Origin of the sequence: Escherichia sp. E1130, from assembly GCF_005781065.1 — a bacterium.
Taxonomy (GTDB): domain Bacteria; phylum Pseudomonadota; class Gammaproteobacteria; order Enterobacterales; family Enterobacteriaceae; genus Escherichia.
The window spans coordinates 115,343-230,685 of record NZ_VATL01000012.1 but is presented as its reverse complement, the minus strand read 5'-3'; the positions used below and the strand labels follow the sequence as shown (position 1 = coordinate 230,685).

Here is a 115,343-nt window from a genome sequence, read left to right as displayed (position 1 = left end):
GGCACTTTAGGAACTCTTACTCTGCAGATGAACTGGTCGATGACTTAGTCATTCGCTGTGGTCTGGAAAGTGCCGTTGAAATTGCCCTTCTCGCTCTTCAACTAAAATATAAATCAGTAAAAGGCGTCGTCACGACCATTATTCCTCCAGCTCACGAAGCAGAATCACTACCGAATTGGCACCAACGACTTTGTCATCATCTTTCACTCGCCTCAGAAGATGAGTGGCAACGCTGTGTAGATAAAGTACTCACCGCCATTCCAACGCTATCCCCGGCACGGCAACCTTTTGCGGCGTTACTGCTCCCTGAACGCCCAGATATTGCCAATGCTATGGCTCTACGCTATGCAGACCAAAACGTTCCGGCGATGACCTGGTTAAGACTGGTGGTAACCGATGATGCCGCTCTGACTACAGCGGAAAAATACGACTTCCCGCCATTACATCGTGATTTTCGCGCTTATCTGGCAATGTTGCTGGCAAATAATGGAATTCGCGGTGCAGGCCGTATACTTACTGAGTTTATGGAAGAGCATTCTGACAATCCCACTTATCTCTTCGAGCGCATCAGCGAGACTGAAAATCTTGTCAAATGGCTATGGAAAACGAACCACCCGGATGCGATTCAAATTCTGATCCTCGGTGTGATTGGCAAGAAAAAGCACCTGGAATACTTAAGCAAAGCTTGTCACAAACATCCCGCTGCGGCTATTGCCGCTTATGCAACTTTGCTGGCAATACATGAAGATAAAGACTGGCGTAAAGCGCTTATCAAACTGATTACCGCCACGCCAGAGTTAGTCACTGACGTCATTCCCTGGGTTAATGCTAAGGCGGCAGGCATCTTATCTGAATGTCGTCCTCAGTCAGTAGCTGAAGAATGTGATTACGCCACTGCGGATATGTTGCCGGAGTTATTTGTCGCTCCACCGTGGGTAATAAATAAAAAGAAAAATGTAATACCCGTATTTGATTTAACTGTGCTTCCTGTTCCTGCCGTCACGGATATCACACCAGGAATTACAGAGTTAATCAGTCATACTGACATATCCAGATTCAGTGAAATCGCGCAATATCAGGCATCACAGCAAACCTTATTTACCGATCTGCCACTAATTGAAAAAGAAAGTTGGGAGACATCTTTCATTCCTTTTACACCAGAACAACAAATCCTTTGGCGACTGGGGTTTAAGGAGTGGCACAGAACCGGAGAAGAACAATACGAAAAAAAAATAATGCCACAAAGCGCAGTTGACGCCCTGTTACGTTTCGATTTCCCTGCGCTGAAAGCTGAGTTTGCGAAATACCATAACAAAGGAAGCAGACACTGGCAGTTGTACGCGCTCTGCTTCCTACCCACTCAGCATGCTATTTCTTTTCTCAATCAAATAATTAATGAAGAGCAATTCTCCGGCGAGAGAGAAATTCTGGCGATCTTTGGTAATGCGGCCATTCCTGCGTTTATGAAATGTCTGCGACGTAAGCCACAACAGTTGTGGATATTCACCCTCTTCCTGGGCGTCAGCGAATTAGCATTACCGATGGCGCAGCGATTACAGAAAAAAATGTCTGCTGAAGATGCCCGAAAATGGCTGGCTAATTTCCCACGCCATGCCGCCGCCGGGCTACTGCCTGTGGCACTGGGCAAACAGGGAAAAGATCGTGATTGTGCTCGCCAGGCGCTCCGCCTGCTAGTGAAATTAAACCAGCGAGAAACGATTGAGGAAATCGCCCAGGGGTATAACCAACCTGATGTTTTAGCTACGCTGGCAACATTATTTGATAGCGACCCGCTGGAAGAATATCCCGCAAAAATCGCCCCACTGCCCGGCTTTTATGAGTTCACCTTATGGCGCAGACCTCGGCTTAAAAGTAACAACCTGCCTCTGCCAGATGACGCTATGCGCCACCTCGGCACAATGTTGAGCTTTCCACGCGACATTACCTCCTACGCTGGGCTGGCGATCATCAAAGAGACCTTCACCCGCGAATCACTGGCTGACTTTGGCTGGGATCTGTATACCGCCTGGACGGAGGCTGGCGCTCCCGCAAAAGAAAACTGGGCATTTACTGCGCTTGGGATTTTAGGCAATGACGACACCGCGCGTAAATTAACCCCGCTTATCCGTGCCTGGCCTGGGGAATCCCAGCATAAACGGGCGGTTTACGGGCTGGATGTGTTAGCCAGTATCGGTAGCGACATTGCGCTAATGTTGCTTAATGGCTTTGCGCAAAAGATTAAATTCGTTGCATTACAGGAACATGCCCGCGAGAAAATCAACATAGTTGCTGAAAACCGTGGGCTGACTATGGCTGAACTGGAAGACCGCCTGGCACCGGATTTAGGACTTGATATCAACGGCTCGCTGACACTGGATTTCGGCCCACGTCAATTCACCGTTAGTTTTGACGAAACTTTAAAACCCGTGGTTTGCGACGCAAACGGCAAAGTCCTGAAAGATTTACCCAAACCAAACCAGAGCGATGAAAAAGCTCAGGCAACTGACGCGGTTAATCTCTTCAAACAGTTGAAAAAAGATGTACGCGCCATAGCCAGCCAGCAGATTGATCGTCTGGAACAGGCTATGTGCCAGCGCAGACGCTGGACGGCAGAGCAGTTCCGCCTGTTCCTGGTGGAGCATCCGCTGGTACGTCACTTAACCCGACGGCTGTTATGGGGGGTATATAGCGATGAAAACGCCCTTATGACATGTTTCCGCGTGGCAGAAGACAGCACTTACAGCGATGCGCAGGATGAGCTATTCACGCTGCCAGCAGGAAACATCGGTATTCCGCATGTGCTGGAAATCCCCCCTGAATCCGCCTCTGCATTCAGGCAAATTTACGCTGATTACGAACTGCTTCCCCCTTTCCAACAGCTTGATCGTGGTTGTTACCACCTTACGGACAATGACCGTAATATTCACGAACTGACACGCTGGCAAGGACGGCTTTGCCAGGCTGGTCGCATTGTCGGTCTGGAACGCAAAGGCTGGCAACGTCTGGAAGAAAGCGGCAGCGTCTATGCGATGCGCAAATCTACCCTTTATGGCGCTCTCGAACTTGAAACAGAACCTTTTTCATTAATTTATGGCGAAACGGGGTATAGCGACCTGCTGCCTGTTGAAAGCGTAAAAATCACCGCACTTGATGATCGCTACGGTAAACAATCCTCACTCACTTTCTCCATGCTCGACGACATCACCGCCAGCGAGCTGATTAACGATATTGAATCACTGTTTGATTAAAAGGACTTTGCAATGAAAACCTATATTTATCATGACGAAAAATCACATAAATTCTGGACGGTGGAGCAGCATGGAAACGAACTGCATATTAGTTGGGGTAAAGTCGGCACCAACGGGCAAAGCCAAGTAAAAAGCTTTGCAGATGCTGCGGCGGCGGAAAAAGCGGAACTGAAGCTGATTACGGAGAAGGTGAAAAAAGGCTACGTAGAAGAAGTATCCGTGATGGCACAGACGTCTGCACCCGGCCAGGTTATTGAATGCCCTGAAATTGCCCCTTTGCCACAAGACAAACCAGCATTTGCTGGTGACCTCCTCCCCTGGCTGGCAGACGGCGCCCAAATCATTTTACCGACAGAGGTTGCGCCAACCACACTCAGTCATCGACGCTGGCCTGGCGATCCGGTGCAGCTGGAGGATGAATTAACCCTGCTACGCACCGTCGCCGCGAATACTCACCGACGTTTTAAAAAGGTGATGACCTTCAATTACAGCACCTGTTCACTGGACTGGCAGCAGGCGATTACACAAGCAGTAGACCTTATCGACTCGCCGATTAGCACCACGCTACCACCGATGGTTCTGGCGGTACTGGTTGCGCTGGAACAAGGCTTCAATCGTAACGATCATGAAGAGCTAATGGATCAAATTGTCCAGGAAGGTGGTCTGGAATATGCCACTGAGGTTGTCATTGCATTGCAATCTATCCGCGGTGGTTGGGATTATGATGCCCATCTCATTACGTTTACCCCAGATAACAAGCCACCGGGCTGCCTGTCACGTTTTGCCTCGGTTGAAACGCGCCTGCGTAAACATCTCTCACTAGCAAATGACGATGTATGGCAGCGTTGCGCCGACAAACTGATTACTGCGCTTGGAAACATGCCCGCCTGGAACCAGCCGCTAGTTGCGTTATTGTTGCCTGAAAAACCAGAAGTAGCTCATGAGATAGCCAGACACCTTTGCGCACAAAAAGGGTTATATGCGCTGGAATGGCTAAAACTGACGGCCGCCGACAAGCAGGTATTGGCAGAACTGGGAAAATACTATCCAGGACAGCCTGGGCAGGTATTTGATGATTATTACGGTGGTAAAATCTGGTGCGCAACGATACTCAAGGAGCAAGGTGTCGCTGCGCTGGCCCGTTTTGCTCCTTACGCTGCTGGTGACACATGTGGTGAAGTGTTGATGCATGTCAACCACCCGCAAGCACTTACACTACTTATCCATGCAAGCGAGCAGGGAAAGCGTTGCCACGATCGCATGACAAAGGTTTTCGTTCGCTTTCCACATGCAGCGCTGGCGGCATTAGCAGAACTTCTGGCACAAAAAGATGTAAAGCGCTGGCGCATGATGCTAATGACAATGCTTATCTCGCAACCTGCACTAGCAGACCGGGTCATACCATGGCTATCTACACCCGCAGTTGAAGTGCTGAAATCATGCCTGCAACAACTGACACAGCCCTCAAACCATGCCTGCGCCGATATGCTGCCTGCCGTATTAGTCTCGCCCCCGTGGCTTTCGAAAAAGAAAAAATCTGTAATGTCGGTATTGGATTTCACGCCATTATCGCTGGACTCATGCTGCACATTGACCGAGGCGGCAGAAAAAGAGATTCATGCAGGGCATCGCTGGTACGCACATCAAATAGACATCGGCCAAAAAGAGGATATTCAGGACTACCTGACACGTCTGGGTTTCAATCGCTGGAATAATGGTCACTATATGAAAGCGCCTGATGCTGTTGTAGAGATTTGGCAGAGGGGAGATTATTCCGCGCTGATCGGCGAATTTAAAACCTTCTGGCGCCCCTATCAACGGGAATGGCAGCTTTACATGTTAGTCGCCCTGCCTATCGAAAAAACAGCGCAGGCGTGGAATGTCCTTAGTAAAGAGCCACACGTCGGTGTCGAGTTTGTCATGACGCACCTGCAACTCGCTGGGTTACAGGGTTTTATTCACTCCTTTTCACGCTATCCGCAAGAAGCGCTGCCTGTAGCACAATATTTTGCGGCTATCGAATTAGCGCCACTGATCGCCCGCGCCTTCAACAAACTCAAAACATTACGACAAGACGCCCGCACCTGGCTGTTGAAGTACCCGGAACATGCCATTACCGGCCTGCTGCCTTCGGCGCTCGGCAAATCCGGTGAAGCCCAGGATAACGCCCGCGCTGCCTTGCGTATGCTTACTGAAAACGGTCATCAGCCATTACTGCAAGAAATCGCCCGGCGTTATAACCAGCCGGAAGTAACCGATGCGGTGAACGCTCTGCTTGCGCTCGATCCCTTAGATAATCACCCGACAAAAATCCCCACTCTTCCGGCCTTTTATCAGCCATCGCTCTGGAACCGCCCGGTATTAATAGCAAATGCCCAATCACTGCCAGATAGCGCCCTCCTCCACCTCGGTGAAATGCTCCGCTTCCCTCAGGAAGAGGTGCTGTATCCGGGATTATTGCAGGTGAAAGACGCCTGTACCACCGACTCACTGGCTGGATTTGTCTGGGATCTGTTTACCGCCTGGCTGACTGCGGGAGCTCCGTCGAAAGAGAGCTGGGCGTTCAGTGCGTTAGGTGTTCTCGGCAACGATGACACCGCCCGCAAACTGACGCCATTAATCCGCGCCTGGCCTGGCGAATCCCAGCATAAACGCGCCACCGTTGGGTTGGATATTCTCGCAGCTATCGGCAGCGATATCGCCCTGATGCAGCTTAACGGCATCGCCCAGAAACTGAAATTCAAAGCATTACAGGAGCGGGCAAAAGAGAAAATTGCCGATATTGCCGAGAGCCGCGAGCTCACGGTCGCGGAGCTTGAAGATCGCTTAGCGCCCGATCTCGGTCTGGATGATAACGGTTCGCTGCTGCTGGATTTTGGCCCACGCCAGTTCACCGTCAGCTTTGATGAAACCTTAAAACCTTTTGTGCGTGATGTTTCCGGCAGCCGCCTGAAAGACTTACCTAAACCCAATAAAAGCGATGATGAAACACTGGCAGACGACGCTGTTAACCGCTACAAACTGCTGAAAAAAGACGCGCGTACCGTTGCTGCCCAGCAGGTGGCAAGGCTGGAATCCGCCATGTGCCTGCGCCGCCGCTGGTCGCCGGAAAACTTCCAGCTCTTTCTGGTTGAGCATCCGCTGGTACGCCACTTAACCCGCCGTCTGATTTGGGGCGTTTATAGCGCCGACAACCAGCTACTGGCTTGCTTTCGCGTGGCTGAAGATAACAGCTACAGCACCGCTGACGATGACCTTTTCACTTTGCCGGAAGGCGATATCTCTATTGGTATTCCTCACATTCTGGAGATATCACCGACGGATGCCGCCGCCTTTGGGCAGCTTTTTGCCGACTATGAACTGTTACCGCCGTTCCGCCAGCTTGACCGTAACAGTTACGCGCTGACAGAAGCCGAGCGCGATGCCAGCGAACTGACCCGCTGGGCAGGCAGAAAATGCCCGAGTGGTCGGGTCATGGGGCTGGCGAATAAAGGTTGGGTGCGTGGTGAACCGCAGGATGGTGGCTGGATCGGCTGGATGATCAAACCTCTGGGCCGCTGGTCGTTAATCATGGAAATCGATGAAGGCTTTGCAGTTGGTATGTCGCCAGCCGAACTTAGCGCCGAGCAACTCTTAAGCAAGCTGTGGCTATGGGAAGGCAAAGCAGAAAGCTATGGCTGGGGGAGTCATTCAACTCAGGAAGCGCAGTTCTCCGTACTCGATGCCATCACCGCCAGCGAGTTGATTAACGATATTGAAGCTCTGTTTGAATAAGGAAAGAGCATGGACGAGGAATTACCGTGGCTGGCGGATAACGCCCAAGTGGAACTGAAATATAAAAAAGGCAAAACACCACTCAGCCATCGCAATTGGCCGGGCGAACCGGTGCCTGTTATCACTGAAAGCCTCATCCAGACACTGGGTGATGAATTGCTACAAAAAGCTGAGAAGAAAAAAAACATTATCTGGCGTTATGAAAATTTTTCACTGGAGTGGCAGTCCGCCATTACGCAGGCCATCAACTTGATCGGCGAACACAAACCCACAATCCCGGCCCGCACAATGGCGGCGCTAGCCTGTATCGCGCAAAAGGACAGCCAACAGTTGCTCGACGAAATCGTCCAACAAGAGGGGCTGGAATATGCGACTGAGGTGGTGATTGCACGCCAGTTTATTGCACGATGTTATGAGAGTGATCCTCTGGTTGTCACATTGCAGTATCAGAACGAGGATTATGGCTATGGTTACCGCTCAGAAACCTATAACGAATTCGATCTCCGACTGCGTAAGCATCTCTCTCTGGCAGAGGAAAGCTGCTGGCAGCGATGCGCCGACAAACTCATTGCCGCACTGCCAGGAATAACCAAAGTTCGCCGCCCTTTTATTGCGCTGATCCTCCCTGAAAAAACAGAAATCGCCAATGAGTTGGTAGGTCTTGAATGCCCGCGGACTCATTTTCATTCTAAGGAGTGGTTAAAAGTTGTTGCTACTGACCCCAAAGCGGTGAGAAAACTCGAACGCTACTGGAGCCAGGATATATTTAGCGATCGAGAAGCCAGCTACATGTCGCATGAAAACCACTTCGGCTACGCGGCCTGCGCTGCCCTTTTGCGCGAACAAGGATTGGCAGCCGTTCCGCGCCTCGCGATGTATGCGCATAAAGAAGATTGCGGCAGCTTGCTGGTGCAAATTAACCATCCGCAGGTCATCCGCACTTTGCTACTAGTTGCCGATAAAAATAAACCCAGCCTGCAACGTGTTGCTAAATTTAGTAAAAATTTCCCCCATGCAACACTCGCCGCACTGGCAGAACTGCTGGCGTTAAAAGAACCACCTGCGCGCCCTGGTTATCCCACCATCGAAGACAAAAAGCTGCCTGCACAGCAAAAAGCTCGAGATGAATTCTGGCATACGCTGTTACAAACGCTGATGGCATCGCTGCCACAACTGGCAGAAGACGTCATGCCATGGTTAAGTATTCAAGCCCGGACAGTGCTGAATAGTTATTTATCGGCACAGCCCAAACCGGTTATTGATAGCACCGATAACAGCAATCTGCCTGAAATCCTCGTTTCACCACCGTGGCGTGGGAGGAAGAAAAAGACTTCCATAACTCACTTTTCGCTGCCTGATCTTACGCTTGCACCGCAAACGTACAGGTCGCCGAATAAACACTGGACGCCGGAACAGCAAGCTGCAATTGACCATTTTAGCGCCATGTCTTTTGACGAACGTCTTGCTAACAGAGGGGCGGATACCTTCTTGCGGGAATTAGGTTTTGACGTTCATAGCCTGAAATTTAATAAGTGTCTTCTTAAAGGACAGTTGGATGCCTTTGATGCTCAGCAACTGCAAGAATACACATCAATAGGACTATTGCGTACTTATCACGCGCATCAGGCCAAATCTAAACAGTACCGGGAAGAAGCCACCAAATCATTACTTGCACAAGATAGCATTGCATTGATGGGAGGGTGGCGAACTTTTCAGCACGGATTTTACTATGGTAATGAAAAGCGTTGGGGGATTTGGAATCTGTACCTTATCGCGCAGATGCCGCGCGAAATGACGGTATCGTGCTGGCAACAAATTGTTGAGGCTGATTTTCATTACACCGGGGTGGAATATCTGTTAAGTGTGCTGGGTACCGATGCTTTGCCTGGATTAAACACCGCCTTTGCACGACATCCAAAAGAGATATTTCCGCTGCTGATTCATTTCGGCGCAACAGAACTGGCGCTGCCCGTTGCCCGCGTCTGGCACCGTTTTGCGGGCCAGCGTAATCTGGCACGCCAGTGGATTTTACAATGGCCAGAGCATACGGCTACTGCACTCATCCCTCTTGTCTTCACCAAATCCAGCGACAACAGTGAAGCCGCATTACTTGCCCTGCGTTTACTTTACGAACAAGGATATGGCGAATTGCTGCAAACTGTGGCAAACCGCTGGCAACGCGCTGATGTATGGCCTGCCCTGGAGCATTTACTTAAACAGAGTCCAATAGAGATTTACCCGGCACGCATTCCAAAAGCTCCTGATTTCTGGCATCCGGCAATGTGGTCCAGGCCTCGACTTATCACTAATAATCAGCCTGTTACCGATGACGCTCTGGAAATTATCGGCGAAATGCTGCGCTTTACCCTGGGGGGACGTTTTTATAGCGGGCTGGAACAACTGAAAACGTTTTGCCAGCCACAAACGCTGGCCACTTTTGCCTGGGATCTCTTTACCGCGTGGCAACAAGCTGGCGCCCCCGCAAAAGACAACTGGGCATTTCTGGCGTTAAGTCTCTTTGGCGACGAAAGCACGGCACGGGATCTAACGACACAGATCCTCGCCTGGCCACAAGAGGGCAAATCTGCCCGTGCTGTCAGTGGTCTGAATATACTCACCCTGATGAATAATGATATGGCGCTGATACAGCTGCATCATATATCGCAACGGGCGAAATCCCGCCCCTTACGTGATAACGCGGCGGAATTACTTCAGGTGGTCGCAGAAAATCGCGGGCTAAGCCAGGAAGAGTTAGCGGACAGATTAGTCCCAACACTGGGCCTTGATGATCCGCAGGCGTTGAGTTTTGATTTTGGTCCCCGGCAGTTTACCGTTCGCTTCGATGAAAACCTCAACCCGGTTATCTTTGATCAGCAAAACGTTCGCCAGAAAAGCGTTCCCCGGTTGCGCGCCGATGACGATCAACTGAAAGCGCCCGAGGCACTGGCCCGACTAAAAGGGCTAAAAAAAGATGCTACTCAGGTGAGCAAAAACCTGCTCCCGCGTCTTGAAGCTGCCCTACGTACCACCCGACGCTGGTCGCTGGCAGATTTTCATTCTCTCTTTGTTAATCATCCATTTACTCGCCTGGTTACCCAGCAACTGATATGGGGCGTTTATCTGGCAAATGAACCGCGACGTTTACTCAACGCCTTTCGTGTGGCTGCAGAGGGGGAATTCTGCAATGCACAAGATGAGCCAATTGACCTGCCTGCGGACGCCCTGATTGGCATTGCCCACCCGTTAGAAATGACAGCAGAAATGCGCAGTGAATTTGCACTGCTTTTTGCCGATTACGAAATTATGCCGCCTTTTCGCCAGTTGGCGCGGCGCACGGTACTGCTCACACCTGACGAGTCAACCAGTAACAGCCTGACTCGCTGGGAAGGTAAATCCGCTACCGTTGGGCAACTTATGGGAATGCGATACAAAGGCTGGGAGTCAGGCTATGAGGACGCATTTGTCTATGACCTGGGCGCGTACCGGCTGGTCCTTAAGTTTTCACCCGGTTTTAACCACTACAGTGCTGATAGCAAAGCGCTGATGAGCTTCCATTCTCTTCGGGTGTACCGTGACAATAAATCCGTCACTTTTGCCGAACTCGATACGTTTGATTTAAGTGAGGCGTTAAGCGCACCTGACGTCATTTTCCATTAAAACACAGCGGGCAGTGATGCAACTGCCCGTTATCTACACGACTTACCAGCGGGGAAAGCGATGATCGTGCAAAAAGAGCTGGTTGCTATTTACGATTATGAGGTCCCTGTACCTGAAGATCCGTTTTCCTTCAGACTTGAGATCCATAAATGCTCTGAATTATTTACAGGTTCCGTCTATCGACTGGAGCGATTCCGGCTACATCCAACATTTCATCAACGTGATCGAGAAGATGCTGACCCGCTAATAAATGATGCGTTGATTTATATAAGAGATGAGTGTATTGATGAGCGGAAATTACGAGGTGAATCACCTGAAACTGTAATAGCAATTTTTAATCGTGAACTACAGAATATATTCAAACAAGAAATAGAATAATATACTCTAAATAATTCGAGTTGCAGGAAGGCGATAAGCGAGTGAATCCCCAGGAGCTTACTAAAGTAAGTGACTGGGGTGAACGACAAATCCGCATGGAGTGGATTTGAACGCTACTTGTAGCGGCCCCGTAAGGGGCGAGGTCCATGGATGGGCCGAATAACCCGCAGTCGCAGCACATGCAACTTGAAGTATGACAAGTAAAGCTTTATTAAAGGGGGAAGCGGTATTCCCCCTTAGATGCGTTTCAATTTGCCCGTTACTTCAACAAATCAATCAACCGTAACAGAGCCACTAATAACTCCAGTACGGCAATGAGCACGGTTAACTTTTGTGTCAGCGTGTCCATCCGCTCTCCTTATTAAGGAGCGCAACACCAGTACCTTACCCTTACACTGCCTGTCGATACTGGTTTACGTATGTTGAGTCGCCATGTTGCACTCCGGATCAGGGCACCACCTGCGGCACCACCCGTCCGGTAGCCAGGACTTGAAATTGGTTCGATCCGGCGCAACTTCCCAACAGTCAGGATTATAAATCTCATTATCTTAATTGCAACACGGTCCAGAGGTGGTTATAATTCGTTCGTTGAGATGCCATGTTGCACTATCAGTAACTTAACATCAAAGTAGTAAATAAAAGAACCTGCCTCACCAGCAGGTTTTTTTATTTACTGTGATCTGCTTTCCAGATATTTTCCGCTCACACAACGAATGCGCCAAACATTTATTGCGCGTAAAATATCGTTTATTTTCTTAATACATTTCAGGGATGAATATATGTCACCGCAGAATAATCATCTGCAGCGTCCGCCTGCTGCTGTGTTATACGCCGTTGAACTGGCAAAATTAAAGCAAAATGATAACGCACCTTGCCCGCCCGGTTGGCAGTTAAGTTTGCCTGCAGCCCGTGCTTTTATCCTTGGCGACGAAGCGCAAAATATTAGCCGTAAAGTCGTGATTAGTCCCTCCGCTGTCGAACGTATGTTAGTCACTCTTGCCACCGGACGCGGTTTGATGTTGGTGGGAGAACCCGGCACCGCAAAATCTCTCCTGTCTGAATTACTGGCAACCGCTATTAGCGGCGATGCCGGGTTAACCATCCAGGGCGGCGCATCTACCACCGAAGATCAAATCAAGTACGGCTGGAACTACGCCCTGCTTATCAACCATGGCCCGTCAACGGAAGCGCTGGTCCCTGCCCCGCTTTACCAGGGAATGCGCGACGGCAAAATTGTCCGTTTTGAAGAGATAACGCGTACACCGCTGGAAGTACAAGACTGTCTGTTAGGTATGCTTTCTGACAGGGTAATGACGGTGCCGGAACTCACTGGTGAAGCCAGTCAGCTCTATGCGCGAGAAGGCTTTAATATTATTGCCACTGCCAATACCCGCGATCGCGGCGTCAATGAAATGAGTGCCGCGCTAAAGCGTCGCTTCGATTTTGAAACGGTTTTTCCGATTATGGATTTCGCCCAGGAGCTGGAGCTGGTCGCCAGTGCTTCGGCGCGTTTGCTGGCCCATAGCGGTATTCCGCATAAAGTGCCTGACGCGGTACTGGAGTTACTGGTACGCACTTTCCGCGACTTGCGTGCCAACGGCGAAAAGAAAACGTCAATGGATACACTAACAGCGATTATGTCCACCGCTGAAGCCGTTAACGTGGCCCACGCTGTGGGCGTCCGTGCCTGGTTTTTAGCGAATCGCGCGGGGGAGCCAGCCGACCTGGTGGACTGTATTGCCGGAACCATCGTCAAAGATAACGAAGAAGATCGCGCTCGTCTGCGCCGTTACTTCGAACAGCGTGTCGCCACACATAAAGAAGCTCACTGGCAGGCTTATTATCAAGCCCGCCACCGCCTGCCGTGAGGAAAGAGCATGAGCGAGCCGTTAATTGTCGGTATCCGGCATCATAGTCCGGCCTGCGCCCGGCTGGTGAAATCGTTAATCGAAAGCCAGCGCCCGAGATACGTGTTGATTGAAGGCCCGGCTGATTTTAATGACCGGGTAGACGAACTGTTTTTAGCCCACCAGCTTCCGGTAGCTATTTACAGTTATTGCCAGTATCAGGACGGTGCGGCCCCCGGGCGTGGTGCCTGGACGCCATTTGCTGAATTTTCGCCGGAGTGGCAGGCGCTACAAGCCGCACGTCGTATTCAGGCACAAACTTACTTCATTGATTTGCCTTGCTGGGCGCAAGGTGAAGAAGAGGGCGATTCGCCTGATACGCAAGAGGAAAGCCAGACCTTGCTGCTGCGTGCCACCCGCATGGATAACAGCGACACCCTGTGGGATCACTTGTTCGAAGATGAAAGCCAGCAAACTGCATTACCCTCTGCACTGGCGCGCTATTTTGCCCAACTGCGGGGCGACTTCCCCGGCGATGCACTCAATCGTCAGCGCGAAGCCTTTATGGCCCGCTGGATTGGATGGGCGATGCAGCAAAACAATGGCGACGTGTTAGTCGTCTGCGGCGGCTGGCACGCTCCTGCACTGGCAAAAATGTGGCGAGAATGTCCGCAGGAAATTAACAAGCCAGAATTGCCCTCGCTGGCAGATGCCGTTACAGGTTGCTATCTCACGCCATACAGTGAAAAGCGCCTTGATGTGCTGGCTGGATACCTTTCCGGTATGCCTGCCCCGGTCTGGCAAAACTGGTGCTGGCAGTGGGGCTTGCGGCAGGCGGGAGAACAACTGCTAAAAACGGTTCTTACCCGTTTGCGCCAGCACCACTTGCCTGCTTCAACCGCTGATATGGCTGCCGCTCATCTGCATGCGATGGCTCTGGCACAGTTGCGTGGTCATACACTACCGTTACGCACTGACTGGCTGGATGCTATAGCAGGATCGCTGATTAAAGAAGCCTTGAACGCGCCGTTGCCGTGGAGCTATCGCGGAGTTATTCATCCCGATACCGATCCGATTCTGGTTACGTTGATAGACACATTAGCGGGTGACGGATTCGGTAAACTTGCCCCCTCCACGCCACAACCGCCTCTGCCAAAAGATGTCACCTGCGAACTGGAACGTACCGGAATCACTCTTCCGACTGAGCTTACCTTAAATCGCTTTACCTCCGATGGGCTGGCACAAAGTCAGGTGTTACATCGGCTGGCAATACTCGAGATTCCCGGCATTGTGCGCCAGCACGGAAGTACGCTGACGCTCGCAGGCAACGGTGAAGAACACTGGAAATTAACCCGCCCGCTTAGCCAACATGCGGCATTGATTGAGGCCGCCTGTTTTGGTGCCACACTCCAGGAAGCCGCACGCAATAAATTAGAAGCCGATATGCTGGACGCGGGTGGAATCGGCAGTATCACCACATGTCTTAGCCAGGCGGCGTTAGCGGGTCTGGCGTCCTTCAGTCAACAATTACTGGAGCAACTCACATTATTAATCGCCCAGGAAAATCAATTTGCCGAAATGGGCCAGGCGCTGGAAGTGCTATATGCCTTATGGCGGCTGGATGAAATTAGCGGTATGCAAGGCGCGCAGATATTACAAACGACGTTATGCGCGGCTATCGATCGCACGCTGTGGCTGTGTGAATCTAACGGAAGACCGGATGAAAAGGAGTTTCACGCTCACCTGCATAGCTGGCAAGCGTTGTGTCATATCCTGCGCGATCTACATAGCGGTGTGCAGCTCCCCGGCGTTTCTCTTTCTGCGGCGGTGACCTTACTGGAGCGCCGCAGTCAGGCGATTCATGCCCCGGCACTGGATCGCGGTGCGGCTCTTGGCGCACTGATGCGTCTGGAACATCCCAACGCCAGTGCCGAAGCGGCGCTGACGATGCTGACGCAGTTATCCCCGGCACAATCCGGCGAGGCGCTGCACGGTTTGCTGGCGCTGGCCCGCCATCAACTGGCCTGTCAGCCTGCATTTATCGCCGGTTTCAGCAGTCATTTAAATCAACTAAGTGACGCCGATTTTATCAACGCCCTGCCCGATTTACGCGCGGCGATGGCCTGGCTACCGCCACGAGAACGCGGGACGCTGGCGCATCAGGTGCTTGAGCATTATCAACTGGCGCAACTTCCCGTTTCGGCGCTGCAAATGCCGTTGCATTGCCCACCGCAAGCCATTGCACATCATCAACAACTCGAACAGCAGGCACTGGCATCGCTGCAACACTGGGGAGTTTTCCATGTCTGAACTGAACGCTCTTCTGACCACCCGTGAGCTACAACGCTGGCGATTGATTCTTGGCGAAGCGGCAGAAACGACGCTTTGTGGACTGGATGACAACGCCCGACAAATAGACCACGCGCTGGAGTGGCTGTACGGGCGCGATCCTGAACGGATCCAGCGAGGTGAACGTTCCGGCGGATTAGGTGGCTCAAATCTCACCACGCCTGAGTGGATCAACAGTATTCACACGCTGTTTCCGCAACAGGTAATTGAGCGGCTGGAAAGCGATGCCGTGCTACGCTACGGCATTGAAGATGTGGTGACGAATCTCGACGTGCTGGAACGTATGCAGCCTTCTGAAAGCCTGCTACGCGCCGTTTTGCACACCAATCATCTGATGAATCCTGAAGTGCTGGTTGCCGCCCGCCGGATAGTGCGCCAGGTTGTTGAAGAAATTATGGCGCGACTGGCAAAGGAAGTTCGTCAGGCTTTTTCTGGTGTCCGCGATCGCCGTCGCCGTTCATTTATTCCACTGGCGCGTAATTTCGATTTCAAAAGTACTCTGCGCGCCAACCTGCAACACTGGCACCCACAACACGGCAAGTTGTATATCGAATCCCCCCGCTTTAACAGCCGTATTAAGCGCCACAGTGAACAATGGCAACTGGTCTTACTGGTTGATCAAAGCGGATCGATGGTCGATTCGGTGATCCACTCAGCGGTGATGGCGGCCTGTTTATGGCAGTTACCCGGCATTCGTACCCATCTGGTCGCTTTTGACACCAGCGTGGTTGATCTCACCGCCGACGTTGCCGATCCGGTAGAGTTATTAATGAAAGTACAATTAGGCGGCGGGACCAATATCGCCAGTGCCGTGGAGTATGGTCGGCAACTTATTGAACAACCAGCAAAAAGCATCATTATCCTCGTGAGCGATTTTTATGAAGGGGGTTCATCATCATTGCTGACGCATCAGGTGAAAAAGTGTGTCCAGAGCGGCATCAAAGTGCTGGGACTGGCAGCGCTCGATAGCACCGCAACACCTTGCTATGACCGCGATATGGCCCAGGCGCTGGTTAATGTCGGCGCACAAATAGCCGCGATGACGCCGGGCGAACTGGCTTCATGGCTGGCGGAGAATTTGCAGTCATGAATTCACTACGCCCGGAATTATTAGAACTGACACCACAGGCACTGACGGCGTTAAGCAATGCCGGTTTTGTTAAGCGCAGCCTTAAGGAACTGGAAAATGGCAATGTTCCAGAAATCAGTCATGAGAACGGCGCTTTAATCGCCACCTTCAGTGACGGTGTCCGTACCCAGCTGACGAACGGTCAGGCACTGAAAGAGGCTCAGTGCAGCTGCGGGGCCAGCGGCATGTGCCGCCATCGCGTGATGCTGGTGTTAAGTTATCAACGACTTTGCGCTACCGCCCTGCCCACGGAAAAAGAAGAAGAGTGGGATCCAGCAATCTGGCTGGGAGAGCTGGCAACCCTACCCGATGCCACCCGTAAACGCGCACAGGCGCTGGTCGCTAAAGGCATCACCATTGAGTTGTTCTGTTCGCCAGGAGAGATTCCCTCTGCTCGCTTACCAATGAGTGACGTTCGTTTTTATTCCCGCAGCAGTATTCGCTTCGCGCGCTGTGATTGCATTGAAGGAACACTTTGCGAACATGTCGTGCTGGCGGTACAGGCCTTTGTCCAGGCCAAAGCGCAGCAAACAGAATTTACCCATTTGATCTGGCAGATGCGCAGCGAGCAAGTTGCCGCGAATGATGACCCATTTGCCAGCAACGAGGGCAACGCGTGTCGTCAATATGTTCAGCAATTAAGCCAGGCATTATGGCTTGGCGGTATCAGCCAGCCGCTCATCCATTACGAGGCAGCATTCAACCGCACATTGCAGGCGGCAGAGACCTGCAACTGGCGCTGGGTGAGTGAATCAATACGACAGCTACGGGCAAGCGTTGATGCCTTCCACGCCCGCGCCAGCCACTACCACGCCGGAGAATGCTTGCGTCAGCTTGCGGCGTTAACCAGTCGCTTGAACAGTGCACAAGAAATGGCACGCCGCGACAGTGTTGGTGAAATTCCTCCCATGCCGTGGCGCACGGTGGTTGGCGCAGGCATTGCCGGAGAAGCAAAGCTTGATCATCTGCGGCTGGTGTCTTTAGGTATGCGTTGCTGGCAGGATATTGAGCAGTATGGTTTACGCATCTGGTTTACCGATCCCGACACCGGCAGTATTTTGCACCTTTCGCGCAGTTGGCCGAGAAACGAACAGGAAAACTCACCGGCAGCCACACGTCGGCTGTTTAGTTTTCAGGCTGGCGCACTGGCAGGTGGGCAAATTGTTTCACAAGCCGCGCGTCGCAGTGCCGAAGGCGAGCTGCTGTTAGCTACCCGCAACCGCTTAAGCAGTGTTGTCCCACTGTCGCCCGATGCCTGGCAAATGCTGAGTGCGCCGTTGCGCCAGCCCGGCATTGAAGCTTTACGGGAATACTTACACCAGCGCCCGCCAGTCTGCGTCCGGCCGCTTAACCAGGTGGATAATTTATTTATTCTGCCGGTGGCGGAGTGTATTTCGCTGGGATGGGACAGCAGCCGCCAGACGCTGGATGCGCAGGTGATTAGCGGCGAAGGTGAAAATAATGTGCTGACGTTATCGCTGCCAGCCTCTGCCTGTGCCCCCTTTGCGGTTGAACGCATGGCGGCGCTTTTGCAGCAGACGGATGATCCCGTGAATCTGGTTTCTGGGTTTGTCCGTTTTGTCGACGGGCAGTTAACGCTGGAGCCGCGGGTAATGATGACGCTAACCCGCGCCTGGGCGCTGGACGCTGAAACTGCGCCTGTTGCAGCACTACCTTCTGCCAACGTTCTTCCTGCGCCATCCACCGCGCATCAGTTGCTGATGCGCTGCCAGACATTGCTCATTCAACTGCTACATAACGGTTGGCACTATCAGGAACAAAGCGCTATTGGTCAGGCCGAATTGCTGGCGAATGAACTTTCCGCAGTGGGTTTTTATCGGCTGGCGCATGTGTTGGCACAATTGCGTAACCCGGAATGCGATTCAAGGGTAGAAGCATTGAATAACTGTGTTTTACTTTGCGAGCAGTTATTACTGATGCTTGAGTAACAAGGAGGGAAAGATGCTTTTTATTAAGAGTTCTACTCCATTTCCGGACTGCTCAAAACAAGGTATAAAGCATATTCTATAGCGCCCTGGTGAGAGTCACCAGTTTCCTGATTTTGATAAAATGGAGTTTTACATGAAGGCTTTCAACAAGCTGTTTTCCCTCGTTGTTGCATCTGTTCTGGTTTTCTCTCTCGCAGGCTGCGGTGACAAAGAAGAATCTAAGAAATTTAGCGCTAACCTGAACGGTACTGAAATTGCCATTACTTATGTCTACAAAGGCGACAAAGTGATTAAGCAATCTTCAGAAACCAAAATTCAGTTTGCAACCATTGGTGCAACCACCAAAGAAGATGCAGCTAAGAAACTTGAGCCATTAAGCGCCAAATACAAAAACATTCCGGGCGTTGAAGAAAAATTAACCTATACCGATACTTACGCGCAGGAAAATGTAAATATCGATATGGAAAAAGTTGATCTGAAAGCCCTGCAGGGCATTTCCGGTATCAAGATGGGTGATGAAGATACCAGCAAAGGTGTCAGCATGAAGCAGATTGAACTGGTCATGGCTGCTGCTGGTTTTAAAGAAGTGAAATAATCTGTCGGCGGCCATGTTCTTGCATGGCCGCCATCTCGCCTTAGCTTTTCTTCACATGCTGGCGCGCTGCCAGTCCACGCAGAAAATAACGCAAGAATTGATCGCCGCATTCGCGGAAGTTTTTATGATCCGGGGCACGCATCATTGCAGTAATTTCCGGCATGGAAACGCGGAACTGCTGTTCGGTCAGGATCGCCAGAATGTCATCGGTTTTAAGCGAAAACGCGATGCGTAATTTTTTCAGCACGATGTTGTTATTAATGCGACGTTCCGGCTCCAGTGCCGGAGCAGACTCATCCTTGCCGCGTTTTTCGTAAATCAAACCATTCAGGAATGAAGACAAAACAATGTCCGGACAACGCTGAAAACCCTCTTCGTCTTCTTTACGTAGCCAGACGGCGATCTGTTCCGCGGTGGCTTCAACATTAGCCAGCGCCAGGATACGCACCAGATCATTATTGTTGGCTTTCAAAATGTAGCGCACGCTGCGCAGAATATCGTTACTTAGCATGAGGCCTTCGGGTGTTAATGAGGCAAAAAGCCATTTTAGCAGTCTTTTACAGGCCAATCGCCTCTTTTAAACTTTTCAGATAACGGCGGCTGACAGGGACGGTTAATCCATTACGCAAAATCAACTCAGCCTGACCGTTATCTTCCAGGCGAATCTCCTGTAAATGCGCGAGGTTAACCAGATACTGTCGATGGCAGCGCAGTAGCGGTGTGCGGCTCTCCAGCGTGCGCAAAGTTAATTCTGTGAAGCCCTCTTTCCCTTCCTGGCTGATAACGTAAACACCGCTCATTCGACTACTAACAAACGCCACGTCTTTCATTTGCAGCAAATAAATACGACTATGACCGGTACAAGGGATAAATTTCAGCGCCTGCTGATTTTCCGGTAACAGTGAAACATCCTGCTTGCTGCGCTCCTGTCGCAAACGCACCAGTGTTTTCTCCAGCCGCGCTTCATCAATCGGCTTCAATAGATAATCAAAGGCATGTTCTTCAAAGGCTTTTATAGCGTATTCGTCAAACGCGGTGAGAAAAACAATATATGGGCGATGTTCCGGGTCAAGCATGCCCACCATTTCCAGACCGCTGATACGCGGCATCTGGATATCGAGAAACAGCACATCCGGGCGCAGTTTATGCACCGCGCCGATCCCTTCTACGGCGTTTGAACATTCGCCGACAATTTCAATATCACTCTGCTCCTGCAGAAACACACGCAGGTTTTCCCGAGCTAACGGTTCATCATCAACAATTAAGACTTTAATCATGCCTCATCCCTCCATGGCAGTCGTAACGTTATTCGGGTGTAACTATCAGGCTCACAGGCGACGCTTATCCCGTAGTCATCGCCAAACCGTTCACGTAAACGCTTATCCACCAGATTCATCCCCAGCCCGCTGGGATTGGTTGCCGGTTGATACAAACCGGCATTGTCTTCGATCTCCAGCATTAAATGTTGCCCATCACGTCGGGCGCTAATTGCCACTCTCCCCGTATCCAGGAGTTGTGATGTCCCATGTTTAATGGCGTTTTCCACTATCGGTTGTAGGGTAAACGCGGGCAATTGCTGCTGAGATAACGCCTCCGGAATAGAAATGTTGACCTGCAACCGAGACTGGAAGCGCGCCTTTTCAATTTGCAGATAAGCATTCACATGTTCAATTTCGTCGGCGAGAGTAACAAACTCCGAAGGCCGCTTTAAGTTTTTGCGGAAAAAAGTGGAAAGATACTGCACCAGTTGACTGGCCTGTTCGCTGTCACGGCGGATCACGGCTTTGATGGTGTTAAGCGCATTAAACAAAAAATGGGGATTGACCTGGGCGTGAAGCAGTTTGATCTCTGACTGGGTGAGCATCGCTTTTTGCCGCTCATACTGCCCGGCGAGGATCTGCGCCGAAAGCAGTTGTGCAATCCCCTCCCCCAGCGTGCGGTTGATCGAGCTGAACAGCCGATTTTTAGCTTCATACAATTTGATGGTACCCATCACCCGCTGATTTTCACCACGCAGAGGGATCACCAGCGTTGAGCCTAACTTGCACTGCGGATGCAAAGAGCAACGATAGGGCACTTCGTTGCCATCGGCGTAAACCACTTCTCCGGTTTCAATGGCTTTTAAGGTATAAGCCGAAGAAATCGGTTTGCCGGGTAAATGATGGTCGTCACCAATACCAGTAAAAGCCAACAGTTTCTCGCGATCGGTAATCGCTACCGCGCCAATATCCAGCTCCTGATACAGCACCTGGGCCACCTTCATGCTGTTCACTTCGTTAAAGCCCTGGCGCAAAATGCCTTCCGTCGAGGCCGCAACTTTCAGCGCGGTAGCGGAAAAAGCCGAGGTGTATTTTTCAAACATCGCGCGCTTATCGAGCAAAATGCGCATAAACAGCGCCGCGCCCACGGTGTTGGTTACCATCATCGGCGCAGCGATATTACTCACCAGACGCACCGCATCTTCATAAGGCCGGGCAATCGCCAGGATGATCAGCATTTGCACCATTTCCGCGACGAACGTGACGGCACCAGCGGTAATGGGGTTAAAGACTTTATCGGTACGCCCGCGGCGGATCAGGATGCTATGTACCAGCCCGCCGAGCAATCCTTCGACGATCGTCGAGATCATGCAACTCAGCGCGGTCATGCCCCCCATTGAGTATCGATGTAATCCTCCGGTCAACCCAACCAACCCGCCTACGACTGGGCCGCCGAGTAAGCCGCCCATCACCGCGCCAATCGCTCGCGTATTAGCAATCGAGTCGTCGATGTGTAACCCGAACCAGGTGCCCATGATGCAGAAGATGGAAAAGACGATATAGCAGAGAAATTTATGCGGCAGACGAACAGTGACCTGCATTAACGGTATGAATAATGGCGTTTTACTCATCAACCACGCAATAACCAGAAAAACGCACATCTGCTGAAGCAGCAGCAACACCAGATTAAAATCGTACATACCCGCAAACCACACGTCCCTTTAAAACGCGTAACATACATTGCTCGCGTTCAACTTTCTTTGAACTGTTGCAGAAAAATGAAAAATCGTGAGTACGATCACTCAAAACAACCTGGCAAAAACAAAATCATCCTAATCGAGATCAAAAAACGGCCAAAACTACCTGGTTCATAAAAGAACGTCTACAGTTATGCTGGGACCTCGCAAGCAAGGGTGGGACGATGGCGCTTTACACGATTGGTGAAGTGGCGTTGCTTTGTGATATCAACCCTGTCACGTTACGCGCGTGGCAGAGGCGTTATGGGCTGTTAAAACCGCAGCGCACAGACGGCGGTCATCGCCTGTTCAACGATGCCGATATCGACCGGATCCGGGAGATCAAACGCTGGATCGACAACGGTGTGCAGGTCAGCAAAGTTAAAATGCTACTCAGTAATGAGAATGTTGATGTGCAGAACGGCTGGCGCGATCAGCAAGAAACTCTGCTTAGTTACCTGCAAAGTGGCAACCTGCAAAGTCTGCGAATGTGGATCAAAGAGCGTGGTCAGGATTATCCCGCCCAGACGCTCACCACACATCTGTTCATTCCTCTGCGCCGACGGCTTCAGTGCCAACAACCGACTCTCCAGGCACTGCTGGCGATTCTGGACGGCGTACTGATCAACTACATCGCCATTTGCCTGGCTTCGGCACGTAAAAAACAGGGCAAAGATGCGCTGGTGGTTGGCTGGAATATTCAGGATACCACTCGTCTGTGGCTGGAGGGCTGGATTGCCAGTCAACAAGGATGGCGCATTGATGTCCTCGCCCACTCGCTCAATCAACTACGCCCTGAACTGTTCGAAGGCCGTACATTGCTGGTGTGGTGCGGCGAAAATCGAACCTCCGCCCAACAGCAGCAACTCACCAGTTGGCAGGAACAAGGGCATGATATTTTCTCACTCGGCATTTAATGATTCGTTAACAAATGCGCTTTACTGTACAATCCTTTCGTTAACATAAGGAGTGCATTATGCGCATAGCTAAAATTGGGGTTATCGCCCTGTTCCTGTTTATGGCGTTAGGCGGTATCGGTGGCGTAATGCTCGCAGGTTATACCTTTATTTTGCGTGCTGGCTAAGCGCCTGCACCAGCCGTTCAAACAGGCGGTCTACGATGATCGCCGCCAGTGCCACCAGTAACGCCCCCTGAATCACATACGCGGTATTAAATCCGCTAAGCCCGATGATGATGGGCGTACCCAGCGTACTGGCCCCAACCGTTGAGGCAATGGTCGCCGTGCCAATGTTGATAATTACTGAAGTCCGCACGCCTGCCAGAATCACCGGCGAAGCCAGCGGTAACTCGACTTTGCGCAGTCGCTGACTACGGCTCATTCCCATGCCTTTGGCAACTTCGGTCACGCTGGCATCAATCGATCCCAACCCGGCAAGTGTCGCCTGCAAGATGGGTAGCACGCCGTAAAGGATCAGCGCGATAATCGCCGGTTGCTGACCAAAGCCGATTACTGGAACGGCAATCGCCAGCACCGCGACGGGCGGAAAAGTCTGCCCAACGGCGGCAATAGTTTCCACCATCGGGCGAAATTCCGCGCCCCACGGGCGAGTGACAGCAATTCCAGCACCAGTGCCAATGATCACCGCAAATAAACTCGAAATTCCCACCAACCAGAAATGAGCCAGTGCCAGAGCTGCAAAACTTTCTTGTTGATAAACGGGTCGTGGCAGTTGTGGGAACAAGGCAGCAAACAGCGGCTGGCTGTAAGGCAGCCAGAAGATCAGCGCCACAAACAGAGCAATGAGCCAGAACAGCGGATCGCGCAACATCTTCATACGCTTACGCCTCCACCAGCAGATCCTGAAAATGCAGCGTGCCGCAAGGCTGGCCCTGCGTGTTGACCACCGGCAGCACTTCGCATCCCCGCGCAACAAACAGGGAGAGCGCATCGCGTAGCGTCATCTCTTCTGCCAGCGCCTCACCTTCAGCCCGTTCTTCGCGGCGCACGTAATCCGCTACGCTACGCAATGACAACAGACGCACACCCAGTTCGCTGCGCCCAAAAAACTGGCGGACAAAATCGTTTGCCGGACGAGTCAGCATCGCCAGCGGATTGCCCTGCTGCACCACTTCACCGTGATCCATTAACACCAGATGTTCTGCCAGCCGTAGTGCTTCATCAATATCATGAGTGACCAGCACAATGGTGCGCCCCAGCAAACGGTGAATGCGCGTCATCTCTTGTTGCAACGCGCCGCGCGTTACCGGGTCCAGCGCGCCAAAGGGTTCATCCATCAGTAAGACTTGCGGATCGGCAGCCAACGCGCGCGCCACCCCCACACGTTGCTGTTGACCGCCGGAAAGCTGGTGCGGATAACGCTCACGCAAATTCGGTTCCAGCCCCAGTAACGCCATTAGTTCGTCGATACGATCGTCAATCCGCGCCCGCGACCATTTTTGTAATTGCGGCACGGTGGCGATGTTTTGCGCCACGCTCCAGTGGGGAAACAGGCCAATAGATTGAATGGCATAGCCCATCCGGCGGCGCAGCTCCAGCACTGGCAGCGAGCGAATTTCTTCTCCGGCAAAGCGGATCACTCCGCTGTCATGCTCCACCAGGCGGTTAATCATTTTCAGGGTGGTGGATTTACCGGAGCCAGATGTACCGATCAGCACCGAAAAACTCCCTTCCTGAAAATTGAGATTGAGATCGTTAACGGCTTTTTGTGCGCCAAACAGTTTGCTGACATGGCTAAATTCAATCATTACGTTTCACCTTCAGCAGTGCGATAAGCAAATCGAACAGCGCGTCGATCAGCACCGCCAGAACAATTACCGGGATCACCCCCAGCAACACTAAATCAATGGCACTGCTTAGCAGCCCCTGGAAAACCAACGCCCCAAAGCCACCCGCACCAATTAACGCCGCAATCACCGCCATACCGACGGTCTGCACCATCACCACCCGCAGGCTGCGCAGAAATACTGGCATCGCCAGCGGTAACTGAACATGCAGGAATCGCTGCGCCCCGCTCATGCCCATCGCTGTGGCGCTCTCCAGCACATCACGCGGGATCTGGTTCAAGCCGACTACCACGCCGCGCACCAGAGGCAGCAAAGCATAGAGCACCAGCGCTATCAGTGCTGGCGTCATGCCTGTTCCTGCCACACCAAGCGTACCCAGCCACGGAAAGGCAGTAACCAGCGCGGCAAGCGGCGCAATCAACAGGCCAAAAAGCGCCACCGAAGGCACGGTCTGAATGACATTGAGCAGAGAAAAAATCGCCCCCTGCCGCGCAGTGGAAAAGTAGCACCAGACGCCCAGCGGCACGCCAATCACTAACGCAGGCAGCACCGCACCAAACAGCAACGTCAGATGTTGTGCCAGCGCGTCGTCAAACACATCCTGACGGTTGGCGTATTCTTTCATTAGCGAGAGATCGTTAAGTGTACCGGAGAACAGTAACCAGAGCGGAATGATGGCAATCTGCATATGCAACAACCAGCGCCACAGCGGATGCGTGGAAATTCGGCGGATGGCATCGCTACAGGCCAGCAATGCCAGCGCCGCAGCCAGCCAGAAACCACTGCCGAGGCTGGTTCGCGCCAGCGCACTGCCATTTTGCGCCAGTTGTGTCGCCGCCTTTCCAGCTCCCCACACCAGCAATACGAAGACGAATTGCGCCAGAATGAGTGCAAAAATGCTGCCTTTTCTACCGGGAATAAAACAGGCAGCCAGCCAGGCGCAACCAACGCCCACCAGCATCCAGATCGTTTGTGGCCACAGTTGCCAGAGATAACGTCCCTCACCAGAGACTAACCTGTTAGGTGCATAGCTGATAAACGGCAGCGCCGCTGCGATTGCCGTCAGCAACAGCAGCAGCGCCAGAACAGGATTAATACGTAGATAAGACACGGGAAATTACTTCGTCCACCCTTTTTGTTTCAGATAGTCGGCAGCCACTTTTTTGGCATCCAGTCCTTCCACAGCAATGCTGGCATTCAGTTTTTGTAACGTTTTTTCATCGAGGCTGGCGAAGACTGGCTGTAGCCACTGTGCCATTTGCGGATACTCTTTCAACACCGACTCACGCACCACTGGTGCAGGTGCGTAGATCGGTTGAACACCCTGCGGATCGCTTAAGGTTTGCAGCCCCAGCGCCGCGACCGGGCCGTCAGTGCCGTAAGCCATCGCCGCATTAACGCCAGAGGTTTGCTGGGCAGCGGCTTTGATCGTCACCGCCGTGTCGCCACCGGCCAGTGACAGCAACTGATCCTGATCGAGTTTAAAGCCATAGGCTTTTTCAAAAGCGGGTAACGCATCGGCGCGTTCGATAAACTCTGCCGAGGCTGCCAGTTTGAAGGTGCCGCCCTCTTTCAGATAACGGCTCAGGTCGGCAAGCGAAGTGAGTTTGTTTTTCTCTGCCACATCCTGGCGCACGGCGATGGTCCAGGTGTTATTCGCAGGTGCGGGCGTCAGCCAGATTAACTTGTTTTGCTCCGCATCGAGCTTTTTGACTTTCTCGTAGCCCTGCCCGGCATTTTTCCACGCTGCATCGTTTTCATCTTTAAAGAAGAAAGCACCATTGCCGGTATATTCCGGATAGATATCCAGTTCGCCGGAAGTAATTGCCCCGCGCACCACGGGTGTCGTTCCCAACTGGACTTTATTCACCGTCGGTACGCCGTGGCTTTCGAGTACCTGCAAGATGATGTTGCCGAGTAGTGCGCCTTCAGTATCGATTTTCGAACCGACTTTAACGGGGGAAGCCGCCTGTAGCGGCAGGCTCACAGCTGCCAACATAACCAGTGAACCCGCCCAGAGCTTTGAGAGTGGCATGATGCTTTCCTCATTCTTTTACTGTTGTTTTCAGCGAATTAAGAGAAAAGCATAGTTGATAATGGCGGGGTTAGCCTGAGCGGAAGGATTCAGTTGCAGAATCAGATAAATACTTAAAGGGCATATCTTGCCCGGTGTATCTTGCCGGATGCGGCGCTACAAAGGGTGAAAATTAAACAAGTTGCAAACACACCCTGTAGGCCTGATAAGCGCAGCGCATCAGGCAAAGGGCGCAAATTTCGCGCCCTTACTAAAGCATTACAGCAACTCAAACTCGCCTTTCTTAACGCGTGCGGAATCAGTGCCGATAAAGACATTGAACTTACCAGGCTCGGCATCATACTTCATCTGCTGATTCCAGAACTTCAGCGCCTCAATATCGATTGGGAAGCTGACGGTCTGAGTTTCGCCCGGTTTCAGGGTGATTTTCTCAAAACCTTTCAGCTGCTTCACCGGACGACTCATGGAAGCCGTCACATCCTGCAGGTACATCTGAATCACCGTTGCCCCTTCGCGTTTTCCGGTGTTCGTCACCTGCACGCTGGCGGTCACTTTACCGTCACGCTTCATGGTCGGCGCAGAAAGTTTCACATCAGAGACGGTAAAAGTGGTGTAGCTCAGACCATAGCCGAACGGATAAAGCGCCCCGTTAGCTTCGTCAAAATAGCGCGAAGTGTATTTGTTCGGCTTGTCGGCATTATACGGACGACCGGTATTCAGATGGCTGTAGTAAACCGGGATCTGCCCGACAGAACGCGGGAAGGACATCGGCAGCTTACCGGACGGGTTGTAATCACCAAACAACACATCGGCAATCGCATTACCCCCTTCCGTACCCGCAAACCAGGTTTCCAGAATCGCGTCGGCCTGCTGATCTTCTTTCACCAACGCCAGCGGGCGACCGTTCATCAGCACCAGCACCAGCGGTTTTCCGGTGGCTTTCAGCGCCGCAATCAAATCGCGCTGGCTTTGCGGAATAGTGATATCGGTCCGGCTGGAGGCTTCGTGCGCCATCCCCTGGGCTTCACCGACCACAGCCACTACCACATCAGATTGTTTCGCCGTCTGCACCGCTTCATCAATCATCTCTTGCGGCGAGCGCGGATCGACTTTGACTGCTTCTTCATACTGATTCAGGAAATCGATAATACCTTTGTCACTGGTAACGTTCGCCCCTTTGGCATACAGCACCTTGCCGTTTTCCCCGACGGCATTTTTAATCCCGGTCAGTACAGTAACGGATTGATCGGCAACACCAGCTGCGGACCAGCTGCCCATCACGTCACGTTTGCTGTCCGCCAGTGGACCAACCACCGCAATGGTTGCCGACTTTTTCAGCGGCAGGGTTTCAAGGCGGTTTTTCAGCAACACCAGGCTTTCGCGCGCTACTTCACGTGCTTCTTTGCGGTGCAGGCGGCTTTCGGCATTGGTATCAACCGGGTCAGACTCTTTCGGACCAAGATGGCTGTATGGGTCGTTAAACAACCCCATATCATATTTAACGTTCAGTACATGGCGGGCAGCGTCGTCCAGCTCTTCCATCGTCACTTTGCCGGACTTGATCAACCCAGGCAGATACTTCGAGTAATACTCGTCACTCATGCTCATGTTGATCCCGGACTTAAGCGCCACGCGCACCGCATCTTCCGGGTCTGCCGCCGTGCCATGTTTAATCAGCTCTTTGATTGCACCGTGATCGGAAACCGTGATGCCTTTAAAGCCCCACTGGTCGCGCAGAACATCTTTCAGCAGCCAAGAATCAGAAGTTGCAGGCGTGCCGTTGAGTGAGTTCAGCGCCACCATCACCGCGCCGCTGCCTGCGTCCAGCCCCGCTTTGTACGGCGGCATATAGTCATTAAACAGGCGCTGCGGGCTCATATCGACGGTGTTGTACTCTTTACCGCCTTCAACCGCACCGTAAGCAGCAAAGTGTTTGACGCTGGTCATCACCGAGTAGCGATCTGCCGGGCTTTTACCCTGCATCGCTTCAACCATGGTTTTACCCATAATTGAGGTGAGATAGGTATCTTCACCAAAACCTTCGGAAGCGCGACCCCAGCGAGGATCGCGCGAGACATCGACCATCGGCGCCCAGGTCATGTTCAGGCCATCGTCCGCCGCTTCATAAGCTGAAACGCGCCCGACGGTTTTCACTGCGTCGAGGTTAAAAGAGGACGCCAGACCGAGGCTAATCGGGAAAACTGTGCGCTGACCGTGCAGCACGTCGTAGGCAAAGAAGAGAGGAATTTTCAGGCGGCTCAGTTCCATCACTTGATCCTGCATGGCGCGGATATCCTGACGGGTTACGGTATTAAAAATCGCTCCAACCTGCCCGTCTTTGATCATCTCGCGGATCGCCTCTTTCGGGTTATCCGGACCAACGCTGATTAAACGCAGCTGACCAATTTTCTCATCAACCGTCATTTTCTTGAGCAGCTCGGTGACGAACGCATCCCGCGCTTCGGGCGTTAATGGATGGTTGCCGAATAAATCATCCGCCAGTGCTGGCTGTAGGGCCAGACTCACCGCGATACCTACTGAACATAGCCATTTCATGTGGATTATTCTTCCTCTGTTGCCCGACGTGGCAGCGAAAATGGTGCAAAAGCGGTAGTTTGCCATAACCCTGATGGAGAGAGAAAAAGAAAGCTCAGTTTATTGTCTGAATTTTCAAAATATTCACTCGCTGAATTGTCATACAAGGCGCTATTCTAGTTTGTGATGTTTTTTCGCCACCACAAGGAGTGGAAAATGTCTTCCATGACAACAACTGATAATAAAACCTTTTTGAATGAACTTGCCCGTCTGGTCGGTTCTTCATACCTGCTCACCGATCCCGCAAAAACGGCCCGCTATCGCAAGGGCTTCCGCTCCGGTCAGGGTGACGCGCTGGCCGTTGTTCTTCCAGGCTCGCTACTGGAATTGTGGCGAGTACTAAAAGCCTGCGTCACCGCCGACAAAATTATTCTGATGCAGGCCGCCAATACGGGTCTGACCGAAGGCTCGACACCAAATGGTAACGACTATGATCGCGATATTGTGATCATCAGCACCCTACGCCTCGACAAACTGCACGTTCTCGGCAAGGGCGAACAGGTACTGGCGTATCCTGGCACTACGCTCTATTCGCTGGAAAAAGCTCTCAAACCATTAGGCCGCGAACCGCACTCGGTAATTGGTTCATCGTGTATTGGCGCATCGGTTATCGGCGGTATCTGTAACAACTCCGGCGGCTCACTGGTGCAGCGTGGTCCTGCGTATACCGAAATGTCGTTGTTTGCACGCATTGATGAAAACGGCAAACTGACGCTGGTCAACCATCTGGGGATTGATCTGGGCGAAACGCCGGAGCAGATCCTCAGCAGGCTGGATGACGATCGCATCAAAGAGGATGATGTGCACCACGATGGTCGCCACGCCCACGATTATGACTATGTTCATCGCGTGCGTGATATCGAAGCCGACACACCTGCACGTTATAACGCCGATCCGGATCGCCTGTTTGAATCCTCCGGTTGCGCCGGAAAACTGGCCGTCTTCGCCGTGCGTCTCGACACCTTTGCAGCGGAAAAAAATCAGCAGGTGTTTTATATCGGCACCAACCAGCCGGACGTGCTGACCGAAATCCGCCGCCATATTCTGGCTAATTTCGAAAATCTGCCGGTTGCCGGGGAATACATGCACCGGGATATCTACGATATCGCGGAAAAATACGGCAAAGACACCTTCCTGATGATCGACAAACTAGGCACCGACAAGATGCCGTTATTCTTTAACATCAAGGGACGTACCGATGCGATGCTGGAGAAGGTGAAGTTCTTCCGCCCACACTTTACCGATCTCGCAATGCAGAAATTCAGTCATTTGTTCCCCAGTCATTTGCCACCGCGCATGAAAAGCTGGCGCGATAAATATGAACATCATCTGCTGTTAAAAATGGCGGGCGATGGCGTGGGCGAAGCCAAATCCTGGCTGGTAGATTTTTTCAAACAGGCCGAAGGCGATTTCTTTGTCTGTACGCCGGAAGAAGGCAGTAAAGCGTTTTTACACCGTTTCGCGGCGGCAGGCGCAGCGATACGTTATCAGGCCGTGCATTCCGATGAAGTCGAAGACATTCTGGCGCTGGATATTGCTCTGCGGCGTAATGACACCGAGTGGTATGAACATCTGCCGCCGGAAATCGACAGCCAGCTGGTGCATAAGCTCTATTACGGGCATTTTATGTGCTACGTCTTCCACCAGGATTACATCGTTAAGAAAGGCGTGGATGTGCATGCGCTGAAGGAACAGATGCTGGAATTGTTACGCCAGCGCGGCGCGCAATATCCTGCCGAGCATAACGTCGGTCATTTGTATAAAGCACCGGAGACGCTGCAAAAGTTTTATCGTGAAAACGATCCAACTAACAGTATGAATCCGGGGATCGGTAAAACCAGTAAGCGGAAAAACTGGCAAGAAGTGGAGTAAATACGGCTGGATGCCTGATGCGCAAGCACCGCATCAGGCACGGTCAACGAATGCCGGATGCGGCGTGAACGCCTTCTCCGGCCTACGGGCAAGCAAACTTAATCGTTCTGTGCCGTCTGCCCTGCCGCCGCCATCTGGGCGGCTTTTTGTTTTTTATAACTCAACGCCGCAGCCGGAACGGGCATCACTTTGCCGGTTTCAATCCATGTTCGCAGGCGGCTGGCATCGGCAAAATGGGTATATTTGCCAAACGCATCCATCACCACCAGCGCCACTGGTTTATTATTGAAAACCGTGCGCATCACCAGGCAATGCCCTGCGGCATTGGTAAAGCCCGTTTTGGTTAGCTGGATATTCCAGTTATCGCGATACACCAGATGGTTAGTATTGCGGAATGGCAGCGTATACGACGGATTAGAGAAGGTCGCCATATCTTCACGGGTGGTACTTAACTGACCGATCAACGGATATTGTTTGGTGGCAATCAACAATTTGGTCAGATCACGGGCAGTCGAAACGTTATGCACTGATAGCCCGGTCGGTTCAACGAAGCGCGTGTTATTCATCCCGAGAGCTTTTGCTTTCGCATTCATTGCTTTAATAAATGCGTTATAACCGCCAGGATAATGATGTGCCAGGCTCGCCGCCGCGCGGTTTTCCGAAGACATCAACGCCAGCAGCAGCATATCTTTACGGCTGATTTCACTGTTCAGTCGTACGCGCGAATAGACCCCTTTCATCTCCGGCGTCTGGCTGATGTCTACTTTTAGTTTCTCATCCAGCGGCAGTCGTGCATCCAGCACAACCATCGCAGTCATTAATTTGGTGATTGAGGCAATCGGACGCACCAGATCCGGGTGGTTCGAATAGATCACTTTGTTGGTATTAAGATCAACAATCATCGCGCTACCGGAAGCAATTTCCGGCTGCGAAGCAGTGGTAGCGGCTGCCGTTTTCGCAGCGGCCTGCGGTGCAAAAGGCACAGCCAGCATCAGGGCCAGGCTAAATAAAGAAACTCGAAATTTCGGCATGATGAGCATTCAAATAGTGGTTCACGCGCACGGGTTGCGCACCGCCGGAGTAAGGATTTACTGAGGCTAGCGAAGCCATCATAACGAGCAAAAAGTGCGGTCGTCAAAGGAGAATCGTGAGGAAATGCTGCATTGCTGACATTTACGCCAGCAATGCAACACAAAAGAACTTTCTAGAACAGACGATAACCGTACCCCCAAAGTATGACGGTAAGGGCGAGCAGGACTTCCAGTACCAGCACACCAATCGCCAGTGTCGAACTGGAGAAGCTAAGACCTTCCTCTTTGTTGATATTCAGGAAGCTTGGAATACCGAGATAAAGCAGATACCCCGTGTAAAACAGCGCCACCGTGCCGACCAGAGCACACAGCCAGACCAGCGGGTAAAGCGCTACCAGACCGCTTAGAAACAGCGGCGTCGCGACGTATCCCGCGAAGACCATACAGTGCGCAAGCGACGGGCGCTGTGGGTAATTGCGCGCCATCCACCAAATGACCCGCCCCATCACCGCGACCCCAGCCAGCATCACGCCATAAAACAAGACAGCCAACGCCAGTCCGGTAAACCAGGATAACTTCAGGATAGTGCCATCGCCAAAATTCCAGCCGATTTGCGTGGTGCCAATGAAGGCGCAAATCACCGGAATCGCCGCCATCAGCAAAACGTGGTGGGTGTAGTGGTGAGAAATCGTTTCGTTTTCACGATTAATTACCTGCATTTCACGATCGGGATGGGAAAACAGTCCCCAGACATGGCTCATACCGCCCCCTTGTTGTGAGTTCATGAACCTGACAGTTCAAGTATAAGTCAGCTTGTGATTATTTTTTGCGCGATCACTAAATTAGTGCACTGCCCTGCGGGGCTTTTTCTGCGTGAATGATTTACTGGGTGTATGCTTACAGGCAACCAAAGGGAGACAGACTGGCCTATGGATATTAATACGCTTATTTCACAATATGGTTATGCCGCGCTGGTACTTGGCAGTCTGGCAGAGGGTGAAACCGTCACCTTGCTCGGTGGTGTTGCCGCGCATCAGGGGCTGCTGAAATTCCCGTTGGTGGTACTTTCCGTAGCACTTGGCGGCATGATTGGCGACCAGGCGCTTTATCTGTGTGGACGGCGGTTTGGCGGCAAGCTGTTACGACGTTTATCAAAACATCAGGACAAAATTGAACGGGCGCAGAAGCTGATCCAACGTCATCCGTATCTGTTTGTTATTGGTACACGTTTTATGTATGGCTTTCGGGTGATTGGTCCGACGCTGATTGGCGCTAGTCAGCTACCGCCGAAAATATTTCTACCGCTGAATATTCTCGGCGCATTTGCCTGGGCGCTGATTTTTACCACCATTGGCTACGCAGGTGGCCAGGTGATTGCGCCGTGGTTGCACGAACTTGACCAACATTTGAAGCACTGGGTTTGGTTGATTCTGGTTGTGGCTCTGGTGGTTGGTGTTCGCTGGTGGCTGAAACGGCGCGGGAAATGAAACGCCGGTGAGGTCCAACGTTTCTCTGCTTAATACTTGATAAATGAGACATCAACCGCGTTTATAGCCCCCGCCCAGCGCACTGGTGAGTTGAATGGAGGCATCCAGCCATTGCCCTTGCAAAAGCAGGCCGTTGGCTCGTTCGCGAAGCGCCGGAATTCTGGCTTCACTGACGCGGGAACCCGCGATGATGCCCGCGTTAAATCGCGCCTGTGCCAGCCCCACCACTCGCATGGCATCGCGCTCAATTTGTGCCTGATGCTGGTTTTTCTCTGCCAGTATCTGCACCTGACTCGCCGCCCGCGCCACATCGTTCACCGCCTCGACCACTGCTTTGTTGTAGTTGGCAATCGACAAGTTGCTTTCGGCTTTCGCAATATCAAGATTGGCATTAAGTCTGCCGCTGTCGAATATTGGCAATGTCAGCCCCGCCGTGACGCCCATCTGTTGGGCGGAACTACGAAAAAGATCGCTTAAATGCAAGGCATCCTGTTGCAGGAAGGCCATCAGATTGATGTCGGGATAAAATGCCGCTTTTGCTGCGTCGATGGTACTTAACGACGACTCGACATACCAATGCGCCGCCTGCAAATCTGCCCGCCGGGCCAGCAAGGAATATCCCAGTTCATCAGGAAGCTGGCTTGCCACTTTCGGCAACGTGACCGGATGCAGCTTCAATGCGCTTTTCTGATGGTTGGTGAGCGCACTTAATCGCGCCTCGATAATTTTCATTTTACCCGCGACATCGTTGAGCTGTTGCTGGGTTTTACTGGCATTAATATCGGTTTCCACACCTTCAACCGAAGAGGTAATTCCACGCTGATAGAGCTGGCGATCGGTCGCAATAATGGTGTTCTGCTCTTTTTCGATTTGCAGCAAAACCGTGTTCAACGCCGCCTGAGTTTGCCAATCCCAGTACAAACGGGCCACGCTGCCAGCCAGCAATTGCCGGGTCTGCTCACGTTCCGCCACCCGAGCTTTTACTGAACCGAGGCGAGCAGTAACTTCCGCCCGATTCTTTCCCCAGATATCAAGATGCCAGCCCGCCGTTAAACCAAAAGTACCGTTGGTATACCACGGCCCCGTAGTTCCTGCGGCAGGATCGTTCAGGGCAAACGGCCCCATTAAACCTTCAGCCGACATTTTTTGCCGTTGCATATCCGCAGAAAAATCTACCTGCGGGCCATCCTGGGTCGCTGCTGCTTTCGCCTGCGCTTCAGCCAGTTGAATGCGCTGTTCAGCCACCTGCATATCCGGCGCGTTCTGTATTGCATTATTAATTAAGGAAGTGAGTTGATTATCGTGGTATTCCAGCCACCACTGGCTGTCTGGCCAACCGTTTTTCAATGCCGCCGGTAACGCAGTGTCCACTTGCGTGGCAGGCGTTTGCAGGTTTAACGCCTGACGAGTTTCGTGCACAGGCGCACACCCAGCCAACAAAATTAAAAGCGGAAAACAGAAGCTTGCTGCATTAAATGAATCACGATTCATGGGGAATAATCAGGTAAGAAACGGTGCGCGGAGATTACCGTGTGCGGCGAAATATTTTTTAGTTTCACGTGGCAATACATCAGCGGAAATAAAACGACATATCCAGAAAAATATACAATAAGTGAATGATATCCTCTGATTTATCTTAATCGTTTATGAATGACGGCAAAGAGTTTCATTTTTTCCTATACTTATTCAGCACTCACAAATAAAGGAACGCCAATGAAAATTATACTCTGGGCAGTATTGATTATTTTCCTGATTGGGCTACTGGTGGTGACTGGCGTATTTAAGATGATATTTTAAAATTAATTAATGTCATCAGATTCGAAAATAACGAGAATATTTCAGTCTCTCATCCTGTTGCGCTCCTGTCATGTGCATTGCTTCATATAATCACTGGCGCAAGGAGCGCGCAAGGGGCGGCCAATCGCCGCCGCCCCCTGCACCCCCGGGCTCTGGCGAACAAAATCGCCGCTGCGCGGTGCCCTCGGCTTATCCCTTACGGCTACCGGGTCGGGCGCGAGGTAACATCCCTGTAAGACGCGCCCTCAGCCCACATCCATGTGGGCTGCCCCGGCCTTCAGGGAACGCCTCGGCGATTTTGACGCCACCAAACAACCGTGCGGCCTATTGATAAAGAGCTAACACATTGTCAAAAAAACATCACTATAGTTTTTTAGAGTTTCTCGATATCAATTGCCTGAATAGCCCTTGCAATATCAGGGGAATTATTCAACACCCGCACATGCTGAAATAATTCCGTTGCTTCATCATATTCTTTACGTAAATAACTCAACCACTGCTTGATCCGCGCGACGTGATATAACCCGGTATCCCCCTGTTTCTCCAGACGGGTATACTTTTGCAGCAATGCAACGACCTCCGGCCATGGCATTCGCGGTTCGTTATATTTCACCACCCGACTCAGGTTGGGAATATTGAGCGCCCCGCGCCCAATCATCACCGCGTCGCAGCCGCTGATAGCCATGCATTGTTGCGCACTCTGCCAGTCCCAGATTTCACCATTGGCAATTACCGGAATATTCAGCCGCTGGCGAATCTCGCCAATCGCCCGCCAGTCAATATGCTCCGCGCGGTACCCCTGCTCTTTTGTCCGCCCATGCACCACCAGCTCCGTAGCGCCAGCCTGTTGAACAGCATCGGCAATTTCAAATTTTTTCTCGCCACTGTCCCAGCCCAAACGCACTTTCACGCTGACGGGCAAATGCGCCGGTACGGCTTCGCGCATCGCTTTCGCGCCCTGGTAGATGAGTTCGGGATCTTTCAGTAACGTTGCCCCACCACCGCTGCCGTTAACCGTTTTCGACGGGCAGCCGCAGTTAAGATCCACGCCCCAGGAACCTAATTCCACCGCACGGGCGGCGTTCTCTGCCAGCCATTGCGGGAACTGCCCCAGCAACTGTACGCGCACCAGCGTACCTGAAGGAGTACGGCTGGCGTTTTGTAGCTCAGGACAAATGCGATGAAAAACTTTTACCGGCAGCAGTTGATCCACCACGCGAACAAACTCAGTGATGCACAGATCGTAGTCGTTAACTTCGGTCAGCAATTCGCGCACCAGAGAGTCAAGTACCCCCTCCATTGGCGCCAGTAACACACGCATATCATCACCCGCAAAAAAATGAGGCGCTATGTTAGCGCCTCCGGTCAGCGGATTAAAGGTCTGCCGAGTGAGATTGCTGCAAAGCTGCAATCCCTCTCTATGCTTGATCTATGGCAAACACACTTTCTGTTGCGAAAAAGCAGATTTGCCTGAGTTCGCTGCTCACATCGTCATACCCAGGCGCGAAAAATAGCGATGAATTCTTAATGTGATCGGTAGCACGTTTTACGGATTAATTGTATGATGAATCCATCTCATCTGGGGTATTGATCATGAGTAAGACACTGAACATTATCTGGCAATATTTACGCGCTTTCGTCCTGATTTATGCCTGCCTGTATGCAGGCATTTTCATTGCATCCCTGCTACCGGTAACCATTCCGGGCAGCATTATCGGGATGCTGATCCTGTTTGTCCTGCTGGCCTTGCAAATTCTTCCGGCGAAGTGGGTCAATCCGGGGTGTTACGTTTTAATTCGCTATATGGCGCTATTGTTTGTGCCGATTGGCGTAGGCGTAATGCAATATTTTGATTTACTACGCGCGCAGTTTGGCCCGGTAGTGGTTTCCTGTGCAGTCAGTACGCTGGTGGTTTTTCTGGTGGTGAGCTGGAGTTCTCAACTGGTGCACGGTGAACGTAAAGTCGTAGGTCAGAAAGGATCAGAAGAATGATGGCAAATATCTGGTGGTCATTACCGCTGACGTTGATTGTCTTTTTTGCCGCCCGCAAGCTGGCGGCGCGGTATAAGTTTCCCTTGCTTAACCCGTTGCTGGTGGCAATGGTGGTGATCATTCCTTTTTTAATGCTAACCGGCATCTCTTACGACAGCTACTTTAAAGGTAGCGAAGTGCTAAACGATCTGCTGCAACCGGCGGTCGTCGCGCTGGCCTATCCTTTATATGAACAGTTGCATCAGATCCGCGCCCGCTGGAAATCAATCATCACCATCTGTTTTATCGGCAGCGTGGTAGCGATGGTAACAGGGACTTGCGTGGCATTGTTGATGGGGGCTTCACCGGAAATTGCTGCGTCAATATTACCGAAATCAGTCACTACGCCAATTGCGATGGCTGTCGGCGGCAGTATTGGCGGTATTCCGGCAATCAGCGCAGTTTGTGTCATTTTCGTCGGGATCCTCGGCGCGGTCTTTGGTCATACGTTACTTAATGCGATGCGTATTCGTACCAAAGCGGCGCGCGGTCTGGCGATGGGGACGGCTTCCCACGCCCTCGGTACGGCGCGCTGTGCTGAGCTGGATTATCAGGAAGGCGCATTTAGTTCGCTGGCGCTGGTGTTATGCGGGATTATTACTTCGCTGATCGCGCCGTTCCTTTTCCCAATTATTCTGGCAGTAATGGGCTAAAATTTGCGATGCGTCGCGCATTTTTGATGTACGTTTCACTTGTTGCATAATTAATGAGATTCAGATCACATATAAAGCCATAGCAGGTTCGTAAACTGTTATCCCATTACATGATTATGAGGCAACGCCATGCATCCACGTTTTCAAACTGCTTTTGCCCAACTTGCGGATAACTTGCAATCTGCGCTGGAACCTATTCTGGCAGACAAGTACTTCTCCGCTTTGTTGACCGGGGAGCAAGTCTCTTCGCTTAAGAGCGCAACCGGGCTGGACGAAGACGCGTTGGCTTTCGCACTGCTACCGCTGGCTGCGGCCTGTGCGCGTACGCCATTGTCGAATTTTAACGTCGGCGCTATTGCACGCGGCGTGAGTGGTACATGGTATTTCGGTGCCAATATGGAATTTATTGGTGCAACAATGCAGCAAACTGTTCATGCCGAACAAAGTGCTATCAGCCACGCCTGGTTAAGCGGTGAGAAAGCTCTCGCGGCCATCACCGTTAACTACACGCCTTGTGGTCACTGCCGTCAGTTTATGAATGAACTGAACAGCGGTCTGGATCTGCGTATTCATCTGCCGGGTCGCGAAGCGCACGCACTGCGTGACTATCTGCCGGATGCCTTTGGACCAAAAGATCTGGAGATAAAAACGCTGCTGATGGACGAGCAGGATCACGGCTTTACGCTCACTGGTGATGCGCTTTCTCAGGCAGCGATTGCCGCGGCAAACCGTTCGCACATGCCTTACAGTAAGTCGCCAAGCGGTGTAGCGCTGGAATGCAAAGACGGTCGTATTTTCAGCGGCAGCTACGCTGAAAACGCCGCATTCAACCCGACTCTGCCGCCGTTGCAGGGTGCGTTAATTCTGTTGAATCTCAAGGGTTATGATTACCCGGATATCCAGCGCGCGGTTCTGGCAGAAAAAGCCGATGCGCCGTTGATTCAATGGGATGCAACCTCCGCAACGCTGAAAGCTCTCGGTTGTCACAGTATCGACCGCGTTCTTCTCGCTTAAGCCTGGTGCCGGATGCGGCGTGAACGCCTTGTCCGGCCTACAGGTCTGGCACGCTGATAAGCGTTGCCTCAGGCTTGTCAGCGCTCTCCTGATGTCGAAAATCCCGGCAAACAGTTTACCGTTTCTTGCGCAAAAGCAGCGGGTAAAGTAGCCTGATAAAAATTTCCCGAGATCGAGTCTTCTGCATGTTAAAGCGTCTGTTCTACAGCCTGTTAGTCATGATCGGCTTGCTGCTGTTGACTGTGCTCGGCCTCGATCGCTGGATGAGTTGGAAAACCGCGCCTTATATCTACGACGAGTTGCAGGATCTCCCCTACCGTCAGGTCGGCGTGGTGCTTGGCACAGCAAAGTATTATCGCACCGGAGTCATTAATCAGTATTACCGCTACCGTATTCAGGGGGCGATTAATGCCTATAACAGCGGTAAGGTGAACTATCTATTACTTAGCGGCGATAACGCGTTGCAAAGTTATAACGAGCCGATGACCATGCGCAAAGATTTAATAGCCGCTGGCGTCGACCCCTCTGATATTGTTCTCGATTACGCGGGCTTCCGAACGCTGGATTCCATCGTACGCACGCGCAAAGTGTTCGATACTAACGATTTCATTATTATCACCCAGCGTTTTCACTGTGAGCGGGCATTATTTATCGCTTTACATATGGGTATTCAGGCCCAGTGTTATGCCGTACCATCACCAAAAGATATGTGGTCTGTCCGTATTCGCGAATTTGCCGCCCGTTTCGGCGCGCTGGCTGACCTTTATATTTTTAAACGTGAGCCGCGCTTTTTAGGTCCATTGGTCCCTATTCCGGCAATGCATCAAGTGCCGGAAGATGCGCAGGGCTATCCCGCCGTCACGCCCGAGCAGTTACTTGAATTACAAAAGAAACAAGGAAAGTAGTTATGGATGTACAGCAGTTTTTTGTCGTTGCCGTTTTTTTCCTAATCCCTGTATTTTGTTTTCGCGAAGCGTGGAAAGGCTGGCGTGCTGGCGCGATTGATAAACGGGTTAAAAATTCGCCGGAACCGGTGTATGTCTGGCGCGAAAAAAATCCGGGACTCTTCTTTGCTTATATGGTGGCGTATTGCGGTTTCGGAATTTTATCTATTGGCATGATTATTTATCTTATTTTCTATCGTTAATATCTCCCTCTCCAGTTAATTATTGAGAATAATTATTACTTCACCTGATAAGCTGCGGATATCACATTCTTAACCGCGGCTATTTGTGAATCCTTTCACAGTTTAAATTTCCCCGCACGCTTAGCCTTAATATCAATACATTATTATTCACTAAACGCTCGCCTTAATTACCTATAGCATTAAGGAAGATCACATGCCGCAACAAAATTATCTGGATGAACTCACTCCGGCTTTTACGCCTTTACTGGCGATTAAAGAAGCCTCTCGCTGTTTATTATGTCACGACGCGCCCTGTAGTCAGGCTTGCCCGGCGCAAACCGATCCGGGAAAATTTATTCGCTCAATTTATTTTCGTAATTTTAAAGGTGCTGCCGAGACAATTCGCGAAAATAACGCGCTCGGTGCCGTTTGCGCCAGAGTATGCCCGACGGAAAAATTATGCCAGCGCGGTTGTACACGAGCCGGTGTCGACGACCCAATTGATATTGGTCGCTTACAGCGTTTTGTTACTGATTTCGAACAGCAAACCGGAATGGAGATTTATCAGCCCGGTAGTAAAACACTCGGCAAAGTGGCGATTATTGGTGCAGGCCCCGCCGGGCTACAAGCGAGTGTGACACTGACCAACCGGGGATACGACGTCACTATTTATGAAAAAGAAGCACAGCCAGGTGGTTGGCTGCGTAATGGCATTCCACAATTTCGTTTGCCGCAATCGGTGCTGGATGCAGAAATCGCCCGTATCGAAAAAATGGGGGTGACCATTAAGTGCAATTGCGAGATTGGTAAAACACTCACGCTGGAACAATTGAAAGCGGAAAACCGAGCGGTACTGGTGACTGTCGGTTTATCGCGCGGTGCCACCCTGCCGCTGTTTGAGCATAGCGATGTTGAGATCGCCGTCGATTTCCTGCAACGCGCACGCCAGGCACAAGGCGATATCAGCGTCCCGCAAAACGCATTAATTATTGGTGGCGGCGATGTCGCAATGGACGTTGCCAGCACGCTGAAAGTTCTCGGTTGCCAGGCAGTAACTTGCATAGCGCGTGAAGAGTTAGATGAGTTTCCGGCAAGCAAGAAAGAGTTCACCAGCGCTCAAAAATTGGGTGTATCGATTATCGATGGCTTTACGCCATTGGCTGTAGACGGCAATAAAGTGACGTTTAAACATGTTCGTTTACCGGGCGAACTGACGATGGCTGCGGACAAAATTATTCTCGCTGTAGGTCAACATGCCGAACTTGCCGCTTTTTCCGCACTGGAACCACAGCGCAACACCATCGAAACGCAAAATTACCAGACCCGCGACCCGCAACTGTTTGCCGCTGGCGATATTGTTGAGGGTGACAAAACCGTGGTTTATGCAGTGAAAACCGGGAAAGAAGCCGCCGAGGCGATTCATCATTATTTAGAGGGAGCTTGCTCATGTTAACGAAAGATCTTTCTATTACCTTTTGCGGCGTGAAGTTTCCCAACCCGTTCTGCCTCTCTTCTTCGCCGGTTGGCAATTGCTACGAGATGTGCGCCAAAGCCTACGACACCGGCTGGGGTGGCGTGGTGTTCAAAACGATCGGCTTTTTTATCGCTAATGAAGTCTCACCGCGTTTTGATCATCTGGTGAAAGAAGATACCGGTTTTATCGGCTTCAAAAATATGGAGCAGATTGCTGAACATCCGTTGGAAGAGAATCTGGCCGCCCTGCGTCGGCTGAAAGAAGATTACCCGGACAAAGTATTGATCGCCTCGATCATGGGGGAAAATGAGCAGCAGTGGGAAGAGCTGGCGCGTCTGGTACAAGAAGCTGGCGCGGATATGATCGAGTGTAACTTCTCCTGTCCGCAGATGACCTCCCATGCGATGGGTAGCGATGTCGGGCAAAGCCCGGAGCTGGTAGAAAAATATTGTCGGGCAGTGAAACGTGGTTCCACGCTGCCAATGCTGGCGAAGATGACGCCGAATATCGGTGATATGTGCGAAGTGGCGCTGGCGGCAAAACGCGGTGGCGCAGATGGCATTGCGGCGATTAACACCGTCAAATCCATCACCAATATCGATCTTAATCAGAAAATCGGTATGCCGATCGTCAACGGTAAATCGAGTATTTCCGGTTATTCCGGTAAAGCAGTGAAACCGATCGCCCTGCGCTTTATTCAGCAAATGCGCACCCATCCAGAGCTGCGCGATTTCCCGATCAGCGGTATCGGCGGTATTGAAACCTGGGAAGATGCGGCGGAGTTTTTATTGCTCGGCGCGGCAACCTTGCAGGTGACCACCGGCATTATGCAGTACGGTTATCGCATTGTGGAGGATATGACGAGCGGGTTGTCGCATTACCTTGCCGATCAGGGATTTGATTCGTTGCAAGAGATGGTGGGGCTGGCGAATCATAATATTGTTCCGGCAGAAGATTTAGACCGCAGCTATATCGTCTATCCCCATATCAATCTCGATAAATGTGTTGGCTGTGGACGCTGTTACATTTCCTGTTATGACGGCGGTCATCAGGCGATGGAATGGAACGAGAAAACGCGCACGCCGCATTGTAATACCGAAAAATGCGTTGGTTGTTTGCTTTGCGGTCATGTTTGCCCGGTGGGTTGTATCGATCTCGGGGAAGTGAAGTTTAAGAAGGGAGAGAAAGAACACCCGGTAACGTTGTAAAACCAGCGTTGCATCCGGCATTTGGCATCTGTCGCCGGATGCGGCGCGAACGCCTTATCCGGCATACAAAACCATATAAATCAGTATGTTGTGCTCATTGTAGGCCGGATAAACGCGCCAGCGTTGCATCCGGCATTTGGCTCCTGTCGCCGGATGTGGCGTGAACGCCTTATCCGGCATACAAAACCATATAAATCAGTATATTGCGCTCATTGTAGACCGGATAAAACGCGCCAGCGTTGCATCCGGCAATACCCACATTCATATCACTTCTTACGCGCGTACTTCAGTGAATCCAGCGCCACGGCGAAGATAATAATCGCCCCTTTGATGATGTACTGCCAGTACGGGTTTACGCCGATGTACGTCAGGCCATAGTTAATGACCGTAAAGATAATTACCCCGGTCACTACACCAATGACCGTCCCCACACCGCCGCTGAACGATACGCCGCCCACCACGCACGCCGCGATAGCATCCAGCTCATACATGAAGCCGAGGTTGTTGGTGGCAGAGCCGATACGTCCGGCTTCTAACATCCCGCCGAAGGCATAGAACACGCCAGACAACGCGTAGATCATCAGCAGGTTCAGGCCAACGTTGACACCAGAAACTTTCGCCGCTTCCGGGTTACCGCCAATGGCAAAAATGTTCTTACCGAAACGGGTTTTGTTCCACAGCACCCAGACGAATGCCACCGCAATCAGGGCGTAGAAGGTGATGTAAGAGAGACGGAAGCTCCCCAGCGCAATAAAGCCCTGGGCAAAAGTGGAGAAACCACTGTCAAAACCAGAAATAGGCGACGCACCAACAAAGTCGTAATAGAGCGAGTTAATGCCATAAACGATGATCATCGTGCCGAGAGTGGTTATGAACGGCGTTACGTTGAGATAGGCGATAATCAGCCCGTTGATCAAACCGATAACCGCGCCAATAGCACAGACAATCAGAATAACCAGCGCAATCGGCATCGTCGCCATTTCCGGGAACACTTTGTTGGCGTTATCCATGGACTGCAATAACGTCGCCGCTACAACTGCCGCCAACCCCACCTGACGACCAGCGGAAAGGTCAGTCCCCTGGGTGACAATTAACCCTGCCACGCCGAGCGCAATAATAATACGCACCGATGACTGGGTGAGAATATTACTCAAGTTCAACAGACTTAAAAATGTTGGGTCCTGGAAAATAATAATCGCCAGCAAAACTAAAAGAACGACGTAAATACCGCCCTCTTTCAGGTAAGTAAGAAAACTTTTCTTATTTAACGCACTCATGGGAAGCCCCTAATCTTAAAGGTGCAAAGACGCAAGACGTAGAATTTCGTTTTGCGTTGTTGTTTTTGTATCGACAATTCCGGAAACGAGGCCATTGCTCATAACCAGAATACGGTCTGTTATCCCTAACAACTCTGGCATTTCAGAGGAGATAATAATAATCCCCTTGCCTTTCTTCGCCAGTTCGGCAATTAACTGATAAATTTCAAACTTCGCTCCGACATCAATACCGCGCGTCGGTTCGTCGAGCATTAATATTTCTGGTTGCGTTAACAGCCAGCGACCAATAATCACCTTTTGCTGATTACCACCTGAGAGCGAACCAATTTGCGTACGATGCCCTGGCGTTTTTACCCGCATCGAATCAATCACCCACTGGGTATCGCTTTTCATCCGCGAGTTATCCAACAAGCCCACTTTATTTTTGTAGTTGCGAATATTGGAAATTAATGAGTTAAAGCCAATATCCAGATAGGCATAAATTCCCGTTGAACGGCGTTCTTCAGTTACTAGTGCAAATCCGTGGTTAATGGCTTCGTTGGCATTATGGTTATTGATCTTTTTGCCATGCAACGTAATGGTGCCAGCAGATTTCTCGCGAATGCCAAATAACGTCTCAACAATATCGGTACGTTTCGCCCCCACCAGCCCGGCAATACCGAGGATCTCCCCTTTATGCAGGTCAAACGAGACATCGCGAATCGATGGCTGGCGTAGTGACGTCAGGTTACGCACTTCGAGGATCACTTCGCCCGGCTTGTTTTCTTTATCCGGGAAACGCTGGTTAAGAGAACGACCAACCATCATGGCGATGATCTTGTCCATCGTCAGCCCTTCCAGCGGTTCGGTAGCGATCCACTGACCGTCGCGCAATACGGTGACTTCATCACATAACTGGAAAATCTCTTCCATTTTATGCGAGATATAGACAATACCGCAGCCGCGTTCTTTTAATTTACGAATAATAGTAAACAGATGATTGACCTCTTTTTCGGTTAACGAAGAAGTCGGTTCATCCATAATCACAATTTTCGCGTTATAGGAAAACGCTTTAGCAATTTCGATCATCTGCATTTGCGAAACAGATAATGTACCGACGCGCGCACGCGGATCGATATCAATATCCAGTTCATCAAAAATCGCTTTAGTTTCGCGGTACATTTTGTCCTGATCAACAAACATGCCTTTGGTGGGATATCGCCCCAGCCACATGTTGTCCATCACCGAACGTTGTAATACCAGGTTTAACTCCTGGTGTACCATCGAAATACCATTTTCCAGTGCTTCTTTGGCAGAATGAAAATCGATCTCTTTACCCTGAAATAAAATGGTGCCGGAATCTTTTTGATAAATACCAAACAGGCATTTTAATAATGTTGATTTTCCCGCGCCGTTTTCCCCCATTAATGCATGGATAGAATGTGGCCGGACATTTAAATTAACGTTATCAAGTGCCTTAACACCGGGAAAGGACTTGTTGATACCGCTCATTTCCAACAAGTATTCACCTGATGACGGAGTCGTTGAGCTGACCATATAATTTTACCTTGTTGGTCATACAATAAGGGCGCAATAAACTATTGCGCCCGTTCAGTCTTATTTCTTGCTGAATTCAGCCAGGTTATCTTTGTCTACGCCAACATAAGGTACGCGAACCACTTTGTTGTCGATTTTCCAGTTGGTGCCGTCAGCGGCGCCCTTGCCATCGGCCAGGTTTTTCGCCAGATCAAAAGTCGCTTTCGCCTGGTTGTTGGCATCATTCAGTACGGTACCCGCCAGCGCACCGGATTTCACCAGCGCCAGAGCTTCTGGCAGCGCATCGACGCCAAACACCGGAATGCTGGACTTGTTGTGTGCTTTCAGCGCTTCAACCGCACCCATTGCCATCGCATCGTTGTTAGCAATAACCACTTCGATTTTGTTGGCGTTCGGGCCAGACAGCCAGGCGTCCATCTTATCTTTCGCCTGAGCAGTGTCCCACATAGCGGTATCTAACTGTAACTGTTCAGTTTTGATGCCTTTGTCGTTCAGTTCTTTAATCACGTAAGTGGTGCGTGCTTCTGCGTCCGGATGGCCCGGCTCGCCTTTCAGCAGTACGAACTGAATCTGACCGTCTTTGTTCAGATCCCACCCCTGATTCGCCGCCCAGTGTTTAGCAATCAGATCGCCCTGGATAATGCCGGACTCTTTGGAGTCAGTACCAACGTAGTAGGCTTTGTCGTAGCTATCCAGTGCCTTACGGGAAGGTTCTTTGTTGAAGAAAACCACCGGCACGTTTTGCCCGCGCGCTTTCTCAATCACCGTACCCGCAGCTGCCGGGTCAACCAGGTTGATTGCCAGCGCCTTCACCCCTTTCGCCAACAGCACGTCAATCTGATCGTTCTGCTTGGACTGGTCATTCTGTGAATCATTCATCAGCAACTGGACGTCTGGTGCTGCTTTCGCATCCTGTTCGATAGCCTTACGCACAACAGACATAAAATTATCGTCATATTTATAAATCGTCACACCAATACGGGTATCAGCAGCGTGTGCAGCGGCGCCGAATAACATGCTGGCCATCACAGCAGACAGGGTTAACACCTTCTTATTCATGGTATCTCCGGTTTTTCTTATGCAGGGTAGTGCTTGAGATAAATGCTCGGCGGGCCAGTATGGTTAATGAAGTGTTACTGAACGCCGAAGCTCATTTTTAAAAATCCGTTCGTCCATGCCCGGTAACGCTCCATAAAACGGCTCTAATTGTTGTTACGACGCCATAACCTCGGTAAAAGCGATTATTCGATGTTACATACAAGTTACAACGTTAAAACGGTGCAATCATAGCTACCACATTGTTAACATACTGTGAAATCACTCACAAATTGAAAGCGGTTACATCCTCTGATTTGCTCAGTTAGTGATCGCCGCCGCATTCTGGCGTATTGCGACAGAATGGCGGCGCACTAACGTCGGCATAAAACAGTGGCTGGCACGCGGATCAATGTTGCCTGCTGCCCCCTGCAAGGCCAGTTCCGTGGCTAATTTTGCCATCGAAGCAATGGGGTAACGCACAGTCGTTAATTGCGGGTCGGTGTAACGAGCAATGGGGATATCATCGAAACCGATGATTGAGAGATGTAACGGAATCGCAATGCCATTATCTTTTAATGCCGTCAGAGCGCCAGCGGCCATATTGTCGTTATAGGCAAATACAGCGGTAAGTTGTAGATTGCGCCCGAGTAGTTCAACCATCGCCGCCTCGCCGCCTGGCATATCCGGCGTCCCCGTGCCAATCCAGCTTTCCGGCGGAACAATATCCTGCTCTTTCAGCGCGCTTATCCAGCCCGCTTTACGCATTGCGTCATCTTCAATGCTGTGGCTGGAAGAGAGATAGCCGATACGTTGATGACCGTTATTCAGCAACATGCGCGTCGCCATTCTGGCACCGCTGATATTATCCAGACAAACACAGCGATGGGCATAGCCTGGCACAACCCGATTGATGAGCACCATGCCGGGAATGTTGTCCATAAATTGCGCCAGCTCGTCGTCACTTAACGCTTTTGAATGAACGATCAACGCGTTACAACGCTGGCGGATTAGCACTTCGATGGCGTGACGCTCTTTTTCCGCTTCATGATAGCTATTGCCAATCAACACATATTTCTGATGTTGCTGGGCAACGAGATCGACGGCTTTAACCAATGCGCCGAAAAATGCATCTGAAACATCCATGACCACCACACCGATGGTATCGCTCACCTGAGTTGCCAGCGCCTGTGCATTGGCATTTGGCCGATAATCCAACTCACTCACCGCTTTCATAACTGCTTCACGCGTGTCGGCACTTACCAGCGTGCTGTTATTGAGCACCCGGGAAACCGTTGCCACAGAGACGCCAGCCTGACGCGCTACATCACGAATGGTGATCATATTCACTACCTGTTATGAGATTGCAGTAGGTTACTGCTTGCTGGCGGCTATTTTGTCAGCACTGAATACAGGACTTCGTGAATCGAGTCACAGCAATGGAAACGGTTACAGCCGTTTTGTTAATGAATGTGATCCAGATCGTTATCTGGATGTTTTAGATAATGCAGGTCCGGCAGCGCGCAAGGTTAACTGACGCCAGAGCCATTCCACCGGCCCCTGACGGAAGTAACGCAGCCAGATAACAGAGAAAAGCAGGTTCGCCAGCCATACCGGAACGACAAACACCAGCAACTCCAGGCGGTCAAACTGCATAAACAAACCGAGGTGGTAAAACAGCGTGGTACAAATCAGCGTTTGCAGTAGATAATTGGTTAGCGCCATCCGTCCGACGCAGGCGATTGCCAATACCAGCTTAAAGCGGCTTAATTGCGGCCAAAAGCCATAAAACAGCGACGCATAGCCAATTGCCTGAAACGGCGCGCTAAGTTCACGCGGCATTTGAAGTAAGAAGGCACACCAGCGATACGCCCAGTCCAGCCACCATTGCAGTGCGATAGCAGGAAGGTTAATCAGCACACCAATTGCCACCAGCACAAAACCGGTACGACGATAGTGACCTAAGCTGAACTGCCCTTTCAGCCAGCCGCTACGCATCAGCGCCGCGCCAATTAACATCATCCCCGCCAGTTGCCAGCCATACTGCGCGCCCAGTGCCAGTAAACTGTTGCCTACGCCATCGGCGCGGTTACTGATCGCTTCAACGCCGCCATGAAGTTTCCAGTATTTTTCATACAAAATGGCCGATGCATCTGGCGTCCAGGCGCGGCTGGTCTGGCTGTCAGAAATCAACCCCAGCAACAGCAAAACGCCAATCCCCACCAGATACAGCATCACGCCAGTATTAAATAAACTTTTTACCGATGGCGCATCGCGCACCAGTCGCCAACTGATTAAGCCCACCAACCCGTAAGCCAGCAGGATATCGCCGTCCCAGAACAATAAACCGTGAATAAAGCCCAGCAAGACTAACAGTGTTAACCGCGACTGAATCCAGCGTCTGCCGCGCGGCAGCAACATTTGTAGGCCCGCGCCAAACAGCAGCGCAAAAAGCGTGAGGAATTTTACCTGACCGATGAGATCCAAAAACGCCCAGGTCCAGGCGTCGGACGGGGCAATAGTGCCATACCAGGCGGGATTGAGATAAGCCGCCTTTGGTAAACCAAAGGCGCTGATGTTTAATAGCAGGATCCCCAGAATGGCGACGCCGCGAACAAAATCGAGCGTGACGTTGCGCTCCATGGTTCCTGCCTTTTAATCAGTTGTGATGACGCACAGCGCGCAGAAACTCGTGCCGCGTATTCTGACTGGATTTGAACAAACCACCGAGGGAGGTCGTTGTCGTGGCGCTGGTTGCATCGCGGATGCCACGCGCTTTCACGCAGTAATGCACCGCGTCGATGGAGACAGCCACGTTATTGGTGCCCAGCAGCGTTTGCAGCGCAATGAGGATTTGCTGAGTCAGACGTTCCTGCACCTGCGGGCGCTGGGCAAAGAACTGCACGATGCGGTTAATTTTCGACAGGCCAATCACCGAATCTTTCGGGATATAGGCTACCGTCGCTTTGCCATCGATAGTGACAAAATGGTGCTCGCAGGTGCTGGTCAGGGTGATATCGCGCACGGTGACCATTTCATCGACCTTCATTTTGTTTTCAATGAGGGTGATTTTCGGGAAATTGGCGTAATCCAGACCGGAGAAAATTTCATCGACATACATTTTAGCGATGCGATGCGGCGTTTCCATCAAACTGTCATCAGCGAGGTCGAGATTCAATAGCTGCATGATTTCAGTCATATGACCGGCGATAAGGCTTTTGCGCGTTTCGTTATCCATTTCATGCACGGGCGGGCGCAGCGGTGTTTCCAGTCCTCGCGCAACTAACGCTTCATGAACCAGGGCCGCTTCTTTACTGAGTGATGGCATTTATGTTTTCTCCTGCAGGTGTGACGCCTCCGCCCTGCGTGGGGGCAAAGTTATTAAGCTGATTAGCAGCCCGATTATTGTGCGTGAGGTGGCGCACATAATCCAGTATTCACAGCGATAATTATTGTAATTGCCGCTGCCTTTCAGCGTTAGATGTTAAAACATCGTTATGCATATGCGGAAGTGAAAGTTACTCACAGCGCATTGAATAAACGGTATGATGACTAAAATGCAAACAACACAACAAGGAGCCACGCATGGAAATGCTCGAAGAGCACCGCTGTTTTGAAGGCTGGCAGCAACGCTGGCGGCACGACTCCAGTACCTTAAATTGCCCGATGACGTTCAGCATCTTTCTCCCACCGCCCCGCGACAACGCCCCTCCGCCTGTGCTGTACTGGCTTTCAGGTTTAACCTGCAATGACGAGAACTTCACCACCAAAGCAGACGCTCAGCGCGTAGCGGCAGAACTGGGGATTGTGCTGGTGATGCCAGACACCAGCCCGCGCGGCGAACAGGTTGCCAACGATGATGGCTACGATTTAGGCCAGGGTGCAGGGTTTTATCTCAACGCCACGCAACCACCGTGGGCGACGCATTACCGGATGTATGATTATCTGCGCGATGAATTACCGATGCTGATTCAATCGCAATTTAACGTCAGCGATCGCTGTGCTATTAGCGGTCATTCGATGGGGGGTCATGGCGCATTGATTATGGCGCTGAAAAATCCGGGCAAATACACCAGCGTTTCGGCCTTTGCGCCGATTGTGAATCCGTGCAGCGTCCCGTGGGGAATCAAAGCATTTAGCGCCTATTTAGGTGAGGACAAAAATGCATGGCTGGAATGGGACAGTTGCGCGCTGATGTACGCCAGCAATGCGCAAGATGTGATTCCGACGCTTATCGATCAGGGTGATAACGATCAGTTTCTTGCCGACCAGCTTCAACCCGCGGTACTGGCAGAAGCTGCGCGCCAGAAAGCGTGGCCGATGACGCTACGTATTCAACCTGGTTATGATCACAGTTATTACTTCATTGCTTCTTTTATAGAGGATCATCTGCGCTTCCATGCGCAGTATTTACTGAAGTGAAAGTTCGCCCGGTTCGCCGGGCATCTCTTCATCAGAAGCGATAATCCACTGCCATAAAGTAACGACGCCCGTCTTCGTTATAGCTGTAGTCATCACGACTCAGATCTTTGTCGCCCAGGTTCAGCACGCCTGCGCGCAGTTTGACGTCTTTGGTCACCTGCCAGGCCGCGCCGGTATTCCAGATGGTATAACCGCCCGGTGTTTTAGCGGTATCGCTGTCGGCACGTTTCTGACCGGTGTAGTGACCAGAAACATAGAACGACCAGTCTTCCAGCGCCAGCGGTTTCCAGTCCAGCGTACCGTTAGCGGTATGGAACGGCAGATCGGATAGCGGTTTGTTTTCACCGTTGCTGACATCGCGTCCATCGTTGTAGGTGTAGTTGAGTGACAGCTTCCATTCATCGTTGAACGGGATTTTCAACTCAGTTTCCACACCCTGGATACGTGCTTTATTGACGTTGTAGTAACTGAACACCGGTATACGTCGACCGTTTGCCCCCGTTTCAAAACCAACAAAGTTTTGGTAACCCGGCGCAGCATTGACGTCAGATGTACGGCTGATGCTAATACGATCTTTCACATCATTGCGGAAGACGGTCACACTGGATTCAACGCCTTCCAACCAACCTTCTTCGCCCATGTAGTAAAGCCCCAGCTCCCAACTTTCGCTGGTTTCTGGTTTCAGGTCCGGGCTACCAATAATCTTGCATGCGCCACGGCAGGAGTTGGTCGTCCAGTCGGGGCTAAGTTGCAACAGAGAAGGTGCTTTAAAAGCCGTCGCCCAGCCGCCTTTTACTGTTACGGTATCAGTGGCGTTATAGACCAGATAGGCACGCGGGCTCCAGTGTTCTCCGTAGGTTTCGTGATCGTCCATACGCACGCCGGTCGTCAGCGCCAGCGGCTCGAAGATCCGCCATTCATCTTCCACAAACAGCGCGTACTGACTGGCGGACGTTTTAGTGCTGGTGCCACCGGTCAGGTTCACCGCATCGCTAAGTTTGTCGTGGCGCCATTCACCACCTACCGTGACAAACTGATTGATAGCCGTCAGCGGCAGCGTGTATTTACCATCGACCGTGTTACTTTCGGAAGTAATCGGGCTACTGTTGCCAGGGTTTTTGTTCTCGACTTTCTCACCATAATATTTCAGTTCGCTGGTGCCGTAATCCCAGCGCCCATTATGGCTTACGGAGTAGTTCTGGCGTTCGAGGCGGTTTTTGTCCAGCGAGTCAGAATCGCGATCCTGGCGGTCGAAACCGTAACCAGCGGTAAAATCGTGATTTTGATTCGGCGTCCAGGCAAATTCGACATTGCCGTCGCGGCTGGAGAATCCTTCAATACGCGGCGTTTCTCCCGTGTCGGTAGTAGAGGAACTCTGCGGGTCATCCTTTTCACGTTTTGCCAGGCTGCCGTAAACTTTCATTCCCAGCACGCCGTCAATCAGCGGTCCACTCGTGAAGAACTGGCCGTTGTAGGTGTCACCGCGATCGCGATGTTCCTGAATGGTGGTATCTACCGTTACCGTACCTGACCATTTCTGGCCGATTTTTTTGGTGATGATGTTCACCACGCCGCCGAGCGCATCGGAACCATACAGTGAAGACATCGGGCCACGTACCACTTCGATACGTTCGATGGAATCGACCGGGATCCAGTTCAGGTCAAAGTCATTATGGCGGAAGACGGCATTGCGCGAGTTAACACGTTTACCATCGACAAGAATCAGGGTGTAGCTGCTATCAAGACCACGAATACTGACGCCCTTACGGTTGTCCCCTTCGTTAGTCAGTTGTACGCCCGGCACTTCTTTGAGGACATCCTTCAAATTTTGCACTGGTTTACGTTGCAAATCTTGCTGGGTAATGACACTGATACTGGCGGGCGCATCTTTGAGGTTTTGTTCAACGGAAGATGCCGTGACTACCATCGTTTCGCCATCATCATCAACCGCTAACACAGGCCATGCACATGAAACTGCGGACAAACACAGCCCGACCCGTACGAAAGGGTTCAACCTAAACATTCCATATCTCCATGAGGTAACTACGAAAATAAAATGGGTTATCGCTCACATCTTCTTCATGTCCCCTTGCGTACGGCAGCATCGCGGTAGACTTTTTTGTATGCAGGTGATCATCCCAAAAGCCTGAACAGCCTCTGATTTGTCAGCCTTTTTTGATTTCGGCGTAACGATAATGCAAACGATAACAATTATCAATCCAAATGTTAAATTTTATATCCGTATGAATACTAAGGAAAAGAAAAAGCCCTCTCGGTTGAGAGGGCTTTATTAAGGAAGGGGTAAAACTTATTTCTTATCGTTCTGCGGGAACTTCATTTCGCTGTAGCGTACGAAGTGGGTTCCTTTAATCAACTTATAGCCAAACCAGATCATAAGGAACAGCGGGATGCCAATATAGGTTGCCGCTACGCCACCCCAGTCGATAGTGTCTTTCAGGAACGCTTCGTAGTTCTGGCCCAGAGTGATAATCAGGCACAGCACAAAAGCGAAGATCGGTCCCAGCGGGAAGAAGCCTGAACGGTACGGCAGATCGTTAATATCATGCCCCTGCAGCACATAACCGCGACGGAAACGATAATGGCTGATCGCAATTCCCAGCCAGGCGATAAAGCCTGTCATACCGGAGGTGTTCAGCAGCCACAGGTATACCGTCTGGTTACCAAACATGGAGGTCAGGAAGCACAGACCTGCAATTACCGTGGTCGCATACAGTGCGTTACGCGGTACGCCGCCACGCGACAATTTAGCGAAAATGCGCGGTGCTTTACCGTCACACGCCAGGGTGTACAGCATACGAGTAGACGCATACATACCGGAGTTACCCGCTGACAGCACCGCCGTCAGAATAACCGCGTTCATCACCGCCGCCGCAGAGAGCAGACCCGCATGCTGGAACACCAGGGTGAACGGGCTGACGCTGATGTCTTTAACATCATTACGCAGCAGGCTCGGATCGGTGTATGGAATGATCAGGCTGATGATCAGGATTGCGAACACATAGAACAGCAGGATTCGCCAGAACACCTGACGTACCGCGCGTGGAATGTTTTTCGCCGGTTCTTCGGACTCGCCTGCAGCAATACCGATCAGCTCGGTTCCCTGGAAAGAGAAGCCGACAATCATTGCCACACCGATCATCGCCGCAAAACCACCAGCAAATGGTGCTTCGCCAATCGTCCAGTTGCTCCAGCCCGCAGGCTGTGCGCCTTTGAAGATGCCGATAATCATCATCACGCCGACGATGATAAAGACAATGACCGTGGTGACTTTGATCAGTGAGAACCAGTATTCCGCCTCGCCAAAGCCACGAACTGAAATGTAGTTCAGGAGGAAGATAACGCCGAGGAACAGCGCACTCCAGATCCAACCCGGGGTGTCCGGGAACCACCAGCTCATGACCAACTGAGCGGCCACCAGGTCAACGGCGATAGTTACCGCCCAGTTGTACCAGTAGTTCCAGCCCAGCGCGAAGCCAAAGCCTTCTTCAACATAGTTCTGACCGTAAGTGGCAAAGGAACCAGAAACCGGCATATATGCCGCCAGTTCACCAAGACTGGTCATCAGGAAGTAAACCATCAGGCCGATCAGAATATACGAGAGCAGCGCCCCACCTGGACCTGCCTGAGAGATCGTTGCGCCAGAGGCAACAAAAAGACCCGTACCGATGGAACCGCCAATGGCAATCATCGTCAGGTGACGCGCCTTTAATTCACGGCGTAAGCCCGGCGCTTCTGTGGTTTTAGTTTCGGAAACCATACGAAAATGCTATCCATCTTAAAAATGAGGCGCGATTGTAGCAGACGATTTGCAATCCTTCCGGTAGAAATACGCTTTTATAAGACACCTTCATGATCGTCCAGGGATTATAAGTAAAGCAACCAATCTCTTTTCCGGCGAATGTATACCGGTGGTGCTGCGTCGCGAAATCGACACAGCCCCCGTAGGTTTCTGTACAACAGATTAACGCGGCAAAGTGGAGGAATCGCAGTACTCCAGAAAGCGCCGTAACGCGTTGGAAAGGTGTTTCTGCCGATGATGTATACGCCACAACGTACGCATCAGGCGCGGCAGAGGGACAGCAACTTCACTTAATGTGCCAGCCTGCAATTGATCTTCAATGACCCTTCGCGACAGGCAACTAATTCCCAACCCATGACGCACCGCATGTTTGATTGCCTCGGAGTTACCTAATTCCATCGCCATCTCAAACTTCGGTAAATGCGACAGTAACAGATAATCGACGATCTCCCGCGTGCCGGAACCGCGTTCACGCAGGATCCACGGCGCAGCGGCCAGCTGTTCTAAAGTGACCGGACCACGAGCCAGCGGCGAAGTCGGCGCGGCGAAAACCACCAGCTCGTCTTCCAGCCACGGTTCAGAAATGATTTCAGTGCTGTGGCACGGTCCTTCAATAAAGCCAATATCAACGCGGAAATCCAGCACCGCTTGCATCACGTCCTGGCTGTTCCCAACGCTCAGTTCAATCGGCAACTGCGGATAATCATGGCGATAACGGGCGATGACTGCAGGCAGAATGTAGTTACCGATGGTACTACTGGCATAGACACGAATCGCGCCGTTGTCTTCGCGAAACAGTTGTTCGATTTCAATCGCCTGTTCAAGCAGTGCCAACGCACGCGGATAGAGCAGCCGCCCGTGTTCATTAACAACCAGTCTTTTACCCACGCGATCAAATAGTTGCACGCCAAGCTGCCCTTCCAGGTCGGTCAAGGCTGCGCTCACTGCTGATTGCGACAACGCCAGCATCACCGACGCCTGGGTGGTTGATCCACTTTTCAATACTTCTGCAAAAACTTCCAACTGCCGGAGGGTGATGTGCATAGTCGCTTACCACTTATAAAGATTAATTATAAATATATAATCAATTTTATTTTTAAACCAGTTAGTCGTAACCTTATGCCCGGTTAAAGGAGAGGGTTATGACGAATATCACCTTACAGAAACAACATCGTACACTGTGGCATTTTATTCCGGGGTTAGCCCTGAGTGCAGTTATCACCGGGGTCGCCCTGTGGGGTGGTTCCATTCCCGCGATTGCGGGTGCCGGGTTTAGTGCCCTCACCCTCGCAATCTTGTTGGGGATGGTTTTAGGCAACACCATCTATCCGCACATCTGGAAAAGCTGTGACGGTGGCGTGCTGTTTGCCAAGCAATATTTATTACGTCTGGGTATCATTCTTTATGGCTTCCGTCTGACGTTCTCACAAATTGCCGATGTCGGTATCAGTGGGATCATCATTGACGTGCTGACGCTGTCCAGTACCTTCCTGCTGGCTTGCTTCCTGGGGCAGAAAGTGTTTGGTCTGGATAAGCACACCAGCTGGTTGATCGGTGCCGGTAGCAGTATCTGTGGTGCTGCAGCGGTACTGGCGACTGAGCCGGTAGTGAAAGCGGAAGCCAGTAAAGTAACCGTGGCTGTTGCAACCGTTGTTATCTTCGGGACCGTCGCGATTTTCCTCTACCCGGCGATATATCCGCTGATGTCTCAATGGTTTAGCCCGGAAACTTTCGGTATCTACATTGGTTCTACTGTGCACGAAGTGGCGCAGGTGGTGGCGGCAGGTCATGCCATCAGCCCGGATGCAGAAAACGCAGCAGTTATTTCCAAAATGCTGCGCGTGATGATGCTGGCCCCGTTCCTCATTCTGCTGGCGGCGCGTGTTAAACAGCTGTCTGGGGCGAACAGCGGCGAGAAAAGCAAAATCACTATTCCGTGGTTTGCCATCTTGTTCATCGTAGTTGCCATCTTTAACTCGTTCCACCTGTTACCGCAGAGCGTGGTGAACATGCTGGTAACGCTGGATACCTTCCTGCTGGCAATGGCGATGGCGGCGCTGGGTCTGACCACTCACGTCAGCGCGCTGAAAAAAGCCGGGGCGAAACCTCTGCTGATGGCACTGGTACTGTTTGCCTGGCTGATTGTTGGTGGTGGTGCAATTAACTATGTGATTCAAAGCGTCATCGCATAAACCACTACATCTTGCTCCTGTTAACCCGCTATCATTACCGTTTTCCTCCAGCGGGTTTAACAGGAGTCCTCGCATGAAATACATTGGAGCGCACGTTAGTGCTGCTGGCGGTCTGGCAAATGCCGCAATTCGCGCCGCCGAAATCGACGCAACCGCGTTTGCCTTGTTCACCAAAAACCAACGTCAGTGGCGTGCCGCACCGCTCACGACGCAAACCATCGATGAATTCAAAGCCGCCTGTGAAAAATATCACTACACATCGGCGCAAATTCTTCCCCACGACAGTTATCTGATTAACCTCGGACATCCGGTCGCTGAAGCCCTGGAAAAATCGCGCGATGCCTTTATAGATGAAATGCAGCGTTGCAAACAACTGGGACTTTCTTTGCTCAACTTCCACCCTGGCAGCCATCTGATGCAGATTTCAGAAGAGGATTGCCTTGCGCGTATTGCCGAATCCATCAACATTGCACTGGATAAAACACAAGGTGTGACCGCGGTTATTGAAAATACCGCCGGTCAGGGCAGCAACCTTGGATTTAAATTCGAACATCTCGCGGCGATTATCGACGGTGTGGAAGATAAATCCCGCGTCGGCGTCTGCATTGATACCTGCCATGCTTTCGCTGCCGGGTATGATTTGCGTACTCCAGCCGAATGCGAGAAAACGTTCGCTGATTTTGCTCGTATTGTTGGCTTTAAGTATCTGCGCGGGATGCACCTCAACGATGCGAAAAGTACCTTTGGCAGCCGCGTTGATCGCCATCATAGCCTTGGTGAAGGCAATATCGGTCATGATGCGTTCCGCTGGATCATGCAGGACGACCGCTTCGACGGCATTCCGCTGATCCTCGAAACCATCAACCCGGATATCTGGGCAGAAGAGATCGCCTGGCTGAAAGCGCAACAAACTGAAAAAGCGGTAGCCTGAAAATGAACAACCGGGAGAAGGAAATCCTTGCAATTTTACGGCGTAACCCGCTGATTCAGCAGAATGAAATTGCGGATATGCTGCAAATTAGCCGTTCGCGCGTAGCGGCGCATATTATGGATTTAATGCGCAAAGGGCGGATTAAAGGCAAAGGTTACATTCTCACCGAGCAGGAATATTGCGTGGTGGTGGGAACAATCAATATGGATATTCGCGGGATGGCGGATATCCGTTATCCGCAAGCGGCCTCTAATCCCGGTACGATTCATTGCTCGGCGGGCGGCGTTGGGCGCAACATTGCCCACAATCTGGCGCTGTTAGGCCGCGACGTCCATTTACTCTCGGTGATTGGCGATGACTTTTATGGCGAAATGCTCCTGGAAGAGACGCGCCGCGCCGGAGTGAATGTCTCCGGCTGTGTTCGTTTACACGGCCAAAGCACATCGACGTATCTGGCAATTGCCAATCGAGACGATGAAACCGTGCTGGCGATTAACGATACCCATCTGCTGGAACAGTTGACACCGCAACTACTGAACGGGTCGCGCGATTTACTTCATCATGCGGGCGTGGTGCTGGCAGATTGTAACCTGACTGCCGAGGCGCTGGAGTGGGTCTTCACCCTTGCCGATGAAATCCCGGTGTTTGTCGACACCGTTTCAGAATTTAAAGCGGGCAAAATCAAACACTGGCTGGCGCATATTCACACTCTGAAACCCACTTTGCCAGAGCTGGAAATTTTATGGGGCCAGCCGATAACCAGCGATGCTGATCGTAATGCCGCCGTGAATGCGTTGCATCAGCAAGGTGTTCAGCATCTGTTTGTTTATTTGCCCGATGAGTCAGTTTATTGCAGCGAAAAGGATGGTGAACAATTTTTGCTGACTCCGCCAGCACATACGACGGTAGACAGTTTTGGTGCTGACGATGGTTTTATGGCGGGCCTGGTGTATAGCTTTCTGGAAGGAAGCAGTTTCCGTGATAGCGCCCATTTTGCGATGGCCTGCGCGGCAATTTCGCGCGCCAGCGGCAGCTTAAACAACCCAACCCTGTCTGCCGATAACGCGCTTTCATTAGTGCCAATGGTGTAACAATGTTGCCGGATGCGACGCTTAACGCGTCTTATCCGGCTCATAAATCGCGCACTACGCTAAACCAATAAAGAACCCGGCAATGGTCGCACTCATCAGGTTGGAAAGCGTCGCCGCCGCCAGCGCCCGTAAACCAAGCTGGGCGATTTCCGGCGCACGGTGTGGCGCAACCGCAGAAAATGCCCCAACCACTACCCCGATAGAACCAAAGTTAGCGAAACCGCACAGAGCAAAAGAAATAATCGCCACGGTTTTTGCATCCAGAGTGCCACCCGTTTGCAGATATGGCGAGAAATTGAGATAAGCAACAAATTCATTGATCGCCAGCTTCTGCCCAATCAAACTCCCGGCAAGATTTGCATCACTCCAGTCAACACCCATCACCCACGCCAGCGGGGCCAGCAGATAACCTAAAATGGACTCCAGCGAGGCTTGCTCAAAACCAAACCAGCCGCCAACGCCGCCGATAATACCGTTAATTAACGCAATGATGGCAACAAATGCCATGACTACTGTCGCCACACCCGCAGCGATTTTCAGCCCGGTCATTGCCCCTGTAGCAGCGGCCTCAATAATGCTTTTTGGCGGTGTTTCGGTGAAAGAGAGGTTATTAAAGGAAACCTGCGAAGATTCCGTAGCCGGGCTTAACAGGCGGGCAAACAAGATCCCGCCGGGGATCGCCATTAACGATGCCGCCAGCAAATATTCCACAGGCACGCCCAGTGCAGCGTAACCAATCATCGTCGAACCGGCAATTGAGGCCATACCGCTGCAAATAGCTGTAAACAGCTCATTGCGATTCAGACGATCGATAAAGGGCTTCACGATCGCCGGAATTTCGTTTTGCCCAAGGAAAATGGTAGTAACCGCGACGAATGACTCAATCTTGCTGATATTTAATGCTTTCTGGAAGATACCGCCAAGAATGCGAATTAAGATCCCCATCACGCCGATGTAGTAGAGAATACTCACCAGTGCAGTGACGAAGATAATTGCCGGTAATACCCTGAAACCAAAGATAAATCCTGCGCCATCAAATAAGGTATCCATCTTCGGTCCGACCAGAGAACCGAAGATAAATGCGCTACCCGCGTCGCTGTACGCCATCACTTTATGGACGCCAAAAGCGACTTTTTCAGCGAGCCAACGCCCTGGCGGTAACCAAAGCATTATGCCGCCAATCACGACCTGTAACACTAACGCCGCGCCAACGGTACGCAGGCTGATCTTCTTCTTGTTTACTGACAGTAAAAACGCAATCGTCAGCAATACCACCATTCCCAGAACACTTCTCATGACATCCATAGTTATTATCTCTTCATGTCATTTTGGGCGACGGCTTTCTGCCCATCAGAAATAGCCGGGCCTGCATCTTGCGATACTGACCCGGCTTGTTATCAACACTTAATGGGTTTTGATGTAGCCGCGAACGCACTCTTCGACTAAGCCCCAGAACCAGTCGGTATCAATAGTGATGCCGACTTTGGCATTGGCGGGCTTGCCAAGAACGCCCAACTCGTCGCAGACGGTACGCCCGTAGCAAGGGCCGCTATTAACGTCCACTTCGACGTACATATCCTGGGTTTTAATGCCATTCGGGTTAATCAGATAACCGATGCAGGTGGCGTCGTGCACCGGGCCGCCAGCCAGACCGTAGTTTTCGAACTGCGTTTTGAGAGTGAAGTTCATGATGTCGCTGAACAGCTCCCCGGCAGGGCCGCCTGCCCTTTCCATCCGTGCAATCACGTCCGGGGTGCAAACGGTCTGGTTGGTGAGATCGAGGCCCATCATCACCAACGGAACGCCGGAGGTGAACACCACGCGTGCGGCTTCCGGGTCAGCAAAGATGTTGAACTCGGCAGACGGCGTAAAGTTGCCAGTACCATAAGCGCCGCCCATCAGTACAATTTCACGGATTTTGGGCAGGATTGCGGGTTGCATGCGCATTGCCACCGCGATGTTTGACAATGGACCAACCGGCACCAGAGTGATATCGCCATCGCTTGCCATCAGGGTATCGATGATGTATTTCACCGCATGAGTGTTTTCTGCCTGGCGGGTCAACGGCTCGAATACCGGGCCATCCAGTCCGGTTTCACCGTGAATATTATCGGCAACAATTTGTTGACGCATAATGGGCTGCGGCATCCCCGCATAAACCGGAACATTAATCTCCAGTTTCTGGCAAACATTCAGGCCATTAATTAATGTTTTATCAAGCGTCTGATTACCCGCCACAATAGTGATACCTAATAAATCAATCGCCGGATGTTTCGCAGCCATCATTATGGCAATAGCATCATCATGACCCGGATCACAATCCAGAATAATTTTTCTCTTTTCCATTGTTTATTTCCTCTGTTTCCAGTTGCGTTATTTTTTCTACAGCAAAGAAAATTCGACCGGGTCGATGATTGAATCTTAACAACAGCGTACGTATGCTAAATATGAGAAATCTCATAGCGGATAAACATCGTGAAAGAAATCCACAATAATGAATTGAAGCAACAACTGATAAACGAATCCGCATTTAAGGATTGCTTTTCAACGGATGTTTCAGCCGATACGCGACTGTTTCATTTTTTAGCGCGTGACTACATTGTGCAGGAAGGGCAACAGCCGTCCTGGCTGTTTTACCTGACGCGAGGCCGTGCCAGGCTTTACGCCACGCTGGCCAATGGTCGCGTGTCGCTGATCGATTTCTTTGCCGCGCCCTGTTTTATTGGCGAGATTGAGTTAATCGACAAAGACCATGAACCGCGTGCGGTACAGGCTATTGAAGAGTGTTGGTGTATTGCGCTCCCCATGAAACATTACCGCCCGCTGTTATTAAACGACACGCTATTTTTACGAAAACTCTGCGTCACCTTAAGTCATAAAAATTATCGCAATATTGTTTCTTTAACTCAGAACCAATCATTTCCGTTAGTGAATCGCCTGGCAGCATTTATATTACTCTCGCAGGAAAGTGATCTTTATCACGAAAAGCACACGCAAGCCGCAGAGTATTTGGGCGTTTCTTATCGACATCTTTTATATGTTCTCGCGCAATTCATTCACGACGGTTTATTAATTAAAAACAAGAAAGGGTATCTAATTAAAAACAGAAAGCAGTTGTCAGGACTGGCGCTGGAGATGGACCCGGAGAATAAATTCTCCGGGATGATGCAGTAAAAATTATTTGCAATAGCGCGATTGCCGGATACGTCTTATCCGGACTACAAATCGAGCATTACGCCAGCCCAAGAAAGAACCCGGCAATAGTCGCACTCATCAGGTTGGAAAGCGTCGCTGCTGCCAGCGCCCGTAAACCAAGCTGGGCGATTTCCGGAGCACGTTTTGGCGAAATAGCCGAAAACGCCCCAACGACAACGCCGATAGAACCAAAGTTAGCAAAACCACACAGCGCAAAGGAGATAATTGCCACGGTTTTCACTTCCAGCGTGCCACCCGTTTGCAGATACGGTGAGAAACTCAGGTAAGCAACAAATTCGTTTATCGCCAGTTTCTGCCCAATCAGACTACCCGCAAGGTTAGCATCGCTCCAGTCTACCCCCATGATCCACGCCAGCGGTGCCAGCACATAGCCAAAAATACTTTCCAGAGAAGCATTGGCGAAACCAAACCAGCCGCCAATTCCGCCGATAATGCCGTTGATCAGCGCAATAATTGCGACAAACGCCATTACCACCGTCGCCACACCAGCGGCGATTTTCAGCCCGGTCATCGCACCGCTCGCCGCCGCTTCGATAAAGCTTTTTGGCGGCGTTTCGCTGAATGACAGGTTTTCAAATGTCACCTGCGAAGGCTCGGTTGCTGGGCTAAGAATACGCGCAAACAAAATACCGCCGGGGATAGCCATCAGCGATGCCGCTAACAGGTAGTCAATCGGCACGCCCATTCCGGCATAACCAATCATCATCGAACCAGCAATGGACGCCATCCCGCTACAAATTGCGGTAAACAACTCGTTGCGATTCATGCGATCGATAAACGGTTTTACGATCGCCGGGATCTCGTTTTGCCCGAGGAAAATAGTGGTAACCGCAACAAAAGATTCGATTTTGCTGATGTTGAGGGCTTTCTGGAAAATACTGCCAAGAATACGAATCAGCAGTCCCATTACGCCAATGTAGTACAGTAGGCTGATAAGCGCAGTGACGAAGATAATCGCCGGGAGTACGCGAAAGGCGAAGATAAAGCCCGCGCCATCAAAGAGAACATCCATTTTCGGCCCAACCAGCGAACCAAAAATGAAGGCGCTACCGGCATCACTGTAAGACATCACTTTATGAACGCCTAATGCCGCCTGTTCTACTGCCCATTTTCCCGGCGGAAAATAGAGCATGATGCCTCCAATGGCGATTTGCAGCAGCAGCGCGGCCCCAACAGTGCGCAAACTGATGCCCTTTTTATTCACCGACAACACAAACGCAATTGCCAGCAATACCACCATACCCACCAAACTTCTCATTATATCCATAATGATTTTCCCTTTATGCCAGTAAACCCGGCGCCAGCGCCAGGTTTCGGTATGTATGATCAGTACGGGCGACGGCTTTCTGCCCGTCGGAAATTAACCCGCGAGACGCTGGTATTCTTTGGCAATTTCACTCGCCAGAATGGCGTTGTTGAACACCAGCTGGATGTTGGATTTCAGGCTGTCACCGCCGGTCAGTTCAGCAACGCGCGCCAGCAAGAACGGCGTACTTTCTTTACCAATAACACCCTGCGCTTCAGCTTCAGCTACCGCCTGATCGATCGCCGCATTGATAGTGTGTTCCGGCATAGCAAACTGTTCCGGGATCGGGTTCGCTACCACGAGGCCACCGTTCAGCCCGCTTTGCCATTTCACCGCCATCGCGCGGGCAATTTCTGTGGCACTGTCGAGACGAATGCTGACGTCAAACGGGCTGGTCCGGCAGAAAAACGCAGGCAGCGCTTTGGTCTGATAGCCAATTAGAGGTACACCGAAAGTTTCTAAATATTCGGTAGTTAAGCCTAAATCGAGAATAGATTTCGCCCCGGCACAAACGACGGTGACATTGGTGTGCCCCAGTTCTTGCAAATCGGCAGAAATATCGAAGGTATGTTCCGCCCCGCGATGCACACCACCAATTCCCCCAGTGGCAAATACTTTAATTCCGGCAAGCGCCGCAATAATCATCGTTGAAGCAACGGTGGTTGCGCCATTTTTTCCGGCGGCAACAACAAAAGGTAAATCGCGACGACTAACTTTAGTCACGTTATGCCCTTCACGACCCAGCAATTCAATTTCTTCTTTGCTTAAACCCACTTTCATCACGCCGCCAATAATGGCGATAGTGGCAGGTACAGCGCCCTGTTTACGAATAGTTTCTTCCACTTCAATTGCCGTCTGGGCATTTTGTGGAAACGGCATACCGTGAGAGATAATGGTCGATTCCAGCGCAACTACTGGTTTTTTGCTTTTTAAAGCATCCTGAACTTCCGGGGAAATTTGTAATAATTCAGGGGAAATGTTTAATTCAGACATTCTGCGTTCTCCACTAACGATATAACGTTGGCAATCGATAAATTGGGGTTATTGGTGTATTCACAGGAGAGCGCCATTGACGAACATCCCTGTGCAAAACGAACAGATTCGGCAAACGGCATACCGTCGACCCAACACGAAGCAAGACCTGCCATCATGGCATCGCCCGCTCCGGTAACATTAATGACATTGGTTTTAATCGGTGCAGACCAGCCGTTTTCACCGCCGATTTCACTGTAGTAAACACCGTCTCCGCCCATACTCAGTACCAGGCGGTTCAGGCCATGTTGATGGAACCAGGCGGCAACTTTTGCGACATCTTCACGCCCTGACAACGCAATCCCGCTCAGGGTTTCTGCTTCAAGGCGGTTTGGCTTCAGGGTGTGGATCTGACTTAGACGGTCGCGCACTTTGACACATTTCCATGCCGAAACTGGATCGACAAATACAGGTACGTCGGCGGCATTATCCAGAATCCAGACCAACGCCTCTTCACTGATATTACAGTCAGCGACAATGACCTTTGCTCCCTGGATAAATTCACGGTGCTGTGCGAGATATTCCGCAGAAATACAGTTACTAATATTCATGTCATTTATAGCAACCAACATTTCACCGGTATTATCGAGCAATGATAAATAGCTCGACGTATTTTCCCCTGGCACAATCAGGCATTTCTCGACATAAACACCGGATTGATTGGTTTGCGTCAGGAGTGATTGACCATAAAAATCACTGCCTACAGCGCTAAGTAGCCAGACTTTATTCCCCAGTAACGCCAGATTTTGCGCGATATTGCGCCCTACTCCACCAGGAGTAAATTTTATTTTACCTGGATTTGAATCCGCATAATTTAATGATTCATGTGAATATCCGGCGACATCAATATTCGCCGAACCTATAATTACGACATATTCCTTTTCGCGCATAGCACATCCCCTGGTAAAAAATTACCAACTCTGTCAATCCACAAGAATATAGGTACTGCAAATAACGTTTAAACATGTGTTCGTATTTAAACATGTGCTCATAGTATGCATGTTTTACTTAAAGTAAATTGCCGCCAGATGGGCAAAATGGGCAGATTTGAACAGGCTCACAAAACGCTATTAAATGCATGGATTAAAAAAACGGAGAATTTGTGACGGGATGCACAGAACGGAAGCAATAAAAAAGGGCAGAAATTAATCTGCCCTTGAGGAAATAATGTTAATGTTTGATGAAGATTTCAGGTTTCAACTTAAAGATAAAATAGATAAATTCATAGAGTTACCCTCAAGAACGGGTCAATCACCTTGCGATCTTCACATGATACAGGGCAGGAAATTTCTGCCCTGTAACACACCTTTTATTACGCTGCTTTCGCTACCGCGTCCACTTCCGGACGTTTCAGGAAGGCATAAGCCAAACCCGCCACCAGCGTACCGGCAATAATTGCCAGCAGGTAACCCAGTACCGGCGTAATTGCGCCCGGGATCAGCAGCACAAACAGACCACCGTGCGGTGCCATCAGTTTCGCACCAATCGCCATAGAGATTGCACCAGTCAACGCCCCACCAACGATACAGCACGGCAGCACACGCATCGGATCACGGGCAGCAAACGGAATTGCACCTTCGGAAATAAAGCACAGTCCCAGTACCAGAGCTGCTTTGCCGCCTTCCTGCTGCGCTTTGTCGAATTTGCGACGTGCCACCATCGTTGCCAGCCCCATTGCCAGCGGTGGCACCATACCTGCCGCCATAATCGCTGCCATTGGGCCATAGGTTTGGGTACTCAGCAGACCCACACCGAACGCGTATGCCGCTTTGTTAACCGGGCCCCCCATGTCAGTACACATCATGCCGCCAAGGATCGCGCCCAGCAGAACCGCATTCGCAGTCCCCATCGTTTGCAGCCAGTGAGTCAGAGCTTCGAGGATGCCAGCAACCGGTTTACCGATCAGGTAGATCATCGCCAGACCAACCACCAGACTGGAAATCAGCGGAATGATCAGGATCGGTTTCAGCGCCTCCATACTCTGCGGCAGTTTCAATTGCGTACTGATTAACTTCGCAATGTAACCAGCCAGGAAGCCCGCAATAATACCGCCAATGAAACCAGAACCAGTGCTGACCGCCAGCATACCGCCAATCAGGCCAGGCGTGAGACCCGGACGGTCGGCAATAGAGAAGGCAATATAACCTGCCAGTACCGGCACCATCAGCGCAAAGGCTGAACCGCCACCAATCTGCATCAGCGCCGCTGCCAACGTACCCGGCTCTTTAAACGCTTCGATACCAAAAGCAAAAGAAAGCGCGATACACAGACCGCCAGCAACCACCATCGGCAACATGTAGGAAACGCCCGTCAGCAAGTGACGATACGCGCCTGCACTCTCTTTCTTGCCTTCAGTCGCCGCCGTTTGAGCTTTGCCTGCTGGTTCGTAAGGCGTCGCTTCAGCAACGGCTTTATCCAGTTCCTGCGCGGTTTTCTTCAGCGCCAAACCGGTAGAGGTGCGATACATCGGTTTACCAGCAAATTTCGCCAGATCGACTTCAATATCTGCCGCCACAATCACCAGATCCGCCGCTGCCACTTCTTCAGGGGTGATGGCATTACCCGCGCCTACAGAGCCACGAGTTTCAACTTTCACCCACCAGCCACGTTTTTTCGCTTCGGTTTCAATGGCTTCTGCCGCCATAAAAGTGTGCGCCACCCCAGTCGGGCAAGCAGTCACCGCAACTACGCGTTTCGGACCACTGGCAGCAACCGGTGCTGTCGCAGCGACCGGCGCAGTGTAAGGTTTCGCATGGCCTTTGGCTTCACTCAGGAACAGCTCAGGGTGCGCAACTGCCCGGGAAATATCGCCCAGCCAGACATTTTTACCGTTCAGCGCGCTGTCGTTCGGGATGGAATCACCGAGAACAATCGCCATTTCAGCGTCGTTCGGATTGTCGATGATTTCCAGTTTTGCTTTTCGCGCCGCCGCGCCCAGCAGGGTCTTCGCCATATAGGCGCGTGCCTGACCGAGATTAGCGTCAATAATCAGCAGCGTTTTCATTATGCCTCTCCTGCTGTCAGTTAAAAGGTTGTAAGTCGACGCGCGCCATCATTGCGGCCAACTGCGGACGATCGGTAATACCCACATTGCTTTGACTTACCGCCAGGGCAGCAACAGCTGTCGCCAGACGCAGAGTGTGTTCACTGGATTCACGCATCAGCAAGCCATAAATCAGGCCACCAACCATAGAATCCCCTGCGCCAACGGTGCTTACGACATCGACTGACGGTGGTTTGGCGATCCATTCGCCGGAGGCATTAACCCAAAGCGCGCCTTCGGCACCCAGTGAAATAACGACATGCGCGATACCTTGTTCACGCAGCGCATGCGCAGCTTCAATCACATCTTTCATTTCAGGCAGTTTACGGCCAGCCCAGATTTCCAGCTCGCGGCGGTTAGGTTTCACCAGCCACGGTGCCGCTTTCAAACCTGCCACTAACGCTTCACGACTACTATCAAAGATAATGCAAGGACACTGACTACGCAGGCGAGTCATCCAGTCGGTGAAGGCTTCCGGGCTGACGCCTGATGGTAAACTGCCGCTGACACAGACCATATCGAACTGACCAAGCCAACTCAGAGAATCCGTCACAAAGCGTTCCCAGTCGGCTGGAGTGACTTCAAAACCCGAGAAGTTGAGGTCGGTCACTTCGCCGTCTTTTTCCGTCAACTTGACATTAATACGGGTGCGCCCCTGTACAACCTGGAAACGGTTGGCAATGCCCAGCTCGCTGAACAATTGCTGAAACCCATCCTGGTTATCTTTACCGAGGAAGCCGCCAACAGTGACATCAATACCCAGATCTTTCAGAACTTTGGCAACGTTGATACCTTTACCCGCCGCATGCAGACCGGTGGTTTTTACCAGGTTCACTTCGCCGCGTTCAATTTCCGGGCAGAAACCAACAAGGTCATAAGCCGGATTAAGGGTGATCGTAGCAACACGTCTGCTCATTACGCGCCCTCCCCAAGACCTGCGGCGATGGCGTCGCCAATGGCGTTCAGCGCCTGTTCAGCATCTGGTCCCTGGGCGGTAAAGCGTAGGCGATGACCTTTCTTAACGCCAAGTGCTACAACTTTCATCAGACTACGTCCGTTTGCCGGTTTGCCGGTGCCATCAAGGTTTGTCACGGTAATATCACTGTTAAATTGTTTAATGGTATTGACCAACATGGTGCCTGGACGGGCATGCAGGCCGTGTTCATTGCGCACCACAAACTCCGCGCTTAACACGTCGTCGGTCGGCGCATCATCGCTGGTCAGCAGTGCCAGCAGCGTTGCCGCATCTGCTTTCAGCAAGCGGTCAGCTTTATTGTCGAGCAGCAAATCGGCGAGACGCTTAAGAACCGCGACGGGCTGATCGTCATTCATCGCCACACTCACCAGCATGGCAGCCGTTTCGCCGTCCACATCAAAAGCATTTGCCGCACGGCTTACCGCAATCGCGCTACGCAGATTACCTTCGGCGCTATCGCTCAGCCAGATGCCTTGCCCGAGATTTAATGGCTGCTCGTTGATGGCTTTGGTGACGAAGGTAGCGTCAACTGCGCCCGCTTCTTTCAGACGAGCGGCGTTTAACGCTTGCAGGGTCAGCAAATCACTGGCAACGATATCCAGTGTCAGCATTTCGTTATCAAGCTTCAGCTGCTCACTCTGCTTTTCGCCCATCAGCAATGCGCGAAGTTCTTCTGCTGTTGTTGCTGACTTCAGTTGTTCAGCAACGGAATCATCGCTCAGTACATGGGTTAGTTGGCGCAGCAAGCCCAGATGTTCATCGGAGCTGGCGGCAATACCGATAGCCACGTACGCGACTTGACCTTCACCCCATGTCACACCTTCCGGGAACTGAAATACCTGAACGCCGGTTTTCAGTACCTGATCGCGGGTGTCGGTAGTACCGTGTGGAATAGCAATCCCGTTGCCGAGAAAGGTTGAGGTTTGCTGTTCGCGCGCCAGCATGCCATTGACGTAGCCTTCCGCTACATTACCGGCTTGCACCAGCGCCGCGGCGACCTTGCGAATAGCCTCTTCTTTGTCTCCGGCCTTCTCGCCCGGATGGATGTCCTGTACGGATAACTGGAACATAGTTCTCCTCTCTTGCTGAATTGAAACGATTCAGCTTCTATGAGAAAAAAAGCGCCAACCTGGCTTAGGATTAAAGACAAGATCGCGCTGAAACGTTTCAATCAAGAATAATACTTCTTCTTCAGCACGCAAGGGAAGCCGCTAAATTATGTCCAAAAGTTTGATGTGCTGCACATTTTTTTGCCAAAAATCTGAAATGCTGACAGTGAAATTAGCCATCAGCATTAGCATTTCGGCGGCGTCAGCTGAGGATCAGCAAGAGTGAAATGCCATTTTGATTATTCGTAGCGAGTTTGATTTCACTGACTGTTTATTTTCTGACAGGCAGCGTAAACTCCGCGTCTTCATCTTTCACTGATCGACCAGCATGCATAACTCCCCCGCAGTTTCCAGCGCGAAATCGTTTGACCTGACGTCAGCGGCGTTTTTAATTGTTGCCTTTCTCACCGGTATTGCAGGTGCCCTGCAAACCCCGACGCTAAGTATTTTCCTCACTGATGAAGTGCACGCGCGCCCGGCGATGGTGGGATTCTTCTTTACCGGCAGCGCCGTTATCGGAATTCTGGTCAGTCAGTTTCTCGCCGGACGCTCTGATAAACGCGGCGATCGTAAATCGCTGATTGTCTTTTGCTGCCTGTTAGGCATGCTGGCCTGTACCCTTTTTGCCTGGAATCGCAACTACTTTGTTTTGTTATTCGTGGGCGTTTTTTTAAGCAGCTTTGGTTCTACCGCCAACCCGCAAATGTTTGCTCTTGCTCGTGAACATGCCGACAAAACCGGGCGTGAAGCGGTGATGTTCAGCTCTTTTTTACGCGCCCAGGTATCGTTAGCGTGGGTCATTGGCCCGCCGCTGGCGTATGCCTTAGCGATGGGATTCAGCTTTACGGTAATGTATCTCAGCGCGGCGGTGGCGTTTATTGTTTGCGGCGTGATGGTGTGGCTGTTTTTACCGTCGATGCAAAAAGAGCTTCCGTTGGCGACCGGCACGGTTGAAGCGCCGCGCCGTAACCGTCGCGATACGCTGTTGCTGTTTGTCATTTGTACATTGATGTGGGGCTCGAACAGCCTGTACATCATCAACATGCCGCTATTTATTATCAACGAACTGCATCTTCCTGAGAAACTGGCCGGTGTGATGATGGGGACCGCCGCCGGGCTGGAAATCCCGACCATGTTGATTGCCGGATATTTTGCCAAACGTCTGGGTAAGCGTTTCTTAATGCGCGTTGCTGCCGTGGGTGGCGTCTGTTTTTACGCAGGAATGCTGATGGCGCATTCACCTGCCATTCTGTTGGGCTTGCAGCTGCTGAATGCTATTTTTATCGGCATTCTGGGCGGTATCGGGATGCTCTATTTCCAGGACCTGATGCCCGGTCAGGCAGGTTCAGCCACCACGCTCTATACCAATACGTCGCGCGTGGGCTGGATCATCGCTGGTTCAGTGGCGGGCATCGTCGCCGAGATCTGGAATTATCACGCGGTGTTCTGGTTTGCGATGGTGATGGTTATCGCCACCCTGTTTTGCTTGCTGCGGATTAAAGATGTTTAAGGCGCGGTCAACATTTCCAGATCGATAAGCCAGGTCATGGCCTGCTGACGCGTGTTACCGCACATTTCAGCACTGGCCTGCAAGCCTGCGCAAACTTTCGGCCGTAGTGGAGATGTGAAAATTTTACAGCGTTGCTGTTCATCAAGCTGAATGCAGGGCGTATTGGCGGGCTTGCCATCTGGCATACCGGGAATAGGACTGGAGATTGAGGGGGCGGTGCAACACGCCCCGCAACCCGGACGGCATTCCATACGTTGTTCTCTTAAGGTTAACCACCGGATTGAGGAGCGCGCACATTACCACCTTTTTGGCACCAGCAAAAGTGCGAATACCACTTGCCTGAAAGGCCCGTCGCGAGTAGTTTGTCGCGATATTTTTGACATTTTCGACAACAGGAATTTTTCGATGCCAAGAGCGAACGAAATTAAAAAAGGTATGGTACTGAATTACAACGGCAAACTGCTGCTGGTTAAGGACATTGATATTCAGTCGCCTACCGCCCGCGGTGCCGCTACGCTGTACAAAATGCGTTTTTCAGACGTCCGTACCGGGCTGAAAGTGGAAGAACGCTTTAAAGGCGATGATATCGTTGATACCGTGACGCTGACCCGCCGCTACGTTGACTTCTCCTACGTCGATGGCAACGAATATGTCTTTATGGATAAAGAAGACTATACCCCGTATACCTTCACCAAAGATCAGATTGAAGAAGAACTGCTGTTTATGCCGGAAGGCGGCATGCCAGACATGCAGGTTCTGACCTGGGACGGTCAACTGCTGGCGCTTGAACTGCCGCAGACCGTTGATCTGGAAATCGTTGAAACCGCTCCTGGCATCAAAGGCGCTTCTGCCAGTGCCCGTAACAAACCGGCGACCTTGAGCACCGGACTGGTGATTCAGGTACCAGAATACTTAAGCCCGGGCGAAAAAATTCGTATCCATATCGAAGAACGCCGTTATATGGGGCGTGCTGACTAACTTCAGCCACATTCAGAAAAGGGACAGCTCAGACTGTCCCTTTTTAATTTATTATACCAATCCTTCATTTTGCGCCTCCTGAACACCTTTCGCCTGCAATATTCACTTGTAAATTGATCGTCCTCACACTTCATCGCATTAACAATCCAGACCAATTTCAATTGCTGTCATATAACTTTACACTAGCGTTGTTAATCAATCGTTACTAAGACGTGACTTCTATGAACACAATTGCCTCCACTACGTTCCCGCCTCACATTCACACTCCACGTTACGATCGCCAGCAATTGAAATCCCGTATCGTTCATTTTGGCTTTGGAGCCTTTCACCGCGCACATCAGGCGTTACTGACCGACCGTGTGCTGAATGCCCAGAGCAGCGATTGGGGGATCTGTGAAATCAGTTTGTTCAGCGGCGATCGGCTAATGAGCCAACTTCGCGAACAGGATCATTTATATACCGTGTTGGAGAAAGGCGCAGACGGCAATCAGGCGATTATTGTCGGGGCCGTTCATGAATGCCTGAATGCAAAACTGGATTCCTTAGCGGCGATTATTGAGAAGTTTTGCGAACCGCAGGTGGCAATTGTGTCCCTGACCATTACCGAAAAAGGTTATTGTATCGACCCGGCCACCGGTGCACTTGATACCAATAATTCGCGGATTATTCATGACTTACAAAGCCCGGAAGAACCTCACTCCGCGCCAGGCATTCTTGTCGAAGCGCTGAAACGCCGTCGTGAACGTGGCCTTGCGCCGTTTACCGTACTTTCCTGCGATAATATTCCCGACAATGGTCATGTGGTGAAAAATGCGGTGCTGGGGATGGCTGAAAAACGCTCTCCAGAACTTGCCGAGTGGATAAAAGAACACGTCAGCTTTCCGGGAACCATGGTCGACCGCATTGTCCCGGCAGCAACGGAAGAATCACTGGCAGAAATTAGCCAATATCTGGGCGTGAATGATCCCTGTGCAATTAGCTGCGAGCCGTTTATCCAGTGGGTGGTAGAAGATAACTTCGTCGCAGGGCGCCCAGCCTGGGAAATCGCAGGTGTACAAATGGTGGATGATGTCCTGCCGTGGGAAGAGATGAAACTGCGCATGCTTAATGGCAGCCACTCTTTTCTCGCTTATCTGGGCTACCTGGCTGGATTCGCCCATATTAGTGATTGCATGCAGGACCGCGCATTTCGCCATGCCGCCAGAACATTAATGCTGGAGGAGCAAGCGCCAACGCTACGGATTAAAGATGTCGATTTAACATACTATGCGGATACGTTAATTGAACGTTTTGCCAATCCAGCGCTGAAACATAGGACCTGGCAAATCGCGATGGATGGCAGTCAAAAATTACCGCAACGCATGTTGGCAGGGATTCGCATCCATCTGGCGCGCAAAACGGACTGGTCGTTGCTGGCATTAGGCGTTGCTGGCTGGATGCGTTACGTCAGCGGCGTTGATGATGCCGGAAATGCCATTGATGTTCGCGATCCGCTTAGCGATAAAATTCGCGAACTTGTTGCGGGCAGCAGTAGTGAACAACGCGTCACCACCCTGCTTTCCCTGCGTGAAGTGTTCGGTGATGATCTGCCAGATAACCCGCATTTTGTGCAGGCCATCGAACAAGCCTGGCAACAAATCACGCAGTTCGGCGCGCATCAGGCGCTATTAAACACCCTCAAAATTTAACGATTTCTGCGGTTAAAGCGGATGGAGCATCGCTTCGTCCGCCCTCTCTCTTCTCTTTTCCGCCTTTTTTAGCCAGGATTAACGCACAGTTAACTCATCTGATTATTGCGGAGCCGTTGTGACCAGGACCAACCTCATCACCGGTTTTCTCGGCAGCGGGAAAACAACCTCTATTCTTCATCTGCTAGCCCACAAAGATCCCAACGAAAAATGGGCGGTTCTGGTTAATGAATTTGGGGAAGTCGGAATTGATGGTGCTTTGCTCGCTGATAGCGGCGCATTGCTGAAAGAGATCCCCGGCGGCTGCATGTGCTGCGTTAATGGTTTACCCATGCAGGTAGGGTTGAATACCTTACTGCGCCAGGGAAAACCAGACCGCTTGCTGATAGAGCCGACCGGACTGGGTCATCCGAAACAGATCCTCGATCTGTTAACCGCGCCGGTCTATGAACCGTGGATCGATCTGCGCGCCACGTTGTGCATTCTCGATCCGCGCCTGCTGCTGGACGAAAAAAGCGTCGGTAATGAAAACTTCCGTGATCAACTGGCTGCCGCAGACATCATTGTCGCCAATAAATCCGACCGTGCTACGCCAGAAAGCGAGCAAGCGTTACAACGCTGGTGGCAACAAAACGGTGGCGAACGGCAATTAATTCACAGCGATCATGGGCAAATTGAAGGTCATCTTCTGGATTTACCTCGTCGAAATTTAACTGAGTTACCCGCCAGCGCTGCCCATTCGCATCAACATAACGAGAAAAAAGGATTAGCGGCATTAAGCCTGCCAGAGCATCAACGCTGGCGTCGCAGTCTGAATAGCGGACAAGGACACCAGGCCTGCGGTTGGATATTCGACGCTGATACCGTGTTCGACACCATTGGCATTCTGGAATGGGCGCGACTTGCGCCGGTCGGACGCGTAAAAGGCGTGATGCGGATACCAGAAGGTCTTGTGCGCATCAACCGTCAGGGCGATGACCTGCACATTGAAACGCAAAACGTTGCACCACCAGATAGCCGCATTGAGCTGATTTCCAGCAGCGAAACTGACTGGAACGCCTTACAGAGCGCGCTGTTGAAGCTTCGTTTAGCGACCAACGCGTAAGGTTGCCTGCGTTTTTCAGTAAGATAATTAGAGAAAATATGATCAAAAATTTGCCGCAAATAGTGCTGTTAAATATTGTCGGCCTCGCGCTGTTTCTTTCCTGGTACATTCCCGTCAATCATGGATTCTGGTTGCCAATTGACGCGGATATTTTTTATTTTTTTAATCAGAAACTGGTCGAAAGCAAGACTCTTTTATGGCTGGTTGCGTTGACTAATAATCGCGCCTTCGACGGTTGTTCACTGCTGGCGATGGGAATACTGATGCTGAGTTTCTGGCTGAAAGAAAACGCACCCGGCAGACGGCGTATTGTGATTATTTGTCTGGTCATGCTGTTAACCGCAGTGGTATTAAACCAGTTGGGCCAGGCATTTATTCCGGTAAAACGGGCCAGTCCGACATTGACCTTTACAGATATTAACCGCGTCAGCGAACTGCTATCTGTTCCAACGAAAGATGCCTCACGAGATAGTTTTCCCGGCGATCATGGCATGATGCTGCTTATTTTTTCCGCTTTTATGTGGCGATATTTCGGAAAAGTCGCAGGAGTAATCGCCCTTATTATATTTGTGGTTTTTGCATTTCCCAGAGTGATGATTGGCGCACATTGGTTTACCGATATCATTGTCGGTTCCATGACGGTGATATTGATTGGGTTGCCCTGGTGGCTAATGACACCTTTAAGTGATCAATTAATCGCCTTTTTTGACAAATCACTGCCTGGAAAAAATAAACATTCATAAAACAAATAACTCACAGTAATTAACATCATCAGGTTTATTTTCATAGTAGGGATAATCCTGATGATGTGCGACTTTGCTCTCGTTCATTAAGTGAAATGATCATTCTCTAAGCAAATGAATGGATTGCGCATCTTTTAGACAACAGTGCTTTAATTGACCATTCCCGTTTATTAACTTTCTGTATCACTTTTTCTTATAAAAAATCATGTAAAACCGCTCGCCAAGACCGCGTCAATCGGGTAATCTCGAACACGTTTTGCCTCGGCGGTAGATTATCCTCACAGCATATAATTTTGTGCGTTAGTCCACAGATTTGGCCTTAAGGAATTGTTTCAACGTGCCCAGGTAATTAGTCTCGTGTCGCTTGGCATTTTTTTATAACGATATTTGTCGTTAAGGACTTCAAGGGAAAACAAACAACATGGTCAAATCTCAACCGATTTTGAGATATATCTTGCGCGGGATTCCCGCGATTGCAGTAGCGGTTCTGCTTTCTGCATGTAGTGCAAATAACACCGCAAAGAATATGCATCCTGAGACACGTGCAGTGGGTAGTGAAACATCATCACTGCAAGCTTCTCAGGATGAATTTGAAAATCTGGTTCGTAATGTCGACGTAAAATCGCGAATTATGGATCAGTATGCTGACTGGAAAGGCGTACGTTATCGTCTGGGTGGCAGCACTAAAAAAGGTATCGATTGTTCTGGTTTCGTACAGCGTACATTCCGCGAACAATTTGGCTTAGAACTTCCTCGTTCAACTTATGAACAGCAGGAAATGGGCAAGTCAGTTTCCCGCAGTAATTTGCGTACAGGTGACTTAGTTCTGTTCCGTGCTGGTTCAACTGGACGCCATGTCGGTATTTATATCGGCAACAATCAGTTCGTTCATGCTTCCACCAGCAGTGGTGTTATTATTTCCAGCATGAATGAGCCGTACTGGAAAAAGCGTTACAACGAAGCACGTCGGGTTCTTAGCCGCAGCTAATAAACCGTTTGGATGCAATCCCTTGGCTATCTTGACGAGTTAACTGAAGGCACTGCTTAAGCAGTGCTTTTTTGTTTTCATTCATCATAGAAAATGATGTTTCCGTGCCTTGAACCAGGCTATAGTCCCGTCATTCTCTTCCACTTCAGCGTTGTCGTAATCTCGGGAATATTAACGGAACCATGTTCATACGCGCTCCCTCTTCCGGACGTAAGATCCTGCTTACCTGCATTATTGCGGGCGTGATGATTGCAATACTGGTCAGCTGTCTTCAGTTTTTGGTTGCCTGGCATAAACACGAAGTCAAATACGACACACTGATTACCGACGTACAAAAGTATCTCGATACCTACTTCGCCGACCTGAAATTAACCACTGACCGCCTACAGCCGCTCACCTTAGATACCTGTCAGCAGGCTAACCCTGAACTAACTGCCCGCGCGGCGTTTAGCATGAATGTTCGCACATTTGTGCTGGTGAAGGATAAAAAGAGCTTTTGTTCATCAGCAACGGGGGAGATGGATATACCGCTCAATGAGTTGATCCCGGCGCTCGATATTAACAAAGACGTCGATATGGCGATGTTGCCTGGCACGCCAATGGTGCCCAACAAACCCGCTATCGTCATCTGGTATCGCAACCCTTTATTGAAAAATAGCGGCGTTTTTGCAGCATTAAACCTGCACCTGACGCCATATCTTCTCTATAGCTCTCGTCAGCAAGATTTCGACGGGATCGCACTCATTATTGGCGATACCGTGCTTTCGACATTTTCGTCGCATTTGATGAACGTCCGTGAGTTATCCGGCAAACCCGTACGCGAAACCAAAATAACAGGCATTCCGCTGACTGTGCGTCTTTATGCTGATGACTGGACATGGAACGATGTGTGGTATGCGTTTTTACTGGGCGGTATGAGTGGAACTGTCGTTGGCCTGCTCTGCTATTACCTGATGAGTGTGCGTATGCGCCCTGGCAGAGAAATTATGGCTGCTATCAAACGTGAGCAATTTTACCTGGTGTATCAACCGGTGGTTGATACACCAACGCTGCGGGTCACGGGCCTGGAAGTGCTGCTACGCTGGCGTCATCCTGTTGCAGGTGAAATCCCGCCGGATGCCTTCATTCAATATGCCGAATCGCAAAAGATGATCGTGCCGCTGACCCAGCATCTGTTTGAGCTTATAGCCCGTGATGCGGCTGAATTACAAAACGTACTGCCGGTGGGCATAAAGTTTGGCATTAATATCGCACCGGAACATCTGCACAGCGAGAGCTTTAAAGCGGATATACATCGGCTGCTCGCCTCCCTACCCGCGCACCATTTCCAGATTGTACTGGAGATAACCGAGCGCGATATGCTGAAAGAGCATGAGGCCACAAAACTGTTCGCCTGGCTGCACTCTGTCGGCGTGGAAATTGCTATTGATGACTTCGGCACCGGACACAGTGCGCTTATCTATCTGGAACGCTTCACGCTCGAGTATCTGAAAATTGACCGTGGGTTTATCAATGCTATAGGTACGGAAACGGTCACATCTCCGGTGCTTGACGCGGTGCTCACGCTGGCGAAACGTCTCAATATGCTGACGGTTGCTGAAGGTGTCGAAACACCGGAACAGGCGCGCTGGCTACGTGAGCACGGTGTTAATTTCCTGCAAGGCTATTGGATTAGCCGTCCCTTACCGATAGATGATTTTGTCCGCTGGCTGGAGAAACCGCATACGCCGCAGTGGTAAGGTGTGCTTGTGTCCCTTATTATTCATAGTTGAAGCATGCCGGATTGCGGCTAATGATGAGTAAAAGGAAATCCGTTGCAGATGATTGTGCGCATACTGCTGCTGTTTATCACCCTGTTCACCTTCGGTGCGCAGGCGCAAGCTATCAAGGAAAGCTATGCCTTTGCGGTGCTGGGGGAACCCCGGTATGCTTTTAATTTCAACCATTTTGATTATGTGAATCCTGCTGCGCCGAAGGGCGGGCAAATAACGTTATCCTCCATTGGTACCTTCGATAATTTTAACCGCTATGCACTACGCGGAAACCCCGGCGCACGCACCGAGCAACTGTACGACACGCTATTTACCACTTCCGATGACGAACCCGGCAGTTATTACCCGCTGATTGCCGAAAGCGCACGCTATGCTGACGATTATTCATGGGTAGAAGTCGCTATCAATCCGCGCGCCCGTTTTCATGATGGTTCGCCGATTACCGCGCGCGACGTTGAGTTTACTTTTCAAAAATTTATGACCGAGGGCGTGCCGCAGTTTCGCCTGGTATACAAAGGCACAACGGTCAAAGCCATAGCGCCATTAACCGTGCGTATTGAATTAGCCAAACCAGGCAAAGAAGATATGCTGAGTCTGTTTTCGCTGCCGGTATTTCCAGAAAAGTACTGGAAGGATCATAAACTTAGCGACCCGCTCTCTACGCCTCCGCTGGCCAGTGGTCCGTACCGCATTACATCCTGGAAAATGGGCCAGAATATTGTTTATTCTCGCGTTAAAGATTACTGGGCGGCCGATTTACCGGTAAATCGTGGTCGCTGGAATTTCGATACCATTCGCTATGATTATTACCTCGATGATAATGTCGCCTTTGAAGCGTTTAAATCCGGTGCCTTTGATTTGCGTATGGAAAACGACGCCAAAAACTGGGCTACGCGCTATACCGGTAAGAATTTCGATAAAAAATACATTATCAAAGATGAGCAAAAGAACGAATCAGCCCAGGATACGCGCTGGCTGGCGTTTAATATTCAACGACCGGTATTCAGCGATCGCCGGGTCCGGGAAGCCATCACCCTCGCCTTTGACTTTGAATGGATGAATAAGGCGTTGTTTTACAATGCCTGGAGTCGCACGAACAGTTATTTTCAGAATACCGAATACGCGGCCAGAAATTACCCCGACGCCGCTGAGCTGGTGCTTCTGGCGCCAATGAAAAAAGATCTACCGCCAGAAGTGTTCACGCAAATCTACCAGCCACCAGTGTCCAAAGGCGATGGCTACGACCGTGACAACCTGTTAAAAGCCGACAAACTTCTCAACGATGCAGGCTGGGTGCTGAAAGGTCAGCAACGCGTTAATGCCACCACAGGCCAGCCACTCAGCTTTGAATTATTGCTTCCTGCAAGCAGCAATAGTCAGTGGGTATTGCCGTTCCAACATAGCCTGCAACGGCTGGGTATCAACATGGACATTCGCAAGGTGGATAACTCGCAAATCACCAACCGAATGCGCAGCCGCGACTATGACATGATGCCGCGCGTGTGGCGGGCGATGCCGTGGCCCAGTTCCGATTTACAGATTTCCTGGTCATCGGAATATATCAACTCCACTTATAATGCCCCCGGCGTGCAAAGCCCGGTTATCGACTCGCTAATTAACCAAATTATTGCCGCCCAGGGAAATAAAGAAAAATTACTGCCTCTGGGGCGCGCCCTGGATCGCGTATTAACGTGGAATTATTACATGTTGCCGATGTGGTACATGGCGGAAGACCGTCTCGCCTGGTGGGATAAATTCTCCCAGCCAGCCGTGCGCCCCATCTATAGCCTCGGTATCGATACCTGGTGGTATGACGTCAATAAAGCGGCCAAACTGCCGTCCGCCAGCAAACAGGGAGAGTAGATGGGCGCTTACCTGATTCGCCGTCTGTTGCTGGTGATCCCAACATTATGGGCGATTATCACCATCAATTTTTTCATCGTGCAAATTGCGCCTGGCGGCCCCGTCGACCAGGCTATCGCCGCCATTGAGTTTGGTAATGCCGGAGTATTACCCGGCGCAGGCGGCGAAGGCGTTCGTGCCAGCCATGCGCAAACGGGCGTCGGCAATATCAGCGACAGTAACTACCGCGGCGGACGCGGGTTAGATCCCGAAGTGATCGCTGAGATCACCCATCGCTACGGTTTCGATAAGCCGATCCACGAACGTTACTTCAAAATGCTTTGGGACTACATTCGCTTTGATTTTGGCGACAGCCTGTTTCGCAGCGCCTCGGTGCTGGCGCTGATTAAAGACAGTCTGCCTGTTTCCATCACCCTCGGATTGTGGAGCACGCTGATTATCTATCTGGTGTCGATTCCGCTGGGTATTCGCAAAGCCGTTTATAACGGCAGCCGCTTTGATGTCTGGAGCAGCGCATTTATCATCATCGGCTACGCCATTCCAGCCTTTTTGTTCGCCATCCTGCTGATTGTCTTCTTCGCGGGCGGCAGCTATTTCGACCTGTTCCCTCTACGCGGCCTGGTTTCCGCTAACTTTGATTCGCTGCCGTGGTATCAGAAAATCACGGATTATCTGTGGCATATCACGCTGCCGGTGCTGGCGACGGTGATTGGCGGCTTTGCGGCGCTGACCATGCTGACAAAAAACTCATTCCTTGATGAAGTGCGTAAGCAATACGTGGTGACCGCGCGTGCGAAAGGGGTAAGCGAAAAAAATATTCTCTGGAAACATGTGTTCCGCAACGCCATGCTGCTGGTGATTGCCGGTTTTCCGGCAACGTTTATCAGCATGTTTTTTACCGGCTCGCTGCTGATTGAGGTGATGTTTTCGCTCAATGGCCTCGGTTTACTGGGCTACGAAGCGACCGTCTCGCGCGATTATCCGGTGATGTTTGGCACCCTGTACATTTTCACCCTGATTGGCCTGCTGCTGAATATTGTCAGTGATATCAGCTATACGCTGGTCGATCCTCGTATTGATTTTGAGGGACGCTAATGTCGCGACTCAGCCCCGTCAATCAGGCCCGTTGGGCACGTTTTCGTCATAATCGCCGCGGCTACTGGTCGTTATGGATTTTCCTCATCTTGTTTGGTTTGAGTTTGTGTTCTGAACTGATCGCCAACGATAAGCCATTGCTGGTACGTTATGACGGCAGCTGGTATTTCCCGTTGCTGAAAAACTACAGTGAGAGTGATTTTGGCGGCCCGCTGGCAAGTCAGGCTGATTATCAGGACCCGTGGCTGAAACAACGGCTGGAAGATAAAGGCTGGGTACTGTGGGCGCCGATTCGCTTTGGCGCTACCAGTATCAACTTTTCCACTGACAAGCCCTTCCCCTCCCCACCTTCCTGGCAAAACTGGCTGGGAACGGATGCCAACGGTGGCGATGTGCTGGCGCGCATTCTGTATGGCACGCGGATCTCGGTTCTGTTTGGTCTGATGTTGACACTCTGCTCCAGTGTAATGGGCGTGCTGGCGGGGGCGCTGCAAGGCTATTACGGTGGGAAAGTGGATCTCTGGGGGCAACGCTTTATTGAAGTATGGTCGGGGATGCCGACGCTGTTTTTGCTTATTTTACTTTCCAGCGTCGTACAGCCTAACTTCTGGTGGCTGCTGGCAATTACTGTCTTATTTGGCTGGATGAGTCTGGTCGGCGTGGTACGGGCTGAGTTTTTACGTACCCGTAATTTCGACTACATCCGCGCAGCGCAGGCGCTTGGCGTCAGCGATCGCAGTATCATCCTGCGTCATATGTTGCCGAATGCCATGGTCGCTACTCTCACCTTTTTACCGTTTATTTTATGTAGTTCGATAACCACCCTGACCTCGCTCGATTTCCTCGGCTTCGGTCTGCCGCTCGGTTCACCATCACTCGGCGAACTGCTGCTACAAGGGAAAAATAACCTTCAGGCTCCGTGGCTTGGGATCACTGCCTTCTTGTCGGTGGCGATATTGTTGTCTTTGCTGATCTTTATTGGTGAAGCCGTCCGCGACGCATTTGATCCTAATAAGGCGGTGTAACATGACGCAAACTCTGTTAGCGATTGAAAATTTGTCGGTGGGTTTTCGCCATCAGCAAACTGTTCGTACCGTAGTGAATGATGTTTCACTACACATTGAGGCTGGCGAAACGCTGGCGCTGGTGGGTGAGTCAGGTTCTGGCAAAAGCGTTACCGCGCTGTCAATTTTACGTCTGCTCCCTTCCCCGCCGGTTGAATATCTCTCTGGCGATATCCGTTTTCATGGAGAATCGCTGCTTCATGCTAGCGAGCAAACATTGCGTGGCGTACGCGGTAATAAGATTGCCATGATTTTCCAGGAACCGATGGTGTCGTTAAACCCATTGCATACACTGGAAAAGCAGCTTTATGAAGTGCTTTCACTCCACCGCGGAATGCGTCGGGAAGCGGCTCGTGGCGAAATTCTTAACTGCCTTGATCGCGTCGGTATCCGCCAAGCGGCAAAGCGGCTGACAGATTACCCGCATCAGCTCTCCGGCGGTGAACGCCAGCGGGTGATGATTGCGATGGCGCTGTTAACGCGACCGGAATTATTAATTGCCGATGAACCAACCACCGCACTGGACGTCTCTGTCCAGGCGCAGATTTTGCAGCTGTTGCGCGAACTGCAAGGCGAGCTGAATATGGGGATGCTGTTTATTACTCATAACCTCAGTATTGTCAGAAAACTGGCCCACCGCGTGGCGGTAATGCAAAATGGTCGCTGTGTGGAGCAAAATAACGCCGTTACGCTCTTTGCCTCCCCTGAACATCCTTACACGCAAAAACTACTCAACAGTGAACCGTCAGGCGACCCGGTGCCGTTGCCAGAACCGGCCTCAACGTTGCTTGATGTTGAACAGCTTCAGGTTGCCTTCCCCATTCGCAAAGGGCTACTGAAACGTGTCGTCGATCATAACGTGGTCGTCAAAAACATCAGTTTTACGCTGCAAGCGGGTGAAACGCTGGGCTTAGTAGGCGAGTCTGGTTCCGGTAAAAGCACAACGGGGCTGGCGCTACTGCGGTTGATTAACTCTCAGGGCAACATCGTTTTTGACGGTCAGCCATTACAAAATTTAACTCGTCGCCAGCTATTGCCCATTCGCCATCGCATTCAGGTGGTATTTCAGGATCCAAACTCCTCGCTCAACCCACGACTCAACGTGTTGCAGATTATTGAGGAAGGGTTACGGGTTCACCAGCCGACGCTCTCTGCCGTGCAACGCGAAGAACAAGTGATAGCCGTGATGCATGAAGTGGGGTTAGATCCTGAAACGCGCCACCGTTATCCGGCGGAATTCTCTGGTGGTCAGCGGCAACGTATTGCGATTGCCAGGGCATTGATTCTTAAGCCTTCGCTGATCATTCTTGATGAACCGACATCATCGCTCGACAAAACGGTACAAGCGCAAATATTGACGCTATTGAAATCATTGCAACAAAAGCATCAACTGGCCTATTTGTTTATCAGCCATGATTTGCACGTTGTCCGCGCGTTGTGTCATCAGGTTATCGTGCTGCGACAGGGAGAAGTGGTGGAACAAGGACCGTGCGCGCGCGTGTTTGCCGCACCGCAGCAGGAGTATACGCGTCAGCTACTGGCGTTGAGCTGACGCTTAAAATGGATTGTAGTTTGAGAAAGGTTCGGCAATGGCCACACCAAAATTTTTCAGTCGACACGTCGCCGCAAACTCGTCCTGACGATTCACAAACAGACATGGCTCACCTTCGCACTCGAGAACAGAGCACGGAACTTCAATATCGCTTAATGCCTGGCTGAGTTTGTACATCACCGACCATGCGTTATCGCCATCCGGGCTAAGTAATTTAAGCGCCACCAGGCTGTTGTCGCCGCACTGTCCATTTTGCGGAATCGGTTCAACTTTCGAACCTGCGAAACCTGCAGACCAACGATAGTTCTGCGGCAGTCGATGGACGATTGAGAGTTGTAATGAAGTCACTTATTTTCCCCGGAAGCACATTTACTTCACAATTTATTTACATTAATTTTAACACATCATCAACAATCTGTCCTTCAACAGATCGTAAAGATTGATGCCTCGCCTGCGTGGCCGCTATTGTTCTGATTTAAATGATATCTGCGGGCGTGGTCACGTTTGCGGGGCTATATGTACCCGTTTCTGCGATCTAACTCAACCTTTTTAACTACAATGATGTGACTTTTTACATAAATTGAGTTTACATAAAATAAACATATATCGGGGGAATGATAGATTTGCGGTTGACATGCATCAACAAAGGAAGCCTTTTAGCTTCCCCGTTGTGCAATAGATCACCGTTTTTTCGGTCGACTGGCGTAAAGACAGAAGAGAATGGAACTGGTCGCACAGAAAGCAATGGACCAGATCATTGGCCATGCAGAGTTAAACGTCGCCAGCGAAAGCAGTGCGCCAACAATGGCGCCAATACCAAAACGGAAGGTTCCTGCCAGCGACGACGCAGTTCCCGCCATATGGGGGAACTCATCCAGAATGACCGCCATCGCGTTAGAAGACACCATCGATACGCAGCCCACAAACGCCGCAACGCCAACCACCAGCGACCAGAATCCCAGCCCCAGTAGCGCGCTGATAACCATCCACGCCGCCATAATAAATTGTATCCACAATCCCGAGCGGAACATATTTAACGCGCCAATACGGCGAACGAAGCGGCTGTTAAAGATGGTCATCACGAACAGGAAAACAATGTTTAGCGCAAAGTAATAACCAAAGTTTTCCGGCGCAACGTGGTTGATTTCAATGTAGACAAACGGTCCGGCGCTTAAGAACGAGAACATCCCGGCAAAGCTGAAACCACTGGCCAGCATATAACTCAGGACACGCTTATGGCGGAACAGCGCAGCAAAGTTACCGATAGTGGTACGAATGTGGAACGGTTGGCGACGCTCCGGCGGTAACGTTTCTTTGATCAGGAAGAAGATCATTGCCGAAGCCAGAATTGCCGCCACAGCGAGGATCCAGAAGATGTAATGCCAGCTCAACCACACCAGCACCCAACCGCCAACAATCGGTGCCATCAACGGTGCAATGGTGGTCACCAGCATGACAAACGACATCATCCGCGAGAACTCTTCTTTCGGGTAGATATCGCGCATCAAAGCGTTGATAACCACGCTGGCCGCAGCCGCCGCCAGACCGTGGAAGAAACGCATCACAATCAGCTGATCGATGGTTTGCGCCAGCGCGCACGCCACCGCCGCCGCGGCAAACACCAGCGTACCACCGAGGACAACCGGCTTGCGCCCGAAGCTATCCGCCATCGGCCCGTAGATTAACTGCCCCAACGCAAAACCCAGAATATAAGTACTCAGGGTCATCTGCGTGCTGCCCGCTGGCACACCAAACTGCGCTGAAATCACTGGCAGCGCGGGCAGATACATATCAATCGACAGCGGCATTAACATGGCCAAAAGGCCAAGGATAAAGACAATAGCAAACGACGAATGCTGTCGAGTGGTCACAACGGGCTCCTGAATAAAATGAAAGTGTTAACCGACGCTGGCAATTTCTTCTGCAGTTAATGGACGATATTCACCTGGGGCTAAATCTTCATCCAGAGTAATACCGCCAATGCGTTCACGATGCAGCTCAACCACGTGGTTACCCACGGCGGCGAACATGCGTTTCACCTGATGATAACGCCCTTCACTGATGGTCAGACGGACCTGCGTAGGGGTAATCACTTCCAGCACCGCTGGCTTAGTGAGATCTTTTTCGTTATGCAGCTGTACGCCTTTAGCAAATTGCTCTGCCGTATCGTCAGCTACGGGTGATTCAAGCGTCACCAGATATGTCTTCTCGCAATGATGACGCGGAGAAGTAATGCGATGCGACCACTGACCGTCGTCAGTCATCAGCACCAGACCGGTGGTATCAATATCCAACCGCCCCGCCGCGTGCAGTTTCCACGCCACAGGTTCATCCAGAAAATAGAGCACCGTTGGGTGATCCGGGTCATCAGTTGAGCAAACATAGCCCTGTGGCTTGTTGAGCATGAAATAACGCGGGCCGTGTTGCTGCGCCAGCGGATTGCCGTCATAAGCTACATCGTGCTCAGGGAGCAGTTTGAACGCTGCATTGCGGACGATTTCGCCATCGACGGTGACACGATTGCCGCGGATTTCACGCCCGGCAATAGCACGGCTAACACCGAGTTGCTGTGCGATAAATTTATCAAGTCGCATGTGTGTGATTTTGCCTGTAAAAAACGGAGGTCGGGCATAGACCCGAAAATCAGAACTGTTGTCTGCCCAGTATAGCGGTCTAATAACTTCCCTCAAGGGAAAAAGATCCGTGGCATACTATTAGTAGATTAATCTACCTACGCTAAACCATGATTTTTACACTTCGTCCATACCAGCAAGAAGCCGTGGATGCCACGCTCAACCATTTTCGTCGTCATAAAACCCCTGCCGTTATCGTGCTGCCTACCGGAGCAGGTAAAAGCCTGGTGATTGCCGAACTGGCACGGCTGGCGCGTGGTCGAGTTCTGGTGCTGGCACACGTCAAAGAACTGGTGGCGCAGAACCATGCTAAATACCAGGCGTTGGGGCTGGAAGCCGATATTTTTGCCGCCGGGCTAAAACGCAAGGAGAGCCACGGTAAAGTGGTATTTGGCAGCGTGCAATCGGTCGCCCGTAATCTTGATGCCTTTCAGGGTGAATTTTCGCTGTTGATTGTCGATGAATGCCACCGTATTGGTGACGACGAAGAGAGCCAGTATCAGCAAATCCTCACTCACCTGACAAAAGTGAATCCCCACTTACGCCTGCTGGGGCTGACTGCCACGCCCTTTCGGCTGGGCAAAGGCTGGATTTACCAGTTTCATTATCACGGCATGGTACGCGGCGATGAGAAAGCCCTTTTCCGTGACTGCATTTATGAGCTACCGCTGCGTTATATGATTAAACACGGCTATCTGACGCCACCAGAACGGCTGGATATGCCGGTAGTGCAATACGATTTCAGCCGCTTGCAGGCACAGAGTAACGGGCTGTTCAGCGAAGCTGATCTCAACCGCGAGCTGAAAAAACAGCAACGCATTACACCGCACATCATCAGCCAGATTATGGAGTTCGCCGAAAAACGTAAAGGGGTGATGATTTTCGCCGCGACGGTTGAACACGCAAAAGAGATTGTCGGTTTGCTACCCGCAGAAGATGCTGCACTGATTACTGGCGACACGCCCGGCGCTGAGCGCGATGTATTAATTGAAGATTTTAAAGCCCAACGTTTTCGCTATCTGGTCAATGTTGCGGTGCTGACCACCGGATTTGACGCCCCGCACGTCGATCTTATCGCCATTCTGCGCCCTACCGAATCAGTGAGTCTTTACCAACAAATTGTCGGGCGCGGTCTGCGTCTGGCGCCGGGTAAAACAGATTGCTTAATTCTCGATTATGCGGGCAATCCTCATGACCTCTACACACCGGAAGTTGGTACACCGAAAGGCAAAAGTGACAACGTCCCGGTGCAGGTTTTCTGCCCTGCCTGTGGCTTTGCCAACACCTTTTGGGGCAAAACTACCGCCGATGGGACATTGATTGAACACTTTGGTCGCCGCTGTCAGGGATGGTTTGAAGATGACGACGGCCATCGCGAACAGTGTGACTTCCGTTTCCGTTTTAAAAATTGTCCGCAATGTAACGCGGAAAACGATATTGCCGCCCGCCGTTGCCGCGAATGTGACACCATTCTGGTTGACCCGGATGATATGTTAAAAGCGGCGCTACGACTGAAAGACGCGCTGGTATTACGCTGTAGCGGCATGTCTTTGCAGCATGGGCACGACGAGAAAGGCGAATGGTTGAAAATCACCTATTACGATGAAGACGGCGCTGATGTGAGTGAGCGTTTCCGTCTGCAAACGCCCGCCCAGCGTACTGCCTTCGAGCAGCTTTTTATCCGCCCACATACGCGTACACCGGGCATCCCTATACGCTGGATCACCGCTGCCGATATCCTCGCCCAACAAGCCTTATTGCGCCATCCGGATTTTGTCGTCGCACGAATGAAAGGCCAGTACTGGCAGGTGCGTGAAAAAATATTCGATTACGAAGGTCGTTTTCGGCGGGCGCACGAATTACGCGGTTAATGGTAGTTTTGATTGATGTATAAGGCGATTGAGTATAGAATCTCGCCCGCTTTTGCATACGCAAAGCAGATCACTTACCTGTTGCTGGGTCGCCTGTAGCAGGAATCATTTAAGAGAGAAAGAAATGTTTACTATCAACGCAGAAGTACGTAAAGAGCAGGGTAAGGGTGCGAGCCGCCGCCTGCGTGCCGCTAACAAGTTCCCGGCAATCATCTACGGTGGCAAAGAAGCGCCGCTGGCTATCGAGCTGGATCACGACAAAGTCATGAACATGCAAGCTAAAGCTGAATTCTACAGCGAAGTTCTGACCATCGTTGTTGACGGTAAAGAAATCAAAGTTAAAGCTCAGGACGTACAGCGTCATCCGTACAAACCGAAGCTGCAGCACATCGACTTCGTTCGCGCTTAATCGCTGAATAAGTTGTAAAAAACCCCGCTCCGGCGGGGTTTTTTGTATCTGCAGATTAGCTTCTTTGCAATGCCTGATTACGGCATTGCTATTTTGGGTAGGCCAGATAAGGCGTTCACGCCGCATCTGACATTCATAACACAACCCCGATTAATTGCCGCCAGAGGTCCGACGCTGCAATTGATCACGCAGGTTTGGCGGCGTACCTTTAATGGTCAGCGTATCGGTCGCTGGATCCCAGAAGATGCGTTCACCTAACAGCATCGCATCAAAGTTAATGGTCAAGCCACCGCCGCTACCGGCAAACTTCGTCAACTGACGCAGCGTGCTGCGGTCTGCCGGGAAGCTCTCTTCCAGTTCATACCCTTTTTCAGCAGCAAACTCCGTGAAGCTCACTTCGCTGACGCCCGCCAACTCTTTTGACAGCGACTCCAGTTCAATCTCCTCGCCCGCCTGCAATTGCTCATTACAATAGCTATAAACTTGCTGGCGAACGTTCTGCCGTTCTGCTTTATCCAGTTGCGCTTCTGCGGTGAAGTCGTCGACCGCTTGCAACAGACCGCGGTTTTGCGCTTTGGCGTTCAACCCTTCGCTGGCACCGAGGAAATCCATAAAGAAATCGGCGACTTTGCGTCCGACTCGCCCTTTCAGGAAAGTCAGGTAGCGTGTCGATTCCGGATTGGTTTCCCACTCAGTTAAATCAATACGCGCCACAATATCCGCATGATTGATATCAAGATAATGGGTCGGGTTGATGTCGAGATTTTCGTTGACGCGCATACTGCTTAAATTGCTCAGCACGCAAATCAGCAAATACTCAACTGCCAGATAACGATAGTGGCAAAACAGGACGAAACCGCCATCAGCAAATGGATATTTTGCCAATTCGTCACGCAGGCGACCGGTTGCCGCGCGGCTAAATGCCAGAAAGTCCTCTTCGCCCTGACGTTGCAAGCGCAGCGTCTGCGCCAGTTCACTCTCTTCGCTGAACAATCCGTAGGCTTTGTTCTTGGCGCTATAGACCCGATGCAACTCTGCCACCATCTCAACGACGGTTTCCGTCGGTTCCAGCAATGAATCGCGCAACACCAGCTCAAGGTTCTGCTCATCACGCTTGATAAGCTGGTGCAGAGCAATCTGGTTGATATCCAGACTCATGATAAACTCTCCTTTAAGACCGGGCGGTATTCAACCACCACCGGTAAAGCGACGCAATAAAAGTTGGCGGCCATTTTACAGAAGACTGCGTAAGGAGAATGATTGAAAGCATAAAAAAGCAGAAAAAAAACCGTTGCTACGGTAATATATTGCCCTTTCATCAACTAACTGATTTCGATTTATGCCACAAATTTCCCGCTACAGTGATGAACAGGTTGAACAATTGCTCGCAGAGCTGCTCAACGTACTAGAAAAACATAAGGCTCCGACCGACCTTTCCCTGATGGTGTTAGGCAACATGGTCACTAACCTTATCAATACCAGCATTGCCCCGGCTCAACGCCAGGCAATTGCCAACTCTTTTGCCCGCGCTTTGCAGTCCTCGATCAACGAAGACAAAGCGCACTAAGGGAAACAGATAACAGGTTATGGTAACTCATCGTCAGCGCTACCGTGAAAAAGTCTCCCAGATGGTCAGCTGGGGGCACTGGTTTGCACTGTTCAACATTCTGCTCTCACTTGTCATTGGCAGTCGTTACCTGTTTATCGCCGACTGGCCGACAACGCTTGCGGGTCGTATTTATTCCTATGTAAGCATTATCGGCCACTTCAGCTTTCTGGTGTTCGCCACCTACTTGCTGATCCTCTTCCCGCTGACCTTTATCGTCGGCTCACAGAGGCTAATGAGGTTTTTGTCCGTCATTCTGGCCACTGTGGGAATGACGCTGTTACTGATCGACAGCGAAGTCTTTACCCGTTTCCATCTCCATCTTAATCCCATCGTCTGGCAGTTGGTTATCAATCCGGACGAGAATGAGATGGCGCGCGACTGGCAGCTAATGTTTATCAGCGTGCCAGTTATTTTATTGATTGAACTGGTGTTTGCGACGTGGAGCTGGCAAAAGCTGCGCAGTCTGACGCGTCGTCGACGCTTCGCCCGTCCGCTGGCCGCATTCTTATTTATCGCCTTTGTCGCCTCACACATGGTGTATATCTGGGCCGATGCTAACTTCTATCGCCCTATCACCATGCAGCGCGCTAACCTGCCGCTTTCGTACCCGATGACGGCGCGACGTTTTCTTGAGAAGCATGGTCTGCTTGATGCGCAGGAGTATCAACGCCGTCTAATCGAGCAAGGCAATCCAGACGCTGTTTCCGTACAGTATCCGTTAAGCGAATTGCGCTACCGCGATATGGGCACCGGGCAGAATGTGTTGTTGATTACTGTCGATGGCCTGAACTACTCACGCTACGAGAAGCAGATGCCTGCACTGGCGGGTTTTGCCGAACAAAATATTTCGTTCACGCGCCATATGAGTTCAGGCAACGCCACCGACAACGGTATCTTTGGCTTGTTCTATGGCATCTCGCCAAGCTATATGGACGGTATTCTGTCGACCCGTACGCCTGCGGCGTTAATTACCGCGCTCAACCAGCAAGGCTATCAGTTGGGCTTATTCTCGTCAGATGGCTTTACCAGTCCACTGTATCGCCAGGCATTGTTGTCAGACTTCTCGATGCCGAGCGTACATACACAATCCGATGAGCAGACCGCCACGCAGTGGATCAACTGGCTTGGCCGCTACGCGCAAGAAGATAACCGCTGGTTCTCTTGGGTATCTTTCAATGGCACCAATATTGACGACAGCAATCAGCAAGCATTTGCCCGGAAATATAGCCGCGCGGCTGGTAATGTCGATGACCAGATCAATCGCGTCCTGAATGCGTTACGTGAATCCGGGAAACTGGACAACACTGTGGTGATTATCACTGCTGGTCGCGGCATTCCGCTGAGCGAAGATGAAGAAACCTTTGACTGGTCACGTGGCCATCTTCAGGTGCCATTAGTCATTCACTGGCCAGGCACACCGGCACAGCGTATTAATGCCCTGACCGATCATACTGATCTTATGACCACGCTGATGCAACGCCTGCTACACGTCAGCACGCCTGCCAGCGAATACTCACAAGGTCAGGACTTGTTCAACCCTGAGCGCCGTCATTACTGGGTAACAGCCGCGGATAACGATACGCTGGCAATTACCACACCGAAAATGACGCTAGTACTGAACAATAACGGTAAATACCGCACTTACAACTTACGTGGTGAAAGAGTGAGAGACGAAAAACCACAGTTGAGTTTGTTATTGCAGGTGCTGACAGACGAGAAGCGTTTTATCGCTAACTGATTAATTATAAATCAGTTAGCAAAATATCTTACTTGCAATCGGTGTGGAAAACGGTAGTATAAGCAGCCACGAGTCGGCACGTAGCGCAGCCTGGTAGCGCACCGTCATGGGGTGTCGGGGGTCGGAGGTTCAAATCCTCTCGTGCCGACCAAAAATCCCAAGAAAACCAACCACAAAGGTTGGTTTTTTTATATCTACGTCAATCCCCCTCTACCCACACTTACAGTTTTCACTACATGCCCATACATAAAATGGGGTAACATTCACGCGCCTGGTAGCGTTACCAACGCTACGCTCAAACATAATGATTCTAATAAAACCTCAGGAGACTACTATGCCTGAAGCAACGCCTTTTCAGGTGCTGATTGTGGATGATCATCCACTTATGCGACGCGGTGTTCGTCAGTTACTGGAGCTTGACCCTGGCTTTGAAGTGGTCGCCGAAGCAGGCGACGGCGCTAGTGCTATCGATCTGGCGAATAGACTGGATATCGACGTGATCTTGCTGGATCTCAATATGAAAGGTATGAGTGGCCTGGATACCCTCAATGCCTTGCGCAGGGATGGCGTTACCGCGCAAATTATAATCCTGACCGTTTCAGATGCCTCCAGCGATATCTTTGCATTGATAGACGCAGGCGCTGACGGTTATCTGTTGAAAGATAGCGATCCGGAAGTGTTGCTGGAAGCGATTCGCGCCGGAGCAAAAGGTAGCAAAGTCTTTAGTGAACGCGTCAGTCAGTACTTACGCGAGCGTGAAATGTTTGGCGCTGAAGAAGACCCCTTCAGCGTGCTAACGGAGCGTGAATTAGATGTTCTGCACGAACTGGCACAAGGACTGTCCAATAAGCAGATCGCTTCGGTACTGAATATTTCTGAGCAGACGGTAAAAGTCCATATCCGCAATCTGCTGCGTAAACTCAACGTCCGCTCACGCGTGGCGGCCACCATTCTGTTCCTGCAACAACGCGGGGCGCAATAAAAAAATAGCCCGATGGTTTTACCATCGGGCTGATATTGATGACAAACGCAACACTGCCTGATGCGCTACGCTTATCAGGCCTACGCGGACCGAGCAATGTATTGAATTCGCACGATTTTGTAGGTCGGATAAAGCGTTTACGCCGCATCCGGCATAAACAAAGCGCACTTTGTTATCAATCTGGCCCCGATGGCATCACCATCGGGCTTCTTCTTATTTACTTTCGTGTGGTGATAAATGCTGCATCGCCTGCGCGATACTGCGTTCAATCACCGCACGGCGAGTATCGTTAGCAGGTAAGAGTTTCAACATCATCTCCCACGCGGCAACGGCTTCGCCAAATCGCTGCTGCTCAAAGGCATTAAACGCATACATACTTAACACACGAATATTGCTGTGGTCCGTTCTTACCAACTGGCGTAGCAGTTCGCCGCCGAGGCGGTTGTCGCTGGGATCAGATGAACGTGTCAACGCTTCCGCGTAACCCAGTGCGGCATCGCTGTTTTTCGGATCGAGGCGATACGCAGTAGCGTATGCATCGGTCGCGATACTGGCGTTACCCAGCGCCATCCCAACGCGGCCCAACATAATCCAGCCTTCTATATCTCCCGGATTTTTTTGCAGTTGAGTACGCATTCCAAGTGCAAGGCGCGACATATCTTCTTCATTGAGCGGATCGGCTTTCGGATCCAGCGCCCTGTCCAGCAATGCCGGAGCCTGCGCAGTGGCCTGCTGCCAGATTTTTACCTGCTGATAATTGCCAGTCTGGTAGTAGCCGACACCTGCCACAATCAATGCCACAACAATACCCGGCAGGTAAACAGCAAATCCGGCACGCTTACCTTCCGGCACGCTTTGTTCAGGAAACTCCTCCACCGCCAGCCGTACACGCCGCCGCGAGCGGGCATAAATAACCCAACCGCCGATACCAATAGCCACCACTGGCAGCACCCACAGCAAGACGGTCAGCGGCGTTAACGGCGGATCGTAAGTGACGAAGTTGCCGTAACGCGCCACCATATAATCGACAATCTCTTTCTTACTTTTACCTTCCTGCATCAGTTCGTACACTTTCTGGCGCAGGTCGGTGGCAATCATCGAGTTGGAATCGGCAATGCTGTTGTTCTGGCATTTCGGGCAGCGCAGTTCTTCAGTAAGCTGACGGAACTGTTGTTCCTGTGCTTCATCTTTAAACTGCAACACGTCGATGGTCGCCAGCGCTGAGCCGGAGATCATTAGCATCAGCACGCCCAATAAAAACCTCATTGTGCGGCCTCCGTACTGTATTTCTCCCACAGCGGCTTGATCTCTTCTTCCCAGACGCGAGGGTTGAGATCGCCTGCATGGCGATAGCGAATGATGCCGTTGCCGTCAATAAGGAACGTTTCTGGCGCGCCATAGACACCGAGATCCAGCCCTAACATGCCGTCGCCATCAAACAGACTTAGCGCGTAAGGATTACCCAACTCTTTCAGCCAGCTAATCGCTTTCTGGCGATCGTCTTTATAGTTCATGCCGACCACGCGGATACCCTGCGCAGAAAGCTGATTCAGGTATTGATGTTCCGCACGACAGGTCGGACACCAGGTCGCCCAAACGTTAAGCAGCACTGGTTTACCCTGAGTCAGCACATCCGCCTGATAAAACTGGCCCGGATTGTCCAGTGATTCGAGGCGAAATTTCGGCACAGGCTTGCCAATGAGCGCCGATTCCAGATTGGTCGGATCATCCCCTTCGGCATTACGCGCCAGCTGCCACAGCAGCGCCGCGGCAATCGCCAGGAAGATAATCAAAGGAAGTAACAATACTTTGCGCTTCATACAGCCTCCGGCGCAGTTGTTTGCGGACTCACGCGCTTACGATAGCGAGGATCAAACAGGCACAGCAGCCCGCCCAACGCCATCATCAGCCCGCCCGCCCAAATCCAGCGAACAAACGGTTTGTAGTAAAGGCGCACAGCCCACGCGCCGTTTTCCAGCTCTTCACCGAGCGCCGCGTACAGGTCACGCGTGATGCCGCCGTCAATCGCCGCTTCAGTCATCATTGAACCGGCGGTGTTGTAATAACGTTTTTCCGCATACAGCACCGTCTCCGGCTTGCCATCTCGCGTTACGCCGATAGTCGCCACACCGCCACGCCAGTTCGGGCCAGTCACCTCTTTGACATCACGGAAGGTGAAGCGATATTCATGAATATCGACGCTATCGCCGGACTTCATGCGCACATCACGCTCAACGCTATAGTTCTGGCTAAAGGCAATGCCAACAATTGTCACCGCCAGCCCCAGGTGAGCCGCCACCATCCCCCAATAACTGAAGGTGGTTTTCGTGCCGCGTGAAATACGCAGCACAGCTTCCGCAATTGCCAGCACCGCAATCCAGCAGGCCATTGCCAGGCCGAGCACCGTCATCGCCACAACTTTGCTTTCGAACAGCCACGGCAACAGCAGCGACAGCACCAGCGTAGAGAAGAAGGCGATAATCAATAAATTGCGGATTTTACGCGGGCGATCGCGCCCCCAACGCACCAGCGGACCAATGCCCAGCACCAGTGCAAATGGCACCATCAGCCAGGTAAACATGCTGTTAAAGAACGGTTCGCCAATCGAAATGCTGCCCAGTCCCAGTTGCTTGTGCACCAGCGGTAGCAGCGTCCCCAGCAATACCACCAGCATCGCGGCGACCAGCAAAACGTTGTTCGCTAACAGCAAAGATTCCCGCGACCACAGCGCATTGTTTACGCGTGAGCGAACTTTGTGTCCACGCGCGGCAAACAGCAGCAGCGAACCGCCAATCACCAGCACCATAAAGGCGAGGATAAACATACCGCGCGCCGGATCAGACGCAAACGCGTGTACCGATACCAGCACGCCAGAACGCACCAGGAAAGTCCCCAGCAGACACAGCGAGAAAGCACTGATTGCCAGCAGTAATGTCCACGCTTTGAAACTGGCGCGTTGTTCAGTGACCGCCAGCGAGTGCATCAGCGCAGTACCCACCAGCCATGGCATAAACGAGGCATTTTCTACCGGATCCCAGAACCACCAGCCGCCCCAGCCGAGTTCGTAATAAGCCCATGCGGAACCGAGCACAATGCCGAGCGTCAGGAAGATCCACGCTGCCAGCGTCCACGGACGAGTAAAACGCGCATAAGTGCTGTCCAGACGCCCACTCAGCAAAGAAGCAATAGCAAAAGCAAATGCCACCGAGAAACCAACGTACCCCATATAAAGCAGAGGCGGATGGAAGATCAGCCCCGGATCCTGCAACAACGGGTTAAGATCGCGCCCTTCAATCGGGAAGTTCGGCAATGTGCGAGAGAACGGGTTAGAGGTAAAGAGAATGAACAGCAAAAAGCCGACGCTGACCATACCCATTACCGCCAGTACACGGGCCACAATATCCAGCGGAATACGCTGACTAAAAATCGCCACCGCAAAGGTCCAGCCGCTCATCAGCAGCACCCACAGCAGTAGCGAGCCTTCATGCGCGCCCCAGGTAGCCGCCACGCGATACCACACCGGAAGCTGGGTATTGGAGTTACTGGCGACATAGGTGACGGTGAAGTCGTTGACCACGAAGGCGTTAACCAGCACCAGAAACGCGCCAGCCACGCACATAAACAGCAGCCAGGCAAACAGCCGGGAGGAGGCCATCATCCGCGCATCACCACGCGCCACACCCCATAGCGGATAAACAGACAGCAAAAGTGCAATCCCTAACGCCAGGCACAGCAGTCCGTTACCAATTTCTGGCATCATGATGCGGGATCCTTATAAGCACTTGCCGGGCGACGGTGGTTAGCATCCATCGCCTTTTCAACTTCTGGCGGCGTGTAGTTTTCGTCGTGTTTCGCCAGTACTTCTTTAGCGAGGATATGATTGCCTTTTTCCAGTTCGCCCTGAACCACAACGCCCTGCCCTTCACGGAACAGGTCCGGCAAAATGCCTTCGTAAGAGACATCTACTGAACCTTCAGCATCGTAAATGGTAAACGTTACTTTCAGTGAGTCAGGATCGCGCTGCACGCTACCCGGCATCACCATCCCGCCAACGCGCAGACGCTGACCGACTTCCGGCATCTGCTGCGTTTCACGCTTACCGTAGAGAATTTCTCCCGGTGTATAGAAAAGATCGATATTAGAGCGCAGCGCATACAGCACCAGACCGATGGTCAGCGCCAAACCTGCCAACACGGCGCAGGCAATCCACAAACGATTTTTACGGCGAATATTCATGCAGCCTCCTGCTGTTGCATGGCACGTAACCGCGCCTCACGCGCCCGCTGTTGCGCCACGCCACGCAAAATTGCGCGATGCCGCATCACCGAGTGCACGACCAAAGCCACCAGCGGAATAACGGTCATCACCACTGCCAGCCAGACAAAAAAGGCGTAACCGCCCATTGCGAAAAATTCATTCCAGGAAGCAAATGCAGGGGTCATTTACGGCCTCTTTTCAGTATCAGTTCACTCACCCACGGACGGCGTTTTTCCATCAGCAAAATCAAATTGCGCATCCGCATTAGCGTCAGCGTGGCAGACAGCAGCAGGAAGCCAAAAATCGACCAGCGCAGCGGCGAACGCATTGCCGGATCGATACTTTGCTGCATCCGCGTTGATCCCTGATGTAGGGTGTTCCACCATTCCACGGAATAATGAATAATCGGCAGGTTCACCACGCCAATTAGCACCAGAATACCTGCCGCACGGCCCGCCAGACGGCGGTCGTCGAAGGAGTGCCACAGGGCAATCACACCCACATACAAAAACAGCAGCACCAGTTCGGAAGTCAGACGCGCGTCCCATACCCACCAGGTACCCCACATCGGTTTTCCCCATGCGGAGCCAGTAACCAGGGCAATAAAAGTAAATACCGCGCCAATAGGTGCCATCGCCGCGACCGCCAGGTTAGCCATTTTCATCTGCCAGACAAGGCCGATGAACGCCGCTACCGCCATCGAGGCATAAATACCCATCGACCAGATTGCCGCAGGCACATGTAGATAAATAATGCGATAGCTATTTCCTTGCTGATAATCCGCCGGAGCAAAGCCGAATCCCCAGATCCAGCCGACGGTGAGCACGACCACACTGGCGATTGCCAGCCACGGTATAAACCAGCCACAGATTTGATATAACCGTGGAGGGATCGCCAGTTGATGTAGTGTTTTCCACATAATTTCGATACCAGACTCGAACAAAAATCAGTAATCCAGCGTTATTGAATGCTGATTCGTAACGCTGCCGCCGTCGCAAAAGGACTTAATGTCGCGGTGCCAGCCAGCAACGCGCCTAAAATTGCCAGATACCCGTCCACGGGCAAATGCATCGAAGCCGCGTCCATCGCAGCGGTGGCAAAGATGAGTAAGGGGATGGTGAGTGGTAACACGAGAATGCTGAGTAGCACTCCACCGCGCTTAAGTCCGACCGTCAGCGCCACGCCTGGTGCACCAAGAAAGCCAAGCGTGGGGGTTCCCAACAACAGCGTTAGCGCCATCACTTGCCAACCGTACACGTCCATTCCCAGTAGCAATGCCACCAGTGGTGAGAGAATGAGCAGAGGCAAACCTGTCACCATCCAGTGCGCCATCACCTTCGCCAGCACAACGGCGGGCAAGGGTAATGGCAACAACATCAGTTGTTCAAGACTGCCGTCCTGCAAATCGTCACGAAACAGTCGCTCCAGCGCCAGCAAAGAGGAAAGCAGCGCCGCCACCCAGATAATGCCCGGTGCAATCCTCGCCAACAATTGCGGCTCCGGACCGATACTAAGTGGAAAAAGGGTAATAACAATCAGGAAGAACCACAGCGGGTTAGCGATTTCGGCGCTATGGCGAAACGCCACGCGCAGCTCAAGACGGAAAATGCGCCAGAACATCATGCGCCCCTTGTATGCGTCAGAGAAATGCGGCGGATTTTACTTTCAGCAACGTTGAGCGGCTGGTGGGTGGTCAGAATCACAATTCCCCCCTGCTCCGTATGCTGCGCCATGCGCTGGGTCAGACGATCGACGCCGTTGACGTCAATCGCGGTAAAAGGTTCGTCGAGGATCCACAACGTAGCGCGGGTCAGCCATAATCGCGCCAGCGCGACGCGGCGTTGTTGCCCGGCAGAGAGCTGGTTTACGGGAATATCTTCGAATCCGGCAAGCCCGGCCTGCGCCAGGGCGTCCAGACATTGTGCGGTATCACCGTCACGGTGATAGAAATGCAGATTTTCTAACGCCGTCAGCCGGGTTTTAATCCCCGGCTGATGGCCTATCCATAACAGGTTTTGATGGTAGCTGTCGCGTACCTGATGCAAGGGCTGCCCTTGCCAGAGAACGTCTCCCGCATCAGGGCGAGACAACCCCGTCAGCAAACGGAGAAGCGTTGTCTTCCCCGCGCCGTTGCTGCCGGTGATTTGTACCCACTCTCCTGCGTTCAGCGTAAATGACAAACCACTAAACAAGGTTCGTTCATCCCGCTCGCAGAGCAATTCTCTGGCTTCAAGCATCCCCACGCAATGACATCCTGTTAAAAACCTGGTTCAACTTCGCGCATATCGGGTAGCTTGTGCGCGATCCCTTTATGGCAGTCAATACAGGTTTGCCCATCTTTCACCGCTTGATCGTGCATCTTCGCGGCAACACCTTTCTGGGCGGTTAAATCCATAAACTCGAAGTTGTGACAGTTACGGCACTCCTGCGAGTTGTTGTCCTTCATTCGCCGCCACTCATTCTGTGCCATAGTCAGGCGATGAGCTTCGAATTTCTGCGGCGTGTCAATAACGCCCAGAATTTTACCATACAGCTCTTTACTTGCTTTGAGCTTGCGTATCATTTTCGGCACAAACTCGTGCGGAACGTGACAATCCGGACAGGTCGCACGGACGCCGCTACGGTTGTTGTAATGCACGGAATCCATGTATTCCTGATACACCGTGTTGCGCATTTCGTGGCAGCTAATGCAAAACTCTTCAGTGTTAGCTTTTTCCATCCCGGTGTTAAAGCCGCCCCAGAAGACGATGCCGCCAACAAAGCCGATCAACAGCAGCGTCCCCAGCGCCAGACGGCTGGGGGTACGCCACCATTTCCACAGGCGCTTAATCAGACCAGGCTTACGGTCAGAATTTCCCATAATAACCTCTTATTTCCCGTAACCTTTTGATGGGGTAAAGGTATTCCCCACGATTGGCGCGGTATCGGCCTGCGGTACGTGACATTGCAGACAGAAATAACGACGTGGAGCCACTTCCGCGCCCACTTTGCCGTCGCTGTCCATAAAGTGAGTAGGACTGATGCGCGGTGCGCCAGTGGTGCGATAGCTTTCGACACCGTGGCACTGCAAGCAGCGGTTGGTATTGGTCGTTACCTGATAACCTTCAACGCTATGCGGGATCATTGGCGGCTGATTCACATAGTTCAGCGGCATCCGATCCTGCTCTTTTGGCATCCGAATGGCCCCTTCCTGCGTCCCGGATACTTCCGGCGACTGGCTAAAATCGACGCCATTTGCCGCCCAAACCGCGCCGCTCACCACCAGGGCCAGCATCGCCGTCCATTGACACAGCGCTTTCTTCAGGTCATGGCTTTTCATGATTTCGCTCCCGAACTCCATCGTGTAGTTATTGTAAATACATCCTCAGAACAGACATCCACGCAGCGACCGCATGTCATGCAATCGCGGCTGGTGACCTGCACCGGGCTTTGTTCATCCAGCACCGGGGCACGTAGCACATGCGGTTCCGGGCAAACATGAAAACAATCCATACAGCGGTTACATTTCTGTCGATCGGTGGCCGCAACGGTGACAACACCTTTGCTACCCAACACGCCATACAGCGCGCCGACCGGACAAATATGGCCGCACCAGCCGTGTTCAACGACCAGTAGATCAAATAAAAACAGCGCGAGAATAAGCAGCGCGCCGCTGCCGAATCCCATTACCAGGCTACGCCCCATCAGAGAAACGGGGTTGATCCATTCCCAGATGAGCGTGCCAGTTAAGGCTGAGCCCACCAGAATGACCACCAACAGCACGTAGCGAATGTGGCGAGGGATCGTCGCAGACTGATTGAGGTCAAAGCGCCTGCGCAACCAGTTCGCTAAATCGGTAATCGGGTTCAGCGGGCAGACCCAGCTGCAAAATAATCGCTTTCCTGCCAGGGCGTAGAGCACGGTGATAATCACCGCACCGATCAGCGCCACCGTGGCAGGCAGATGGCCGCTGGCAAGGCTTTGCAGCGTCATCAGCGGATCGGTCAGCGGAACGGTGTCGAATAACAGGCTACTGCTGTAGTTGCCATGCAAGATCCACACACCAAACCACGGGCCGCTCAAAAACATCCCCAGCACGAAGAACTGACAAAGGCGACGCAACACCAGCCAACGGTGACTGCGCCACCAGCCTTTCTTCGCCAGTGCCTCGCGCCCGGCGTCACGTTTACGATTTGCCATTGTTCCCCTCCAGCCAGCCGAAGCGGTAATGGTGACCTAACTCCCCTTTCGCCAGTGACAGCGGTAACACCTTGATTGCCGGTTGTTCCAGCACACACACCTTTTCGCACTTACCGCAGCCGGTACAGGCGTCGCTGTGAACCGTCGGCAGAAAACGGGCGTGCTTACCGGTACGCGTGTTGCGCTCCAGCTCCAGGGTGATTGCCTCATCAATTTTCGGGCATTCGCGATAACAAACATCACAGCGCAGCCCCTGAAAGTTGAGACAGTTTTCTTGGTCCACCAGCACCGCCAGCCCCATCCGCGCGTCGTCGATCGATTCGATCTCACGATCCAGCGCACCGCTTGGGCACACTTTGGCGCACGGAATGTCCTCACACATTTCGCAAGGAATATCCCGCGCGACAAAATACGGCGTACCTGCCGACAGACCAGAGGCCAGCGTCGCCAGTTTTAATGTGTCGTAAGGGCAAGCCTGAACACACTGACCGCAACGCACACAGGCACTGGCAAAGGCGTTCTCGTTTATGGCTCCGGGCGGGCGCAACCGCACGCCAGATGCGCGTGCGGTTTGCTGTTGTAACCCCAGCGCCACACCCACGGCTGCCAGCCCGCCTGCTGTGCGAACAACATCGCGCAGAAAGCGGCGGCGACCATTTTGAGGTTTCGCTGACCGGGACATAATGGCTTACACCTTCTCCAGTTTGACCGCGCACTTCTTGAAGTCCGTCTCTTTCGAGAGCGGATCGGTCGCGTCCAGCGTCAGTTTGTTAACCAGTTGTGCGGCGTCGAAGAACGGCATGTACACCAGGCCCTGCGGCGGACGGTTACGACCGCGCGTTTCGACAATCGAGATCACTTCGCCACGGCGAGAAACCACTTTCACTTTGTCGCCACGACGCAGATCGCGCGCTTTCGCATCCAGCGGGTGAATAAACAGGACCGCTTCCGGGAAGGCACGGTGCAGTTCCGGTACACGACGAGTCATACTGCCGGTATGCCAGTGCTCCAGAACGCGTCCGGTAGAGAGCCACAGGTCGTACTCTTCATCCGGTGCTTCCGCCGCCGGTTCGAACGGCAGCGCGAAGATCACCGCTTTGCCATCCGGTTTACCGTAGAACTTATAGCCTTCGCCCGCTTTCACGTACGGGTCGTTACCTTCGCTGTAACGCCACTGCGTTTCTTTACCGTTCACCACCGGCCAGCGCAGACCGCGCGCTTTGTGGTAGTCATCGAACGGTGCCAGATCGTGACCGTGACCGCGACCAAACCATGCGTACTCTTCGAACAGCCCTTTTTGCAGATAGAAGCCCAGCTCGCGGGATTCATCGTTCAGCTGATCTTCTGCCAGTTCGGATACCGGGAATTTGCTCACTTCCGGAGTGGCATACAGAACTTCGTACAGCGTTTTGCCACGCAGTTCCGGTTTCTTCGCCAGCAGCTCTTCCGGCCATACTTCTTCAGTTTTGAAGCGGCGGGAGAACTGAACTAACTGCCAGAGATCCGATTTCGCTTCGCCCGGAGCCTGTACCTGCTGACGCCAGAATTGAGTACGGCGTTCGGCGTTACCGTAAGCCCCCTCTTTCTCTACCCACATTGCGGTCGGCAGGATCAAGTCGGCGGCCAGCGCACTGACTGTCGGATACGGATCGGAGACGATGATAAAGTTGCGCGGATCGCGCCAGCCCGGCATACGCTCTTCATTAATATTCGGCCCGGCCTGCATGTTGTTGGTACACATGGTCCAGTAAACATTCAGCTTGCCGTCTTTCAGCGCACGGTCTTGTGCCACCGCGTGCAGACCGATTTTCGCCGGAATGGTGCCGCTCGGGATATTCCACTTCTTCTCGCAGATATCACGGTGTTTCTCGTTAGTCACCACCATGTCCGCAGGCAGACGGTGAGCAAAGGTGCCCACTTCACGCGCAGTACCACACGCGGAAGGCTGCCCGGTCAGGGAGAACGGACCGCAACCCGGCTGGGAAATTTTGCCGGTCAGCAGGTGCAGGTTGTAGACCAGGTTGTTGGCCCACACACCGCGGGTATGCTGGTTGAAGCCCATCGTCCAGTAGGAGATGACTTTCTTGTTCGGATCGGCATACAGCTGCGCCAGCTGTTCCAGCTGATCTTTTGGTACGCCAGTCATTTCGGCGGTTTTTTCCAGCGTATACTCGGCAACGAAGGCTTTGTAATCTTCAAAGCTCATCGGTTCGGAGGCGTCAGAACCCGGATTCTTCGCTGCTTTTTCCAGCGGATGGGTCGGACGTAAACCGTAGCCGATGTCCGTCGCCCCTTTGCGCAGATTAACGTGCTTGCTGAAGAAGTCCTGATTTATCGCATTGTTTTGAATGATATAGTTGGCGATGTAGTTCAGGATCACCAGGTCAGATTGCGGCGTAAAGATGATGCCGTTATCCGCCAGCTCGAAGCTACGATGCTGGTAGGTAGAAAGCACCGCCACGGTGACGTTCTGGTTAGAGAGACGACGGTTAGTGATGCGCGACCAGAGGATCGGGTGCATCTCCGCCATGTTTGCGCCCCACAGCACAAACGCGTCAGCCTGCTCGATGTCGTCATAGCAGCCCATCGGCTCATCCATACCAAAGGTACGCATAAAGCCAACTACTGCCGACGCCATACAGTGACGCGCGTTCGGGTCGATGTTGTTCGAGCGGAAGCCCGCTTTGAACAGCTTGGACGCGGCATAACCTTCCCAGATAGTCCACTGACCAGAACCGAACATACCGATCGATTCCGGCCCTTTTTCTTTCAGGGCGGTTTTGAATTTCTCTTCCATCACATCAAAGGCTTGATCCCAGGTGATTGGGGTGAACTCGCCTTCTTTGTCATATTTACCGTTTTTCATACGCAGAAGCGGCTGCGTCAAACGGTCTTTACCGTACATGATTTTGGGCAGGAAATAGCCCTTAATGCAGTTCAGGCCACGGTTAACCGGTGCGTCCGGGTCGCCCTGACAAGCCACCACACGCCCCTGCTGCGTTCCGACCAGAACGCCGCAACCAGTACCGCAGAAACGGCACGGCGCTTTATCCCATTTAATGGCTTCCTGCTGACCAACAACGGCGCGGGCAACGCCCGGCACGCTGAGACCGGCAGCCGCCGCAGCGGCCGCAACGGCGTTAGCTTTCATAAAGCTACGACGACTGAGTTTCATGGTGTTTCCTCACCTTGCTCTTCCTGCTGGTGATAAACCAGCGACACCGCCAGCACGCCCTCTACGTTGCGTACTGACTCAATGGTTTGGATCAGCGTTTCGCTGTCTTCTGCTTCCACCACCACAATCAACTGACCGCTCGGCGCGTCGCTGACAGCAACTTCACAGCCGGGAAAGGCGTTCAGTTGGGTGCTGATGTCTGAAATTCGTTCGCTTTTGGCCTGCACGACCAGGCTGCAAACTTGCCAGTTAGTGTGCATGGAGATACTCCGCAGTTATGGCTGATACCGGACAACTGGCTGCACATGCTCCACATCCGTTGCAAAGTTGGCTATTAAGTTGCGGCTGGTAGATCCCGGAGAGCGTCGGGCGAAAGATAATTGCCATTGGCTCACAGCTATCCTGACAGCGGCGACATTCAACTGACTGATACGCCAGGCACGCGTCCCCAATGGTGAACTGCAAATCCCAGGCCCTGGTGTGGCGCGGAGAAAATAGCGATTCGGGGCAAGCCTGCGCGCAGGCGTAACAGAAGCTGCACTCGTTATTTTTGAAATTAACGCTCGGATAGCCACCCGCGCCGCGTTGCAGAATGTTGTTTTCACAAGCATTAATACAGGCATCGCAGCGGGTGCAATGGGCCAGAAAATGAGATTCATCACCGGACCAGGGCGGACGGATACCGTTACTGGCTTTGCGCCAGCGACCAGTGAGTATGCCCCGACGGGATGCATCAATCTTCACATTGACCTTCCATCATTAACGCGCTCTGAAAATTGAGAGCGACCAAAGAAACCGCGTAATTAATAAGCCATTTTTATAGGCGCTAAGATATTAAAGGATGTGTCAAAGATGCATACCCCGATCGGGGTAAAACCTGTAGCAGGATCAAAAGAGTGGCGGGAAGGCTGGCAAAAATGGGCTTTTATTCACATTTCAACCGGTTATAAACAATTTTACATAGCGATAAATTCACCAAAGATATTCTTCCAGGCTTCGCCACCCATCAGCATATAACTCCAAAAGAGAAGGTAAAGTTGTCTGAATATTCTATGCATTATTCATAAAGCAAATTAATAAATCTGATGAATATGTTAACCTTCAGCGACATCATCGGTGAAAACCTATAAATGAAGAAGGAAAGCAAAAATGAAGACCATTCTACCTGCAGTATTGTTTGCCGCTTTCGCCACAACTTCAGCCTGGGCGGCAGAAAGCGTTCAGCCACTGGAAAAAATCGCCCCTTATCCGCAAGCTGAAAAAGGGATGAAGCGTCAGGTGATTCAGTTAACCCCGCAAGAAGATGAATCTACCCTGAAAGTAGAACTGTTAATCGGTCAGACGCTGGAAGTTGACTGCAATCTGCATCGTCTCGGCGGGAAACTGGAAAGCAAAACGCTGGAAGGCTGGGGCTATGATTATTATGTCTTTGATAAAGTTAGCTCCCCGGTTTCCACGATGATGGCCTGCCCGGATGGCAAGAAAGAGAAGAAATTTGTCACCGCGTATCTGGGCGATACCGGAATGCTGCGTTACAACAGCAAGCTGCCGATCGTGGTGTATACGCCAGACAATGTAGATGTGAAGTACCGCATCTGGAAGGCGGAAGAGAAGATTGACAACGCGGTAGTTCGCTAAACACAGCGTACCGCCCGTCGGTCGGATAAGGCGGTTACACCGCATCCGACATCTAACGTCCGAGCCGGTTGCCTGATGCGACGCTGACGCGTCTTATCAGGCCTACGCCACTAAACTGCTGTGAAGTGCGGCAACCGGTAGGTTAGATAAGGCGGTTACGCCGCATCCGACATCTAACGTCCGAGCCGGTTGCCTGATGCGACGCTGGCGCGTCTTATCAGCATACGCCACATCCGGCATACCATGCCGAATGTGGCACATCATTACAACGCAATATCCGCGACTTCTTTTTGAACGGGTTGCGGTTTCAACTGCGGTTTCGGCGTACTGTCTGCCGCCTGCGGTTTGTCGTATTTCAGCCCCAGCACTTCGCTGGTGTACTGCAACTCACGTTCCGTTGCTGCCACATCACCATTCAGCTTACGTCCATAAGACGGAACGATCGCTTTCAGCGTGGCCTGCCATTGCGGGCTGGAAACACGATCACCAAACACTTTTTCCAGCAGATTCAACATAATCGGTGCGGCGGTTGACGCCCCCGGCGATGCCCCCAGCAGCGCAGCAATGGTTCCTTGCTGGTCACTGACCACTTCTGTTCCCAGACGCAGTACGCCGCCTTTGTCGGCATCACGCTTGATAATCTGTACGCGCTGCCCCGCTTGCCACAAACGCCAGTCCTCTTTTTTCGCCTGTGGATAGTACTCTTTCAGCGCTGCAAAACGATCCTCTTCACTCAACATCACCTGACTAATCAGGTATTTCACCAGATCGAAATTATCCAGCCCGACGTGCATCATCGGCATCACATTAGAGGTGGTGGTGGAACTCATCAGATCCCACAACGAACCGTTTTTGAGGAATTTGGTTGAGAAGGTGGCAAATGGTCCAAACAGCACTACGCGTTTACCGTCCAGAACACGGGTATCGATATGCGGAACCGACATCGGCGGCGCACCGACAGATGCTTTACCGTAAACCTTCGCCAGATGGTGATTAACCACGTCAGGGTTTTCCGAGACGAGGAACTGACCGCCCACCGGGAAACCAGCGTACTCTTTCGCTTCCGGGATACCGGATTCTTGCAAAAGCTTCAGCGCCGCACCGCCCGCACCGATAAAGACAAATTTCGCGCGAATGTTCTGTACTGTGCCATTTTTCAGATCGGCAATGGTGACGGTCCAGGTGTTGTCGTCATTACGTTTGAGGCCGCGGACTTCGCTACTGAGTTGCAGCGAGAAGTTGGATTTTTTCTGCAAGGAAGCAATTAACTGGCGAGTGATTTCACCATAGTTCACATCGGTGCCGATTTCTGTACGTGTCGCAGCCACTTTCTGCTGCGGATCGCGTCCTTCCATCACGAGTGGCGCCCACTCTTTGATTTGCGCGTGATCTTCGGAGTAACGCATACCGCGGAACAACGAACTTTGTTGCAAGGCCGCGTAACGGGCGCGCAGGAAGTTGACGTTATCTTCGCCCCAGACAAAGCTCATGTGCGGAACGGTATTGATAAATGAACGCGGAGTACGCAGCACGCCGCGCTCGACCTGGTGCGCCCAGAACTGGCGGGAAATCTGAAATGCTTCGTTAATGGCGACTGCTTTTTCGATACTGATGCTGCCATCGGCGTTTTGCGGGGTGTAGTTCAGTTCCATCAGTGCAGAATGCCCGGTTCCGGCGTTGTTCCAGCCGTTCGAACTCTCCTGCGCGACACCCTCCAGGCGCTCCACCATGGTCATCGACCATTCAGGCTCCAGCTCGCGTAAATAGGTCCCCAACGTGGCGCTCATAATGCCGCCGCCAATCAACAGTACATCAGTTTCCTGCTCCTCGGACGCTTTCGCTTTTGCCGCCATCGAAACGGCATTAAGCCCCACGGCCATCGAGAAGAGCATGGCAGTCACTTTTTTCATCTTGTTAATGCCTTACTTTTAGTCGCTTTATTGCAGGTGAGATTTGCGCGGCATCAACGGTAACACTTAAGTAACAACATTTAAATAATGTTTATAAATTATCTTCTAATTTTATAAACATTATAATTTCGTTGATTAATTATAGGGTTATTAGAAACGGGGGGATTTTTAGAATATTGACCTGGCGACAGTATCCCGCCAGGTCAGCGCCAAAATATTATGCCGTCCGGGCAACGGCATCACGCGAAGCAGCGTCACGCTCTTCGCCGGTCAGCTCGCTAAGTTGTCCGTTGCGCATTTCCAGCAGGCGGTCGGCGTGGATAAAGTAATGATCATCATGACTGATGGCGAAAATAGTTTTACCCATCTCCTGCATCAGCGGCAGCAGCACCTGATAAAACTCACGACGGAAGTGTGGATCCTGATCCGCCGCCCATTCATCCAGCAGAATAATATCGCGTTCTTCTGCCAAAGCCAGCAACAGCGCCACGCGTTTTTTCTGCCCTTTCGATAACTTCAGGTTAACAATACGCCCGTTACTTAACTCAAGCTTATGACCCATTTTCAGCTGCGCCAGCCACTTCTCAACCAGTTGCGGGTTAGCAGGTTTGCCCTCCGGCCCCAGCAGTTGATCAAATAACCAGACATCGGTAAACACCGCCGAAAACAGTTTGCGATAATCTTCCGGTTGTTCGCCGCTGACAGGTTTGCCATCCAGCAAGATTTCGCCGCTTTGTGGCTGATACAACCCAGTCAGCAACATCGCCAGCGTCGATTTGCCGCTACCATTGCCACCAATCAGAAACAGCAGTTCGCCACGTTTAATGGTGAGGTTAATCGGCCCAACGGAAAACGCGTTATCCTGATAGCTAAACGTAACATTACGCAGCTCAAGCGTTTGCCAGTTGGGAAACGCCTGCGGGCGCGGAAACTCAGCTTTGAAAGGTGCGAGCGCGAATTTGTTCAGCTTGTTAAACGCCACCTGCGCCGTCAGCAGCGTCGGCAATGCGCCAACCGCCGAAAGCAGTGGCGTACGCAGGAATAACAGCGTCAACGAATAGGTCGCGGCAACGTTGGTATCAGCCCAACCCAGGCTATTTGCCATCCAGAATACCAGGCCGATAGCACCCAGCATCATAATGTTCGACCAGTTCACGGCACTTAGATGGAAGGTGTCTGCGCGGATAATATGATGGCGATACTCTTGCGCATCAGGAATGTAGAGATTGTTAAACACATACTCGGCGCGCTCACGGTTCAGAGTCAGCTCTTTGCGCCCTTCCAGCACAGTTTGAAAATCCGAGTACAGTTTGTCTTCGGTTTCACGCAGAGTCGCCATATGCTTGTACACCCGCGCCACCAGTACAAAACCGCCCCAGATGGTGACTGCCATCCAGATAGCCGTTACCAGCAACATTTTGCCCGACAACATCCAGAGATACGCCGCTGAACCGATAGTGAGAATGATCCCCTGCACCAGTTCCGGCAGACGCACAAAAGCAATGGTGATATTGCGCACATCGCTGGTTAACCCCGCCAGCAACGAGGCGCTACCAAGTTGTTCGATACGCTCGACGTGGGTATCCAGTATCCGCTTGATAAATTCGCTACGCAGTCGGTAAACGAAGTGATGGCCCAGCGTAGTAAGTGCCAGTTGCGATCCCAGTGTTACCGCCATTAACAGCAGCAATAAACCCAGAAACTCCGGCAACACCAGCAGACTGGTATCCGCCGTTTCGATAAGGCGCTGATTGATAAAAGCAATTAAGCCAATGCCTAATGCCGCACTGGCGAGGCTTAGCGCCATCACACTGATAAATGGCCAGCGATACTGCCGCCAGACAAGTACAAGAAGTTCCATGCAGAAAACCCGGACAATGAATTACAGCCCGCAGTTTAAACATCTCCGCGTGCACAGCAATAATAATTCTTATTTTTATTCTTTTTTACCTGCCTGACGGAATGTCAGGTTGTAGCGGCAGTCGGCGGTGAGTGGATGAAACCCCGCTTTGAGCGGTTGAATGCCGTGATAAAACAGCCGTGATTCACCGCCCCACACCACTACATCGCCATGTTCCAGCAACAGTCGTTTGAGCAGATCATTTCGTTTCAGGCCACCAAATTGAAAAATCGCGGGTAAGCCCAGAGAAACAGAAACAATTGGCGCGCGCAGATCCGGTTCGTCTTTATCCTGATGCAGCGACAGTTTCGCGCCCGGGGCGTAGCGGTTGATAAGGCAAGCGTCAGGCTGGAAATCTGGATAGCCCGCTGCCATGGCCGCGCGCCGACATAAATCATAAAAACTTTGCGGCATGGCGGGCCACGGTTTATTTGTTTGCGGATCAATGGGCGAATAGAGATAACCTTGCCGATTGGTCGTCCAGCCCAGATGCCCGCAGTTGGTCATCGCCACCGACATGGTATATCCGCCAGGAGTGACCATCTGGCGAAACGGCGACTGGCTGGCAATGCCACTGATATCGTGCATCAGTTGTTCCGCAACGTTAAAAGCAAAACGGCGCAAAATCACCGCGCCGGAAGCCAGCGATTCGTGCCACGGTTCAGCATCAGCAAACAGATCCAACATTACCTCTCCTCATGATCAGCTTCGCGGCGCAGCAAGTGCGCTTTGCGCGACACGCCCCAGCGGTAACCAGAAAGTGCGCCATCACCGCGTACTACCCGATGACAAGGGATAATAATAGCTAATCTATTGGCGGCGCAGGCACTGGCTACGGCGCGAACGGCTTTTGGTTTGCCAATCGCGTTCGCCAGTTGCTGGTAACTCACCGTTTCACCACAAGGTATAGTGCGAAGCGCCTGCCAGACTTGTTGTTGAAAAGCGGTGCCGCGAATATCCAGCGGTAACGTCAGCGGCGTATCGCGGTTATTGAGGCTGGCGATAACCTCACGTATATGTTGCTGAAATATCGGATCCGCCGGCGCGTTGTCAGCGGCAGGAAACATCTGACGGAGTTCGCTGATTAATGTCCCGTCATCGTCGCCCAGCAGAATCGCGCAAATCCCCCGCTCGCTTTCCGCCACCAGGCAACGCCCCAGCTCACAATCAGCCAGCGCATAACGCACTGCCAGGTTTTCGCCACCGTGACGAAACTGTTTAGCCGTCATGCCCAACGTTTCGTCAGCTTTGCGGTAGTAACTGCTGCCGTCGGGGAATCCAGCGTTCAGAATCGCCTGGGTGACGCTCTCCCCTTTCGCCAGCGATTCGCGCAAGCGACGAGCGCGCCAGGCCTGTTGCCAGGCTTTTGGCGTCATTCCGGTGGTGGCTTTAAATAAACGATGCAGATGGAATGGACTCATCGCCACCTGGTCGGCCAAGGCTTCCAGCGTTACAGGCGTTTCCTGTTCCAGTAGTCGACACGCGTGGGTGATTTTATCCAACCGGTGTTGCTGGGCATTGGCTTTATCAGGTTGGCAGCGTTTGCAGGGGCGAAATCCGGCGACGATTGCCTCGCTGGCATTTGCGTAGAAGGAGACGTTTTCCCGCAAGGCATGTCTCGCGCGGCAAGACGGACGGCAAAAGATACCCGTGGTGCGCACGGCGAAAACGAATTCGCCGTCGGCATTCGGGTCGCGGGCTAAGACCGATTGCCAGCGTTGATCGTCAGTTAAGCGTGTGGCGTTTTTCATAATCAGCTCCCTGGTTAAGGATAGCCTTTAGTCTGCCCGGTCACCATCACGCAAAAACCAACAATCTTGCGCTTTAATTTTTTTCGCTCACCAGGAAGCTTTTAAACTGCGGCGACATCCAGGTTTTAAAACTATCACCTTCTTTGGTGATCATATAAACCGCCAGCCCTTCCCGGCGAACGACTTCTTTGGCTTTCTCTGGCCCGAGCACCATCAAACCTGTATCCCAGGCGTCAGCTTCCAGTGCCGTCGGAGCAATCACAGTCACGGACACCAGATTATGTTCGATAGGTCGTCCGGTTTGCGGATCGATAACATGAGAAAGGCGTTTGCCGTCCAGTTCGTAATAATTGCGATAGCTGCCGGAGGTACTGATACCGTGACCATTGATATCCACTACCGCCTGAACCGCGTTTTCTTTATCGGTTGGTTTTTGAATCGCCACTCGCCACGGCTGGCCCTCGCCGTTCATACCGCGGCTGTTCAGCGCCCCGCCCACCGACACCAGGTAGCGAGAAATACCTTCCTGCTCCATCAAGCGTGCCAGATGATCGGCGGCATAGCCTTCGCCGACGGTGGAGAGATCGACATATAAATCCGGAAGATCTTTTTGCAGGTACTGCTGATGATACTGATTGATGACCGTCAGGTGCTGTAAGCCGGTTTTGGCTTTCATTACATCAATTTGTTCCTGGCTCGGAATTTGTACCGGTTGTTGTTCCGGACCAAAGCCCCACAGATTCACCAGTGGCCCGACAGTAATATCCATCGCGCCATCGGTCTTTGCGCCAATACGTAGCGAGGTGGTGATAATATCAGCCATCGCTTCACTTACCGGCCACGGTGTCAGGCTTTGCGAGTCGTTAAAGCGCATCAGCGCGGAGTCTTTTTTATAGGTCGAAAGCAGCTGATCGTCTGCGTCCAGCTGGGTCTGAATCTTCTCTTTGAGCTCGGCACTACGTTTGGCGTCAATGCCCGGGATGCTGGCACGCCAGAAGGTTCCCATGGTTTTGCCTTCAAGAACAGTCACTTCAGTAGCGTGGGTGTTGGCGGGTTGTGGTTTTTGATCGCAACCGACAAAGAAGAGCGTGGCAGCCAGCAATGCCACGCGGGTAAAGTTTATTTCCATATGTGATTATCCTCATGCGAACGGTCGCAAGAGTACACCAAAAAAACGCGTTTGTACGCTGAAAACAATGAAAAAAGGGCCCGAAGGCCCTTTGTCGATAGAAATCGAAATTAGAACTGGTAAACCAGACCCAGAGCTACGATGTCATCAGTGTTGATGCCAGCAGCGCGGGTGAACTGGTTGTCGTCCAGCAGGTTGATTTTGTAGTCAACGTAGGTGGACATGTTTTTGTTGAAGTAGTAGGTAGCACCAACATCAACATATTTCAGGATATCTTCGTCGTCGTAGTTACGACCAGCAACGACACCCAGGTTTTTACCTTTAGACTGCAGGTATGCTACAGACGGACGCAGACCGAAGTCGAACTGGTACTGAGCAACAGCTTCGAAGTTCTGTGCTTTGTTCGCCCAACCCAGGGAACCTACGCGAGTTGCGTTGTAGGTCTGGGTGTACTGAGCAGCCAGGTAGATGTTGTTAGCGTCGTATTTCAGACCACCAGTGTAGGTTTCAGCACGGTCGCCGTTACCGATGTAAGCAATGCTGTTCTGATCATCAGTACGTTTGGAGCTGGAAACTGCAGCACCGATACCGAAGCCTTCGTAATCATAAGTGATAGAACCGCCGACACCGTCGCCGTTCTGACGCAGAGCGCCACGACCGTTGTTGGTCATGCCTTCGCCGCTTACGCTACCGTTTTTGCCCTGGTACTGAACTGCAAAGTTCAGGCCGTCAACCAGACCGAAGAAGTCGGTGTTACGGTAGGTCGCGAAGCCGTTACCACGCTGCTGCATGAAGTTGTCAGAACCGTAAGTATCGCCACCGAATTCTGGCAGTACGTCGGTCCAGGAAGTTACGTCGTAAACAACGCCGTAGTTACGACCGTAGTCGAAAGAACCGATGTCCTGGAATTTCAGACCAGCAAATGCCACACGGGTCCAGGAGTTGTTTTCGCTTTCCGGAGCGTTGCCCTGGATCTGATATTCCCACTGGCCGTAACCGGTCAGCTGGTCAGTAACCTGAGTTTCACCTTTGAAGCCAAGACGCATGTAGGTCTGGTCGCCATCTACAGACTTGTCGTCAGAGAAATAGTGCAGGCCGTCTACTTTACCGTACAGATCTAATTTGTTGCCGTCTTTGTTGTAAACTTCAGCAGCATTTGCTGCGCCTGCTACCAGCAGAGCTGGGACCAGGAGGGACAGTACTTTAACTTTCATGTTATTAACCCTCTGTTATATGCCTTTATTTGCTTTTTTATGCCACTGCATACTGATTAACCCTCATTAATCAGTCGGCAGGTCCATTCTCCCCAAAAATGCAGAATAATCCAACACGAATATGATACTAAAACTTTTAAGATGTTTCAAATATCCACATAGGTATTTCAAAATGTAAATGTGATGGAACTTTTTCAAATTCTAATGGTTGAGCAAATAACGCACTAAACATCAAGTAAGATTATTTCGACCTTTAAAACAATAACTTAATCTTAAGTCTTTGACCGCACTGAATGTTAAAACAAATTCTTCACTCGCAACTAAAATATCTCTCGCTATCATCATTAACTTTATTTATTACCGTCATTCATTTCTGAATGTCTGTTTACCCCTATTTCGGCCGGATGCATCGCATCCGGTTTTTTTTACCATTCTTTACACATCTTTTATTTTCCTGTGCTACCGTAGCAAAATTATAACAATCGTTAACTATTTCGTAAAAAACGACAACAATTACCGACAAAATCTATCTGCACTATTTTCCTGATAATTTTCTTCATGCCTGTGGGTTATTTGTACATTAACAACGCATTT

At 51.6% G+C, this 115,343-nt stretch carries 99 protein-coding genes and 1 tRNA gene (1 of these 100 cut by a window edge); 45 read left to right on the top strand and 55 right to left on the bottom strand.

Going from position 1 to position 115,343, the window contains the following annotated elements; all coding sequences use genetic code 11:
- From FEK66_RS11770 to FEK66_RS11730, 9 genes are all read left to right on the top strand, one after another.
- Positions 1-3,248: the 3' portion of a WGR and DUF4132 domain-containing protein gene (locus FEK66_RS11770; protein ID WP_135494497.1), read on the top strand. The gene continues 550 nt to the left of window position 1, outside the view; only the last 3,248 of its 3,798 coding nucleotides appear in the window; the start codon falls outside the window, past its left edge; its stop codon occupies positions 3,246-3,248.
- A 12-nt stretch (positions 3,249-3,260) separates the two neighbouring features.
- Positions 3,261-7,022, top strand: a complete 3,762-nt coding sequence (locus FEK66_RS11765; protein WP_135494499.1) for a WGR and DUF4132 domain-containing protein — start codon at positions 3,261-3,263, stop codon at positions 7,020-7,022.
- A 9-nt stretch (positions 7,023-7,031) separates the two neighbouring features.
- Positions 7,032-10,679: a DUF4132 domain-containing protein gene (locus FEK66_RS11760; protein WP_135494501.1), complete on the top strand. Its 3,648-nt coding sequence runs from the start codon at positions 7,032-7,034 to the stop codon at positions 10,677-10,679.
- Between the two features lie 60 nt (positions 10,680-10,739).
- Entirely contained in the window at positions 10,740-11,057 is a 318-nt protein-coding gene (gene yehK, locus FEK66_RS11755) for a protein YehK (protein ID WP_131161438.1), read from the top strand.
- A 779-nt stretch (positions 11,058-11,836) separates the two neighbouring features.
- Positions 11,837-12,925, top strand: coding sequence for a MoxR family ATPase (locus tag FEK66_RS11750; protein ID WP_001313986.1), 1,089 nt, complete (start codon positions 11,837-11,839; stop codon positions 12,923-12,925).
- Between the two features lie 9 nt (positions 12,926-12,934).
- Complete coding sequence (locus FEK66_RS11745; protein ID WP_135494503.1) at positions 12,935-15,214, top strand: DUF5682 family protein; 2,280 nt, start codon at positions 12,935-12,937, stop codon at positions 15,212-15,214.
- A complete protein-coding gene (locus tag FEK66_RS11740) occupies positions 15,207-16,343 on the top strand; it encodes a VWA domain-containing protein (protein WP_135494505.1) in 1,137 nt (378 codons plus the stop codon). Before FEK66_RS11745 ends, FEK66_RS11740 begins: the two co-directional genes overlap by 8 nt.
- Positions 16,340-18,331, top strand: a complete 1,992-nt coding sequence (locus FEK66_RS11735) for an SWIM zinc finger family protein (RefSeq protein WP_135494507.1) — start codon at positions 16,340-16,342, stop codon at positions 18,329-18,331. Before FEK66_RS11740 ends, FEK66_RS11735 begins: the two co-directional genes overlap by 4 nt.
- Positions 18,332-18,464: 133 nt before the next feature.
- Positions 18,465-18,926, top strand: a complete 462-nt coding sequence (locus FEK66_RS11730; protein ID WP_130207020.1) for a YehR family lipoprotein — start codon at positions 18,465-18,467, stop codon at positions 18,924-18,926.
- Positions 18,927-18,966: 40 nt separating this feature from the next.
- Here the strand turns inward: FEK66_RS11730 and FEK66_RS11725 are convergent, their stop codons facing one another.
- Genes FEK66_RS11725 through btsS form a run of 3 tightly spaced genes read right to left on the bottom strand, consistent with a single transcriptional unit; the run spans position 18,967 to position 21,885 of the window.
- Positions 18,967-19,437: a DUF1456 family protein gene (locus tag FEK66_RS11725; RefSeq protein WP_130257535.1), complete on the bottom strand. Its 471-nt coding sequence runs from the start codon at positions 19,435-19,437 to the stop codon at positions 18,967-18,969.
- Positions 19,438-19,483: 46 nt separating this feature from the next.
- The gene (gene btsR, locus FEK66_RS11720) at positions 19,484-20,203 is read right to left on the bottom strand and encodes a two-component system response regulator BtsR (protein WP_130207024.1); all 720 of its coding nucleotides are present in this window, start codon (positions 20,201-20,203) and stop codon (positions 19,484-19,486) included.
- Positions 20,200-21,885, bottom strand: a complete 1,686-nt coding sequence (btsS, locus tag FEK66_RS11715) for a two-component regulatory system sensor histidine kinase BtsS (RefSeq protein WP_135494508.1) — start codon at positions 21,883-21,885, stop codon at positions 20,200-20,202. Before btsS ends, btsR begins: the two co-directional genes overlap by 4 nt.
- Positions 21,886-22,106: 221 nt before the next feature.
- Between btsS and mlrA the strand changes: the two genes are divergently transcribed.
- Positions 22,107-22,838, top strand: coding sequence for an HTH-type transcriptional regulator MlrA (gene mlrA / locus FEK66_RS11710; RefSeq protein ID WP_130207028.1), 732 nt, complete (start codon positions 22,107-22,109; stop codon positions 22,836-22,838).
- Between the two features lie 59 nt (positions 22,839-22,897).
- On the top strand, positions 22,898-23,005 hold the full coding sequence (locus FEK66_RS11705; RefSeq protein WP_001216963.1) for a protein YohO: 108 nt from the start codon (positions 22,898-22,900) through the stop codon (positions 23,003-23,005).
- Here FEK66_RS11705 and yehW read toward each other — a convergent pair.
- From yehW to bglX, 5 genes are all read right to left on the bottom strand, one after another.
- Positions 22,986-23,717, bottom strand: a complete 732-nt coding sequence (yehW, locus tag FEK66_RS11700) for a glycine betaine ABC transporter permease YehW (protein WP_135494510.1) — start codon at positions 23,715-23,717, stop codon at positions 22,986-22,988. The two genes, FEK66_RS11705 and yehW, sit on opposite strands and share 20 nt — an antisense overlap.
- A 4-nt stretch (positions 23,718-23,721) precedes the next feature.
- The gene (gene yehX / locus FEK66_RS11695; RefSeq protein WP_130207032.1) at positions 23,722-24,648 is read right to left on the bottom strand and encodes a glycine betaine ABC transporter ATP binding protein YehX; all 927 of its coding nucleotides are present in this window, start codon (positions 24,646-24,648) and stop codon (positions 23,722-23,724) included.
- A complete protein-coding gene (gene yehY, locus FEK66_RS11690; RefSeq protein ID WP_135494512.1) occupies positions 24,641-25,798 on the bottom strand; it encodes a glycine betaine ABC transporter permease YehY in 1,158 nt (385 codons plus the stop codon). Before yehY ends, yehX begins: the two co-directional genes overlap by 8 nt.
- Before the next feature lie 6 nt (positions 25,799-25,804).
- Positions 25,805-26,722 (bottom strand): glycine betaine ABC transporter substrate-binding protein OsmF, encoded by a 918-nt coding sequence (gene osmF / locus FEK66_RS11685; RefSeq protein ID WP_130207036.1) that lies wholly within the window; start codon positions 26,720-26,722, stop codon positions 25,805-25,807.
- 258 nt (positions 26,723-26,980) lie between these two features.
- Positions 26,981-29,278 carry a beta-glucosidase BglX gene (gene bglX, locus FEK66_RS11680; protein ID WP_130207038.1) on the bottom strand — a complete coding sequence of 766 codons (2,298 nt, stop codon included), beginning with the start codon at positions 29,276-29,278 and terminating at the stop codon, positions 26,981-26,983.
- 195 nt (positions 29,279-29,473) lie between these two features.
- Between bglX and dld the strand changes: the two genes are divergently transcribed.
- Entirely contained in the window at positions 29,474-31,189 is a 1,716-nt protein-coding gene (dld, locus tag FEK66_RS11675; protein WP_135494516.1) for a D-lactate dehydrogenase, read from the top strand.
- Positions 31,190-31,287: 98 nt separating this feature from the next.
- On the opposite strand, the gene pbpG is transcribed toward dld, so the two are convergent.
- Positions 31,288-32,220 carry a D-alanyl-D-alanine endopeptidase gene (pbpG, locus tag FEK66_RS11670; RefSeq protein ID WP_130207042.1) on the bottom strand — a complete coding sequence of 311 codons (933 nt, stop codon included), beginning with the start codon at positions 32,218-32,220 and terminating at the stop codon, positions 31,288-31,290.
- A 173-nt stretch (positions 32,221-32,393) separates the two neighbouring features.
- Positions 32,394-32,981: a Yip1 family protein gene (locus tag FEK66_RS11665; RefSeq protein ID WP_001295454.1), complete on the bottom strand. Its 588-nt coding sequence runs from the start codon at positions 32,979-32,981 to the stop codon at positions 32,394-32,396.
- Positions 32,982-33,149: 168 nt separating this feature from the next.
- Between FEK66_RS11665 and FEK66_RS11660 the strand changes: the two genes are divergently transcribed.
- Positions 33,150-33,707, top strand: coding sequence for a DedA family protein (locus FEK66_RS11660; protein WP_130261138.1), 558 nt, complete (start codon positions 33,150-33,152; stop codon positions 33,705-33,707).
- A 51-nt stretch (positions 33,708-33,758) separates the two neighbouring features.
- Here the strand turns inward: FEK66_RS11660 and mdtQ are convergent, their stop codons facing one another.
- On the bottom strand, positions 33,759-35,198 hold the full coding sequence (gene mdtQ / locus FEK66_RS11655; protein WP_135407353.1) for a multidrug resistance outer membrane protein MdtQ: 1,440 nt from the start codon (positions 35,196-35,198) through the stop codon (positions 33,759-33,761).
- A gap of 159 nt (positions 35,199-35,357) precedes the next feature.
- Between mdtQ and yohP the strand changes: the two genes are divergently transcribed.
- Positions 35,358-35,504 (top strand): small membrane protein YohP, encoded by a 147-nt coding sequence (gene yohP / locus FEK66_RS26285; RefSeq protein WP_205712816.1) that lies wholly within the window; start codon positions 35,358-35,360, stop codon positions 35,502-35,504.
- 373 nt (positions 35,505-35,877) lie between these two features.
- Here yohP and dusC read toward each other — a convergent pair whose 3' ends face one another.
- Positions 35,878-36,825, bottom strand: a complete 948-nt coding sequence (gene dusC, locus FEK66_RS11645) for a tRNA dihydrouridine(16) synthase DusC (protein ID WP_135407355.1) — start codon at positions 36,823-36,825, stop codon at positions 35,878-35,880.
- Between the two features lie 272 nt (positions 36,826-37,097).
- On the opposite strand from dusC, the gene FEK66_RS11640 reads away from it, so the two are divergent.
- The 7 genes from FEK66_RS11640 (at position 37,098) to preA (ending at position 43,010) form a co-directional block, all read left to right on the top strand.
- Positions 37,098-37,496 (top strand): CidA/LrgA family protein, encoded by a 399-nt coding sequence (locus FEK66_RS11640; RefSeq protein ID WP_001295452.1) that lies wholly within the window; start codon positions 37,098-37,100, stop codon positions 37,494-37,496.
- Positions 37,493-38,188 (top strand): CidB/LrgB family autolysis modulator, encoded by a 696-nt coding sequence (locus FEK66_RS11635; protein ID WP_130207051.1) that lies wholly within the window; start codon positions 37,493-37,495, stop codon positions 38,186-38,188. The genes FEK66_RS11640 and FEK66_RS11635 overlap by 4 nt, the downstream gene beginning before the upstream one ends.
- Positions 38,189-38,317: 129 nt before the next feature.
- Positions 38,318-39,202 (top strand): cytidine deaminase, encoded by an 885-nt coding sequence (cdd, locus tag FEK66_RS11630; protein ID WP_135494518.1) that lies wholly within the window; start codon positions 38,318-38,320, stop codon positions 39,200-39,202.
- Between the two features lie 185 nt (positions 39,203-39,387).
- On the top strand, positions 39,388-40,107 hold the full coding sequence (gene sanA / locus FEK66_RS11625) for an outer membrane permeability protein SanA (protein ID WP_130207054.1): 720 nt from the start codon (positions 39,388-39,390) through the stop codon (positions 40,105-40,107).
- Positions 40,108-40,109: 2 nt separating this feature from the next.
- A complete protein-coding gene (locus FEK66_RS11620; protein ID WP_130207056.1) occupies positions 40,110-40,349 on the top strand; it encodes a DUF2542 family protein in 240 nt (79 codons plus the stop codon).
- A 193-nt stretch (positions 40,350-40,542) separates the two neighbouring features.
- Positions 40,543-41,781 (top strand): NAD(P)-dependent oxidoreductase, encoded by a 1,239-nt coding sequence (locus FEK66_RS11615; protein ID WP_135494520.1) that lies wholly within the window; start codon positions 40,543-40,545, stop codon positions 41,779-41,781.
- Positions 41,775-43,010: an NAD-dependent dihydropyrimidine dehydrogenase subunit PreA gene (gene preA, locus FEK66_RS11610; RefSeq protein WP_130207060.1), complete on the top strand. Its 1,236-nt coding sequence runs from the start codon at positions 41,775-41,777 to the stop codon at positions 43,008-43,010. The genes FEK66_RS11615 and preA overlap by 7 nt, the downstream gene beginning before the upstream one ends.
- A gap of 266 nt (positions 43,011-43,276) precedes the next feature.
- Here the strand turns inward: preA and mglC are convergent, their stop codons facing one another.
- From mglC to folE, 6 genes are all read right to left on the bottom strand, one after another.
- Positions 43,277-44,287 (bottom strand): galactose/methyl galactoside ABC transporter permease MglC, encoded by a 1,011-nt coding sequence (gene mglC, locus FEK66_RS11605; protein ID WP_001275110.1) that lies wholly within the window; start codon positions 44,285-44,287, stop codon positions 43,277-43,279.
- Positions 44,288-44,302: 15 nt separating this feature from the next.
- Positions 44,303-45,823 carry a galactose/methyl galactoside ABC transporter ATP-binding protein MglA gene (mglA, locus tag FEK66_RS11600; RefSeq protein WP_135410171.1) on the bottom strand — a complete coding sequence of 507 codons (1,521 nt, stop codon included), beginning with the start codon at positions 45,821-45,823 and terminating at the stop codon, positions 44,303-44,305.
- Positions 45,824-45,883: 60 nt separating this feature from the next.
- On the bottom strand, positions 45,884-46,882 hold the full coding sequence (gene mglB / locus FEK66_RS11595; RefSeq protein ID WP_001036964.1) for a galactose/glucose ABC transporter substrate-binding protein MglB: 999 nt from the start codon (positions 46,880-46,882) through the stop codon (positions 45,884-45,886).
- A gap of 297 nt (positions 46,883-47,179) precedes the next feature.
- On the bottom strand, positions 47,180-48,202 hold the full coding sequence (gene galS / locus FEK66_RS11590) for an HTH-type transcriptional regulator GalS (protein WP_130207064.1): 1,023 nt from the start codon (positions 48,200-48,202) through the stop codon (positions 47,180-47,182).
- Between the two features lie 141 nt (positions 48,203-48,343).
- On the bottom strand, positions 48,344-49,501 hold the full coding sequence (yeiB, locus tag FEK66_RS11585; protein WP_135494522.1) for a DUF418 domain-containing protein YeiB: 1,158 nt from the start codon (positions 49,499-49,501) through the stop codon (positions 48,344-48,346).
- 16 nt (positions 49,502-49,517) lie between these two features.
- Positions 49,518-50,186 (bottom strand): GTP cyclohydrolase I FolE, encoded by a 669-nt coding sequence (gene folE / locus FEK66_RS11580; RefSeq protein ID WP_001139613.1) that lies wholly within the window; start codon positions 50,184-50,186, stop codon positions 49,518-49,520.
- A 257-nt stretch (positions 50,187-50,443) separates the two neighbouring features.
- Between folE and yeiG the strand changes: the two genes are divergently transcribed.
- A complete protein-coding gene (gene yeiG, locus FEK66_RS11575; RefSeq protein WP_135494524.1) occupies positions 50,444-51,280 on the top strand; it encodes an S-formylglutathione hydrolase in 837 nt (278 codons plus the stop codon).
- A 31-nt stretch (positions 51,281-51,311) separates the two neighbouring features.
- Here the strand turns inward: yeiG and cirA are convergent, their stop codons facing one another.
- The 3 genes from cirA to yieE all read right to left on the bottom strand — a co-directional run bounded on the left by cirA (position 51,312) and on the right by yieE (position 56,144).
- A complete protein-coding gene (gene cirA, locus FEK66_RS11570) occupies positions 51,312-53,303 on the bottom strand; it encodes a catecholate siderophore receptor CirA (protein ID WP_135494526.1) in 1,992 nt (663 codons plus the stop codon).
- A gap of 285 nt (positions 53,304-53,588) precedes the next feature.
- Complete coding sequence (lysP, locus tag FEK66_RS11565) at positions 53,589-55,058, bottom strand: lysine-specific permease (protein ID WP_130207072.1); 1,470 nt, start codon at positions 55,056-55,058, stop codon at positions 53,589-53,591.
- Between the two features lie 204 nt (positions 55,059-55,262).
- Positions 55,263-56,144, bottom strand: coding sequence for a DNA-binding transcriptional regulator YeiE (gene yieE / locus FEK66_RS11560; protein ID WP_130207074.1), 882 nt, complete (start codon positions 56,142-56,144; stop codon positions 55,263-55,265).
- A gap of 98 nt (positions 56,145-56,242) precedes the next feature.
- Between yieE and FEK66_RS11555 the strand changes: the two genes are divergently transcribed.
- The 3 genes from FEK66_RS11555 (at position 56,243) to FEK66_RS11545 (ending at position 59,314) form a co-directional block, all read left to right on the top strand.
- Positions 56,243-57,292 (top strand): YeiH family protein, encoded by a 1,050-nt coding sequence (locus FEK66_RS11555; RefSeq protein ID WP_000182044.1) that lies wholly within the window; start codon positions 56,243-56,245, stop codon positions 57,290-57,292.
- 73 nt (positions 57,293-57,365) lie between these two features.
- Positions 57,366-58,223 (top strand): deoxyribonuclease IV, encoded by an 858-nt coding sequence (nfo, locus tag FEK66_RS11550; RefSeq protein WP_135494528.1) that lies wholly within the window; start codon positions 57,366-57,368, stop codon positions 58,221-58,223.
- 2 nt (positions 58,224-58,225) lie between these two features.
- Positions 58,226-59,314: a sugar kinase gene (locus FEK66_RS11545; protein WP_130207078.1), complete on the top strand. Its 1,089-nt coding sequence runs from the start codon at positions 58,226-58,228 to the stop codon at positions 59,312-59,314.
- A gap of 54 nt (positions 59,315-59,368) precedes the next feature.
- Here FEK66_RS11545 and FEK66_RS11540 read toward each other — a convergent pair whose 3' ends face one another.
- On the bottom strand, positions 59,369-60,619 hold the full coding sequence (locus FEK66_RS11540; protein ID WP_135494530.1) for a NupC/NupG family nucleoside CNT transporter: 1,251 nt from the start codon (positions 60,617-60,619) through the stop codon (positions 59,369-59,371).
- A gap of 99 nt (positions 60,620-60,718) precedes the next feature.
- A complete protein-coding gene (rihB, locus tag FEK66_RS11535) occupies positions 60,719-61,660 on the bottom strand; it encodes a ribosylpyrimidine nucleosidase (RefSeq protein WP_135494532.1) in 942 nt (313 codons plus the stop codon).
- 129 nt (positions 61,661-61,789) lie between these two features.
- Between rihB and FEK66_RS11530 the strand changes: the two genes are divergently transcribed.
- The gene (locus FEK66_RS11530) at positions 61,790-62,488 is read left to right on the top strand and encodes a transcriptional regulator YeiL (RefSeq protein ID WP_130207084.1); all 699 of its coding nucleotides are present in this window, start codon (positions 61,790-61,792) and stop codon (positions 62,486-62,488) included.
- Between the two features lie 58 nt (positions 62,489-62,546).
- Here FEK66_RS11530 and FEK66_RS11525 read toward each other — a convergent pair whose 3' ends face one another.
- The 6 genes from FEK66_RS11525 to fruB form a co-directional block, all read right to left on the bottom strand.
- Positions 62,547-63,797: a NupC/NupG family nucleoside CNT transporter gene (locus FEK66_RS11525; protein WP_130207086.1), complete on the bottom strand. Its 1,251-nt coding sequence runs from the start codon at positions 63,795-63,797 to the stop codon at positions 62,547-62,549.
- A gap of 93 nt (positions 63,798-63,890) precedes the next feature.
- Positions 63,891-64,829, bottom strand: coding sequence for a pseudouridine-5'-phosphate glycosidase (psuG, locus tag FEK66_RS11520; protein ID WP_135494534.1), 939 nt, complete (start codon positions 64,827-64,829; stop codon positions 63,891-63,893).
- Positions 64,817-65,758, bottom strand: a complete 942-nt coding sequence (locus FEK66_RS11515) for a pseudouridine kinase (protein WP_130217116.1) — start codon at positions 65,756-65,758, stop codon at positions 64,817-64,819. The genes psuG and FEK66_RS11515 overlap by 13 nt, the downstream gene beginning before the upstream one ends.
- A gap of 422 nt (positions 65,759-66,180) precedes the next feature.
- Positions 66,181-67,872, bottom strand: coding sequence for a PTS fructose transporter subunit IIBC (gene fruA, locus FEK66_RS11510; protein ID WP_135407386.1), 1,692 nt, complete (start codon positions 67,870-67,872; stop codon positions 66,181-66,183).
- Between the two features lie 16 nt (positions 67,873-67,888).
- Positions 67,889-68,827, bottom strand: a complete 939-nt coding sequence (gene fruK, locus FEK66_RS11505) for a 1-phosphofructokinase (protein ID WP_000091270.1) — start codon at positions 68,825-68,827, stop codon at positions 67,889-67,891.
- Positions 68,827-69,957 carry a fused PTS fructose transporter subunit IIA/HPr protein gene (fruB, locus tag FEK66_RS11500; RefSeq protein ID WP_130207094.1) on the bottom strand — a complete coding sequence of 377 codons (1,131 nt, stop codon included), beginning with the start codon at positions 69,955-69,957 and terminating at the stop codon, positions 68,827-68,829. The genes fruK and fruB overlap by 1 nt, the downstream gene beginning before the upstream one ends.
- Before the next feature lie 367 nt (positions 69,958-70,324).
- On the opposite strand from fruB, the gene setB reads away from it, so the two are divergent.
- On the top strand, positions 70,325-71,506 hold the full coding sequence (gene setB, locus FEK66_RS11495) for a sugar efflux transporter SetB (RefSeq protein ID WP_131162190.1): 1,182 nt from the start codon (positions 70,325-70,327) through the stop codon (positions 71,504-71,506).
- On the opposite strand, the gene FEK66_RS11490 is transcribed toward setB, so the two are convergent.
- Complete coding sequence (locus FEK66_RS11490) at positions 71,503-71,757, bottom strand: YkgJ family cysteine cluster protein (protein WP_064526801.1); 255 nt, start codon at positions 71,755-71,757, stop codon at positions 71,503-71,505. The genes setB and FEK66_RS11490 overlap by 4 nt on opposite strands.
- A 154-nt stretch (positions 71,758-71,911) precedes the next feature.
- Between FEK66_RS11490 and yeiP the strand changes: the two genes are divergently transcribed.
- From yeiP to yejF, 10 genes are all read left to right on the top strand, one after another.
- The gene (gene yeiP / locus FEK66_RS11485; protein ID WP_001136827.1) at positions 71,912-72,484 is read left to right on the top strand and encodes an elongation factor P-like protein YeiP; all 573 of its coding nucleotides are present in this window, start codon (positions 71,912-71,914) and stop codon (positions 72,482-72,484) included.
- Positions 72,485-72,705: 221 nt separating this feature from the next.
- Positions 72,706-74,172: a mannitol dehydrogenase family protein gene (locus tag FEK66_RS11480; protein ID WP_135494536.1), complete on the top strand. Its 1,467-nt coding sequence runs from the start codon at positions 72,706-72,708 to the stop codon at positions 74,170-74,172.
- Positions 74,173-74,290: 118 nt separating this feature from the next.
- Positions 74,291-75,277 carry a zinc-binding GTPase YeiR gene (yeiR, locus tag FEK66_RS11475; protein ID WP_130260504.1) on the top strand — a complete coding sequence of 329 codons (987 nt, stop codon included), beginning with the start codon at positions 74,291-74,293 and terminating at the stop codon, positions 75,275-75,277.
- A 38-nt stretch (positions 75,278-75,315) separates the two neighbouring features.
- A complete protein-coding gene (gene lpxT / locus FEK66_RS11470) occupies positions 75,316-76,020 on the top strand; it encodes a Kdo(2)-lipid A phosphotransferase (RefSeq protein ID WP_135494538.1) in 705 nt (234 codons plus the stop codon).
- Between the two features lie 421 nt (positions 76,021-76,441).
- Positions 76,442-77,008, top strand: coding sequence for a bifunctional murein DD-endopeptidase/murein LD-carboxypeptidase (gene mepS / locus FEK66_RS11465; protein ID WP_000241011.1), 567 nt, complete (start codon positions 76,442-76,444; stop codon positions 77,006-77,008).
- A 182-nt stretch (positions 77,009-77,190) separates the two neighbouring features.
- A complete protein-coding gene (locus FEK66_RS11460; RefSeq protein WP_135494540.1) occupies positions 77,191-78,747 on the top strand; it encodes a cyclic di-GMP phosphodiesterase in 1,557 nt (518 codons plus the stop codon).
- Positions 78,748-78,828: 81 nt separating this feature from the next.
- Positions 78,829-80,643 carry an extracellular solute-binding protein gene (locus FEK66_RS11455; RefSeq protein ID WP_135494542.1) on the top strand — a complete coding sequence of 605 codons (1,815 nt, stop codon included), beginning with the start codon at positions 78,829-78,831 and terminating at the stop codon, positions 80,641-80,643.
- On the top strand, positions 80,644-81,738 hold the full coding sequence (locus tag FEK66_RS11450) for a microcin C ABC transporter permease YejB (RefSeq protein ID WP_130260507.1): 1,095 nt from the start codon (positions 80,644-80,646) through the stop codon (positions 81,736-81,738).
- Complete coding sequence (locus FEK66_RS11445) at positions 81,738-82,763, top strand: ABC transporter permease (RefSeq protein WP_135494544.1); 1,026 nt, start codon at positions 81,738-81,740, stop codon at positions 82,761-82,763. The genes FEK66_RS11450 and FEK66_RS11445 overlap by 1 nt, the downstream gene beginning before the upstream one ends.
- Before the next feature lies 1 nt (position 82,764).
- The gene (gene yejF, locus FEK66_RS11440) at positions 82,765-84,354 is read left to right on the top strand and encodes a microcin C ABC transporter ATP-binding protein YejF (protein WP_135494546.1); all 1,590 of its coding nucleotides are present in this window, start codon (positions 82,765-82,767) and stop codon (positions 84,352-84,354) included.
- A 3-nt stretch (positions 84,355-84,357) separates the two neighbouring features.
- On the opposite strand, the gene FEK66_RS11435 is transcribed toward yejF, so the two are convergent.
- The 3 genes from FEK66_RS11435 to rsuA form a co-directional block, all read right to left on the bottom strand.
- Complete coding sequence (locus tag FEK66_RS11435) at positions 84,358-84,702, bottom strand: YejG family protein (protein ID WP_064526789.1); 345 nt, start codon at positions 84,700-84,702, stop codon at positions 84,358-84,360.
- Between the two features lie 332 nt (positions 84,703-85,034).
- Positions 85,035-86,225, bottom strand: coding sequence for a multidrug efflux MFS transporter Bcr (gene bcr, locus FEK66_RS11425; protein ID WP_000213385.1), 1,191 nt, complete (start codon positions 86,223-86,225; stop codon positions 85,035-85,037).
- A 27-nt stretch (positions 86,226-86,252) separates the two neighbouring features.
- Positions 86,253-86,948, bottom strand: coding sequence for a 16S rRNA pseudouridine(516) synthase RsuA (gene rsuA, locus FEK66_RS11420; protein WP_130207114.1), 696 nt, complete (start codon positions 86,946-86,948; stop codon positions 86,253-86,255).
- A gap of 149 nt (positions 86,949-87,097) precedes the next feature.
- On the opposite strand from rsuA, the gene FEK66_RS11415 reads away from it, so the two are divergent.
- Together FEK66_RS11415 and rplY are read left to right on the top strand one after the other, a co-directional pair.
- Positions 87,098-88,858 carry a DEAD/DEAH box helicase gene (locus tag FEK66_RS11415; protein WP_135494548.1) on the top strand — a complete coding sequence of 587 codons (1,761 nt, stop codon included), beginning with the start codon at positions 87,098-87,100 and terminating at the stop codon, positions 88,856-88,858.
- A 124-nt stretch (positions 88,859-88,982) separates the two neighbouring features.
- The gene (rplY, locus tag FEK66_RS11410; protein WP_000494183.1) at positions 88,983-89,267 is read left to right on the top strand and encodes a 50S ribosomal protein L25; all 285 of its coding nucleotides are present in this window, start codon (positions 88,983-88,985) and stop codon (positions 89,265-89,267) included.
- 150 nt (positions 89,268-89,417) lie between these two features.
- On the opposite strand, the gene yejK is transcribed toward rplY, so the two are convergent.
- A complete protein-coding gene (gene yejK, locus FEK66_RS11405; protein ID WP_130207118.1) occupies positions 89,418-90,425 on the bottom strand; it encodes a nucleoid-associated protein YejK in 1,008 nt (335 codons plus the stop codon).
- A gap of 181 nt (positions 90,426-90,606) precedes the next feature.
- Here yejK and FEK66_RS11400 point away from each other — a divergent pair, with 181 nt between their 5' ends.
- From FEK66_RS11400 to narP, 4 genes are all read left to right on the top strand, one after another.
- Positions 90,607-90,834 carry a YejL family protein gene (locus FEK66_RS11400; RefSeq protein WP_001135667.1) on the top strand — a complete coding sequence of 76 codons (228 nt, stop codon included), beginning with the start codon at positions 90,607-90,609 and terminating at the stop codon, positions 90,832-90,834.
- A gap of 19 nt (positions 90,835-90,853) precedes the next feature.
- Positions 90,854-92,614 (top strand): LPS biosynthesis-modulating metalloenzyme YejM, encoded by a 1,761-nt coding sequence (gene yejM, locus FEK66_RS11395; protein WP_135494550.1) that lies wholly within the window; start codon positions 90,854-90,856, stop codon positions 92,612-92,614.
- Between the two features lie 74 nt (positions 92,615-92,688).
- Positions 92,689-92,765, top strand: a tRNA-Pro gene (locus FEK66_RS11390).
- Positions 92,766-92,948: 183 nt separating this feature from the next.
- Positions 92,949-93,596 carry a nitrate/nitrite response regulator protein NarP gene (gene narP / locus FEK66_RS11385; protein WP_064526779.1) on the top strand — a complete coding sequence of 216 codons (648 nt, stop codon included), beginning with the start codon at positions 92,949-92,951 and terminating at the stop codon, positions 93,594-93,596.
- 213 nt (positions 93,597-93,809) lie between these two features.
- Here narP and ccmH read toward each other — a convergent pair whose 3' ends face one another.
- The 15 genes from ccmH to napF are packed head-to-tail and all read right to left on the bottom strand — an operon-like array spanning position 93,810 to position 105,951.
- Positions 93,810-94,862, bottom strand: coding sequence for a cytochrome c-type biogenesis thiol:disulfide oxidoreductase CcmH (gene ccmH, locus FEK66_RS11380; protein ID WP_135494552.1), 1,053 nt, complete (start codon positions 94,860-94,862; stop codon positions 93,810-93,812).
- A complete protein-coding gene (gene dsbE / locus FEK66_RS11375; RefSeq protein WP_135407402.1) occupies positions 94,859-95,416 on the bottom strand; it encodes a thiol:disulfide interchange protein DsbE in 558 nt (185 codons plus the stop codon). The genes ccmH and dsbE overlap by 4 nt, the downstream gene beginning before the upstream one ends.
- The gene (gene ccmF, locus FEK66_RS11370) at positions 95,413-97,356 is read right to left on the bottom strand and encodes a cytochrome c-type biogenesis heme lyase CcmF (RefSeq protein WP_135494554.1); all 1,944 of its coding nucleotides are present in this window, start codon (positions 97,354-97,356) and stop codon (positions 95,413-95,415) included. The genes dsbE and ccmF overlap by 4 nt, the downstream gene beginning before the upstream one ends.
- On the bottom strand, positions 97,353-97,832 hold the full coding sequence (gene ccmE / locus FEK66_RS11365; protein WP_130221898.1) for a cytochrome c maturation protein CcmE: 480 nt from the start codon (positions 97,830-97,832) through the stop codon (positions 97,353-97,355). Before ccmE ends, ccmF begins: the two co-directional genes overlap by 4 nt.
- The gene (ccmD, locus tag FEK66_RS11360) at positions 97,829-98,038 is read right to left on the bottom strand and encodes a heme exporter protein CcmD (RefSeq protein ID WP_130217080.1); all 210 of its coding nucleotides are present in this window, start codon (positions 98,036-98,038) and stop codon (positions 97,829-97,831) included. Before ccmD ends, ccmE begins: the two co-directional genes overlap by 4 nt.
- Entirely contained in the window at positions 98,035-98,772 is a 738-nt protein-coding gene (ccmC, locus tag FEK66_RS11355; RefSeq protein ID WP_135494556.1) for a heme exporter protein CcmC, read from the bottom strand. The genes ccmD and ccmC overlap by 4 nt, the downstream gene beginning before the upstream one ends.
- Before the next feature lie 41 nt (positions 98,773-98,813).
- Positions 98,814-99,476 (bottom strand): heme exporter protein CcmB, encoded by a 663-nt coding sequence (gene ccmB / locus FEK66_RS11350; RefSeq protein ID WP_000971724.1) that lies wholly within the window; start codon positions 99,474-99,476, stop codon positions 98,814-98,816.
- Positions 99,473-100,096 (bottom strand): cytochrome c biogenesis heme-transporting ATPase CcmA, encoded by a 624-nt coding sequence (gene ccmA, locus FEK66_RS11345; RefSeq protein WP_240780593.1) that lies wholly within the window; start codon positions 100,094-100,096, stop codon positions 99,473-99,475. The genes ccmB and ccmA overlap by 4 nt, the downstream gene beginning before the upstream one ends.
- A 14-nt stretch (positions 100,097-100,110) precedes the next feature.
- Positions 100,111-100,713, bottom strand: coding sequence for a cytochrome c-type protein NapC (napC, locus tag FEK66_RS11340; RefSeq protein WP_130207128.1), 603 nt, complete (start codon positions 100,711-100,713; stop codon positions 100,111-100,113).
- 9 nt (positions 100,714-100,722) lie between these two features.
- Entirely contained in the window at positions 100,723-101,172 is a 450-nt protein-coding gene (napB, locus tag FEK66_RS11335) for a nitrate reductase cytochrome c-type subunit (protein ID WP_000835174.1), read from the bottom strand.
- On the bottom strand, positions 101,169-102,032 hold the full coding sequence (napH, locus tag FEK66_RS11330; RefSeq protein WP_130207130.1) for a quinol dehydrogenase ferredoxin subunit NapH: 864 nt from the start codon (positions 102,030-102,032) through the stop codon (positions 101,169-101,171). Before napH ends, napB begins: the two co-directional genes overlap by 4 nt.
- Positions 102,019-102,714 carry a ferredoxin-type protein NapG gene (gene napG / locus FEK66_RS11325; protein WP_000091291.1) on the bottom strand — a complete coding sequence of 232 codons (696 nt, stop codon included), beginning with the start codon at positions 102,712-102,714 and terminating at the stop codon, positions 102,019-102,021. The genes napH and napG overlap by 14 nt, the downstream gene beginning before the upstream one ends.
- A gap of 6 nt (positions 102,715-102,720) precedes the next feature.
- A complete protein-coding gene (gene napA / locus FEK66_RS11320; RefSeq protein WP_000778067.1) occupies positions 102,721-105,207 on the bottom strand; it encodes a periplasmic nitrate reductase subunit alpha in 2,487 nt (828 codons plus the stop codon).
- On the bottom strand, positions 105,204-105,467 hold the full coding sequence (napD, locus tag FEK66_RS11315) for a chaperone NapD (protein WP_000557378.1): 264 nt from the start codon (positions 105,465-105,467) through the stop codon (positions 105,204-105,206). The genes napA and napD overlap by 4 nt, the downstream gene beginning before the upstream one ends.
- The gene (napF, locus tag FEK66_RS11310; protein WP_130207132.1) at positions 105,457-105,951 is read right to left on the bottom strand and encodes a ferredoxin-type protein NapF; all 495 of its coding nucleotides are present in this window, start codon (positions 105,949-105,951) and stop codon (positions 105,457-105,459) included. The genes napD and napF overlap by 11 nt, the downstream gene beginning before the upstream one ends.
- A 108-nt stretch (positions 105,952-106,059) precedes the next feature.
- On the opposite strand from napF, the gene FEK66_RS26210 reads away from it, so the two are divergent.
- Positions 106,060-106,224 carry a hypothetical protein gene (locus FEK66_RS26210; protein WP_276320415.1) on the top strand — a complete coding sequence of 55 codons (165 nt, stop codon included), beginning with the start codon at positions 106,060-106,062 and terminating at the stop codon, positions 106,222-106,224.
- Between the two features lie 132 nt (positions 106,225-106,356).
- Entirely contained in the window at positions 106,357-106,845 is a 489-nt protein-coding gene (gene eco, locus FEK66_RS11305; protein WP_130207134.1) for a serine protease inhibitor ecotin, read from the top strand.
- Between the two features lie 263 nt (positions 106,846-107,108).
- Here eco and mqo read toward each other — a convergent pair whose 3' ends face one another.
- From mqo to ompC, 6 genes are all read right to left on the bottom strand, one after another.
- Positions 107,109-108,755, bottom strand: a complete 1,647-nt coding sequence (gene mqo, locus FEK66_RS11300; RefSeq protein WP_130207136.1) for a malate dehydrogenase (quinone) — start codon at positions 108,753-108,755, stop codon at positions 107,109-107,111.
- 217 nt (positions 108,756-108,972) lie between these two features.
- Positions 108,973-110,616, bottom strand: a complete 1,644-nt coding sequence (gene yojI / locus FEK66_RS11295) for a microcin J25 efflux ABC transporter YojI (protein WP_135494558.1) — start codon at positions 110,614-110,616, stop codon at positions 108,973-108,975.
- 75 nt (positions 110,617-110,691) lie between these two features.
- The gene (gene alkB, locus FEK66_RS11290) at positions 110,692-111,342 is read right to left on the bottom strand and encodes a DNA oxidative demethylase AlkB (RefSeq protein ID WP_135494560.1); all 651 of its coding nucleotides are present in this window, start codon (positions 111,340-111,342) and stop codon (positions 110,692-110,694) included.
- The gene (gene ada / locus FEK66_RS11285) at positions 111,342-112,406 is read right to left on the bottom strand and encodes a bifunctional DNA-binding transcriptional regulator/O6-methylguanine-DNA methyltransferase Ada (protein ID WP_135494562.1); all 1,065 of its coding nucleotides are present in this window, start codon (positions 112,404-112,406) and stop codon (positions 111,342-111,344) included. The genes alkB and ada overlap by 1 nt, the downstream gene beginning before the upstream one ends.
- Before the next feature lie 73 nt (positions 112,407-112,479).
- Positions 112,480-113,535, bottom strand: a complete 1,056-nt coding sequence (gene apbE, locus FEK66_RS11280) for an FAD:protein FMN transferase ApbE (protein ID WP_135494565.1) — start codon at positions 113,533-113,535, stop codon at positions 112,480-112,482.
- Positions 113,536-113,645: 110 nt separating this feature from the next.
- Positions 113,646-114,749 carry a porin OmpC gene (gene ompC / locus FEK66_RS11275; protein ID WP_130207146.1) on the bottom strand — a complete coding sequence of 368 codons (1,104 nt, stop codon included), beginning with the start codon at positions 114,747-114,749 and terminating at the stop codon, positions 113,646-113,648.
- Positions 114,750-115,343 lie beyond the last annotated feature (594 nt).

Coding starts and splice junctions, on each gene's coding strand:
- FEK66_RS11615 (WP_135494520.1), top strand. CDS start 40,543: ATGCCGCAACAAAATTATCTGGATGAACTCACTCCGGCTTTTACGCCT.
- mglB (WP_001036964.1), bottom strand. CDS start 46,882: ATGAATAAGAAGGTGTTAACCCTGTCTGCTGTGATGGCCAGCATGTTA.
- dld (WP_135494516.1), top strand. CDS start 29,474: ATGTCTTCCATGACAACAACTGATAATAAAACCTTTTTGAATGAACTT.
- yeiP (WP_001136827.1), top strand. CDS start 71,912: ATGCCAAGAGCGAACGAAATTAAAAAAGGTATGGTACTGAATTACAAC.
- napD (WP_000557378.1), bottom strand. CDS start 105,467: ATGCACACTAACTGGCAAGTTTGCAGCCTGGTCGTGCAGGCCAAAAGC.
- yehK (WP_131161438.1), top strand. CDS start 10,740: ATGATCGTGCAAAAAGAGCTGGTTGCTATTTACGATTATGAGGTCCCT.
- FEK66_RS11735 (WP_135494507.1), top strand. CDS start 16,340: ATGAATTCACTACGCCCGGAATTATTAGAACTGACACCACAGGCACTG.
- mepS (WP_000241011.1), top strand. CDS start 76,442: ATGGTCAAATCTCAACCGATTTTGAGATATATCTTGCGCGGGATTCCC.
- dusC (WP_135407355.1), bottom strand. CDS start 36,825: ATGCGTGTGTTACTGGCGCCAATGGAGGGGGTACTTGACTCTCTGGTG.
- yeiB (WP_135494522.1), bottom strand. CDS start 49,501: ATGGAGCGCAACGTCACGCTCGATTTTGTTCGCGGCGTCGCCATTCTG.
- eco (WP_130207134.1), top strand. CDS start 106,357: ATGAAGACCATTCTACCTGCAGTATTGTTTGCCGCTTTCGCCACAACT.
- FEK66_RS11400 (WP_001135667.1), top strand. CDS start 90,607: ATGCCACAAATTTCCCGCTACAGTGATGAACAGGTTGAACAATTGCTC.
- FEK66_RS11640 (WP_001295452.1), top strand. CDS start 37,098: ATGAGTAAGACACTGAACATTATCTGGCAATATTTACGCGCTTTCGTC.
- alkB (WP_135494560.1), bottom strand. CDS start 111,342: ATGTTGGATCTGTTTGCTGATGCTGAACCGTGGCACGAATCGCTGGCT.
- FEK66_RS11665 (WP_001295454.1), bottom strand. CDS start 32,981: ATGAGCCATGTCTGGGGACTGTTTTCCCATCCCGATCGTGAAATGCAG.
- osmF (WP_130207036.1), bottom strand. CDS start 26,722: ATGCCACTCTCAAAGCTCTGGGCGGGTTCACTGGTTATGTTGGCAGCT.
- ccmF (WP_135494554.1), bottom strand. CDS start 97,356: ATGATGCCAGAAATTGGTAACGGACTGCTGTGCCTGGCGTTAGGGATT.
- cdd (WP_135494518.1), top strand. CDS start 38,318: ATGCATCCACGTTTTCAAACTGCTTTTGCCCAACTTGCGGATAACTTG.
- btsS (WP_135494508.1), bottom strand. CDS start 21,885: ATGTACGATTTTAATCTGGTGTTGCTGCTGCTTCAGCAGATGTGCGTT.
- ccmC (WP_135494556.1), bottom strand. CDS start 98,772: ATGTGGAAAACACTACATCAACTGGCGATCCCTCCACGGTTATATCAA.
- lysP (WP_130207072.1), bottom strand. CDS start 55,058: ATGGTTTCCGAAACTAAAACCACAGAAGCGCCGGGCTTACGCCGTGAA.
- napH (WP_130207130.1), bottom strand. CDS start 102,032: ATGGCAAATCGTAAACGTGACGCCGGGCGCGAGGCACTGGCGAAGAAA.
- rihB (WP_135494532.1), bottom strand. CDS start 61,660: ATGGAAAAGAGAAAAATTATTCTGGATTGTGATCCGGGTCATGATGAT.
- rsuA (WP_130207114.1), bottom strand. CDS start 86,948: ATGCGACTTGATAAATTTATCGCACAGCAACTCGGTGTTAGCCGTGCT.
- ccmH (WP_135494552.1), bottom strand. CDS start 94,862: ATGAGGTTTTTATTGGGCGTGCTGATGCTAATGATCTCCGGCTCAGCG.
- rplY (WP_000494183.1), top strand. CDS start 88,983: ATGTTTACTATCAACGCAGAAGTACGTAAAGAGCAGGGTAAGGGTGCG.
- FEK66_RS11525 (WP_130207086.1), bottom strand. CDS start 63,797: ATGGATATAATGAGAAGTTTGGTGGGTATGGTGGTATTGCTGGCAATT.
- fruK (WP_000091270.1), bottom strand. CDS start 68,827: ATGAGCAGACGTGTTGCTACGATCACCCTTAATCCGGCTTATGACCTT.
- nfo (WP_135494528.1), top strand. CDS start 57,366: ATGAAATACATTGGAGCGCACGTTAGTGCTGCTGGCGGTCTGGCAAAT.
- setB (WP_131162190.1), top strand. CDS start 70,325: ATGCATAACTCCCCCGCAGTTTCCAGCGCGAAATCGTTTGACCTGACG.
- yejK (WP_130207118.1), bottom strand. CDS start 90,425: ATGAGTCTGGATATCAACCAGATTGCTCTGCACCAGCTTATCAAGCGT.
- lpxT (WP_135494538.1), top strand. CDS start 75,316: ATGATCAAAAATTTGCCGCAAATAGTGCTGTTAAATATTGTCGGCCTC.
- yieE (WP_130207074.1), bottom strand. CDS start 56,144: ATGCACATCACCCTCCGGCAGTTGGAAGTTTTTGCAGAAGTATTGAAA.
- mlrA (WP_130207028.1), top strand. CDS start 22,107: ATGGCGCTTTACACGATTGGTGAAGTGGCGTTGCTTTGTGATATCAAC.
- FEK66_RS11660 (WP_130261138.1), top strand. CDS start 33,150: ATGGATATTAATACGCTTATTTCACAATATGGTTATGCCGCGCTGGTA.
- yehX (WP_130207032.1), bottom strand. CDS start 24,648: ATGATTGAATTTAGCCATGTCAGCAAACTGTTTGGCGCACAAAAAGCC.
- yejF (WP_135494546.1), top strand. CDS start 82,765: ATGACGCAAACTCTGTTAGCGATTGAAAATTTGTCGGTGGGTTTTCGC.
- FEK66_RS11555 (WP_000182044.1), top strand. CDS start 56,243: ATGACGAATATCACCTTACAGAAACAACATCGTACACTGTGGCATTTT.
- napB (WP_000835174.1), bottom strand. CDS start 101,172: ATGAAAAGCCATGACCTGAAGAAAGCGCTGTGTCAATGGACGGCGATG.
- FEK66_RS11445 (WP_135494544.1), top strand. CDS start 81,738: ATGTCGCGACTCAGCCCCGTCAATCAGGCCCGTTGGGCACGTTTTCGT.
- FEK66_RS11705 (WP_001216963.1), top strand. CDS start 22,898: ATGCGCATAGCTAAAATTGGGGTTATCGCCCTGTTCCTGTTTATGGCG.
- galS (WP_130207064.1), bottom strand. CDS start 48,202: ATGATCACCATTCGTGATGTAGCGCGTCAGGCTGGCGTCTCTGTGGCA.
- psuG (WP_135494534.1), bottom strand. CDS start 64,829: ATGTCTGAATTAAACATTTCCCCTGAATTATTACAAATTTCCCCGGAA.
- narP (WP_064526779.1), top strand. CDS start 92,949: ATGCCTGAAGCAACGCCTTTTCAGGTGCTGATTGTGGATGATCATCCA.
- FEK66_RS11635 (WP_130207051.1), top strand. CDS start 37,493: ATGATGGCAAATATCTGGTGGTCATTACCGCTGACGTTGATTGTCTTT.
- FEK66_RS11515 (WP_130217116.1), bottom strand. CDS start 65,758: ATGCGCGAAAAGGAATATGTCGTAATTATAGGTTCGGCGAATATTGAT.
- preA (WP_130207060.1), top strand. CDS start 41,775: ATGTTAACGAAAGATCTTTCTATTACCTTTTGCGGCGTGAAGTTTCCC.
- napG (WP_000091291.1), bottom strand. CDS start 102,714: ATGTCCCGGTCAGCGAAACCTCAAAATGGTCGCCGCCGCTTTCTGCGC.
- FEK66_RS11540 (WP_135494530.1), bottom strand. CDS start 60,619: ATGGATGTCATGAGAAGTGTTCTGGGAATGGTGGTATTGCTGACGATT.
- ada (WP_135494562.1), bottom strand. CDS start 112,406: ATGAAAAACGCCACACGCTTAACTGACGATCAACGCTGGCAATCGGTC.
- FEK66_RS11545 (WP_130207078.1), top strand. CDS start 58,226: ATGAACAACCGGGAGAAGGAAATCCTTGCAATTTTACGGCGTAACCCG.
- ccmB (WP_000971724.1), bottom strand. CDS start 99,476: ATGATGTTCTGGCGCATTTTCCGTCTTGAGCTGCGCGTGGCGTTTCGC.
- FEK66_RS11740 (WP_135494505.1), top strand. CDS start 15,207: ATGTCTGAACTGAACGCTCTTCTGACCACCCGTGAGCTACAACGCTGG.
- ccmE (WP_130221898.1), bottom strand. CDS start 97,832: ATGAATATTCGCCGTAAAAATCGTTTGTGGATTGCCTGCGCCGTGTTG.
- FEK66_RS26210 (WP_276320415.1), top strand. CDS start 106,060: ATGCATACCCCGATCGGGGTAAAACCTGTAGCAGGATCAAAAGAGTGG.
- yohP (WP_205712816.1), top strand. CDS start 35,358: ATGACGGCAAAGAGTTTCATTTTTTCCTATACTTATTCAGCACTCACA.
- yehW (WP_135494510.1), bottom strand. CDS start 23,717: ATGAAGATGTTGCGCGATCCGCTGTTCTGGCTCATTGCTCTGTTTGTG.
- dsbE (WP_135407402.1), bottom strand. CDS start 95,416: ATGAAGCGCAAAGTATTGTTACTTCCTTTGATTATCTTCCTGGCGATT.
- FEK66_RS11490 (WP_064526801.1), bottom strand. CDS start 71,757: ATGGAATGCCGTCCGGGTTGCGGGGCGTGTTGCACCGCCCCCTCAATC.
- btsR (WP_130207024.1), bottom strand. CDS start 20,203: ATGATTAAAGTCTTAATTGTTGATGATGAACCGTTAGCTCGGGAAAAC.
- FEK66_RS11620 (WP_130207056.1), top strand. CDS start 40,110: ATGGATGTACAGCAGTTTTTTGTCGTTGCCGTTTTTTTCCTAATCCCT.
- FEK66_RS11460 (WP_135494540.1), top strand. CDS start 77,191: ATGTTCATACGCGCTCCCTCTTCCGGACGTAAGATCCTGCTTACCTGC.
- FEK66_RS11760 (WP_135494501.1), top strand. CDS start 7,032: ATGGACGAGGAATTACCGTGGCTGGCGGATAACGCCCAAGTGGAACTG.
- mqo (WP_130207136.1), bottom strand. CDS start 108,755: ATGAAAAAAGTGACTGCCATGCTCTTCTCGATGGCCGTGGGGCTTAAT.
- mdtQ (WP_135407353.1), bottom strand. CDS start 35,198: ATGAATCGTGATTCATTTAATGCAGCAAGCTTCTGTTTTCCGCTTTTA.
- cirA (WP_135494526.1), bottom strand. CDS start 53,303: ATGTTTAGGTTGAACCCTTTCGTACGGGTCGGGCTGTGTTTGTCCGCA.
- FEK66_RS11750 (WP_001313986.1), top strand. CDS start 11,837: ATGTCACCGCAGAATAATCATCTGCAGCGTCCGCCTGCTGCTGTGTTA.
- napC (WP_130207128.1), bottom strand. CDS start 100,713: ATGGGAAATTCTGACCGTAAGCCTGGTCTGATTAAGCGCCTGTGGAAA.
- FEK66_RS11725 (WP_130257535.1), bottom strand. CDS start 19,437: ATGCTAAGTAACGATATTCTGCGCAGCGTGCGCTACATTTTGAAAGCC.
- FEK66_RS11415 (WP_135494548.1), top strand. CDS start 87,098: ATGATTTTTACACTTCGTCCATACCAGCAAGAAGCCGTGGATGCCACG.
- bglX (WP_130207038.1), bottom strand. CDS start 29,278: ATGAAATGGCTATGTTCAGTAGGTATCGCGGTGAGTCTGGCCCTACAG.
- fruA (WP_135407386.1), bottom strand. CDS start 67,872: ATGAAAACGCTGCTGATTATTGACGCTAATCTCGGTCAGGCACGCGCC.
- apbE (WP_135494565.1), bottom strand. CDS start 113,535: ATGGAAATAAACTTTACCCGCGTGGCATTGCTGGCTGCCACGCTCTTC.
- fruB (WP_130207094.1), bottom strand. CDS start 69,957: ATGTTCCAGTTATCCGTACAGGACATCCATCCGGGCGAGAAGGCCGGA.
- napA (WP_000778067.1), bottom strand. CDS start 105,207: ATGAAACTCAGTCGTCGTAGCTTTATGAAAGCTAACGCCGTTGCGGCC.
- FEK66_RS11455 (WP_135494542.1), top strand. CDS start 78,829: ATGATTGTGCGCATACTGCTGCTGTTTATCACCCTGTTCACCTTCGGT.
- yejM (WP_135494550.1), top strand. CDS start 90,854: ATGGTAACTCATCGTCAGCGCTACCGTGAAAAAGTCTCCCAGATGGTC.
- FEK66_RS11730 (WP_130207020.1), top strand. CDS start 18,465: ATGAAGGCTTTCAACAAGCTGTTTTCCCTCGTTGTTGCATCTGTTCTG.
- FEK66_RS11450 (WP_130260507.1), top strand. CDS start 80,644: ATGGGCGCTTACCTGATTCGCCGTCTGTTGCTGGTGATCCCAACATTA.
- mglC (WP_001275110.1), bottom strand. CDS start 44,287: ATGAGTGCGTTAAATAAGAAAAGTTTTCTTACTTACCTGAAAGAGGGC.
- mglA (WP_135410171.1), bottom strand. CDS start 45,823: ATGGTCAGCTCAACGACTCCGTCATCAGGTGAATACTTGTTGGAAATG.
- yeiG (WP_135494524.1), top strand. CDS start 50,444: ATGGAAATGCTCGAAGAGCACCGCTGTTTTGAAGGCTGGCAGCAACGC.
- yojI (WP_135494558.1), bottom strand. CDS start 110,616: ATGGAACTTCTTGTACTTGTCTGGCGGCAGTATCGCTGGCCATTTATC.
- folE (WP_001139613.1), bottom strand. CDS start 50,186: ATGCCATCACTCAGTAAAGAAGCGGCCCTGGTTCATGAAGCGTTAGTT.
- FEK66_RS11765 (WP_135494499.1), top strand. CDS start 3,261: ATGAAAACCTATATTTATCATGACGAAAAATCACATAAATTCTGGACG.
- ompC (WP_130207146.1), bottom strand. CDS start 114,749: ATGAAAGTTAAAGTACTGTCCCTCCTGGTCCCAGCTCTGCTGGTAGCA.
- FEK66_RS11745 (WP_135494503.1), top strand. CDS start 12,935: ATGAGCGAGCCGTTAATTGTCGGTATCCGGCATCATAGTCCGGCCTGC.
- pbpG (WP_130207042.1), bottom strand. CDS start 32,220: ATGCCGAAATTTCGAGTTTCTTTATTTAGCCTGGCCCTGATGCTGGCT.
- FEK66_RS11480 (WP_135494536.1), top strand. CDS start 72,706: ATGAACACAATTGCCTCCACTACGTTCCCGCCTCACATTCACACTCCA.
- ccmD (WP_130217080.1), bottom strand. CDS start 98,038: ATGACCCCTGCATTTGCTTCCTGGAATGAATTTTTCGCAATGGGCGGT.
- sanA (WP_130207054.1), top strand. CDS start 39,388: ATGTTAAAGCGTCTGTTCTACAGCCTGTTAGTCATGATCGGCTTGCTG.